This is a genomic window from Arthrobacter sp. GW822-FHT05G07, assembly GCF_058799755.1.
Genome location: NZ_JBXALT010000007.1, coordinates 170703 through 286045, shown reverse-complemented (window position 1 = coordinate 286045; position 115343 = coordinate 170703). Strand labels below are relative to the sequence as shown.

Here is a 115343-nt window from a genome sequence, read left to right as displayed (position 1 = left end):
CATGATGGCGAAGTGGTACCAGAAAGCCATCATCCCCGGTCCGCCGATGAACTGCTGCATGATGTGCGCCAAACCGACTGCCAGCGTGGGAGCGCCACCGGAACGGGAAATGATGCTTTCCTCGCCGACGTCCTTTGCGGTCTGGGCCAGCACGTCCGGGGTGATGTTCACATTGGCCAGGCCAAGGCTGTTCACCCACTGCGCCGCGGATTCCACAGTGCCGCCGGTAAGGGCCAGAGGTGCGTTCATGGCGAAGTAGATGCCACGGTCGATCGAGATCGCGGCCACCAAGGCCATGATGGCCACGAAGGACTCCATCAGCATGCCGCCGTAACCGATGAAGCGGGTCTGCCGTTCCTTCTCGATCAGCTTGGGTGTGGTTCCCGAAGAAATGAGCGCATGGAAACCGGACAGGGCGCCACAAGCGATGGTGACGAACAGGAACGGGAACAGTGCGCCGGAGAACACAGGGCCGTTCTCCCGGCTGGCGAACTCGCTGAACGCCGGGACGGTGATCTCCGGCCGCACCACGATGATGGCGAGCGCGAGCATCACGATCACGCCGATCTTCATGAACGTGGAGAGGTAATCGCGCGGAGCCAGGAGCAGCCAGACGGGCAGGATTGCGGCGATGAAACCGTAAATGATGATGCCCCAGGCAATGGTGACCTTGTCCAAGTGGAAGAAGGCCGCACCCCACTCGGTACCGGCAACGGCGCCGCCGCCGATGATGGCTGCCATCAGGAGCACGAAGCCGATGATGGACACCTCCATCACCTTGCCCGGCCGGATGAAGCGCAGGTAGACACCCATGAACAACGCGATGGGGATGGTCATGCCCACGGAGAACACGCCCCACGGGCTCTCGCCGAGGGCGTTGACCACCACCAGCGCGAGGATGGCCACAATGATGATCATGATGAGCAGGGTTGCGATGAGGGCAGCAGTGCCGCCGATGACGCCCAATTCTTCACGTGCCATCTGGCCCAGGGAACGTCCACCGCGGCGCATGGAGAAGAACATGACCAGGTAGTCCTGCACTGCCCCGGCGAGGACGACGCCGATGATGATCCAGATTGTGCCGGGAAGGTAACCCATCTGGGCCGCGATGACGGGTCCCACCAGCGGGCCGGCGCCCGCAATGGCCGCGAAGTGGTGCCCGAAAAGGACATTGCGGTCCGTGCGGACGTAGTCCTTGCCATCGGCCTTGTACTCGGCAGGGGTGGCACGGCGATCATCGGGCTTGAGCAGATAGCGCTCAATAACCTTGGAGTAGAACCGGTAGCCGATCAAATAGGTACAGACTGCAGCGAAGACAAACCAGATCGCGTTGACGGTCTCGCCGCGAACCAGCGCAAGCATGAACCATGCCACGGCTCCCAGCAGCGAAATCGCCACCCAAAGCCCGATCTTGGCCGGAGTCCACTTTCGTTCTTCGGCTTCGCGAACAGAATCATCCACGGCCGGTGCAGGCAGTGTGGGATCCAGTCCTTCCGCGAGTCCGGTCTGGTCAGGAACCTTGCCCATATCTCCTCCTTGAGAACTGCTCTGCCGCCGTGGACGCCCGCCCTGGCAGTCACGCGTCACCGGCATGCTACCAAGGAGGTTACTGGTGCAATGTGGAACGCACCGGAGCATCATACATCCGGCGCCGAACGGCGGCGAGGGTGCGACGAACGGCCAACCCTGCTCGCCGATGCGACCATGTGCCTAGTTCCGTTCCTTGAAATATTTGAAGAGCCGGGATTCGCGGCTGAGAGTGGCAGCGAGGAGGCTTCCTGTGATGGCCCCGAGGGTGCCTGCAAGTCCTATGGTGAGGATTTGGCCGTAGAGTGCGGTGGCGATCATCGGCGCACCAAAACGTGCTGCCAGGAGGACGCCTGCTGAGGCGGCCAGTCCACCGGCGCTGGACCATATGCCTGCCTCAACCAGTGTGATGAGGGTGAGGTCGCGCCTGGAGACTCCGGCATGGAGCGACGACGCGTATTCAAGACGCCTACGGGCTCCTCCAAGAAGACCAAAACCACCGGTATTGGCCGAACGGGTCTGGCACCCGCCCGCATCAAGCGGAGTCAGTTCACTCTCCCGGCCGGCGCTGAACTTGCACCATGCGCGCCTCGCAGAGATCCAACCATCGAACTTCCGCTTCGGCCTGGAAAATCAGTGAATCGAGCACCAGGAGCCAGGCGGTATCCGACGATCGTTGGTTGGCGGAGACCGCCTTTCTCGCCTGCGTATGTTCCTGCAGAGCCTTGACCGAGACTTCCCGTTGGGACTGGATCACCGCAGAGGTATCCACGTCCGGAAGCGACACCGCGAGCGCCAACTTGATGGCAATTTCGTTTCGCGGAGGATTGCCCCGGTCCACTGCGCCGGCGAACCACGCTTCGACTTCCTCAGCCCCGGCGTCGGTGATGCTGTACACGACGTGCCCGCCGCCGTCGTCGCCGTCTTTGCTGACCAGGCCGTCGCGCTCCAGCCGGTCCAGCGTTGTGTACACCTGGCCGATGTTCAACGGCCAGGCTGCCCCGGTCCTGTCCTCGAATTCGACGCGCAGCTCATAGCCGTACCGGGGCTGGTCCTGAAGCAGGGCCAGCAAGCTGTGCCGGATGGACATGAGGCTCCTCGCTGCGGTTGGTTGGACGATTCAGAGGAGCAGGAGGACCTTGCCCACGTGCTCGCCGGAGTCAAAGTATTCATGCGCTTCCCGGACTTGATCCAAGGGGAAGGACTTGGCCACAAGGGGCTTGATCCGGCCATCGGTGAGCATGGGCCACACCGACTCACGCACGGCGGACATGATGATGCCCTTTTCAGCGACCGGTCGCGGCCGGAGCGCAGTGCCGATAACGGCGGCCCGCTTGCTGAGCAGCTGCCCAAGGTTGATCTCAGCTTTGGTACCACCTTGCAGGCCGATGACGATGAGTCGTCCGTAGTCGGCGAGCGCCTCGACGTTCTGTTGCAGGTATTTGGCACCCACGACGTCGAGGATCACGTCCGCGCCTTTGCCTCCGTTATGCGCCTTGAGGCTTTCAGCGAAATCCTCTTCGGTGTAGTTGATGGCGATATCGGCACCCAGAAAGGCCTTGGCGGTACCCACTTTCTCGTCAGTGCCCGCCGTGGTTGCCACCTTTGCGCCATAGGCCTTGGCCAGTTGGATGGCCATGGTGCCGATGCCGCCGGTTGCACCGTGGATGAGCACCGTCTCGCCGGGTTGCAGCTGAGCGGTCATGATCAGGTTCGAGTACACCGTGGCCGCAACTTCGGGCAGCGAGGCCGCTGTTATTAGGTCCACACCGTCTGGGACCCGCAGTACTTGCTCCGCCGGGACGGCGACTTGCTGGGCGTAGCCACCGCCGGACAACAGGGCCACTACTTTGTCCCCCACGGAGAATGCCTTGGTGACGCCGGGGCCGAAAGCGGCGATGCGGCCGGAGACCTCCAAGCCAGGAACTTCCGAGGCACCCGGGGGCGGCGGATAGAAGCCACGCCGCTGCTGGACGTCCGCACGGTTCAGGCCCGCAGCCACGACGTCGATCAGCACCTCGCCCTCGCCGGGCACCGGAGAGGGGACCTCGCGGATTTCGAGGACTTCGGGCCCGCCTGGCTCTGAGATGTAGACGGCTTTCATGACGAACTCCCGGTTTCTTGCTTGTCTCCAGACCCCGGGGCAGGGGCCGGAAGACGTGATGTTTTGGAACAGCCAACTCCCTATGAAACACTACTAGGCGAGGAAGGTTGTCCGAGCGGCCTAAGGAGCTGGTCTTGAAAACCAGTGTGCGGTAACCCCGTACCAAGGGTTCAAATCCCTTACCTTCCGCGAATGAGGTGCCCCGGGTCCCAGGACCCGGGGCATTCTTGCGTCTGAGCCAGGGTTCCCGTGCGGAACTGATAACTCACAACCGGAAGATCATTGAAACTGTCAGAGGCCCCGCATAGTGTTCTGTCTGTCTCCACACCACACAGACATCAGCCGCAGTTTTGGCCGCGGCACAACCACAGGAGCCTTACCCATGCCCAAGCCTGACATCACTCCCGGTTCCCCCTGCTGGATCGACCTTGTGACGTCCGATACGGAGAAGGCCAAGGCCTTTTACACGGCACTTTTCGGCTGGACCTATGAAACCGGAGACCAGGAAAAGTACGGCGGCTACATCACGGCTTCCAAGGATGGCCGGATGGTTGCGGGCATCATGGAGAAGCAGGCGGACATGGGGGCCATGCCGGACGTTTGGTCCACCTACCTTCGCACCGACGACATCAAAGCAACCACCGAGGCCGCTGCCGCCAACGGCGGCCGGGTGCTCCTTGAACCCATGGAGGTCCCCGAGCAAGGCAGCATGGCCATGTACGGGGATGCCTCAGGCGCCGCAATCGGCGCCTGGCAGTTCGGTGAAATGAAGGGCTATGAGGTGGCGGCTGAGGCCGGAGCTCCCGCCTGGCATGAACTGCTTTCCAAGGACTACGAGTCCGCGGTCACTTTCTACCAGAAGGTCTTCGGCTGGGACACGGAGGTCATGAGCGACACTCCGGAATTCCGATACACAACCCTGGGTGCCGGTGACGACGCCAAGGCGGGCATCATGGATGCCTCCGGTTTCCTGCCCGAGCAGGTCCCCTCCATGTGGAGTGTGTATTTCGCGGTGGAAGACACGGACGCCACTGCTGAGCGAGCCGCGTCCCTCGGTGCCACCATTATGCAGCCCGCCGAGGACACACCCTTCGGGCGCTTGGCCACGTTATCGGACCCCACCGGCGCCGTTTTCAAGGTGATCCAGGACTTGGGCCAGACCGCCTAGTCGTCGGGCTATTGGGCCGTTGCACGGTCCCTCATTGTTGACCCCAGGTCAACCCTCCATTCATCCGTTCGTGTTCAGCTAGGTCCGAGGCAGCTTTACCCGGGAGTAACTTCCGGCACTCGCCCACTTCACAAGACAGTGGGCGCCATTCATGGAGCTCCACAGGGCTCACTGATGAAAGTTCAAGCGGATGAAATTTATGCATTGGAAATCCTTGGCGGGCACTGTCCTGTCGGCTGGGCTGATTACCGCCCCGCTGACGGCAGTACCGGCCTTTGCAGCTGATGAGCTCGCAGCCGGCGCATCGCCCGTGGTGATCAACGAGGCCTACCTCAGCGGTGGCAGCAACGGTGCGGCCTTCAAGAACAAGTTCGTGGAGCTTTACAATTCCTCGGACGCACCGGTCAGCCTGGCGGGCTGGTCGCTGCAGTACCGGTCTGCCACTACCAGCACAGCGCCCACGGGGATCACGCCCCTGACCGGCAGCATCCCCGCGAAGGGATATTTCCTGGTCCAAGGCGCCACCAACAGCGAAACGTCCACGGCGCCGGAACTACCCAAAGCCGATGTCCAGGCAGCCGGCACGCTGAACCCCAGCGGAACTACCGGGACGCTGATCCTGGCCAAGCAGGCCACTGCCGTCACTCCCCTTCCGACGGGGTCGGTGACGGGCAACGCAGCCATCGCTGACCTCCTGGGCTACGGCACCTCCAACACCTTTGAGACCGCCGTTGCCACCGCACCCACCGTCAACTCGGACGTTAAGAGCCTCAACCGCACCAATGGTGCGGACACCGACTCCAACGCGGCGGATTTCAGCCTCAGCGCCACCATCACCCCCACCGCCTCCAACGGCAGCGGAACCCCGCCCGTTGACCCCCAGCCCGAGCCCGGGGTCAAGACCATCGCCGAGATTCAAGGAACCGGTACAGCCAGCCCGTTTGTTGGCAGCACCGTGACAACCAGCGGCAAGGTCACCGCTGTCTATGCGACCGGCGGTTTCAACGGCTACTACGTCCAAACCGCCGGAAGTGGCGGGGACAACGCGGGGGCGGCCAGGACGGCGTCGGACGCTTTGTTCGTCTATTCGCCGTCGACGGCGCCAACGGTCCAACCGGGCGACTACGTGCAGCTCACCGGTGTGGTCAGCGAATTCGCCAGCCAAACCCAGCTGACCGTTGAGGCGGCGGGGTTAAAGAAGCTGACCGAAGCCGCGCCGGAGGTTAAGTCCACGCCGTTCACGCTGCCAGCCAATGAGGCCGCCCGGGAAAGCCTGGAAGGCATGCTCCTGGCCCCGCAAGGTGACTTTACGGTCTCGGACAACTACTCCCTGAACCAGTACGGCGAGATCGGCCTCGCGGCCGGCACATCGCCTTTGGTACAGCCGACGGCGGTAGCCACCTACGGTTCGCCGGAGTATGCCGCTGTGGTAGCGGACAACGCGCTGCGCGGGATCAAGCTCGACGACGGTGCGTCCACCAACTTCTTGAAGGACGCCACCACCAAGGCCCAGCAATTGCCCTACCTGACCACGTCCGATCCTGTCCGCGTCGGTTCCCCGGCGCAGTTCCGGACTGACGTCATCCTGGGCTACGGCAACAACTCCTGGAAGTTCCAGCCCCTGACTGCGCTGAGCCCGGCCAACGCTGGCTCTGTCCAGCCGGCGAGCTTCACCGCCTCCCGGCCCGAAGGTCCCGCCGACGTGGGGGGCAACCTCAAGCTGGCTTCCTTCAACGTGCTGAACTACTTCCCCACCACCGGTGACCAGCTGGCCGGCTGCGTCTTCTACACCGACCGCGAGGGCAACCCGATCACGGTCAAGGAAGGCTGCAACGCCCGCGGTGCTGCCAACGCGGAGAACTTCGAGCGCCAGCAGAGCAAGATCGTTGCCGCCATCACCAAGTCCGGCGCTGACGTCGTATCCCTTGAAGAGATCGAGAACTCGGCACAGTTCGGCAAGAACCGCGACGACGCCTTGTCCAAGCTGGTGGATGCCCTCAACGTCAAGACACCCGGTGTTTGGGACTACGTGCGCACACCCGCCAACGCTCCCCCGCTGAGCGACGAGGACATGATCCGCACAGCATTCATCTACAAGAAGGCAGCGGCCGAGCCCGTGGGCGAGTCCATCATCCACAACGACACCGTGGCCTTCGCAAGTGCCCGCAAGCCCCTCGCGCAGCTCTTCAAGCCGGTTGGCGGGGACGATGACAAAAAGTTCATCGCGATCGTGAACCACTTCAAGTCCAAGGGCTCCGCCGCGACCCCGGATGACACGGACAAGGGCCAGGGCGCGTCGAACATCGCACGCACAAAGCAGGCTGAATCCCTGCTCGCCTTCTCCAAGGACCTCCAGGCGTCCAAGGGCACGGACAAGGTCTTCCTGATCGGCGACTTCAACGCCTACGCGAAGGAAGATCCCATCAACGTCCTCACCGGCGCCGGTTACACCGACCTTGAGGTGGGTACAGGCAAGCACTCGTACCTCTTCGGAGGCATGGTTGGCTCGCTGGACCACATCCTCGCTTCTCCTGCCGCCCGCAAGGTGGTGACCGGAACAGACATCTGGAACATCAACTCCGTGGAGTCCGTCGCGCTGGAGTACAGCAGGTATAACAACAATGTGACCAACTACTATGCCCAGGACGAGTTCCGGGCCAGCGACCACGATCCTGTGGTGGTGGGCCTGAACCTGACTGCGGACCAACCGGCAACCGTCGACCTGCAGTTCCTGGGTATCAACGACTTCCACGGGCGGATCGACTCAAACACCGTCCTGTTCGCCGGAACGGTGGAAAAGCTCCGCGCTGCAGCTGCTCCCGGCGCTACGGCCTTCATTTCGGCCGGTGACAACATCGGTGCTTCCCTCTTCGCTTCTTCAGTGGCGAAGGACCAACCCACCATCGACGTCTTGAACGCGCTCGAATTGCAGGCTTCCGCTGTAGGCAACCACGAGTTCGACGGCGGTTGGGCGGACCTGCGCGACCGCGTCACAGCTGGAGGTACCAACGCGAAGTTCGCCTACCTGGGCGCGAACGTCTACCAGAAGGGCACCAGCACCCCGGTCCTGCCGGAGTACAAGGTGATGGACATGAACGGCATGCGGGTAGCAGTGATCGGTACTGTCACGCAGGAAGTTCCGTCCCTGGTGACCCCGGCCGGAATCGCGGATCTGGAGTTCGGCGATCCTGTGGAAGCCATCAACCGGGTTGCCGCGAAGATCAAGGCCGACAACCTGGCAGACCTCATCATCGTGGAAAACCACGACGGCGCTGCTTCCGGAACACCCGAGGGCGCCACGTTGGAGCAGGAAGTTGCAGCCGGCGGGCCGTTCGCCAAGCTGGTCAACGAAACCACTCCCGACGTCGCCGCGATCTTCACAGGACACACGCACAAGGAATACGCCTGGGACGCTCCGATCCTGGACGCCAACGGCCAGCCCACCGGCAAGACCCGCCCCATTGTGCAGACTGGCAACTACGGCGAGAACGTAGGCAGCGTGACCCTCACAGTGGACACCGCAAGCAAGTCCGTGACCTCTTACAAGGCCGCCATCGTGGACCGGACTACCGAGACCGCTGAAAGCCTCGTTGCCACCTACCCGCGTGTGGCGGCAGTGAAAACCATCGTGGACAAGGCCCTCGCCCAGGCTGCCGAGATCGGCAACCAGCCGGTAGGCGCGGTGACAGCTGATATCACCACGGCCTTCACCCCGGATCCCGCCGGCGGCGCCCCCAAGCGGGACGATCGCGCGAACGAATCCACGCTCGGCAACCTGGTGGCGGACTCCCTGGTGGATACACTCAAGGCTCCCGAACTGGGTGCGGCGGAGATCGGCGTCGTGAACCCCGGAGGCCTGCGTAATGAGCTGTACTACGCACCGGACGGGACCATCACCTACGCCGAGGCCAACGCGGTCCTGCCGTTCGTGAACAATCTCTGGACCACGTCGCTGACCGGCGCTCAGTTCAAGACGCTCCTGGAGCAGCAGTGGCAGACCAACGCCGACGGCACCATTCCCAGCCGCCCCTACCAGCAGCTGGGCGTGTCCAAGAACGTCAACTACACCTACGACGCCGCCCGCGCCGCAGGTGACCGCATCACCGGCATCTGGGTGAACGGTGCTGTGCTCGATCCTGCCAAGCAGTACAGGATCGGGACGTTCAGCTTCCTGGCTACCGGCGGTGACAACTTCCGGGTCTTCAAGGAAGGGACCAACACCAAAGACACGGGCTTGGTGGACCGCGATGCGTGGATCAAGTACCTGCGCGAGCACAACCCTGTTTCGCCCGACTTCGCACGCCGTTCCGTTGCCGTGGCCAACTCCACGGCGGCTGAGGTCAAGGCCGGAGAGTCCATTACGCTGGCCATCTCCAAGCTGAACCTCACCTCCATCGGCAGCCCGGCCAACGCAACGCTGAATGCAGTGTTCGTCGATGGCAAGGGCTCGGAATCGGCACTCGGTTCGGTCCCGGTGACCGCGGGCACCGCCACGGTGGACCTCAAGGTTCCCGCCGCGGCAGCTGCAGGCACCGGCACGTTGGTGCTGACCGCCGTCGAGAGCGGAACCGTGGTGAAAACGCTGGTGAACGTGGCGGAAAGCGGCACCAACCCGCCGCAGTGCACCGCACCCGTCAAGCCGTCCAAGTGGTACGACATCGTGGGATGGATCCGGTACGGCTTTGCCTGGTTGGAGTACCAGAGGTGCCTGAGGGGCTAGCCGCCCCTGAGCCACAGGGCCGAGAGGCCAGTACCCGCGAGGCCGGTACAAGGCAGGACCCCTCACGATCTTCTTCGTGAGGGGTCCTGCCTTTGGTTTGCGGCCTTTTGGGCCTGCGCGGTTACTTGTTCACGGGTTCCGGTTCCCGGTCCCTTTCTGCATCCCGCTGGAGCTCAGCCTTGAACTCCTCGTAACGGGCCAAGTGCGCGGGACGGCACCGGAGAATCAACCAGGCGACACCCAGAATGATGAACCACACGGGCGTGGCCAACAGGGCCGCGAGCGTGTCCGGTTGCGTGGTCAGAGCCCAGAGGACGAAGGCGAAGAACGCGAACACCACCCACACCATCACCACTCCACCGGGCATCTTGAACGCCGAGGACTCGTGCAAGTGCGGGCGGCGCTTCCGGAAGGCAAGGTAGCTCGCCAGGATGATGGACCAGACGAAGACGAAACACACAGCGGACACCGTAGTGACCATGTCGAACGCCTTGCCGATGTCCGAGCCGGCATACATGAGGACGACGCCGGACAGCAGCAGGATGCAGGACAGGAACAGGGCGTTGCGGGGCACTTTGCGTCCGGACAGCGCGCCGAAAACCTTGGGTGCGTCGCCTTCCTGCGCGAGTCCGAACACCATGCGGGACGTGGAGTAGATGCCAGAGTTTGCCGACGACATGGCCGAGGTCAGCACCACCAGGTTGACGATGGTGGCCGCTGCGCCGAGACCAGCGAGCGAGAACATGGCGATGAAGGGGCTATGTCCGGCAGCAAACTGGGTCCACGGGGTGACGGACATGAGGATGATCAGCGCGCCCACATAAAAGAGCAGCACGCGGATGGGGATGGAGTTGATGGCTTTGGGGAGGTTCTTCTCGGGGTCCTTGGCCTCGGCAGCTGTTGTGCCCACGAGTTCGATGCCCACGAACGCGAAGACGGCGATCTGGAAGCCGGCCACGAAGCCCATGAATTCATTCGGGAAGAAGCCGCCGTGGCTCCACAGGTTGGTGAAGCTGGCCGGTCCGGCGTCGGACTGGAAGCCGCTGAAAATCATGAATAGGCCAACGATGATGAGCGCCGCAATGGCCACGATCTTGATGAGGGCGAACCAGAACTCCGTCTCACCGAAGGCTTTCACGGTGGCGAGGTTCAGGAGCAGGAGGATGCCGATGGTGATCAGGCCCGGCACCCAGAGGGGCAGGGAGGGCCAAAGTTCCTGGGAATACCCCGCGATTGCGATCACGTCCGCGATCCCGGTGATCACCCAGCAGAACCAGTAAGTCCAGCCGGTGAAGAAGCCGGCCCACGGTCCCAGGAGGTCGGCGGCGAAGTCGCTGAAGGATTTGTAATTGAGGTTGCTGAGCAGCAGTTCGCCCATGGCGCGCATAACGAAGAACAGCATGAAGCCGATGATCATGTACACGAAGATGACGGATGGGCCGGCAGCGGAAATGGTCTTGCCGGATCCCATGAAGAGGCCGGTGCCAATGGCTCCGCCGATGGCGATGAGCTGGATGTGGCGGTTGCTGAGTTGTCGCTCGAGGTGGGGTAAATCTGTGCCGGTGGAAGGCGGGCGCTGAATCGTCAAAGGAACTCCATCGTTCAGGCGGCACGGGGTGCCACATTGATTCGGGTTCCTCCCCGCTCTGTACGTGGACCTGAGAGTTTCCGCCTTCCTGCAGGGCAGGAAGGCTTGCACCTTCGGTGAGCCCGGTGACCGGACTGCTTTCCAGAGTTGCCTCGCCGCGGCGGTACATGGGCCTGAGAGATTCCTGGGGAGGGTTTGCTCCTACGGCGCCTGACGGGATGTACCGGCAGGACTCTCCCGCCGCAGATCAAAAGCGCGCACACCCAAGTGGGTGATGCAGCTCACACAGTAGCCAAGGTCGGGTAGAGGTGCAACCCCACGTCCCTAGCGGCACAGAATGCTACGCGCAATCTCATCAGCATCGCGGAGCGTCCGCTGGCCGCTCGCGTAGGCGGGTCCGGTGCGCGGCCTGGCCTCGGCAGCGATGGCTGTCCCCCACTGCGAAGCGGACAATTGCAGGCCAAGGACATACAAGTTCCTGGTGATGGATCCGTTGGCAGCCAGAGGCCTGTAAGGATGGGGTTCCACGTCCAGGCCGGTGGTCTGCATGGGCGTGCCCTCAACACTCATCATGATCTTGGTGCGGACCAGCCCGTCGGACATGAGCTGTTCCAGCAGCGGCGAGAGGTTGATGCCCACCCTGTTTGCCGGCGACATCGCCTCGATAAGCGTCCGCGCTTCAACCGGACCGTCGTGAACCCACGGCGAAACCGCCCGGAACAGCTTGGCACCCCGGTCCACACTGAACTTCGGATCCGGTCCCACGAAACTTACGACGCCGGCACGCGCCAAAGCGGCCAACTGCTCCGATCGCAGGGCTGGCGCTCCGCTGGCGAGGCCTTCCACGAACGACTCGAACCAGCCGCGCAAACCCGCCAGCCAGGACTCATCGGTGATTCCGCCATCCGCCACGACGGATTTGAGGATGGCCCGGCCGGTGTGGAGGGCGCCGATGGCCATCTTGACGGGGTCCGCCTCGCCGAGTGCAGATCGTCGGGCATCATCATCAAGGTAGGCCGTGATTGCGTCATCCAACTCGCTCCGGGAAGCAAAGGTACGGCCTGCGAGCGGCGCTGCGAGCCCTCTCAGGTTCAGCCGACGGGAGGCAACGACGTGCTTTTCCACCACGTCTCCCACCTTTATTTCCCAGTTCGCCGTGGTGTGCGCATGTGGTTGGAGCGCGTCCTCCAGGTCAGCCAGGAACTGTGCGGGGTCCTTGATCGCGGCGGGCTGGGACCGTGCAAGCGTTGAATAGTAGGCCCAGAGTGCATCACGGTGAAGCAGAGGCCAAAGGTCATGATCGAAGCCCGGCTGGATACCCGCTGCACGGAACCGGTCCACGGCATCTTCCGTCAGGTAGCGCATGGTGATGCTGCTGGGGTAGTAGCCCGCCAGCCCCGCCTTGGCACGATACGGGGTGCCCCTGCGGGACGCAGCAATGATCCGGGGCTCCCTGCCCGATGCCCGGTACTCGAGGATGCCCGCGCCGGGCGAACCAGCCTCAACGAACTTGCCGCCGCGGGCCTCCGTCAACTGGCCCATGACATCGAAGAAGTTCAAGCCCATGCCGCGGACCAGCACGGGCTCATTGTCCGGCACAGCCTGCCAATCAACGTCAGCCGGCGGAGCAGGCGGGAAGTACAGCAGGCCCTGTTCGTCCGCGGCACTCTTGAAGGACCGCTGCTCAGGGTTCAGCCGGGACTCGATGTGACCCAGGGCGAGGACCACGGAACCGACGGTGAGCGTCGCACCGCTGGCGAGTTCGACGTCGAACCCGTCCGCTACGGGGCGCGCAGCAACGGCGAGCGTCTCATGGAAGGTGACCTTGACGCCGTCGGGCAGCCGTTCCAGCAATCCGTCCAGAGTCTGGCGAAGGTAGCGCCCGTAGATCGCGCGGCTGGGAAAGTTGTGCGATTCGAGGGTGGAAAGCTCCGCCTTTTCGGCGTCGTTCAGTCCCATGCAATCACGACGACGGGCCTCACGCCATTGATCGAACGAACCACCCGCGAGCGGCGGTGCGAGCTCGGGGTCCTCCGGAATAAGCGTGGGATAGAACGACTGGGTGTTCATGAGGAACAGTCGTGACTGCTCCGGCTGCCACACATGACCCGAACCGGCCGGATAAGGATCCACGACGTCGATGTGCAACGTGGTGCCGTGCGGGCTGTCCGCAGCCCAATTCGCGAGCAACCGCTCAAGGACACTGGTGCCCCGAGGGCCGGCCCCAATCAGGGCAACACGGTTGGTTTGGGATTTAGCCACGCTCAAGCCTAACTTCTGCGTGACTTGCTTACCGTTGAACAGTGTTGCTTGGATGGGGCGATGACCACCACAGAAGCTGATCCGACGCCACTCCCCGAGAATGACGCTGCGCCGGCCTCCGGCCCCCGCCACGCAGCGGACGTCGCGCCCGAACCCACGGACGAAAACGTCTGGCTCGAGGACATCCACGGCGAAGAGCAGCTGGCGTGGGTCCGCGAGCAGAACGCCCGCACCGAGGAACTCTTGGAGGACGCCGAATATGAGGCCGTTGAGGCCGGCATCTTGGAGGTCCTCGACTCCACCGATCGCATCGCAATGGTCTCCAAACGAGGCGATTTCTACTACAACTTCTGGAAAGACCAGGAACACCCCAAGGGCCTCTGGCGCCGCACCACCTGGGAAAGCTACCTCACCGAAGAACCCGAGTGGGACGTTCTGCTGGACATCGACGCCCTCGCCGCCGCTGAAGGCGTCGAGTGGGTCTTCCACGGCGTTGGCTTCCTCCGTCCAGCCGACGGCTCCGAGTACCGCCTGGCCATGGTTTCGCTATCTCCCGACGGCGGCGACGCTGACCGCCACCGCGAGTTCGACGTCGAATCCCGCACCTTCGTGGAGGGTGGCTTTGATCTGCCCACCGCCAAGGGCAACGTCAGCTGGCTGGACGCCGACACTTTGCTCGTATCCAGCACAGCCGAAGGCCTGCCAGCAACTACCTCGTCCTATGCACGGACCGGCGTGAAGCTCCGCCGTGGCCAGTCCCTTGCCGACGCCGAGCGCCTCTTCGAAATCCCCGAGGACCACATGCTGGCCATGGTGGCCCACGACTCCACGCCTGGCTACGAGCGGACTTTCGCCGTGGACTACATCGACTTCTACAACCGCAGTACATCGCTGCTGCGCGACGACTCCTGGGTGGTCATCGACGTTCCCACGGATGTGAACATCAGCGCCCACCGGGATTGGCTGCTGTTCCGTCCGCAGAAGGACTGGGATGTTGCCGGTGTTCTCTACCCTGCCGGGTCCTTGCTGGCCGCGGACTTCGAGTCCTATCTGGCAGGGACCCGTTCACTGCTGGTCCTGTTCACGCCGGATGCCCACACGTCGCTGCAGTCGTGGAGCTGGACCAAGGACTACCTCCTGCTGAACCTCCTGCGCGATGTGTCCTCCGAGATCCGGGTGCTGGACCCATCCCGTCCCGACTCCGAAGGCGGCTGGACGTCCACCGTCCTGGACGCGTGCCCGCCCCTGCACGACGTCAACGCCTACGCCGTGGATGACGAAGACGCTGGCCCTGAAGGCAACGACTTTTGGCTGGTGGCCACCGGCTTCACGACACCCACCACATTGACCCGGGGGACGCTCGGTGCTGCGTCGTCGGGTGGTGCTTCGTCGGGTGGTGCTTCGGCGGGTGGTGGTTCGGAGGCCAGTGGCGTGGCGAGCCAGCACGCCGAAGTCAAGCGGTCGCCGTCGTTCTTCAACGAAGCCGACTACGAAGTCCAGCAGCACTTCGCGGTGTCTGACGACGGGACCAAGGTCCCCTACTTCCAGGTCGCTTCCAAGGACCTGGTGCTGGACGGGCAAAACCCCACTCAGCTCTCCGGATATGGCGGGTTCGAGGTTTCGCGGACTCCGGCATACAGCGGAACCATGGGTCGGGCCTGGCTGGAGCGCCGCACCTTGGGCGCATCCTCCGACGACGGTGCTGCCGCGCACTCACGCGGCGGCGTCTACGTTGTTGCCAACATCCGCGGCGGCGGCGAATACGGTCCCTCCTGGCACCGTGCAGCCCTCCAGGAAAACCGGCACCGCGCGTACGAGGACTTCGCGGCCGTGGCGAAGGACCTCATCTCGCGAGGCGTCACCAGCCGCCGTCGACTCGGTTGCGTAGGTGGTTCCAACGGCGGCCTCCTGGTAGGCAACATGCTGACCCAATATCCGGAACTGTTCGGCGCTGTGTCCTGCGGAGTGCCGCTCCTGGACATGCGCCGCTACACCAAGCTCTCCGCCGGATACTCGTGGATCGCCGAATATGGCGACCCGGATGTCCCCGCGCAATGGGATTTCATCCGCACCTTCTCGCCATACCATTTGCTTCACGACGGCGTGGAATACCCGGAGACCTTCATTTGGACCGCCACGTCCGATGATCGTGTGGGACCCGTCCAGGCCCGCAAAATGGCGGCGCGAATGCAAGCCATGGGCATCCCGAACGTATGGTTCCATGAAGCCCTGGAAGGCGGCCATGCGGGGGCCTCCGACAACAGGCAGGCCGCAGCGCTTCAGGCCCGGAGCAACCACTTCCTGTGGCGTTCGCTGGCTGGGAGCAACTAACAGTTCGCTGAGGCCCGATTCGACGGTTCCCTGCGAACTGTGCCGTGCGAACGGCATGGCTGGCAGGGAACCAACGAAACGGGCGGCTTGGCCGGGGCGTTTTGCGCTGGAAGGCACCTTCTGCGTATCCTTGGTGGGCTAGCAATAGCAAAGGGAGACGTGCCAGAGCGGCCGAATGGGCTTCACTGCTAATGAAGTGTGGGGCACAACTCCACCGGGGGTTCAAATCCCCCCGTCTCCGCGAATTGGTCCCGGTTTTCGAACCGGGACCTTTTGCGTTTAAGGCTCTGCTCCATGAAGCCGCTGCTCAGCCGCGCTTTACTCCGCCGCTGACTTCGGCCCCGGCGTGACGGTGAAGGGTCAGGCTGTCCACCGTGCTGATCAGCATCAGGATGGCCATGGCAACAAATGCCCCCTTGTAGGCCGCCACGTGCTCCCCCCCGAACACCTGCGTGGTTTCGAACAGGCGCAGGAAAAGGGCGCCCACCGCGATGCCCGCAGCCGCCGCCAATTGAACGAGCGTCGCGGAGATGGCATTGGCTGAGGGCAACTGACCCGGGACGATGTCCGCGTACTGCACCGAAGCGTAGGCAGAGAAGCCGATGGAGCGGAACGCACCGCTGAGCAGCAGCAAAGCAAAGATCAGTGGCTCAGGTGTTTGGGCGTCCAGGAAAGCGCACAACGCAAACGTCACGGCTGACGCGAACGACGCAAAGACAAGCACGGGCTTGAACCCAAAACGCCTGATGAGCGGCGTAGTGGCGGGCTTGATCCCTATGTTGCCCACGAAGACTGCCGCCACCATCACGCCGGCCTTCAGCGGATCCCAGCCAAATCCGTCCTGGAACATCAAGGGCAACAAGAACGGAACGGAACTGATGGTCAGCCGGTAAATGAAGCCGCCGGTGGAAGTCGCCCTGAAAGTCCTGGTGCCGAAGACGCTGAGGTTGAACAGGGGAACGCTGGCTTTCCTCATCCACCAGACTGCCCCAGCCAAGGACAGCACTCCGGCAGCGACCACCACCACGGCAAGCGCATTGGACGCGTGCCCTCCCAAGGTCTCCAGCCCAACTACGAGGGCACCCACGCCCAGCGTAGTGAGCAGTAGCCCGAACCAGTCGAGCCGGCGCCTGGCATCAAACTGTGTTCGCGGCACCAGCCTGAGAGCTGCAATGAATGCGGCCAGGCCGAGAGGGACGTTGATGATGAAGATCCAGTGCCATGACAGGAAGGTGGTCAGGGCACCGCCCACCATGGGAGCCAGGACCGGAGCCAGCAGGCCTGGCCACACAAGGTACGCAGTGGCGCGAAGAAGCTCGGACTTGGGAGTACCCCGCAACACCACCAGAGTGCCGACGGGAACCATCATGGCCCCGCCCATGCCTTGGGGCACACGGCTGAGCGTGAGCATGGTCAGGTCCGTGCTGATCGCACAGAGCAGGGAGGCAATGGTGAATATCGATATCGCAAGGCAGAAGATCCGGCGAGCGCCGAACCGCTCAGCAAGCCAACTGCTCAGCGGGATGCCCATGGCCACCGTCACCAGATATGCGGTCATGGTGATGTTGATGTCTGCCGGCGCCACCCTGAAGTCGGAGGCGATGCTGGGGATGGCCGTGGTGAGGATGGTCCCGTCGAGGAACTCCATGAAGAACGTTGCCGCCACCAACAGGGCCAGCCGCGGCCGCCAACTGGTTTCGTTGGCCGCTTCGACGTCGGTGTTGGGTTTTGTGCTCATGGCTCCGGTCCAAGTTCTGGCTGGTGGCCCGTGATCCGGGCAGGCAAGCAGGCGTGTTTGCTCGATCCTATAGACGTGCAGTGGGAGCGATCACAACATGACGTAGTTCGACCACGCCCAACTACCCTGCCTTATCCGGCTTGGGCCAGCGCCAGTGGCAGAACGGCGCTCACGCCGGCTTGTCGCAAGGCACGGGCGGATACGGTCATGGTCCAGCGGCTGTCTATGAGGTCGTCCACCAGCAACACGGGCTGTCCGCCCGTGCCCGCCAAGGCCTGGGCAAGCTCGGGGCCCACAACGAGCCTGTCCCAGACACCGGCCAGCCTGTATGCGCTGTTGCCGCCGCGGGCCCCTGTTGGTCCTCCGTACTGGGGCTGCAGCTGCCCGAGGTACGGCATCCGCCCTATCCCGGCAATCCCCTGCGCCAGGGATTCCACTAACTGTGGCTTGCTGCGCGACGGGATGCTGACAACCGCCGCAGGTCGTCCGACGCCGCTCCACGGGGTTCCGCCTTCGGCCCCAGACCACTCGCGCAGTACTTGGACGCAGGCCTGCAGCATGGCAGGATCCACGGCGTGGTCCGGAGCCCCGGCAGCGAACAGCTCCCGCAAAGCTCCGCCCCAGCCCAGGTCAGTAAGCCTGGCCAGGATGCGTCCTTCTGAAACGCTCTCGTCGGGCTTGATCTTTCCCTTGACTGCAACACCGAGGCGGTCCATGCCGCTGGGCCACTGTAGCCGGGGTTCCACGGCTATGCCGGCACGCCGGAGGGTTTGTCCCGCGGCGTCGGCTGCCGACGCCGCCACGTCCACAGGGAACCACCGGCCGGCGCAATTGTCGCAGCGTCCGCAGGAAGCTGCAGTTTCGTCATCCAGGACCGAAGTGATGTATTCCATGCGGCAACCGGCCGTGTCCTGGTAAATCACCATGGAATCCTGCTCATCCACGCGGGCCTCGGCGATGCGTGCGTAACGTTCGGCATCATAGTTCCACGGCTGGCCGGTTGATCGCCAACCGCCCCCAACGCGTTCTACTGCTCCGTCGACTGCCAGGACTTTGAGGAGGAGTTCCAAAGGCGTACGGCGAAGATCCACCCTGGCTTCCAGCGCGACGGTGGACAAGGCTGAGCCTGCCTCCCCCAGCACGCCCAGCACAGCCGCGGCTTTCTCTGCCGATGGCATGGATGCTGTGGCGAAGTACTGCCAGATTTCGCGGTCTTCGGAGCCCGGCAGGAGCAGGACGTCGGCGTTGGCTGCTCCACGTCCCGCACGGCCAACCTGCTGGTAGTAGGCAACCGGTGACGACGGAGCGCCGAGGTGGATCACGAAGCCCAGGTCCGGCTTGTCGAATCCCATTCCCAGGGCGGAAGTGGCCACGAGGGCCTTCACTTGGTTGTCCTTCAGGAGTTGTTCGGCACGCTCCCGGTCCGCCGGGTCCGTTCTTCCCGTGTAGGACAAAACGTTGTGCCCGGCCTCCGCAAGAAGCCGTGCGGTGTCCTCGGCCGCCGAGACCGTGAGCGTGTAAATAATGCCGCTGCCGGGCATGTCCGCAAGGTGCGTCAGCAGCCACCCCAGCCGATCCCTGGAATCGGGCAGCGTCAGGACACCGAGCCGAAGGGATTCGCGACCCAGTGCGCCTCGTATGGTCAACACTCCGGCGCCAAGTTGTTCTTCGATGTCGTGAACCACCCTGGAATTGGCAGTGGCTGTGGTTGCCAAAACCGGAACAGACTCAGGCAACTGTGCAATGAGGTCCGCGATGCGGCGGTAGTCAGGGCGGAAGTCGTGGCCCCAGTCCGATATACAGTGGGCCTCGTCAATCACCAGTAGCCCGGTTCGGCGAATGAGCTCCGGAAGCTGATTCTCCCTGAACGAGGGGTTGGTGAGCCGCTCCGGGGAGACCAGAAGGACATCAACCTCGTCCGCGGCCAGCTGGGCAAGGACCGTGTCCCACTCCAAGGCATTGGCGGAGTTTATGGCGACGGCCCGCACGCCCGCCCGGGCAGCTGCGGCTACCTGGTCACGCATGAGCGCAAGCAACGGCGACACAATCAGCGTTGGACCGGAGCCACGCCGACGCAACAGCAATGACGCCACGAAGTAAACCGCTGACTTTCCCCATCCTGTCCGCTGTACTACCAACGCTCGGCGGCCCGCGTCCACCAACGCCTCGATGGCTTCATACTGCCCGTCATGGAACCGGGCTTCTGGGTGGCCCACCAACTCACGAAGGCACGCCAGCGCCTGCTGATGTGTAGGTGATTGCACGGAAACGGCAGCGTTTGGGGAGTTGTTGGCCATCACCCCAGTATTCCAGCCGACCCTGACAGCCAGAGCCGGGCCGTCCTGCTATGTGGACAACCACTATCCACAGGTCATCTCTTCAGGTTCAACCCCAACTGCGTTGCCACAGTAGGATTGAGCCCGTGACTATCGAGCAGAACAAGACATTCGACCTCTCGGCTTCCTTCAAGGCGTACGACGTCCGGGGCATCGTGGGTGAGTCCATCACGGCTGAAATCGTCGAGGCCGTAGGCGCTGCCTTCATCGATGTCTTGGGACTCGAGGGCGAAACGGTCCTTGTTGGCGGCGACATGCGTCCCTCATCGCCGGAGTTCAGCCGCGCCTTTGCCAACGGTGCAGCAACGCGCGGAGCGAACGTCCAACTGCTCGACCTCATCTCTACCGACGAGCTCTACTACGCATGTGGCGCCCTCAACGCTGCCGGTGCCACGTTCACGGCAAGCCACAATCCGGCCGCCTACAACGGCATCAAGATGGCAAAGGCCGGCGCCCAGCCCATCTCTTCCGAGAGTGGGCTCAAGGAAATCCAAGCCCTCGCTGAGCAGTACCTGAACACCGGCACCATCCCTGCGGCGGTCACTCGCGGCGAGATTGGCGTGCACGACGTCCTGAAGGACTACTCCGAATACTTGCGCAAACTGGTGGACCTGTCCGGGTCCCGCCCGCTGAAGATCGTGGTGGATGCAGGGAACGGCATGGCTGGTTTGACCACCCCGGCTGTCTTGGGCGACAAATTGCTCCCGGCTCTGCCCTTTGAAATCATCCCGCTCTACTTTGAACTGGACGGTTCATTTCCCAACCACCCGGCCAACCCTCTGGAGCCGGAAAACCTGCGCGACCTGCAGGCCGCTGTCATCAAGCACGGCGCCGACATTGGCCTCGCGTTCGACGGCGACGCGGACCGCTGCTTTGTCATCGACGAAAAGGGCGAGCCCGTTTCCCCGTCAGCGATCACGGGCATGGTGGCCCGGCGTGAGATCGCCCGGGCCCAGGCCGCAGGGGAAGAGACCCCCGTCATCATCCACAACCTCCTCACCTCCAAGGCCGTGCCAGAGCTCGTAGCCAAGGACGGCGGCCGTGCCGTACGTACCCGCGTAGGACACTCCTTCATCAAGGCTGTCATGGCGGAGGAAGGCGCCGTGTTCGGCGGGGAGCACTCCGCGCACTTCTACTTCCGGGATTTCTGGAACGCGGATACGGGCATGCTTGCCGCAATGCACGTCCTTGCCGCCTTGGGTGAGCAGGACGGACCTCTCTCGGAGCTGGGCCGCCAGTACGAGCCCTACGTCTCCTCCGGCGAGATCAACTCCGAAATCGAAGACAAGGCCGGCGCCGTCGAGCGCGTTCGCGTCGACTTCGAAACCGAAGACATCGACATCGACCACATGGACGGCAGCACGTTCACAGCAAAGGACGGTAGCTGGTGGTTCAACCTTCGCCCGTCCAACACTGAGCCCTTCCTTCGCCTGAATGCAGAAGCCAAGGACCAAGCCACCATGGAAAAGATCCGCGACCGCGTCCTGGCGCTGGTCCGGGCGTAGGGACTGGCTGGCATGAGCGAAACCGCCTCCACCGATGCCCCCGAATCAGTCCAGGACCGCGAACTCCGCGAGACACTGGGCACTGCACTCGGGACCGCGCAGGAGCACATCCAGCAGAACGGCGGCTTCTTCCCGTTCGGAGTCACGCTGTCCAACGATGGTGAACTACGCATAGTGATGATTGCCCCGGGCGAGCCGGACGAGAATGGCGAAGTGGATGCAGGACAGATGTTGACCGACATCCATGACCTGCTGCGCCAAGGCCGCGATGATTTTAAGGCTGTAGCAGTTGTGAGCGACGTCAATCTGCCGGACCATGGTTCTGACGGCATTCATGGTGCAGCCGAGCACAGGGATGGCGAAGTCCGTGCGGCCATTATTCCGTACACGCCCACAGTGGACGGATTCGCCTTTAGCGCCATGGAACCTGATACCCACGAACCATCCATCTGGGTGGACTAGACCTAATCCGTAAGCTGATCCCATGAAAATCAACGCCTTCGCAGATGTCAGTCTCCGCGCCATCATGGTGCTGGCCGCGGCTCCCGAAGGCACACTGCTGACAACACAAGCGGTGGCCGATGCTGTGGGGACGCCGTACAACCATGTCAGCAAGGCGATGGTCCGCCTGCGAGCCCTCGGATTTATCGACGTCGAACGCGGACGGCTTGGCGGTTCCCGGCTCAATGAAGCCGGAAGAAAGGCTACCGTTGGCGAGCTCCTGCGGCATCTCGACAGCCGGCAGGATCCAGCGGAGTGCCAATCGCCCACGAAGGCCTGCCCCCTCATCAATGAGTGCGGACTGCGTCACGCGATGAATAAGGCCAGGGAAGCTTTCTACCGCGAGCTCGATACCGTGGTGATCTCTTCCCTCCCCCATGCCCGCCAGATGATCCCGGTGTTCCAATCCATCGGGCTCAAGCCGGAGTTCAGGACCCCCGCCACGCTGTCGTAGCCATCACGGGCACCAGCAATGCGCCGAACGAGCGCCAGCCTTTTCCGGTTTACGCACCTTTCCGGTTTGCACCTCCCCGGTTTGCAGAAGTCTTCTACGCGGTGTAGAAATTGGAATATAAATATAGGCATTCTGAATGCTTATATATGCGGCCGGGCAAACCGGCCCCTACACCCAGGAGAACCATGCTCTCGGAAAAGTCCCGCCCCATCGTCGAAGCCACCCTGCCTTTGGTTGGGTCACGGATCAGCGCGATCACCGTCGACTTCTACAATCGGCTCTTCGCCGCGCATCCTGAATTGCTCGATGGACTCTTCAGCCGTTCCAACCAACGCTCAGGAGATCAGCAGCGGGCACTCGCCGGGAGTATCGCGGCCTTCGCGACCCACCTGATCAACAACCCGGACACCCTCCCCGAAAAAGTACTCTCCCGCATTGCCCACAAGCACGCGTCCCTCGGGATCACGGAGGATCAGTACGGAGTGGTCTACGAGCATCTCTTCGCAGCCATCGCGGCGGACTTGGCCGAGGTCATCACTCCGGAGATCGCCGAAGCATGGACAGAGGTCTACTGGCTCATGGCAGATGCCCTGATCAAGCTTGAAAAGGACCTCTACGCATCCCAGGCAAACCACAGAATGTGGATGCCCTGGCGTGTGGTGAACAAGGAGCCGGCAGGCACGGATGCCATGACATTCACCTTGGAACCGGCGGACGACACCCCGGTAACGGCGGCAAAACCCGGTCAGTTCGTCAGCGTCAAGGTCCAACTTCCCGACGGACTGCGCCAGGTGCGCCAGTATTCGCTTTCCGGCACAGCAGGCAGCAGCCGCGTGTTCACCACCAAGCTCAACGACGGCGGCGAGGTGTCCACCGCCCTGCACGCCGGCGTCGAACCCGGCCACATCCTCGAGATCTCAAACCCCTACGGCGAAATCACCCTCAGGGAAGGCGCTGGTCCCGTCATCCTGGCCTCCGCGGGTATCGGTTGCACTCCAACGGCGTCCATCCTGCGGTCGCTCGCGGCGACGGGCACCGATCGGCAGGTCATGGTTCTTCATGCCGAAAAGACCATGGAAAACTGGGCACTCAGTGACCAGATGACTGCAGACGCCGCCAAAATCGACGCCGAGCTGCAGTTATGGCTTGAAAGTCCCCAACAAGGTTCCAAGGAAGGCCTCATGTCGCTGCGCGAAATCGACATGCCCGCAGATGCCTCGCTCTATCTGTGCGGCCCTCTCCCCTTCATGAAAAAGATCCGCGACGAAGCCATCGATGCCGGCATTCCGGCTACCCGCATCCACTACGAAGTCTTTGGTCCGGACGTGTGGCTCGCCAACTAAGGCGCAGCACGACGGCGGCCCGCCACCTTTCAATCGAAAGGTGACGGGCCGTCGTCGTTCACTTAAGAACGCCGTTGTTCCTAAGAGGTCTAGCCCAGACGGGTCTTGAGACCGTCCAGCTCGGACTGAAGTGCCGCCGGGAGGGATTCGCCGAAGTTGGCGAACCATTCCTCGATGGACGCCAGCTCGGTTGCCCACTCGGCAGGGTCAACGCGAACAGCCGACTCAACCTCAGCCGGGGTCATGTCCAGGCCTTCGAGGTCGATGGATTCGCCGGTCGGTACAAAACCGATCGGGGTCTCCACGGCGTCGGCCTTGCCTTCGAGGCGCTCGATGGCCCACTTGAGCACACGGGCGTTGTCGCCGAAGCCAGGCCAGGCGAAGCCGCCTTCAGCCGTGCGACGGAACCAGTTGACCAGGAAGATCTTGGGCAGACGCTCCGGGTTGGCCTTGGCGGACAGGTTCACCCAGTGGTTCAGGTAGTCACCTGCGTCGTAGCCGATGAACGGCAGCATGGCCATGGGGTCGCGACGGACGACGCCAACGGCACCGGCGGCAGCAGCCGTGGTTTCGGAAGACAGCGTGGAGCCCATGAAGATGCCGTTGGACCAGTTGCGAGCCTCAGTGACCAGCGGGATGGTGGTCTTGCGGCGGCCGCCGAACAGGATCGCGGACAGTTCCACGCCTTCCGGGCTGAAGTACTCTTCGGCCAGCATGTCGATCTGGTCGATCGGAGTGCAGAAGCGGGAGTTCGGGTGCGCGGCCGGGGCGTCAGAGTCCGGAGTCCAGGACTCGCCGCGCCAGTCGGTCAGGTGTGCCGGAGTTTCCTCGGTCATGCCTTCCCACCAGACGCCACCGTCGTCGGTCAGGGCGACGTTGGTGAAGATGCTGTTGCCCTTCGCGATGGCACGCATGGCGTTGGGGTTGGTGCCCCAGCCGGTGCCGGGAGCGACGCCGAACAGGCCGGCCTCGGGGTTGACGGCGCGGAGCTCGCCTTCCTTGCCGAAGCGCATCCAGGTGATGTCATCACCCAGGGTCTCAACCTTCCAGCCCTTGATGGTGGGGTCGAGCAACGCGAGGTTGGTCTTGCCGCAAGCGGACGGGAAAGCGGCGGAGATGTAGTAGGTCTTCTGCTCGGGGGAGGTCAGCTTGAGGATGAGCATGTGCTCGGCCAGCCAGCCTTCGTCACGGGCCATCACCGAAGCGATGCGCAGCGCGTAGCACTTCTTTCCAAGGAGGGCGTTTCCGCCGTAGCCGGAGCCGAAGGACCAGATGGAGCGCTCTTCGGGGAAGTGCACAATCCACTTGTCGGTGTTGCACGGCCATGCGACGTCGGCCTGGCCGGCTTCCAGAGGTGCGCCCAGTGAGTGGAGGGCCGGTACGAAGAAAGCGTCAGTCTGCGTGATGCGATCCAGGACGTCAGTGCCGATGCGGGCCATGATGCGCATGGAGGCGACAACGTAGGCGGAGTCGGTGATCTCGACGCCAAACTTGGGATCCTCGGCATCCAGGTGGCCCATGACGAACGGAATGACGTACATGGTGCGGCCGCGCATGGAGCCGGCGAATAGTCCGCGCAGCTTCTGCTTCATCTCGGCCGGGGCCATCCAGTTGTTGGTGAAGCCTGCGTCGCGCTCGTTTTCGGAGCAGATGAAGGTCTGCTCTTCCACACGGGCAACGTCAGCGGGGTCGGAGAACGCCGCGAAGGAATTCGGGAACGTTTCCGGGTTCAGTCGCTTCAGCGTGCCGGCTTCGACGAGTTCGTCGGTGAGCTTCTTGTTTTCTGCTTCGCTGCCATCAACCCAGTGGATGCGGTCCGGCTGAGTCAGCTCGGCAACTTCCTCAACCCAGGCCAGCAGGCGTGCATGCGTAGTAGGTGCCTTCTCAAGCAGCGGCAGTCGCGCCAGATCGCCCATTGCGGTTCCCTTCCTCGGGTTCAGTGGTGTGTCCTAAACGATAGGGGCCGCGGACCAGACCAATCCGCTGTCAGACATCGGACATCCAAAGAGGCGTGGAGGGAAAACCGCTAGAAATCAAGGATTCGGGATCGACAAAGCTCATTTTAAGTGACGAAGGTCACGTAGACCGGTCTAGTTGCGCAGATTACAGCTTTTCGATTTGGAACTTCACATGAACTTCTGTAAAGTTTATTGAGGTTCGAGGGGGTCAGAGAAACAGACCGCCGAGAATCACACGAAATGCGCCCATAGCTCAGCTGGATAGAGCGTCTGTCTACGGAACAGAAGGTCAGGGGTTCGAATCCCTTTGGGCGCACAGATCAAGACCCGCACCGGTTCGCCGGTGCGGGTCTTTTGTTTTGCCCGGATGAGGTGAGCCACCCCGCAAACGCAAGGGCCGCCGTCGTACTTTTCATAGAAGTACGACGGCGGCCCTTGCGTTAGGCGCGGAGGCTCAGTCCCCCACGGCCTCGCCGATGCGGCGCCGGATGCCGTCGAAGTGTCGGTTGAGCAACTCTGAGGCAGAAACTTTGTCGCCGGCGGCAACGGCAGCATAGATGTTGCGGTGCATGGCGGCGGTTTTTGCCAGATCCTCGTTGCCTGGGCCGATCTCCACATGAATCTTCCGGTAGACCTTCCAGAAGACCCCCATGAGGTTGATCAGGAGTTCGTTGTTCAGGGGTTCGAAGAGTCGGCGGTGGAACTCGGCATCGGCGGCAACGAAGTTCTCGCCCTCGGCGGCCAGCTCTTCCATCTGCTTCACGGCTTCTTCGATGGAGGTGAGTTGCTCCTTGGTCATGACGTCAATGGAGGAGCCAATCAGTCCGGACTCCAACGCCTGGCGGACATCCACCAATTGCAAGGCTTCAAGTCCTTGGTGACGCAGGGAGAGCCTGCCACGGAACGTAAGTCCGTCCGCGAGGGCGTCGAAGTTGCTCGGTGCCACGAACATGCCGAACCCGTGCCGGATCTCTATGACGCCCAGCGCCTGAAGCACCTTGAGGGATTCACGGAGCGTATTGCGCCCCACGCCCAAGGCGACAGAGAGCTCACTCTCCGTGGGCAATGGATCGCCGGCCTCCAGCTCACGCTCAAGGATCAATTCCATAATGTCCGACTGCAATGCACGCAGCCGGGCCTGTGCACTGAACCGCGCCTGCGGAACTACACCGGAAGTTGTCATGGCTTTCTCCTTGCCGATGCACTTCCCCCGCCACCGGCTAAAGCCAGCGTTGGAAACAAGTGCGGTGTTAATATTGAGGCGAGCTTAGTGCCCACCCAAGAACGAGTGGCACGCAACATACAATATCGGATGTCCCACCTCCGTCATAGCTATGTACGGGAATTCCCTGAGATTTCCTACTAGGACCGGCCGCAGCCGGCAAACCGCCAGGCGCGCGGCAGAGACCCAGGCGCCAATTCTCACTTGACGTTCCGTTGTGACCGCCCTTACAGTTTCCATACGAGCATCGGACGTCCTACATCCGATAACCCACGAAACGCGAATGGTGAGGCACCCTATGAGCAAGACGATCCAAAGCCTGCCGCTGGTCAACGACGCCAGCCGCCGGAACTTCCTGAAGCTAAGCGGCGCAGTTGGTGCAGCAGCCGCCTTCACGGCAAGCCTCTCTGCGTGCGGCGGCGCTGCCAGCACCACCACGGGCGCCACCACCAACACGGCGGCCGTCAACAAGGACCTCATCATCGAGGCAGGCATTTCCTACGCCCTGTCCACCGGCTTCGATCCCCTGAGCTCGTCCGGCGCCACACCGATGGCAGCCAACCTGCACATCTTCGAGGGCCTCCTTGAACTCCACCCGGCAACCCGCCAGCCCTACAACGCCCTCGCAGCGTCGGACCCCAAGAAGGTCAACGACACCACCTACCAGGTGACCATCCGCGAAGGTGCGAAGTTCCATGACGGCTCCCCCGTCACCACCGAAGACGTCGCTTTCTCCTTCACCCGGGTGATGGATCCGGCGAACAAGTCCCTGTTCTCCCAGTTCATTCCCTTCATCCAGGACGTCAAGCCTCTGGACGCGAAGACGGTGGAGTTCACCCTGAAGTACGCCTTCCCGGGCTTCGGGCCACGCATCTCCGTGGTGAAGATCGTTCCGAAGGCACTCGCCACCGATCTGAAGGCCTTCGACGCCGCGCCCGTCGGCTCCGGCCCCTACAAGCTCGTCTCAGCGGTCAAGGACGACAAGATCGTTTTTGAAGCTTTCGCCGATTACAACGGCCCCAAGCCTGCACTGGCCAAGGGTATGACCTGGCTGCTGCTGTCCGACGCAGCAGCCCGTGTTACCGCAGTCCAGTCCGGCCGCGTCCAAGCCATCGAAGACGTTCCCTACCTGGACGTTGACGGCCTGAAGTCCAAGGTCAAGGTTGAATCCGTCCAGTCGTTCGGCCTGCTGTTCCTCATGTTCAACTGCGCCAAGGCCCCGTTCGACAACAAGCTGGTCCGCCAAGCCCTGCATTACGGCATGGACAAGGAAGCCATCATTAAGAAGGCCCTGTTCGGCAACGCCAAGGCTGCCACGTCCTACTTCCAGGAAGGCCACCCGGACTACGTCAAGGCCAAGAATGTCTACGGCTTCGATACCTCCAAAGCCGAGGAGCTGCTGAAGCAGGCAGGCGTCACCAGCCTCGAATTCGAACTCCTCACCACGGACACCGCCTGGGTCAAGGATGTTGCACCGCTGATCCTCGAATCCTGGAACAAGATCCCCGGCGTCAAGGTCACCGTCAAGAGCCTCCAGTCCGGCGCCTTGTACAGCGACCGCGTGGGCAAGGGTGATTTCTCCGTGGTTGCTGCCCCCGGCGATCCCTCCGTTTTCGGTAACGACGCGGACCTCCTTTTGAGCTGGTTCTACTCGGGTGCGACCTGGATGGACAAGCGTGCCTTCTGGACCACGCCGGAGCGCACCAAGCTGCAGGAACTCATGAACAAGGGCTCGCAGGCTTCCGGTGACGAGGCCAAGAAGATCGTGGGCGAAATCGTGGACATGGTCTCAGACGAAGTTCCCCTGTACCCGGTCTTCCACCGCCAACTCCCCAGTGCCTGGGACGAGAAGAAACTCAACGGTTTCCAGCCCCTGCCCACCACCGGCCTGTCGTTCATCGACGTCGGACGAACTGCCTAAGCACCCTTCGAGTTGTGAGGCCTGCTCTGCGGCCTAAATCCCCCAAATAGCCCGCAGAGCAGGCCCCACAACCAGCAGCACCCAACCAACCGGAGAATAAATTGGTCACGATATTGCGTCTGCTTGGCCGCAGGCTTGCAGCATTGCCATTGATGATCCTGGGCATCACGTTGCTCGTCTTCCTCGTTCTGCAGGCCGCCCCCGGCGACCAGGCCAGCTCCGCCCTCGGCGACGGTGCCAGCGAAGAAGCGAAACAGCAGTACCGCCAGGAAAATGGCCTCAACGATTCCCTGGTCCTGCAGTACTTCCGATTCCTCGGCAAGCTCCTGCAGTTCGACCTCGGCGTCACCACCCCGCCGGCCAAATCGGTGGCTTCCATGATCGGCTCGGCGTTCCCCCTGACGCTGCAGCTCACCTTCCTGGGCGTGCTTATCGCGATAGTGCTCTCGCTCGCGTTCGGCATCCTCGGCGCCCTGTACCGCGATAAATGGCAGGACCAGCTGGTCCGAGTCTTCTCCATCGCCGCGATCGCCACGCCGTCGTTTTGGCTGGGCATCCTCCTCATCCAGTGGTTCGCTCTCGGTGCCAACCCGATGTTCCCCTCAGGCGGAATTGCGACGCCGGAATCCGGTTTCGGCGGTTGGCTCAACTCGATGGCCCTCCCGGCTTTGGCGCTCGGCATCCCTGTGTCAGCGTCGCTGATCCGAGTGGTCCGTACGTCGATGGTGGAAGAACTGGACCGCGACTACGTCCGTACAGCCATCGGCAACGGTGTCCCCTACCGCGAGGTGGTCTCCAAGAACGTCCTCCGCAACGCCCTCGTCACCCCGGTGACCGTGCTGGGACTGCGCGTCGGCTACTTGCTGGGCGGCGCCGTCGTGATTGAAATGATCTTCGCCCTGCCCGGTATGGGACAACTGATCCTCAACGGCATCACCAACCTGGACGTCAACCTGGTCCAGGGCGTGGTGCTCACCATCTCTGTCACCTTCGTTCTGGTGAACATCGTGGTGGACCTTCTCTACCTGCTCATCAACCCCCGAATCAGGACGGTATAGCTCATGCGCAGCAAGCTCGCAGAACGGCTAAGTGCCCCGGGCATTCGTTTCAAAGCCCTGCCCTGGGGCTCCCGTATCGCCCTGCTCTTCCTCATCGTGATTGTCCTGGCGGCCATTTTCGCGCCGGTCATTGCACCGCACGATCCTCTGGAGACGTTCATTCCAGCCACCCCGCCGGGTGCAGAGCACTTCTTCGGCACCGACCGCTTGGGCCGTGACATCTTCTCGCGTCTCCTCTTCGGTGCACAGTCGTCGCTGATGATCGGCCTCGGAGCGGTTGCCCTGGCCATCCTTGCCGGTGCACTCCTCGGTTCCTTCGCGGCCACCTCCAGCAAGTCCGTGAACGAGATCATCATGCGGCTCATGGACATCCTCATGGCATTCCCCGGCATCGCGCTGGCGGCCGTGCTGTTGGCCGCGTTCGGTAACTCGGTGCCCACCATCATCATCGCGATCGCCATCATCTACACCCCGCAACTGGCCCGCGTCGTCCGCGCCAACGTGCTGGCCCAGTACGGCGAAGACTACGTCCGCGCCGAGCGCGTGATCGGTGCCGGCCGCTTCTACATCCTGGTCAAGCACATTGTCCGCAACACTGCCGCGCCCGTGCTGGTGTTCGCCACGGTCATGGTGGCCGACGCCATCATCCTCGAAGCCTCCCTCTCCTTCCTGGGCGCCGGCGTTCAGGACCCTGCACCGTCATGGGGCAACGTCATTTCCTACGGCCGCAACCTGGTCCTGTCCGGCGGCTGGTGGGCCACCACCTTCGCCGGTGTGACCATTCTGCTGACCGTGCTGTCCTTGAACATCCTGGCCGAAGGCCTCACCGACGCCATGGTCAATCCGAAGCTGCGGCGCGCGCCGGTAGTGAAGGACGACGACGGTTCCGCTGCAGTTGTCGCCGTGGACACCGAAGTTGCCACATCTGTGGCCCAGGCCTCCGTGGTGGAGGAACACGAGCTCGACGGCGTCCGCGCGGCTTCCGTTGGTGACGTCACGTCTGATGTGGGCGCTTCAGCCGTGCTGACCGATGTGAAGCTGGCCGCCGCCAACCCGCATCTCCTGCTGGACCGCGAGTTGGAACTGCTGGCAGCCATTGAAGCGAAGCGCACCGACCGACTCCCGCAGGTTTCTCCCGAAGCCCGCAACGTGCTTGAAGTGAAAAACCTGTCCATCCGTTTCCCGGGCCGCTTCGGCGACATCGCGATCGTGGACAACGTCACGTTCACGGTCCGCGAAGGCGAAACCATGGGCCTGGTAGGCGAATCCGGTTGCGGCAAGTCCATCACCTCCCTGGCCGTCATGGGGCTGCTGCCCAAAACAGCCCAGGTCACCGGCTCCATCAAGTTCGATGGCAAGGAACTCCTGGATGCCAACACCAAGCACAGCAACCCCAAGGCCTACGAGGGTCTCCGCGGCGAGCAGATTGCCATGGTGTACCAGGACGCCCTGAGCTCCCTGAACCCGTCCATGAAAATCAAGGACCAGATGGAGCAGCTCACCAAGCGCGGTGGCCGCAAGACGCCGGCAGAGCTTCTGGAAATGGTGAAACTGGATCCCGTCCGGACACTTGCCAGCTACCCGCACGAGCTCTCCGGCGGCCAGCGCCAACGCGTGCTGATCGCTATGGCCCTGTCCCGTTCGCCCAAGATCGTTGTTGCCGATGAACCCACCACCGCCCTGGACGTCACTGTCCAGAAGCAGGTGGTGGACCTCCTCAACGAGCTGCGTGAACAACTCGGCTTCGCCATGGTTTTCGTCAGCCACGACCTCGCCTTGGTGGCATCCTTGGCGCACCGCATCACGGTGATGTACGCCGGCCAAGTGGTGGAATCCGCACAGGCATCCGAACTCCTGCAGAACCCCAAGCACGAGTACACCCGGGGCCTGCTGGGCGCGGTCCTCTCCATCGAGGCCGACGCCGTCCGCCTGCACCAGATTCCCGGCACGGTCCCGTCGCCTCGCGACTTCGCTACGGGCGACCGCTTCGCGGCCCGCTCGTTGAGGCCCGACGCCGATCCCCACCAGAAGCTGGTCCTCACCACCGTTGCTTCGGCGAACGGCGTCGATGCCGACCACTTCTGGGCGAGCCACCTGAAGGAGGACGCGAAATGAGCCAGTCAACACAGCAAGGCTCCAAGCCGGTCATCGAACTCAAGGACGTCAAGGTCTATCACCATGCACGGACCGGCGGCTTGTTCCGGCCGAACATCGTCAAAGCCGTGGACGGCGTGGACTTCACCATCAGCCGCGGCGAAACCGTGGGCATCGTCGGTGAGTCCGGCTGCGGCAAGTCCACACTCGCGTCAGTACTCGTGGGACTCCAGCCGCCGACGTCGGGCAAGGTCTTGTTCCACGGAAAGCCCGCCATCAAGCGGAACGCTGCCATGCGCAAGCAGTTTGGTCGCTCCGTCTCCGTGGTCTTCCAGGATCCGGCAACCGCACTGAACCCGCGCATGACCATCCAGGACATCCTCACGGATCCGCTGCAGATCCACGGCATCGGCAACGCGGCCTCCCGCGCCGCCAAGGTCAAGGAACTGTTGGCGCTGGTCGGCTTGCCGCAATCGGCAGCCGAAGTGACGCCGTCGCAGGTTTCCGGCGGGCAGCGCCAGCGCGTGGCCATCGCCCGTGCACTGGCTCTGGACCCGGACATCATCGTGGCGGACGAGCCGACGTCGGCCCTGGACGTTTCCGTCCGGGCGCAGGTCCTGAACCTGCTGTCCGATCTAAAGACCCAGCTGAACCTGGGCATGGTGTTCATCTCGCACGACATCCAGACCGTCCGCTACGTTTCGGACCGGATCTGCGTCATGTACTTCGGCAAGATCGTTGAGCAAGGCTCAGCCGCGCAAGTCTTCGACAACCCGAGCAACGACTACACCAAGAAGCTCCTGGGCGCCGCGCCGAGCCTGCTTCACATCTAGTTTTTCCCTTCACAAGCTACAAACAACGGAGAATTCTGTGTCCACTCAGTTCCAAGGCGTCATCCCCCCGGTCATCACTCCCCGCCACGCAGACGGCAGCATCGACACCGCGTCGCTGAAGAACGTCACCAAGCACCTGATCGACGGCGGTGTCTCCGGCCTTTTCGTCCTGGGCTCCTCCGGCGAAGTCCCCTACCTGACCAACGAAGAGCGTGAATTGGTGGTTTCCACCATCGCCGACGCCAACGCCGGAGCAGTTCCGCTGATCGTGGGCGCCAACGAGCAGACCACCAACCGCGTGATCGAGGAAGCCCGCAAGGTGGTTGATCTTGGCGCCGACGCGATCGTGGTCACCTCCATGTACTACGCGATCGGCAACGCCGCGGAAACCGAAACCCACTTCCGCAGCATCCACGCCGCCATCGAGAAGCCGATCTTCGCGTACGACGTCCCGGTTCGCACGCACTTCAAGCTGCCCACCGACTTGTTGGTTCGCCTCGGCCGTGACGGCGTCATTGCCGGTGTCAAGGATTCCTCGGGCGACGACGTTTCCTTCCGCCAACTGCTCCTCGCAGCCAAGGACATCCCCAACTTCGATATCTTCACCGGTCACGAGGTTGTGGTGGACGGCGCGCTCCTGGGCGGCGCGCAAGGTGTTGTCCCGGGCCTCGGCAACGTTGACCCTGCCGGTTACCGTCGCCTGTTCGACGCCGCACAGGCCGGCGACTGGGCTCTCGCGGCAAGGGAGCAGGACCGCTTGGCCGACGTCTTCGAGATCGTCTACACCCCCAAAGGCCGCGTCTCCGGCGGCGCCGCTGGTCTGGGTGCGTTCAAGACGGCACTGCAGGTGATGGGTGTCATCGAGTCCAACACCATGAGCTCGCCGATGCTTTCCTTGAACGATTCCGAGGCTGCCGCGATTCGCGAAATCCTGGAGCGGAACGGGCTGGTCTAAGCTTCATGACCCACGTGATCGGCGTTGACCTCGGCGGCACCAAGACTGCCGCCGGGGTTGTTTCCCCTGCAGGTGAAGTGCTCATGTCGGAGACCATTCCGACGTTGAACCGGGCTGGTGGCGAAGCGATCCTCGACGCCACCGCTGCGCTGATTGCGGGCTTGGTGGAGCGCGCTGCCGACGCCGGACATTCAGTGTCCAGCGTCGGTATCGGCTCCGCCGGGGTCATTGACGCTTCTTCCGGGACCGTGGTGTCTGCGACGGATGCGATTCTTGGCTGGGCAGGGACTGAGCTTGTTTCCGGGCTTTCGTCCCGCCTGTCGCTTCATCCTTCGGCCGTGCGCGCCGTCAACGACGTCCATGCCCACGCCCTCGGCGAAGCATGGCTCGGCGCTGCGGCCGGATCCTCAAGTTCGCTCATGGTGGCGTTCGGAACGGGAGTCGGCGGAAGCTTTGTGCTGGACGGCGCTCCTGTCTTGGGTCACCGTTTTGTTGGCGGGCATGTGGGGCACTTCGCTTCTCCTTACGCCGCCTTTGACGGGACTCCGCTCCCCTGCGTGTGCGGTGGTTCCGGGCATGTTGAGGCCATCGCTTCGGGGCCCGCGATTTACGAGTCTTTCCTGCGGTTTGGCGGTTCCGCTGTGGATGCGGCGGACACGCGGGACGTGTTTGCTCTGGCCGCTTCTGAAGACCACGACGGCGGTGCTACCGCGGGCTCTGCGGGGGACCGCGCCGCCGCTTTGCGTGCCATCGGCGTCGGCGCGGCAGCAGCCGGACAAGCAGTAGGCGGTCTCATCAACGTCCTCGACCCTGAAACCGTGGTGATCTCCGGTGGCTTGGCCGACGCCGGCGAGCTCTGGTGGAAGCCTATGGAGTTTGCCTTGCGACAGGAACTGCTGGCTCCCTTGGTTTCCGTGCCCGTGGTGCGGGCGACTCTCGGCAATACCGCCGCCATTGTTGGCGCCGCAAAACTCGTCCTTAAGTAGTCCGAAAGTAATTGGAGACGTCATGATCCTCACGCCCAAAAGCCTCGAAGCCCTCCGTTCCCAGCTGATCGTCTCTTGCCAGGCGTACCCCGGAGAGCCCATGCGTGATCCCCGGACCACTGCCCAAGTAGCGGCATCCGCCGTCATCGGGGGCGCTGCGGCGATCCGCGTCCAGGGGTTGGCCGACGTGCAGTTCACTCGTGCCGCCGTCGAGCTTCCTGTCATTGGCCTCTGGAAGGACGGGCACGACGGCGTCTTCATCACCCCCACCCTTCGTCACGCCTTGGCGGTGGCGAATGCGGGTGCGCATGTTGTGGCCATTGACGGGACGCGGCGTTCCCGCCCGGATGGGCTTTCGCTTTCTGAGACCGTCGCGGGAATTCACGCGGATTCGCATGCACTGGTCATGGCCGATTGTGGGTCCTTCGATGACGCAGTGGCTGCGGTCGAAGCGGGTGCGGACCTGATTGGGACGACCTTGGCCGGTTACACGGGCGAGCGCTCCAAGACCGACGGCCCGGACCTGGAACTCCTGGAGCACATCGCTTCCGCCGGCCTGGACAAGCCACTCATCGCGGAGGGCCGCATCCACACCCCGGCCCACGCCCGCCAAGCCCTCGATGCCGGGGCGTTCGCCGTGGTGGTGGGCACGGCCATCACTCACCCGGCGTCGATTACGGGCTGGTTCAAGGGCGCGATGCACGCGTAGCCCTGCGTTGCGAGGCCCGCTCTGCGCCCAAAAACCCCCTGCAGGCCCGCAGAGCAGGCCTCACAAGCTAGATTTTCGTCTCCACTGGCCTGTCGTTCGCGCGGGAGTACTGGGACCATCCGCCAACGAACAACCGGCCGGAGCCCATTCCCAACTGCTCCATCACCAACAGGTTGTGGCACGCAGTCACTCCGGATCCGCAGTAGGCAATAGTCCCCTCTGCGGACAGGACTCCGGCGCGCTCGAAGTTCGTGCGAATTTGCGGCTCCGGGAGCAAGTTTCCCGTGGAATCGAGGTTCTCACGGCACGGGACGTTCGCGGCGCCGGGTATGTGTCCGGGGCGGGGGTCGATGGGGTCTTGGCGGCCTTCGAAACGGTCACGATTCCTCGCATCCACTGCGAGGAAGGTGTCAGAGGAAGCTTCCGAAATGTCTGCCAGCAGGTCTGCAGGCCAGGCTTTGGCAGTGAAGCTCCCGGTCCGGCGTAGCGGTGTTTCCGTGGAGAGATCCCCGGGATAGTTGCCAATGCCCCCATCCAGGATCGCCGCAGGGTGTCCCGTCGATCGGAGCATCCAGACCAGCCGGGCCGCGATGACTCCCCCGGCGTCGTCATAGGCCACTACGGTGTCCGAATCACCAATACCGGCTTCACGCATCCCCTGGGCAAACACTTCCGGCTCGGGTAGCGGGTTCCTGCCGGCTTCGGGTGTAGCGGGCCCGGACAGCCAACGATCCATATCCACGAACACTGCGTCCGGGAGATGTCCGGCGTCGTAGGCGTCCTTCCCCGAAGATCCGTCCAAGTACCAGCGCGCGTCCACGAAGACGACGGTCCCGAGGTTGCGGGCACACCAATTCCAGTCAACAAAAGGCTTCAGTTCATCTCCCATGCATCGAAGCCTAAACAGGACTTCCATATTTTGAGATACTCATCCCAATATATGGACGGGAGATCACGTTGCGAGGCCCCCTCTGCGCCCAAAAACCCACCCCAACCCAGCAAAACGGGCCTCACAACGCTCAGGCAGCGGTTGTAGGCTTTCCCCATGACTGCCGAGAGCTCCCGGGAATTCGACGTAATCGTGATCGGCGCTGGCGCCGTGGGAGAAAACGTGGCGGACCGGGTGGTTCGCGGCGGCCTGACGGCGGTGATTATCGAGAGCGAGTTGGTGGGCGGCGAGTGCTCCTACTGGGCGTGCATTCCTTCCAAGGCGCTGCTTCGTCCGGGCAGCGTGCTTCACGCCGCGCAAGTGGTGCCCGGCGCCAAAGAGGCGATCACTGGAACCATGGATGCCGAGGCCGCACTGAAGCACCGGGACTGGTTCACCAATAATTGGCAGGACGGCAGCCAGGTTGAATGGCTGGACAGCGCCGGGATCGAGTTGATCCGAGGACGTGGCCGCATCACAGGGCCTCGCGAGGTCCAGGTGGATGGACTCGACGGCAACAATTACGCTCTGAAAGCTCACCATGCCGTGGTGGTCGCGACGGGTTCAACCCCCACCATCCCGGACATTGACGGTTTGAAGGACGTACCTTTCTGGACTACCCGCGGCGCCACGGCAGCCAAGGAAATTCCGAAGCGCTTTGTGGTCCTTGGCGGCGGGGTGGCGGGTGTGGAATTGGCGCAAGCATTCGCCCGGTTCGGCTCGGACGTCACGCTCATCGCCCGTGGCCGCTTGCTGAGCAGCTACACGGAGGAAGCCGCGAACCTGGTGCTGGCCGGGCTTCGTGCCGACGGTGTGGCTGTTCATCTTCACACTGATGTGGAGAAAGTGGAGAAGAACGACGACGGCTCATTGACAGTTACGTTCGACGACAAAACAATCACAGCCGATAAACTCCTGGTCGCCTCCGGACGGCACCCCGCCCTGGTCAATCTGGGCTTGGAAAACGTGGGAGTTGAAGCACAGGACGGCAAACCCCTCCGACTCACAACGGATGCCAGCGGCCTGGTGGAAGGCCCTGCCAGTGACGGCACCAGCGGACTGTGGCTCTACGCCGCGGGGGATGCAGCCGGCAAGGTGCTCCTGACGCATCAGGGCAAGTACGAGGCCAGAGCAACCGGTGACGCAATTGTGGCCAGGGCCAACGGCAAACTCACCGGGACACCCAAACCGTGGAGCCCGTGGGCCCACACGGCCAACGATCACGCCATCCCCAGCGTCGTCTTCACCGATCCCGAGGTGGCATCTGTAGGCCCGAGCCTGGAACAGGCACTGCTGCAGGGCAAGAACGTCACGGGCGTTGAGCTCCCCATCGACGTGTCCGGTTCCCAGCTGCACTCCCCGGACTACAAGGGGTGGGCGCAGATCGTGGTTGACGAGGACCGGAAGGTCATCCTCGGAGCTACTTTCGTGGGTCCGGGCGTGGCCGAGCTACTGCACTCCGCGACCATCGCCATTGTGGGTGAGGTTCCCTTGGATCGGCTCTGGCATGCAGTTCCGTCGTATCCCACCGTCAGCGAAGTGTGGCTGCGGCTTCTGGAGAAGTACGGCCTCTAAACCTCTATTTGAACTGACTGGTCAGTTTAGTTAGACTTTCAGCAGACACCATTTCTGCGAAAGGCTTCATTGTGCTGTCCGTACAGCAACTTCAGATCAACGGCCGCCGGGACGATCTCCTTCCGGCAACGTCACTTCAAGTCCGCCGCGGCGAACTCCTGCTCGTCGCTGGAGAGGGCCAGGACCAGAGGACCGCTTTGGCGTTGGCTCTGAGCGGCCGCATGAAGCCAAGCAACGGGATCCTCAGCTGGGACGCCACCACCAAAACCAAGAAGATCCGCCTCTCCAGCGCCTTGGTGGACTCCCCCGGCGTCAACGAACCCGAGCAACACCTCAGCGTCCGCGACCTCGTCACCGAAGACCTCTCCCTCATCCCCCGCCGTTACCGCGGCGCGCTGCTGAGCAAACCGTGGCTGAAGGTCAACAGCTTTGAAGACATCGCTGGTCTCTGGATAGAACAAATTCCCGCCGCTCGCCGCTTGGAACTCCTCACCGCGCTGGCCCTGGCAGATCCGGCCACGGACCTCCTCGTGGTGGACTCCCCGGACCGCCACAGCGCTGACCCCTCGGCATGGTTGCCCCGACTTCAGGCATTGGCGTCCGACGCCGGTCGGCCGCTTGCCGTCGTCGCCGTCGTGGGTGCCCTCCCGGACAACTGGACCGGCGCCGCTGCGGTGATCGGCAACTCCGTCTCGCACCCGCCTGAACCGGAAGCTGAAGCCGCACCCACCCAGCCCAAGCCAGCGGCCGTCGTCGAGCCCAAAACCGAGCCCGAAACTGAGCCCAAAGCCAAGCATGCCGCCCAACCGGCGTCTGAAACAACATCGGCTGCCCACGCTGAATCCGAAAACCTTCAAAGGACTGCAAAGTGACTGTTCTGCGGCTGGCCCGCTCCGAACTCAAGCGCATGACCGGCGGGCTCCTGCCCAAGCTGACCATCCTCGCCCTCACCATGGTTCCGTTGCTCTACGGCGCGGTGTACCTTTACGCGAACTGGGATCCGTACGGCAATCTGAACCAGATCGACGCCGCCCTGGTGGTAGCAGACACGGGTGCCACCTCAAAAGACGGCACGGAACTGCAGGCCGGCAAGAAGGTGGCAGACAGCCTGGTGGACGGTCACGTCTTCAACTGGAAGCAGGTCTCCAGCGCTGAGGATGCGGATGCCGGTGTCCGCACGGGTGAGTACGCTTTCGCCCTGCGCATACCCAAGGATTTCTCGGCCAACCTGGTCTCCCCCGGCAGTTTCGACGCCGCCAACCAGGCCATGCTGCACGTCACCACCAACGATGCCAATAACTACCTTCTGAGCACCATCGTGGACAAGCTCACCACGGCTGTGCACTCCACTGTCGCCAAGGAAGTGGGCGAGGAAACCGCCAACCAGCTCCTCACCGGTTTTGGCACCATCCATGCGTCCATCGTGAAAGCCGCCGATGGTGCCTCGGAGTTGGCCACGGGTGTGGGGAAACTTAGTGATGGCGCCGCGACGCTGCACACCGGCACCACTCAGCTGGTCACCGGCGCGGACCAACTCGTGGCCGGGCAAACCCAATTGCGCGATGGTGCTGTGCAGCTGAACACCGGCGCCAGCCAGCTCAGTTCCGGCCTCACAGAGCTCAAGAACAAGACCGCTACCCTTCCAACGGACTCCCAAAAGCTCGCTGATGGCGCCGCCCAAGTAGCCGCCGGGAACGCCGAGCTGAACACGAAAGTCCAGGACGTCGTCGGGCAGCTCGAAGCGGCAGACAAGGGCCTCCGTACCCGTGTGCTCGAGTCAAACGCCCGGCTGGTTAGTGCCGGTGTGCTGACGCAGGAGCAGGCCGACAAGGTCCTGGCAGACTTTGATGCTGCCGCAGCGTCGAGCCCGGTCACCGATGCGAAGGCAAAAATTGCCGGTGACGCTGCCAAAATCCAGCAGCTCTCCGACGGTTCAGCCGCTGTGAGCGCCGGAGCCTCCAAGCTGGCCGCCGCCACGCCAGCGCTGACCGACGCCATCTCGAAGGCCGCAGACGGGGCCGGGCAGCTCAACGCGGGCGCATCAACGTTGGCCGCCGGGCAGCAGACCGCCTTGGACGGCGCAGCCAAACTCGACGACGGTGCCCACCAGTTGGACGACGGTGCAGGCCAGCTCGCCAGCGGCGCAGTGACCGCATCCGATGGTTCGCATACCTTGGCCACAGAGCTCGCCAAGGGCGCGGGAGACATCCCCAACCCGAACGATGAGCAGAAAAACAGTGTGTCCAAGGTGATCGCGGATCCGGTGGCCGTGGACAACGTCTCCCAAGCCAAGGCTGGATCCTATGGCGCCGGGCTGGCACCGTTCTTCCTGACGCTCGCCCTGTGGATCGGCGTGTTCATGCTGGTCCAGGCCATGCGACCCATCACCCAACGGGCCCTGGCATCGAACGCCCCCGCCTGGAAAATCGCCGTCGGAGGCTGGCTGCCGTTCTTCGTGGTCTCGGTCCTGCAGGCCACCATCCTCACCTTGGTAGTGAACCTTGGCCTCGGCTTGAACCCCGCACATCCCATCGGAATGTGGCTGTTCATGTTGGCCGCGGTGATGGCATTCAGCGCGATCATCCAAGGCATCGTGGCGCTGATGGGGACGCCCGGAAAGTTCGTGGTGCTGATCCTATTGGTCCTGCAGCTCGTTTCTTCGGGCGGTACGTTCCCGTGGCAGACCACGCCCATGCCGCTGCACGTGGTGCACGAGGTCCTGCCCATGGGATACGTGGTGACCGGCATGCGTCACCTGATCTACGGTGGTGAGCTCAGCATGATCTGGCCCACGGTCCTTGGCCTGCTTGGATACACTTTGCTGGGAATGGCGCTGTCCACGCTCGCCGTCCGCAAACACAAGGTGTGGACCCTCAAGACCCTGAAGCCGGAGATCGCAGTATGAGCACCACCGAGCCGCTCCCTTCCGCAACCGACTCCGGCCTGTCGGAGAAGAAACTCCGCCCGGGCCGCACCAACGCCACCAAACAGCGCCTGTTCGAGGCTTCCATGGAGCTGATCGGCGAGCGCGGCGCTGCGGGGGTGACCGTGGATGAAATTGCGGCCGCCGCCGGGGTGTCCAAGGGAACTGTCTACTACAACTTCGGCAGCAAATCCGATCTGATCGCGCAGTTGCTGCGGCACGGTGTGGACATCATGCTGGTGCGGCTGCAGGACGTTCGGGGCAATAGCAGTGATCCGCTGGAATCCATGAACAACATGGTGGGACAGGCTATGGAGTTCATGGACGACTACCCCTCCTTCGCCCGCCTGTGGGTCAGTGAAAACTGGCGCACTCCCGGCGAGTGGAGTGCCGTATTTGCCGAGCTCCGGGCTGAACTTCTGGCTGTGATCGGCTCGGCTGTGGAGAGCGTTGCGTCCGGCTACAAGGTTGATCAGAGCATTGCCCGAGGCTCTTTGGAAGCAGCGATTTTCGGGGCCATCTTCGTGGTGGGCCTCGACCGGCAGACGTACAACCCTGAACGCACTCGCGAGCAGAGCGTGGCAGCCGTGATGACCATCATGCATGGGTACGTCATCAAGTAGGTATGGGCAGCCCGTTGTGAGGCCCACTCTGCGCGTAATGTTGGGATTTTAGGGCGCAGAGCGGGCCCCGCAACGGTATCCAACTGCAATGTATGACGGCGTGGCGTGGCTACTTGGTCGGCGATGATTAACCTCATGCGTCACATGGGGAACAGTGGGAAGCTTGCGGTGGTGTCCGCATTCGTCTCGCTCGGGCTATTGGTTCTGGCCGCTGTTGTGCTTGAGGAACTGGTGTTGTACCTTTTCCTGGGTTCCGTGCTGATCTGCTACTTGGCGTCCATCGTGCAGGTCTTCAACCGGCGACGCTACTTGGTGGTCCTCCTTGGTGCAGCGGGGACCAGCCTTTTCATCGGGTGCAGCATCGCGTTCCTGCGAATGTGGGGAATTGCTTTCAACCAGGACGCCAACGCTTTGGGCAGTGCAGCGCTAGGCAGCCCGGCCAGCACCCAGGATTCAGACATCTACTTCTACTTGGCCGCCGTGGCAGGGTTTGGGACGCTGGGCGTGCTGTTTCTAGGTGCTGTGGTGCCATCGTTCGGTTCACGGGCTGCGGCTCCTCCCAAACGACCCCCGACGCCTGCGAAGCGAACCCCGGCGCCGCGCAAACCAGTTTCCCGTCCGCCTACCCCTGCCAAACGTCCGGCTGCTTCGTCTCCACGTCCATCCAATGCAGCCAAGCCCCCTGCAGTGAAGCGTCCCGCACCGCGTACGCCAACCACGGCAGCCAAGCGTCCGGCGTCGAGCGCTTCCACTCAACGCAAGCCGGCCCCCAAACGCTAGCTCACCTTCCCACCCCTGCGTTGCGAGGCCCGCTCTGCACGCTAACGCGGGATCTAAACGTGCAAAGCAGGCCCCACAACGAAGGGGGTCAGGAGTCGAAGCCCAGCCCGACGGCGTCGAGGGCTTTGAGGATGAGGTTACGTTTCCCCTGGTTGTGGTCGGCCCGGTCCATGGACCAACGCGTCAGGTTGATGCCCAGGGAGGCCAGCGGCTCAGGCGGGAAGGGCAGTGGCCGTTTCCTGACCATTTCAACCCGCGTTCGTTCGGTGTCGAGGCCCGCCAGGAGGTCCAGGAGAACGTCGGCAGCGAAGGCTGTGGCGCCCACCCCAAGTCCCGTGAAGCCAGCCGCGTACGCTACCCGCCCCTTCCGCGCAGTGCCGAAGAACGCGCAGAACTGTGTGCTCGAATCGATGGGTCCGGCCCACTTGTGCGTGAACTTCAGGCCTTCCAATTGCGGGAACGTGGTGAAGAAGTGGGAGGCGATTTTCTCCCACGTCGCAGGCTGGTGTTCGTGCCGCTGGTCCACGCGGCGGCCCCAGAAGTAGAGGGCGTCATAGCCACCGAACAGGATCCGGTGGTCCTTGGTGATCCGGTAGTAGTGGAACTGGTTGGCGACATCCCCTATTCCTTGGCGTTTGCCCCAGCCGATTGACTCCAGCTGTTCGGCAGTGAGGGGCTCGGTCATGAGTGCGTAGTCGTACACGGGCACCGTCATCAACTGGTTGCGCTTCAGCAGCGACGGAAACACGTTGGTACCCAGGACCACGTGTCCCGCCTCTACGTTGCCCCGCTCCGTGACCACCGTGACGCCCTGCTGGTGGTCCTTCAGCTCGCGCACGCGTGTGCCCTCGTGAATCACCACGCCCAGCTCTGTTGCCACGCGCGCCAGTTCGAGCCCCAGTTTGTAAGGATGGACCATTGCCACGGAATCCTTATGCCAGCGGCCCGCCAGGTAGGTTGGTGAGTTGACCTCGGCCCTCACAGCCTCCTGGTCCAGGAAGACGCTGCCGGGGCTGTCGTCCTCCTGGAGCCAGGACACCTGATGAGGTTCTACCGCAACGTTGAGTTCGCCCGTCCGCTCCCACTCGCAGTCCATGCCGTACTTCTCCACGGCTTCCTGCATGCGGTCCAGGTTCTCCATGCCCAAGCGGTCCAGAATCTCCAATTCTTCCGGCCAACGGTTCTTGCCGTTCTCATGGCCGTGGGTGAGGCTCGCCTCGCAGAAGCCGCCATTGCGGCCCGAAGCTGCCCATGCCACACGCTCCCCTTCCAGCAGGATCACTGTTCGGCCAGGATCGCGTTCCTTCGCCCGCAGCGCTGTCCACAGGCCGGTATAGCCGCCGCCGACAATCACGAGATCTGCGGCAGCGTCGCCGCCGAGTTGAGGGTAGCGCGTGGCGGAGTCCTTGAGGTCGTCGATCCAGAACGGCCGGTGGGCCGCACCTGCCAAGGCACGGGATACTACGGCGGCTTGCGGGACGTTCCGTTCGAAAACGGTGGTATTCACGGGGTATTCTCCTGTTTCTGGGCGCGCTGAGGAGGCGCCGGGAATCTAGTTGGTGGCCGGTGTGCCCTAGGCAGTGACCGCTTCGGCGTCCCACAATGGCCGGGGACGGGAGGCGATAAGGTTCCGCGTGTAGTCGTCCCCGGGGTCCTCAAGGATGCGAGCCGTGGGTCCTTGCTCCACAATCCGTCCCTGATGCATTACCAAGAGGTCGGAGCACAGGCGCGAGACCACAGCCAAGTCATGGGTGACAAACAGGATGGTCAGTCCGAGCTGGTCACGCAGTTCCTCCACGAGCTCCAGAACCTGGGCTTGGACCGAGACGTCCAGGGCACTGGTGGCCTCGTCCAAAACCAGGAGCCGGGGGCGGGCAGCCAGCGCTTTGGCTAGCGCAACGCGTTGCCGCTGCCCACCGGAGAGGGCTCGGGGCCGGGCATCGAAACGTTCCGGTCCGATGCCCACCCGCCCCAGCAGCTCGCGGGCGCTGTCCTTGGCTTCCTTGCGTCCTTGTTTCTGATGCAGGCGGAAGACATCGGCCACAGCGTTCCCCACACTGATGCGCGGGTCCAAAGAAAGGTAGGGATCCTGGAAAACGATTTGGACATCCTTGGCCAGGACTTTCCGTTCGGAGGCTTTCAGGGCCCGTCGCGGCCGGGGGATGTCCCGCAGCGTAAGTTCACCGGAGGTAGCGGTTTCCAGTGCCACCACCAACCGGGCCAGGGTGGATTTTCCGGAACCGGACTCCCCCACGATGCCCAAGGACCCACCCTCCGGCAGGCTGAAATCGGCGGCATCCAAGGCGGTAATAGTGTCGCCGCGGGGCAGTTGGTACGTTTTGGATAGCCCTGAAACCTTCAGTAGGGGTGACCCCGGGACCGCCGGTGCAGCCAAAGCGCCCACCTCAATGACAGGGGTAGCCTCCACCAACTGCCGTGTGTAGTCCTGCTGGGGAGTCAGGAAAACAGTCCGGGTTGGTCCGTGCTCCACCACTTCACCCCGACGAAGAACGTAGACGCGTTCGCACAGGCTGGCGGCAAGGTTGAGGTCGTGCGTGATGAACAGCATGCCCATTCCCCGCGATTGTTGCTCTTCGCGGAGGAGTCGCACGATCCCCGCCTCGGTAGTGACGTCCAGGGCGGTGGTGGGTTCGTCACACAGCAACAGATCCGGTGAGTTCAGGAGTGCTGCTGCGATCATGACGCGTTGGAGCATGCCGCCCGAGAGCTGGTGTGGGTGCTGGTCCATGAGCTCGCTGGCCCGCCGGAGACCCACCTGCTCCAGTTGCTTCACGGCCCGTTCAGTGGCCTCGGCCCGGGATGAACCGTCGAGCCTCAGCAGGGTTTCCGTGAGGAAGTCCCCCACGGTCCGGACCGGGTTGATACCGGCCCTGGGGTCCTGGAAAATCATGGACGCGTGGCCACGCCGCAGCTCCCTGAGGCGTTGATTGCTCGCCGTCAGGGTGTCGAGGCCCTGAACCGACACAACGCCGGAAGACTGCGAGCCACCAGGAAAAAGCCCCAGCGCGGCACGGGTGGTCAGCGACTTACCTGAGCCCGACTCCCCCACCAAGGCGACAGCTTCGCCGTCGTTCACGTGCAGGGAGACGCTGTCCAGCAGCGGCGGCCTGCCTGGAAAACCGAGCGTAAAGTTTTCGATCTGCAAAAGCTGGCTCATGAAAGTTTTCCTCCGATGCGGTCTGAGAGTTCCTCGCCGATGACGTTGACGGCAACCACCACCAGGACCACTACCAACGCGGGCCAGAAGGCGGGGAGGATGTAGCCGCCCAGCAGGGCGCCACGGGATTCCTCGATCATGGCGCCCCAGTCGCTGGTGGGCGGTTGCACGCCGAGCCCGATGAAGGAGAGCGCCGCGAGGTCGGCCAGCACATAGCCAAAGTTCAGTGTTGACTGCGCGCCAACAGTGGGAATCAGGTTGGGGAGAACCCGTCCCAGCACCACCCAGGGCGTCCGGAATCCGAGCACTCGGTACGCCTGGACGTAGGGCCTGCTGCGCTCGGCAACCACCAGGGATTGGGCCAGCCTGGCCACGTACGGCACATAAGCGATGGTCATCGCCAGGATGGGAGCGAAGAGCCCCTTGCCGAACAAGGCGATGGCGAGCATGGCCATCAGCAGTGCAGGGAAAGCGAACAACAGATCGAAAAGCCTGCCGAGGACCTTGCCCAGCCAGCCCTCTGACCAGCCGGCAACCAAGCCAAGCAGCAGGCCGAGCACAGTGGATCCGATCACCACGATGGTGGGCCCCAGCAGCGAGGTCCGCCCGCCATGCATGAGCCGGCTGAGCAGATCACGGCCCAGCGCGTCGGTCCCCAGCAGGTGTTGCCCGCTAGGACCGGCCAGGACGTTGTTGAGGTCCACATAGTCGGGGTCGTACGGCGCCAGGACCGGGGCGAAAAGTGAGAGAAGTACGACGGCGGCAGCGACGGCAAGCGCACCCCACGCCATCGGTGACAGGAGGCTTCCGTAACGGCGAAAGCCTGCCTGCGGCAGCTGGATGGCTAACGTCATCGGGACTCCGTTCCGGCCGTGATCCGCGGATCAATGAGGGGTTGGACGAGGTCCACCACGGTGTTGACCAGAACGAAGGCCGCCACCACCACCATGACGATGGCTTGGACGACGCCGAAATCGAGCCGGTCGATGGACTGCACCAGGAGTTGTCCTATGCCGGAGAGCCCGAACGTCCGCTCGATGATGGCACTGGAAACCAAGAGTCCGGCCACGAGAACACCGCTCACGGTAAGGATGGGCCCCAGAGCGTTGCGGAGGACGTGGCGTGCCACCACGGATCCGCGGGTGAGTCCGCGACTCGTCGCCACTTCCACGTGTTCGCGGAGCAGTTGCTCGTTCATGGATGAGCGGGTCACCCTGGCCACCATGGCGATGTAGGTGATGCCCAAGGCGAGCGCCGGGAGGGTGAGATGCCAGATCCGGTCCCATCCGCCGTCGCCGCTTCCAAAGGAAGGGAACCAGCCCAAGCCCACGGAGAAGAGCGCTACCAGGGCAATGGCTGCGACGAACGGCGGCACTGCGCCCGCTGCGGTGAGGGTGATGAGGATGAAGCGGTCCCCGAAGCCCTTGTTCAGGCTGGCCACAATGCCGGCGAACAATCCCAACACAGTGATGAAAACCGCGGCGAGCGCCACGAGCTGGAGGGTGGTGGGCAACCGTCCGAGCAAGACGTCTGAGACGTCCTGGCGGTAGGTCAGTGACCGGCCCCAATCTCCTTGGAGAATGCCGCCGAGCCAGTTGAGGTATTGTTCCCAGGCTGGTTTATCCAGGCCGAACTGCCGGGTGATTTCTTCCAGAGCCTCGGGTTTGGGGCTGCGGCCCCTCAGCAGGAAGCGTGCGGGATCGCCGGGAACCAGGAAGCGTGAGAAGAACACGGCCAGTGAGGCGACAAAGAGTGTGGCCACCAGTGCCAGAACTTTCTTGGCGATAAAGACCGCAGGGCGGACTGCCCTGCCTTTGGCCCGCTTGCCTGCCGGCCCCTGTGGGGGTGCGGGTGCCTGCGCTTGATCCATAACGGCCATGTCAGAGACCTCCTATCCGGGCTGCCCACGGGAAGTACATGTAGTTGATGGACGGGTCCGCCCCGGTGATGCGCTTGCCCAGCCACATGGACGTGACGGTCTCATAGAGAGGACCCCACACCACGTCATCCGCGGCCAGCTTGGCGGCTTGGCCCGTGAGTTTGCCCCGGGCCTCGGGGTCCTGCATGGAGTACGCGGTATTGACCAGGTCATCGAATTCCGGGTTGCTCCAGCCGCCGTAGTTGCTGAAATCCCCGGTGCGCAGCACGCTGTACATTTCCAAGGGCTCGGTGCTGGAGAGGTACCAGGACGTCACCAGGAGGTCCACGTTCTTGCGGGCCTCGGGATCGGAGAAAAGCGTGGTGTATTTGTCGTTGGACATGGTCTGGATTTCCGGGTCCAGGCCGATCTCCTTGGCCGCGGACGCGATGGCCCTTGCGGTGATGTCGAAGGCTGCATTGAGGGAGGCAGTGGCGAAGACGAACTTGCTGCCCTCCGCCCCTGCTTCCTTGACGAGCTTCTTGGCTTCTTCAACGTCGTAGGGTGTGGACAGCAGGCCGTCAAAAGCCTCGTCCGATGTCGCGGCTGGCACGTCCTTCCACACACTCTTTGTGGTCAACGCATCTGTCTTCTTCGCATAGCCCTGTTCGGCCGCCTTGATCAAGGCTTCACGATTGATGGCCATCATCAGCGCCTTGCGAACCCGGACGTCCTGGAACGTGCCGCCAAGGTTGGTGAAAACCATGCTTTGCACCGAGGTGTCCTCGCCGAAGTAGAGCGATCCGGCGTCTTTGTTGGCTTTCAGGATGTCCATGGCATTGGACGGGATCGCGAAGCCACCGTCTATTTCGCCGGTCTGGAACGCGTTGATCCGGGAGGTGGCATCGGGCAGCATTTTGAAGGTGACCCGGTGGGACTTCGCTTTGAGTTCGGGATCCCAGTAGTCGTCGAAGCGCTTGAGGGTGATGCTTTCCCCGGCTTCCCATTGTTCGAATTGGAAGGGTCCGGTGCAATTCACGCCGGTGCTTGAATTGCCGTAGTCCTTGCCCGCAGCTTCCAGTGTTTTGGCAGACTCAACCACACCCGTGGCCCCCACCAAGGAGCTGTTGAACACATAGTCCGGCCGGGTGGTAGTGACCGTGACCTCGAAGTCACCCGTCTTCTCGATGGATTCCACGTTCTGGTAGGCCGATGCCCAGAAGGAACCTACTTCGGGGTCCACGTGCCGGCTCAGGGAGGCCACAACATCGTCCGCTGTCATCTCGCTGCCGTCGTGAAACTTCACACCCTGCCGGATGGTATAAATCCACGTCAGCGGATCCGGGTTCTCCACTCCCGTGGCCAGGCCCGGCGATGTGGAAAGGTCAGAGTTCCAGCGGAACAAGGACTCGCACACGTTGGACAGGACAGTGTTGTCCGGGTAGTCGAAGGCGTACGCGTAGTCCAAGGAGAACGGTTCCGCGTACATGGCCCAGTTGAAGTTGTCGATTTCCTTGGTGGGGGCCGGAGTGGAGTCGGACAGGGTGAACTTGGCTCCGCCCGCGGCGTCCGTCACGCCGGCGGGCCGGACGCCGCAGCCGCCCAGGACCAGGCCGGCCACGACGGCGGCGACGCCAACCGCTGTGATACGCGACGGCGTCGTCCGCTGTTTGAGACGCACGGCGGCGCCGTACGCAGTGGGAGGCGCAGGTGGTGGCACTGTTGGCGGCTTCATGGCATCACCGAGGCGGGCACGGTGTGGCGGGCGGTTGCGCGGTCATAGACGCATTCGCCCCCAATCCACGTTTGCGTCACCACCGCCCGGTACAGTTCCTCGGCCGGGAGGCGGAAAACGTTGCTGTCCAGAACGGCGAGGTCGGCAAGTTTTCCCGGTTCCAGCGTTCCCGTCTCCGCCTCCAGGTGGTTGATCCACGCTGATCCCTGCGTGTAGGCATCCAGGATCTGTTTAAGGTTGAGTTTCTGTGATTCCGGTCCGAGCGGGGGCTGGTCCTCCCCGGGCGCTGTCCGGTTTACTGCGACGTGGATGGCTGCGAGAGGGTCCGCAGTGGAGACGGGCCAGTCGCTTCCCGCCACCAAGCGGGCGCCGGCGGAGGCAAGTTCGCCAAAGGGGTAGTGCCTGTCCTCGGCGCCCGGTTCAAGGAACGGGAGGGTCAGGGTGTCCATCTGTTCTTCGTGGCAGGCCCAGAGAGCCTGCACATTGGCTGCGGCTTTCAACTCGGCGAAACGGGCAACATCCTCGCTGCGGACCACCTGAAGGTGCGCCAAGTGGTGCCGGTTGTCGTTGGCCCCGTTGCTATCCCGTGCTGCCTCCAGCGCATCCAAAGCGTCGGTCACCGCACGGTCTCCAAGTGCGTGGAAGTGGACCTGCATGCCTGATGCGTCAATCGCGGTGACGTATTCCTTCAGTTCATCAGGTTCAAAAAATTCGATGCCGCGGTTATCCGTGTGGTGGCCGTGGTGGTCCAGGTAAACGTGGTGCATGGCGGCTGTGTAATTTTCTGCCACCCCGTCCACCATTACTTTGACCGTGTTCGCGTTGAGCCGGTGGTGGTCGAAGTTTTCGGCTACACGTTGGCGCCTCTTGGTAATCAAGTCCAGCTGGGACATTCCAGCGGTCCTGTCCCACCATTGGCATGCGGTGACCCGGACTTTCAGGTCTCCGGCCTTCGCTGCGTCCATGTAAACGTCCAAGTGGTCGGCATGGTCGCCCTCCGGGATGGGAACCCAGGCGTCCTGCCAGGCGGTGATGCCCTGCGACAACAGCAATTGCTGGGAGGCGAGCAAGCCTTGGTACGCCAAGTCATACGGCACCGCCGGCTTGACCGCGTTGAACAAATCCATGGCTCCCTCATGGAGGGTCCCGGCCGGTGTCCCGTCTTCTTCGCGTTCCAGCCGTCCGCCCTCGGGATCGGGTGTTTCTGCGCTGATGCCCGCCGCCTCAAAGGCGGCGGTGTTGGCCCATGCCCCGTGGTGGTCCCTGTTGACGAGGTAGACGGGCCTGTCCGGCACTACGGCGTCCAGCAGTCTCCGGGTGGGGGTGCCGCCCGGGAAGAAATCCATGGACCATCCAGCGCCCAGGATCCAAGGTTCGTCGGGCTTGTCTGCTGCGTAGCGGGCCACACTGGCCACGGCCTCTTCAGCGCTGGTGGCCCCCGTCAGGTCGCATTGGAGCAGCTCGATCCCGGCGAAGATGGGGTGGATATGGGCGTCCTGGAATCCAGGCACCACCAGCTGCCCCTGCAGGTCCACCCTGCGGGTATCGGCCGTGACGGTTCCGTTGACGTCGTCGGGTTTTCCGATGGCGATGATCCGGCCTTCGGCTATGGCCAGATTTGCTTGGACGGGTCCGGCGTCGTTGCCGGTGTACACCCATCCGTTCTCTAACAAAATCTCTGCGTGCACGTTCGAGTCCTTTCGTGGGGAAAATCAACTCTGCGAGACACACTATGAGCCAAGTCACACTAAAGTCAACAGTGTTGACATCACTGCTGACAAAGTCTTTGACTGATCATTGAAAGGAGGACGCCATGAATCATGTAGTTTGATAATCAACCCGGGATCACAGGGAACGGGATCGCATGGAAGGCGGACAACTGATGGTGCAGCAAGCACAGTCGACGGACCGCCGCACGCGCCTGGACCCAGCCACCATCATTGACGCCGTCCTGCGGATTTCCAGCCAGGAACTCGGCGAACGGCTGACGGTCCGCCGGTTGGGACAGGAACTCGACGTGGACGCCACCGCCGTCTACCGGCATTTCCGGAACCGGGACGCGATCGTCAGGGCAGCACTGGACCAGCTGTTCATGCTGTCCGTGGAACGAACACAGGCCACGGCGCGCAACCAGGGATGGCGTGCCCGGCTGGAGGCCTACCTCGACGAACTCCTCAGGTCCTTCATGCAACACCCCTCCCTGGGCAGCGAGTCGTTCGCCACGGACACCTACGGTCCCGGTGAGTTGAAAGCGATCGAGTTCGTCCTGCAATGCCTCACCGACGCCGGGCTGGAAGAGGACCGCGTGGTGCACTACTACGCAGCCTTGGAAAGCTACACCTTGGCACTCGGCGCAGGGATTGCGGTTGAAATCCAACGGCTCCCTGATTCCGAGGGCCACGATCCTTGGCTCAACCCCGGAGTTTTCACGCGCATCACCGGGCACCCGCTCCTTGAAAAACACCACGCTGCACTGCAAAACCTCGATTCTCTCAAAGCGTTCCAAGCCGGCCTTGCAGCCATCCTGGACAGCGCCGAACGCGAAAGCACGCAGGCCTGACCGCCTGCTTGGCCAGCAACGCAACCACCCTCCCCGCACGACGCCACCATCCGGCGTCGTCCGCTCAGCACTGCCCGGACAGCGACGCCCGGCAGGGAAAGCACGGTACCCACATGCACCAGTTCATCAACGGAAAACTGCTGTCCGGAACCTCCGGCAGCAGCCTCGACATCATCAATCCGGCGACCTCAGAAGTGGTGGAAACGGTTGAACTCGCTTCGCTGGCGGACCTTGAGTCGGCAGTGGCAGCGGCCCGCGGCGCCTTCCCGGCATGGTCCCGCACCGCGCCCGGCGAACGCGCAGGCATTCTGCAGAAATTCGCCCGTATCCTCGAAGATCGTGCGGAGGAGTTCGCCAGCGTTGAGAGTACGCAGACGGGTAAGCCACTGCGGCTGACCCGGGAGTTCGACGTCCCCGGCACCATCGACAACATCGACTTCTTCGCAGGAGCCGCCCGGCACCTCGAAGGCAAGGCCACCGCAGAGTATTCCCCCCAGCACACGTCATCCATCCGCCGGGAATCCATCGGAGTGGTGGGGTCCATCGCACCGTGGAACTACCCCCTGCAAATGGCCGCATGGAAGATTCTTCCGGCCATCGCCGCCGGCAACACCATAGTTCTCAAGCCCGCCGAGATCACGCCGCTGACGTCCCTGATGTTCGCGCGGGCGCTCACCGACGCGGGACTGCCCGACGGCGTGGTGAACGTGGTGGTGGGCGACGGCGCCACAGTCGGGGCAGCCCTCATGCGTCACCCGGACGTGGACATGGTCTCCTTCACGGGTTCCACCACGGTTGGCCGCACGGTTCTGGAGGCCGCCGCCGTCAATGCCAAGCGCGTGCACCTTGAACTGGGCGGCAAGGCGCCTTTCGTGGTGTTTGATGACGCCAACCTTGACGCCGCTGTGCACGGCGCTGTGGCCGGCTCGCTGATCAACACCGGCCAGGATTGCACCGCAGCCACCCGGGCAATCGTGCACCGCAGCGTGTACGAGGAATTCGTGGCCAAGGTCGCCGCCCGCTTTGATGGGATCGTCCTGGGCACTCCCGTGGATACCGACGCCGACCTTGGCCCCTTGGTTTCCTTCAAGCAGCGGGACCACGTGGCCGGAATGGTGGACCGGGCCCGCAGTTACAGCAAGGTGATGGCCGGGGGTTACTCACCCACGGGTGGGGGCCTGGAAAATGGCGCCTTCTACCGGCCCACACTGGTAGTTGATGCGGCGCCGGACTCGGAGATCGTCAAGGACGAGGTGTTCGGCCCCGTCCTGGTAGTCCTCCCGTTCGAAACTGATGATGAAGCCATCGCGTTGGCCAACGACACCGTCTACGGGCTGGCCGCTTCTGCCTGGACCAACAACCTCCAGCGGGCATTGCGCGCCACCCGCGAGATCAAGGCCGGCTGCGTGTGGGTCAACGACCACATCCCGATCATCTCCGAGATGCCCCATGGCGGCTTCAAGCAATCCGGTTTCGGCAAGGACATGTCCGCTTATTCCTTTGAGGAGTACACCCAGGTCAAGCATGTGATGTTCGAACTGGAGGGTGTTACCGAGAAGGACTGGCACCGGACCATCTTCAACCTGCGCTAATTCCTTGCGTTGCGTGGCCTGCTCTGCATGCCTTCGGGGGATTTAGAGGCGCAGAGCGGGCCTCACAACGGGAGTTTCCGGGCGGATTTTGCGTCCGGCTCCGAGGACGGCGGTGGCAACTCCCAGGAGCAGGATCAATCCGCCCAGGATCTCGGTCAGCGTGGGAATCTCGTTCAGGACAAGCCACGCGGCCGTCATCCCCACCACAGGGACAAGAAGCGTGAACGGCACGACGTCGGAACTCGGATACAGCGACAATAAACGGTTCCAGATGCCGTAGCCGATCAGGGACGCGAACACGGCCGTGTAGATTGCGCTCAGGATGGTGGCCGGCTGCAGGTCGATGATGGTTGACCACACGGCGCCCGGCCCATCCACCAACAGTGAGAGGCCAGCCAACGGGACCGGCACCACGGCACCGGACCACACCACCAGGCCCAAGCCGGAAGCCGCTTTCGTGTGCCGGGCCACCACGTTGCCGATCGCCCAGGACAACGCCGCGGCCAGAACGATCATGAGCGGCAGCACCGGCGCCACGGCACTGCGCCCCCATGCCACCACTGCCAAGCCCGCGATACCCAGTGCCACGCCTGCCAGTTGGCGGCGGCTCGGCCGCTCTCCGAGAAACTTCGCCGCGAGCAAGATGGTGAACAACACTTGCGCCTGAAGGACCAGGGAGGCCAAACCTGCGGGCATCCCCAAGGCCATGCCCAGGTACAGGAGGCCGAATTGGCCGGCACTCATGAAGAGCCCGACGCCGAGAATCGCCTTCCAGCCGACGTCTGGTTTGCGGATGAACAGGATGAAGGGAAAGACCACCAGCAAGAAGCGCATGGCGACGAAGAGCAGCGGCGGGACCTCCCTGCCGTTGGTGTGCAGGCCGAGGTCGATCGCGACGAAGTTGATGCCCCACAGGACAGCGACTAGGACGGCTAGGGCAGAGTGGCGAAGGTTCACAAGTAACACTCTGGCCTTCTTTTGGTTGAAGCACCAGCGTTGAATTCGACATGGGACAGCGTAGATTTGCTTCATGATCGATATTTCATCACTGAGGGCCTTGGTGGCCGTGGAACAGCACGGCTCAGTAGTGGCAGCATCAGACGTGATGGGTTTCAGCCCTTCGGCCATTTCGCAGCAAATCAAGAAACTTGAGAAGCAAACCGGCGTCTCCGTGCTGGAACGCAATGGCCGCGGGGTACTCCTCACCGAGCGGGGCTTGGCCTTGGCCGGCTATGGCCGGAGGATCATGGGCGAGCTTGAAGAGCTGCAGGCCACCCTGCTCGCCGACCCAGCGAAACCTTCGGGACTCCTGCGGCTCGTTGCGTTTTCCACGGCTTGCCGCGGATTGGTGGGACCCATGCTGGGGCGCATGGCCGCTGCCCACTCCGCCCTGGAGGTCACCGTTCTGGCCGAGGACCCCCGCGAGGCGGTCCACAGGGTGGCCTCAGGCGAAGCAGAACTCGCGGTGGTCCACAACTGGAACTCCGTGCCCCTGGTGATCCCGGAGAACCTGGTGCATGAGGACCTGTGCATCGACCAAGCCGATGTCCTCGTCAACAGCACCCACGCACTTTCCGGACGCGCCGCCGTCGAGCGTGAAGATTTGCTGGACGAAACCTGGATCAGCACCCCGGCAGGAGCCATCTGCAACGAAGCATTGCTGCAGATCTTCGCCGGGCTGGGCAAGGTCCCCGATATCCGCGTTTACGATCCCGATTTCTCCACCCACATCGCCATGGTGGAACAGGGCGTGGCCGTGGCACTCGTTCCGAGGCTCGGCAGGCCTCCGCTTCCCGCCGGCGTGGTTGCCATTCCGGTGATCCGGCCTGTGCAGCAACGGTCCGTGGGCGTGGTGTACCGGAAAACCATGACGGCCAGCCCCAACATTCGCTTAGCTGTGAGCATGCTGCGCGAAATAGCGGCCGAATTACCCCTGCCGCAGGGCTGACCAGGAGCGATCAAGGTCACACAGTGGAACATTCGACGACCGGAGAGTCGTTAGCTTAGGCTAACCTTACCGAGCTATCTGCGCCGCCCGGGGTGCAGTCGTCGAAATCTTTGAAGGGGCCCAACTGTGGAAGCAATCCTCTTTCCCACGGACATGAACCACCATCACACGTATGGCTTGGTCAGCTACATCATGATCGACGACGCACTGTATCCGAGCGCCCATAACCGGCGGGATCCCTATGCGCTTCCCGCTTTCGACATCCGTGGTCAGTGGGTGTACCCAAGCCGCTACAACGAGTACATGGCGCCGCAGTTGCCGGTGTACATGTTCGACGGCGAATACCTGATCGCAACAGGGCACGGCGAAGAAGCGGCGGGCCTGCCGGTGTTCGAGATCCGCTGCATGTGCATGCCGCAGCTGGCCTACGGGGACCCAAGCAACTCGCAATAGTGATTGTTCTGAGCCCTGAAAACAACCACTAATGCCAGCCAGTTTGGGTTAGTGGCGGGGCACCTTGAAGTGCGTCAGCCGCGCGTCCTGCCCATCAAGCTCAGCCCACGATTTTTCCGTTTCCATGACCGTCAACGCACTCGTTGGGTAACTGGTAGCGGCGTCCATGTAAGCGTCGTGGTCCGAATCGCGGGAAGCCAAATGCATGGCCAGATCCTGGACTCCAGGCATGTGCGAGATCACCATCAGCGTGGTCACGGTGTCCGGAACATGGTTGATGACCGTCAACATGCGGTTGGCCGAGGCGGAGTACAGGCCGTCCTCGAGTTTGGGCGTCGGAGCTTTGTCCCCCAACTCATCGCACACCCAGGTGCAGGTCTGCCGGGTCCTCAACGCTGACGAGCACAGAATGAAATCGGGAACCACGCCGTGCTTGAGCAACCATTTTCCGGCCAGCGGAGCTTCCCGGTGCCCGCGCTCCTCCAAGGGACGCTCATGATCAGGCACGCCCATGGGCCAATCTGCCTTGGCATGCCGCATGATCACCAGGCGCTTAATGTGATGGTCACTCATACCCCAACCCTATCCGCCCCACGTTCTCTTCGGCCCGGGGCTTCCTGACCTTCTTTGGAAGAGAGCAGCCGGTCCGCCGTCACCAACTTTGACTTCCAAGCACCCCAGACACGCGGCGCAGCGGGTGTGTTGAGCGGGTTCCGCGGCCAATGTGGGTGGTGGCGGCACGCAGCCCTGCCGCGGGATCGTCCCGCCAAAGCGAAAGCGCCCGCCTCCTCACGGGAGACGGGCGCTATGTGCTGAGACTAGATCGAGTATTCGGGTGCTGCCCAAACAATAACTTCGGGGTGCTCGTAGAAGCGGTAGCCCTGGCCTCGGACCGTGCGGACGGTGTTGGCAAGGCGGCCGAGCTTGGAACGGAGGCGGCGGATGTGGACGTCGATGGTGCGCTCGTTGGGCACCTCTTCGGCGTTGCGCCACAGGCCCTCAAGGAGTTCATCGCGGCCCACGGTGCGGGTGCCGTTCTCGACGAGGTAGTTGAGGAGTTCGAATTCCTTGAACGTCAGGTTCAGGGATTCGCCGTCGAGGTGCACTTCGCGGCGTGCGAGGTCGATCAGCACGCCCGACGGACGGGATTCCTGCTGCGGCGCCGGACGTGCGGCCTCGGTGCGCTGGCGTGCGGCAACGGTGGGGTCACCGAAGGTGGAACGCACGACGTCGAGTGCCGAGCCGGGTGCCCCGGCGGGGGCAACTGCGACGGCGGCGTAGCTCTCCGCGCCGGTCACGAGGGACTGAGCGTATGCCCGGATTTCCTGGGCGAGCTTGGCGATGGACGTTCCTGCAGCGGCTGCGGTTTCTTCGTCAATGCCCATGTAGAGGACAAACCCGCGGGCTACGTTGTCGTTGGCAACGGGGCGGAGCTTGTCCGACTGGGCAATCACAGGGGTGGGCGCCGTCATGGGCGCCGGCTCTGCTGTGGGGACTGCGCGCAACTGGCCGTAGGAGTTGGGGTTGTAGCCCTGCGGCACGTATCCGGGAGCCTGCTGCCCGGCTCCTTGTGGAGCGGGAGAGTAGCCGGGACGGTTTCCGAAGCCGGGGCGAAGCCCTGCGTTTGACGCGGCCTTGTTGGCGTTACGGACGGAGATGTGGACGTATCCAGATGCAACTGACATGGAGTGCTTACCTCAAAAGTGAATAGCCGTCATCGCGGCTTCGAATGCTGGTTGTCCCCGCAATGAGTTTGGGGAGGGGCGCCCAACGCTGGGCAAGGGGGCGAATGCCTGAAACTTCTTGGGGTGGAAAGTTAGGCTTGCATTCGACAACAGCGGTCATCATGGCCAGCGGGTGTGCTGGGCCAGGTTGCTGCGGCTGCAGGTGCTGTTGAGTTCTTGTTCACATTGGAAGTGTGCAACGTAACAATGGCAACACGCAAGTAACAAAGCGCGGAAACGTCCACATTTTGAGACGTAGAGGTCTATTGTGTTGCAAATCACAATTCCGCAGGCGTCATAAATGAACGCCATTTCATTCGGGTGAAGTAGGGATTATTGCCCCTCTGCTGAATTTTCTTCGACTCTTCTGGCATTTTGAGCACCTCTGTTGCAGTGAACCCCCCTCAAGCGGAATCTCACGATCTGAAACACTTGTTGTCCAATCGCAGGCTGCTTTTCTCGCCGATTTTCTGCCCGAAATCTGCTACAAGCTGTAGAAAACAGAGGGAATCGGGAGATAAAGTTCCGCCGCCGACTTACGTGGCCCTGCACTCCCACCTCGCTAGGGTGGAGTTCACAGCGTCCTCACAGGACGGGCATAGCGCTGGCTTACCGGCAGAACGGAGAGTTGTCTCATGGCCTCCTCGCACTCCATGACCAACAACCTTCCCCAGCTGTCCCACCCGGACGGCTCACCGATCCGCGCCCTGGTGGTGGACGACGAACCCAGCCTTGCCGAGCTCATGAGCATGGGCCTGCGCATGGCGGGGTGGTCCGTGGCGGTAGCCGGCGACGGTCCGGGGGCAGTAAAGCTGGCCAAGGACTTCAGGCCGGACGTGCTGGTCCTCGACGTCATGCTCCCCGGCTTCGACGGCGTGGAGGTCCTCAACCGCATCCGCACCTTCGCGCCGGAAGTTCCGGCCCTGTTCCTTACCGCCAAGGACGCCGTGCAGGACCGCATTGTCGGTTTGGCTGCCGGCGGGGACGATTACGTCACCAAGCCCTTCAGCATGGAGGAAGTGCTCCTGCGCCTTCACCGCCTGGTCCAACGTTCCGGGGTGGCCGCCATGGACACTGCCGAGCTGGTGGTGGGTGACCTCACCCTCAACGTAGACACCCGGGAAGTAACCCGCGGCGGCGAGGACATCTCCCTCACCGCCACCCAGTTCGAGCTCCTGCGATACCTCATGGAAAACCCCAAACGAGTGGTCAGCAAGGCCCAGATCCTGGACCGCGTGTGGGACTACGACTTCGGCGGCCAGGCCAACATCGTGGAGCTCTACATTTCCTACCTTCGCAAGAAGATCGAAGCGAACCACCCGCCCATGATCCACACCATCCGCGGTGCCGGATACGTCATCAAGCCCGCGGACTAGGCGTTGAGCACACTTTCAGGAGTGGCCAGAAGGTCAGGTGCGGCCTTAGAGACACAGCGCAGCTGGCTCAACCCCTCCACGTGGCACCTGCGCACCAGATTGGTCCTGGTGGCCATGGCCTTGCTGGTCGCCATTTGCTCTGCCGTGGGAGTGGTCAGCTACGCGTCCATGGACATGGTCTTCAACAAGCAGCTCGACAGGCAGCTGGAACAGGCGTCCAGCCGCGCGAATGACTTCGGCAGGCCGCCGTCGAACTTTCCGTCACCCTCCGGAAGGCCTGATCCGCTGGAGGCGCGCGGCCAAGCGGCTGGCACGCTCAACGCAAGGATCGACGGCTCAACCGTGCGTAGCTCCGGTTTGATCGATGCCCAAGGTAACCGCGTCTCGCTTTCGGCCGACGACGAGCAGGTGCTGCTCTCGCTCCCCAGGGACAACGGGCCAGTGGACCGTTCCCTGTCCAACGGCGACTACCGTCTGGTAGCGGTCGAAACCGCGTACGGCGACGTGATTGTGACGGGCCTGCCGCTGGCGGACAAACAGAGTGCGGAGGCCTCGCTCGTGTGGACCATGGTGCTGGTTTCGCTGGGCGGCCTGGTGGTGATCGGCCTGGCCGGCACCGTGATCATCCGCCGCACCATGCGTCCGCTGGAGCAGCTCTCCGAAGTGGCCACGAAGGTTTCGCGGCTGCCTCTCGACGCCGGTGAGGTGGCACTTGCGGTGCGCGTACCGCCGTCGGCTTCTCATCCCGGGACGGAAGTGGGCAGTGTCGGCTATGCCTTGAACCAAATGCTGAACAACGTCTCCAGCGCTTTGGAAGCCCGCCAGGAAAGCGAAACGAAGGTGCGTCAGTTCGTGGCCGATGCCTCGCACGAGCTGCGGACTCCCCTGACCGCCATCCGGGGCTATACCGAGCTGCTGAGGATGACCGAGAACTTCACCGAAGACGGCCGGAAGTCGCTGGCTCGCGTCCAAAGCCAGTCCGAACGCATGACCACGTTGGTGGAGGACCTGCTGCTGTTGGCGCGGTTGGACGAGGGCCAACCCGTGAAAGTTGAGGATGTGGACCTCACTCAGTTGGTGATCGAGACGGTCAGCGACGAGAAAGTCATGGCACCCGATCACATCTGGCAGCTCCAGCTCCCGGACGAGCCCATCACGGTCCGCGGCGACGCCACGCAACTGCATCAGGTGCTGGCGAACCTGCTGTCCAACGCCCGCAAACACACCGACCCCGGCACCACTGTGGTCACCGGCGTCATGCTCTCCGCCGATGGCAGCGCCGTGGTCAGCGTGACGGACAACGGCCCCGGCATTCCGGAAGATTTCCAGGGCCGGATTTTCTCGCGATTTGCCCGCGCCGACGCCGCACGATCGGGCTCTGAAGGCACCTCCGGACTCGGCCTGTCCATTGTGGAATCCATTGTTTCAGCTCACGGCGGTAGCGTGGAAGTGACCTCACGGCCGGGGCGCACGGAGTTCGCCCTTCGACTTCCCACGGTGAGCACCGTAGGCCTGTAACGAATCGGGCAAGGCGACTCACCGGCGTCGTGATCTCTGTTACCTAAATGTGACTTCTGCGGAAACCTCCTGTACCGTCGAAAGGGTGGGTCGCCCCTAGCAGGCCCACATCCGGGATGCGCCGAGCTCTGCCACTTCCCGGAGTCCGTTCTTTCTCCGAGGCAGAGACGGGGGACCCAGAGTCTCCGGGCCAGGCTTTTTGCCGGCCCTTGGGGTGAAGCCGCAGCGTGATGCGCGGCCGGATGACCTCATCCGAACCCGACAGCTAACTCCGCAGGCGCTGAGAGGTAATCACATGTCTGAATTTAACGATCAGACGCGCCCTTCCGCGCGTCGCCGCGACGAGAACAACGCACCGCTCACCAAGTCGCAGTCCGTCCTCAAGAACGCAGCCCGCCAGGGTAAGTCCGGCCACCGCATGTCCGTCGTAGCCGGTGTCGTGGCAGCTGCACTGGGCGTTGCATCGCTCGGAACCGCCGCCAACGCCGCACTGACCCTCCCCGAGGCAAGCCGCGTAGCCGGAACCCAAGCGAGCGCCCAGGTCAACTCCAACAAGTCGGCTGAGATCTCCGCTTCCCTGAATGCTGCCGCCGAAAAGGGCGCAACTGACAGGGCCGCTGCTGACGCTGCTGCCAAGGCAGCCGCTGAGAAGGCCGCTGCCGAGAAGGCTGCCGCAGACCAGGCCGCCGCCGCACAGGCTGCTGCTGAGAAGGCTGCCGCCGATCAGGCCGCCGCACAGGTTGCTGCTGAGAAGGCTGCTGCTGACGCTGCCGCCAAGCAAGCAGCCGACGCCGCTGCTGCCGCCGCCGCCGCGGAAGCCGCAGCAGCTGCTGCAGCACCCAAGGCTGTTGACGACCCCGCTGCTGCCAAGGCCTATGCACTCAGCATCCTGGGCAACTACGGCTGGGGCGCCGGTGAAATGGCTGCCCTGAACACGCTGTGGGAGAAGGAATCCAACTGGAAGACCACGGCGATGAACGCTTCCAGCGGTGCCTATGGCATTGTCCAGTCCCTGCCGGCCTCCAAGATGGCCACTGCCGGCGCTGACTGGGAAACCAACTACCAGACCCAGATCAAGTGGGGCCTGAACTACATCAAGGAGCGTTACGGATCCCCGTCCGCCGCTCTGGGCTTCCACTTGGCCAACAACTGGTACTAAGCCGAGCCGCTTTATCGCCGCGCCCGTTGCCGCCGTTTGCACCAGTACCAACTGGAGCGAATGGCGGGAGCGGGCGCGGCTTTTGCCGTTTCACAGCTGTGGCGCATGGTTCACAGCTCCAGCACGTGGTTCACAGCTCCAGCACGTGGTTCACAGCTCCAGCACGTGGTTCACAGTGAGGTCACAGCTACCGCCTAAAGCGTTCATAATCGGCGGTCCCATGCTGGATACATGACGCTCACAGATCCCACCACCAGCGCTTTGGCACGAAGGACTCATTCGGCTCGCTTGCGTGGCGCGGCGTTGCCCACTGGTCACCCGGCTCTCCTCCAAGGCCAGACGGGTCCGAGCCCCCAGCCCCGACGTCTCCCCGTTGACACCAGTGTTGTGGTTCCCGTCCTGGACCTCACCGTCCCTGTCTACAACGAGGAAGCGCGCCTGGAACACAACCTCCGCCAGCTGCACGGGCATCTGACGAGGTCCTTTCCGCACACGTTCCGGATCACCGTGGCGGACAACGCCAGCACAGACAGCACGCTGAGGATTGCCGAGCGTCTTGCCCGTGAACTCCCTGAACTGACGGTGGTGCGGTTCCAAGAGAGGGGACGCGGGAACGCTCTCCGCCAGGTCTGGCAGTCGTCGCCGTCACCTGTGCTTGCCTACACGGAAGCGGATCTGTCCACGGACCTCTCCGCGCTGGCGCCCCTTGTGGCACCGCTGATCTCCGGCCACTCGGACCTCGCCATCGGCACGCGTTTGGCGCCGGGTTCCCGTGTCACCCGCAGTCCGCATCGTGAGTTCATTTCGCGCAGCTACACCTCGCTCCTGCGGACGGTCTTGGGGGCTCGTTTCTCCGACGCCCAGTGCGGCTTCAAGGCCGTCCGCGCCGACGTAGCGCACCGCCTCCTCCCCCACACCACGGACGACTCGTGGTTCTTCGATACCGAACTTCTGGTGATCGCTGAACGCTGTGGTCTGCGCGTCCATGAAGTACCCGTCGACTGGACCGACGACGCTGACTCCCGTGTCGACGTCGTACGAACCGCCCTGGCCGACCTGCGCGGTATGGCGCGTCTGAACCGAAACCTGCGCCGCATTCCGGTCCACGAGCTTCGGCGTGAACTGGGAGTGAAAGCGATGTTGAGGGGCAGTCTGTCCCGGCGCGTGTTCCGGGCCTTGACGTGGACCTTGGCCTACGCTGTGGTTTTCCTTCTGGTCCGCAACGTCATGGACCCTTGGATGGCGAGCGTCGTGGCGTTGCTGCTCACCACTTGGGTAACGCGCCCGTTCCGGCGTTACGTGGTGCGGGGAAGCAACTTCTGAGCGCTACGCCTCCGGTTCGGCCTCCACCGCACGCCGGACCGCTGCGATGGACGCTGCAACATCCCCCGCGTCCGTGGACCAGTTGCTGACCGAGATCCGCAGGATCTCCCGGCCGCGCCAGGCCGAGCCCGACATCCACACCGCGCCCTCGGCCATGAGCCGTTGCGTGACGCGGTGCGTGCGGTCGTCGCTGCCGAAGCTCACCGAGACCTGCGTAAAGACGACATCATTGAGGACCTCGACGCCCGGGATTGCCGCGAGGCCCTCAGCCAACGCACGGGCGTTCGCCGCAAGCCGTTCAACCATGGCGATCACTCCATGGCGGCCCAACTGCCTGAGGGCGGCCCACACGGGAATGCCGCGGGCGCGGCGCGACAACTCGGGAACCTTCTCGAAAGGGTCCCCTGGTCCGGCGTCCGTTGCGATGAAGTAGCTCGTGTGGATGCTGAACGCCCGGCGAAGTGCTTCCGGGCTCGCAACGATCGCCAAGCCGCAGTCGTAGGGAACATTGAGTGTTTTGTGTGCATCGGTAGCCCAGGAGTCGGCGCCCTCAACACCAGCCAGCCGTTCCCGCAACGTTGGGCTGACGGCCGCCCACAAACCAAAAGCACCATCCACGTGCACCCATGCCCCGCGTTCATGGGCAACGGCTACAGCTTCCCCCATGGGGTCAAAGGCGCCGGAGTGCAGGTTACCCGCTTGCAGGCAGACCAACGATGGCCCGGGTTGCTCATCCATGGCAGCCGCCAGTGCCTCGGGCAGAATGCGACCCTGCTCATCAGCGTCCACTGGAACGCACGCCCCCAGCCCGAGATACCGGAGCGCCAGGTCAACGGCCGCGTGGCGCTCCCGTCCCGCGAAGGTGGTGATGCGTGGAGCACCCGAGAGGCCCAAGGACTGAAGATCCCAGCCAGCCTGGTCCATCAGGTATTGGCGGCCAGCGGCCAGTCCCACGAAGTTCGCGGTGGTGGCCCCGGTGGTGAAGCCGACGTCGGAGGTTGCGGGCAGGTGCAGGAGGTCAAGAAGCCAGGCGGCGGCGGATTCTTCGATGGCAGCCGCAGCCGGAGTGGCGAAGCGGAGTCCGGTGTTCTGGTCCCATGCCGAAACCAGCCAGTCGGCGGCCATGGCGGCGGGCAGGGTTCCACCCATGACCCACCCGTAGAACCGTCCGGACTGGATGGCCATCAAGCCCGGTTCGGCCAGGGTGGCAAGCTCGTCCACCACATCAGCGGCTTCAGTTGGCCCTTCCGGGAGGATCGATGCCAAGCTCGCGGCCACCTGATCGGCGTCGACCGCGGGACGGACGGGGCGGTCGGGAACCGACGCCAACCAGTCCGTTGCGTGCACCATGGCCCGCTTCAATGCAGCACTGTACGCCTCCGGCATCGCAGACATGCGCACAGCCTACGCCGGGTTTCCCGCTTGGAACAGCCCGCTCAGGAACAGCTACAGCGTCAGCGTCAGGAGGTGACCGCCGTCGTCGTCCTTCGCTGCTGTGACCGTCACCGCCGAGTAGTCCGGGATCCGCCACATGCCCGGCTCCAGCTCCGCATTGTGCCTGGCAGCGGCCTTGCCCACCACAACGGTCCGCATCCCCGCAGCACGCGCCGCGGCGATACCGGCAGGTGCGTCTTCAAAGACCACGACGTCGGCCGGGTCGGCTCCCAGCAGCGCCGCCGCCTTCAGGTACCCCTCAGGATGCGGTTTACCGCGGGTGACGGACTCGGCGGTGACCGTGGTGGACGGCATGGTGAGTCCGGCCGCCTGCATGCGGATCTCAGCAAGGATGCGGTCCGCCGAGGTGACCAAAGCGATGGCGTCATCAGGAAGCCCCGCCAGCAGGGCTTCTGCCCCGGGAAGCGCTATGACCCCGTCTGTCCGGGAACGTTCCATCTGACCGAGCTCGGCAGTCAGGGCGTCGAAGTCAGCGCCGGCTGGCGCATACCGGCGGACAGTATCGCCGGCCTGGACGCCGTGCGAGGTGCGGAGGATCTCGTCGAAATCCAAGCCGTATCGCTCGGCGAACTCCAGCCACACTTGCTCAACGATCGCCGTTGAATCCACCAGTGTGCCGTCCATGTCGAAAAGGACGGCGCGGACGGTCAGTGTGGGTGGCCCGGTGGGGAGGGCGGGCTCGGCAGGTTGGGTCATGGTTCCATCCTGCCGCACGTCCGGGGTACAGCGCCGAAGTGTGACTTGGCCGAAGACTGCCTAGCCGTTTGGCCGCTGCGGGATGTACTGGATCGCCCACTTGTTGCCGTCGGGGTCAGCGAAGTAGACGAAGTGACCCCAGTCCTGGACGTCGATGTCGCTGACATCCACGCCGTTGGCTTTGAGTTGCTCGTGCGCCTTGTTGATGTCCGCCACCACCACTTGAAGGCTTGGCGCTGTGCCTGGAGGAGCGTCGCTGAGGCCCTCCCCGATGGCGATGGAACACGCCGACCCCGGCGGTGTCAGCTGCACGAAGCGGATGCCGTCCATGGGACGTTCATCGAAATCGGCGTTGAAACCAACCTTGTTGACGTAGAAGTCCTTCGCGCGATCGACGTCGGACACAGGGACAAACACCAGTTCAAGTTTCCAGTCCATGCGCCACAGGCTAGCGGGGGGCGTCGAAAACCGGTAGGGGTGTTTGATTTCGATAGCCTAAGCCGTCCTCTGCGGTCTCTCTTTCCTGAATACGAGGGACATGAGGGAAGCGCAAGCCAGGGCCCCCACGCCGCTGATAACAAGAAACTCGACCAAGGGCGAATGCAAGGCAGTGTCGTCAGTGAACGCGCGGACGTGCGAAATGGCGAATCCCATGGCTGCGTCTGGAAAAACCAACAGGGCGGCCGGGGTGCCGTAACAATACAGTGCGCGAGACACGGGTTGGATCACTCCGATGGCGCCCGGCTTTCGTACCAGAAACCAACAAACCGCAGCAGAGACCCCTGTCCACACGAGGAACCACAAGATGTTGCCTAGGTTGGAACCGCCCTCAAAGGCCCCGTAAGACTCGAAGATGCCGAGACCGGAATACTGCGCGGACGTAACATAAACGGCGAAGGATCCGAGTGCCCACGGAATCAAGGCAGCTCCCAGCAGGACCCACTTACGCACGGCATGTCTCGGCAACGGCGCCATCTTCAAGCGTTTGAATTCCAACATCAGTCTGTCTGGTTGGGTCCGCAAAGACAGTTGTACCATCCCCGGCCACCTCCGCATCATCAGCTTGACCGCTCGTCGGCAGTTCCAATGAGAGTTGTAATCCGTCCGAGCCTCCGTCCAGCAATGCAGTGGCATCGCCCCCATCCTTTGAAACTTCTACGGTCGATTCCTTGACATTGGTTGTTACCGAATCGGACGACTCTATGTCGGGTTGCGCGGCAGCAGCCGCGTCTTGGCCCGCGGAGACCACCGCCTCCTGTATGACGGCGGCCGCCGTCTCAGCAGTTTCCTTAACGGATTCATCATGCTCACTGGCTTGCGCAGCCGCTGGCACCACAAGGGAAATGGCGATGGCCGAAGCACAAGCGAGCGCAGCGAATTGTTTCAATCTCATTCGTCCCCCATCACAACGCGGAGCGGAGGGTCCGCCCACTATTGAAGTGAGCCAGGGCACGAATCGTGACGGGAACCACAACGGGGAAGACTTAGTCCGTTATGAGCAGACACGAGTCAAGGAATCCGAATGACGACGAGTACTGCCGGCACATCGCGTCACTGCACCGCGTGAAGCGGCAAGCAAGCAACCTTCGGAGCAAGGCGGCATGTGAGCCTACCGCAGTTGCGATAAGCGCACCACAGCTCGAGAATAAGAAAGGGGACCGTGAATGCCTTAACCCGCCACGCCGTAGAGGCGGTCGCCGGCGTCGCCCAGGCCGGGCACGATGTACGACTTTTCGTTGAGCTTCTCGTCAATGGAAGCCAGAACGATCTTCACGTTGGCGTCGGAGAGCTCTTCTTCCAGCTTGGACAATCCCTCCGGAGCGGCCAGCAGGCAAATGCAGGTCACGTCCGAGGCACCGCGCTTGAACAGGAACTTGATGGCCTCGCGCAAGGTGCCACCAGTTGCGAGCATGGGGTCCAGGACGAAGATCTGACGGCCGGTGAGGTCCTCGGGGAGGCGCTCGGCGTAGGTGATAATGTCCAGGGTTTCTTCGTCGCGGGCCATGCCCAGGAAGCCGACCTCAGCAGTGGGGACCAGCTTGGTCATGCCCTCGAGCATGCCAAGGCCTGCGCGCAGAATGGGGACCACAAGCGGAGTGGGCTTAGTGAACGCCGTGCCCACGGTTTTGGTGACAGGTGTTTCGATCTCGACTGGCTGCGTCTTGACCTCGCGGGTGGCTTCGTAGGCCAGGAGGGTGACGAGTTCTTCAGTGAGTTGCCGGAAGACCGGTGAAGGAGTGTTCTTATCCCGCAGAACGGTGAGCTTGTGAGCGACCAGCGGGTGGTCCACGACGAGTGTGCGCATCCCCCAAAACTATCATTGAGACATGAGCGCCACCGAGCCGTATCACGCAGATCACCTGGCCTGGATGGGCCTTGCCCTGGACGAAGCCCGGTTGGCGTTGAAAACGGACGACGTGCCGATTGGCGCCGTGGTGTTGGGGCCCGACGGCGGTGTGCTGGGTTCCGGACGCAACGAACGGGAAGCTCACGGGGACCCGACGGCTCACGCGGAGATCGTCGCCATCCGCGAAGCTGCCGCTGCGCTGCGTCAGCTCGCTCACGATTCGGGCGCCTCTGGCGACGGTTGGCGGCTTGAGGATTGCACCTTGGTGGTCACCCTTGAGCCCTGCGCCATGTGTGCCGGGGCTATTGTCCTTGCCCGTATTCCCCGCGTCGTGTTTGGCGCGTGGGACGAGAAAGCCGGTGCCGTGGGGTCTGTCTTCGATATCCTCCGCGAGCGCCGGCTCAATCACTGGGTGGAGGTGTACGCGGGCGTTCGCGAGGACGAGTGCGCTGCCTTGCTCAGGGACTTCTTCGCTACACACCGGGTACCGGCCGTGGAGCACCGCCCCGTCTGATCTTTCCAAGTGGGAGCACATCATGTCTGTCTCTTTCAACCACACCATCGTCTACGCCACGGACAAGCACCGTTCGGCGGAGTTCCTGGCCCGCATCTTGGGGCTTCCGAAGCCGCAGCCCATGTGGTCCTTCGTGACCGTGGCGTTGGAGAACGGCGTAGCGCTGGACTTCCTTGAGGCCTCCGGGGAGATCGCCCCGCAGCACTACGCCTTCCTGGTCAGCGAGGAGGAGTTCGATCAGATCTTCCTGAGGATCACCGCGGAACACATCCCCTATTGGGCCGATCCTGCCCGTTCCCGCGAACAACAGATCAACCACAACGACGGCGGCCGTGGGATGTACTTCTGCGACCCTGACGGGCACTTCCTTGAGGCGATCACCAGGCCGTATGGCTCGGGCTGAGCTGGTTCGTTGAAGGCGTCAGCGTCCGGCGGCCTCATCCAGCGCGTCGATCCGGATTTGGCGTGATGCCGGGGAATCTAAACTGAACGACCTGAAATCGCCGAGTTCGTCCCGAATCCATGCTTCTACTTGCGTGATTCTTTCGCGGACCGCCTCTGTCGGCTGATCGAAGGTCCACGCCGCGATCCTTTCCTTGCCGGGATCGTACTGCCAGAGCCCGATGATCCTCCCACGGTCCAGGATGGGATGGTCCGGGAGGTCGGCCTGCAGCGCGAGCGTGGAGCCCAGGACGCTCTTGCCCCTGTCCTCGTCCGCAAACATGTCTGCCGAGTTCCGCCTGAGGAGGACCAGTGAGTCGGTGCCTGCCAGCAGCTGGATTTGCTCGTCGCCGGGCTCTTCAAAGTCAGCTAAGCGTTCGACGTCGGCGGGCAGCATCCACAGGATCTCACCGCACGCTGTGGGCACTTCCACTGCGCCAATGGCGGCGAGCGCCTTTTTGCTTTGAGCCACGGTGAACGCAGTGAACCACTGACTCTGTTTGAAGGTCGCTCCCCCGGTCCAGCGCAGGTACCGTTCGAGCAAAAGGCGGCGGGCGCCGTCGTCGTCCAGTTTGCCGGGCGGAAGGCCCCATTTGGTGTAGGCGTAGCGCTGCTGGTCGAGGCGGCCGTTGACGGGGACGCGGCGGATGCGGCCGTCTGCCTGCAGGAGTCCCAAGGCGGTGGGCAGCGTGGTGGAGGCGCCCTTTTTCTTGCCTTCCTCGCCCAGGCTGCGGACCGAGTCGCCCAGCACATCCCGGAGTTGTTTGGGGTCCATGGGACTGCTGGTTTCTTTGAGGGCGTGCTCCACCTCGTCCTCGAGGAGGGTAATCTCACCGCGTTCGACGCCCAGCCTTGCCAGTACTTTGAAGGGGGCTATGGCGGCGTCGCGGCCGATCTGGAGGGCCCAAGCGTAGTCGGCCTGGCCCAGGACGTAGGTGCATCCTCGGGCTGTGGGGAGTTCGTGGATTTTCAGCGCTTTGACGTCCCGGTCTGCTTGCTCGCGGCTGATTCCCGCCCTGGCGAACAATGTGAGGTAGGGGTTGGCGCCTCCTACCGAGCGGGCCCAGCCGGCGTGGTCCAGGACTTCTTCGGAAGTCTTGCCGTTCAGCGAGCCGTCAAGTCCCTGCCGTTGCCAGGCCCACGCCCTCAGGCGCTCAGGCGTGAGGGTTTCCGTGGCCGGGAGGGTCTGGACCGTGCTAGTTGCGGTCTGGACTGTGCTCGTCATGGCCCCATTCTGCACCCTCCCCCGCTGCTACGTGAGGGCTTTCAGAACGATGGTCGCGGTGGTGTCCCAGCCTTGGAGATGGTCCCGGGCTTTGAGGGCGGCGGTCCGCCAACGCTCTTGGAGCGCGGGGTCAGTGAGCCAGCTACGGAGGGTGTTGGTGAGGTTCCCGGTTTCTGGGAGTTCCAAGGCAGTGCCCGCCCCTGTGTCACCCAGTGCTTCCACTGCTCCCGTTCCCTTCCGCACAAGCACGGGGATGCCATGAGCCAACGACTCCGAGACCGCCATTCCATAGCTTTCGGAGCGTGAAATAAGGACACTGAGGTCCGCCCTGTGCCACTGATCCTCGAGGGCCTCGCCGGTCAGCTCACCGGTGACGCTGATGCGGCTTTGGAGCCCGTGATGCTCGACGGCGGCCCTCACCTCCGCGGCGTACCTCGGGTCAGCGTCGTTGGACCCGATGAGCGCCGCGGTCCAGGGGAGATCCTGCAGGTGGCTGAGGGCCTCCACGAGTTCGAGTTGGCTCTTGTTAGGCAACAACGCCGCGACAGCCACGATGTGCTGCGGTTGCGATCCCTTGGCAGGGTCTGCTTCAACAGCCCCGGGTGTGGCCACGACAATGTCCTGGTGCCCGTGCCTGGCTCGCAGTTCCGCGGCGGCATGGGCGCTCGGGCAAATGATCCCGGTCGCCGCAGCCAGCGCCTTGGCCTCAAGATCCGGATGGTCCGCCAACGCCATGTGGGACAGGATCCAGACCCGTGTTCCTTTACCTGCGGCGCCTGCGATCTCGTCCGGCGCCCCACTCGCCACCAAGCCGTCGGCAATCGCTGTTGTGGCGCCGTCGAGCATGTCAGCGAAGCGCTGCCGGTCCGCGGGGCTCCCAACCGGCCAGTCGCCGTCGACCGTTACTGTTTCAACTTCGACGCCCAAGGCGGACAGGTGCTCGGCGAGCTTGGCGTTGTACTTGTTGCCGCCGGAGCCGTGCCGGACGTTCCCCGGGACCAGGAAGCGGATGTGCACTTACTTGACCGGGTTTACTTGACCGGGAGCTCCAGCGAGTAGCCTGCCCAGGCGTCCGGGTTTTCGCGGAGGACCACGTCGATGCCGGTGAGGGCCGGACCGTCCGCAGTGTCCTGGATTCGGGTGGCCATGGCGTCGGCGATGTGCTTCGCGAGCGCTTCGGTGGTGGAGAGTTTGCCCTTGAAAGCGGGGTGTTCGTCCAGGTTCTTGTAGTTCAGGTCGGCGAGCACTTCCTCGAGGATGCCGCCGGCGGCACCGATGTCAAGGACTATGGCGTCGTCGTTGACGTTGGGCCGGCGGAAGGTGACCTCGGCTACGAACGTGGCGCCGTGCAGGCCCTGGGCCGGGCCGAACGCTTCGCGGGGAAGGCTGTGGGCGATCATGAAGTGGCGTCGGACGGTCAAGCTGAACATGTATTAATCCTCCGGGTGGGGGTAGGCGACCACGTGGCAGAAACCGCCGGGTCGTTCGAACAATTTTGTGAGCGTGGCGGGCAGGTTCTGGAACAGGCATTCGCTGGTCATGAAGGTGTCGAACAGCGGGTCCCTTAGTTCGGTTGCCGCCTGCTCCAAGCGCTGGGCGTTGGACCGCCGGTGCCTCCTGGGCAGGGCGACGGCGCCCACCTGGCTGGAGCGGATATTGAGCCTGCGGGCGTGGAAATCCTCGCCGAGCGGCAGGGTGACTTCCTTGTCCGCAAACCACGAGAGCTCGATGACATCGGAGTCGTCGCCGGCCAGCTGGAGGCTCAATTTGAGGCCCTCATTGGAGGCGGAGCAGTGGAAGACGATGTCGTTGTCGTTCTTGGCGTCTTCGGGCTCGGCGAATTCGATGCCGAGCTTTTGCGCGAGGTTTTGCTTCTCCGGGTCCGCGTCCACCAGTTGCAGGCGGCCCAGCGGATACTTCCGCAGCAGCGTCGCCAGAACGCCACCCACCAAACCGCCACCGACGACGGCGACACGGTCTCCCAGCCTCGGTCCGGCTTCCCAGAGCGCATTGATGGCAACCTCAACGATGCCCGTGAGCACGGCGCGTTTCGCGGGGACTTCATCGGGGATGGCCGTGAGTTGGCTCGTGGGGATCACGTAGAAGTCCTGATGCGGATGCAGGCTAAAGACCGTTTGTCCTCGCCATTCGTCCGGGCCTTCTTCCACAATGCCGACGTTCAGGTAGCCGTACTTCACCGGGCCCGGGAAGTCACCCTCCTGGTGCGGGGCCTGCATCAGATCAGCCACTCGCTCCGGGACGCGGCCTTCGTGGACCACCCGCTCTGTGCCTCGGCTAACGCCTGAGTACAGGGTCCTGACCAGGGCTTCCCCGTCTCGCCTCGCGGGCAGGGCCTCACGGCGCAGCTCGCCATCGCCGGTCTCAGTGACCCAGTAGGCCCGTGCTTCGTGTTCTTGTTCGTGGTGCTGCGAAATCGTCATGGTACTTACGAATCTATCGGTGGGGCGCTGCGGACGGAAGTTGGCTGTGTTTTGTCTTGGTCTTCCCGTTGGTCCGCGGGGCCTCGTTTTGGGGAACCGGGCTGAACTCCGGTACCCTATTTCAGTTGGTGACGTGTCCGAGCGGCCGAAGGTGCAACACTCGAAATGTTGTTTGGTGTAAAAGCCAACGTGGGTTCAAATCCCACCGTCACCGCCAATGAGAAAGGCCCTGCTTCCCTTTATTTATGAGGGATGCGGGGCCTTTTGCTTTGTCTGCAACGTATTTGTTGGCAAAATTTTTCTATGGCGTACTCGCACAGCCGGCAACTCTGCGCTTCAACCCAGGCCAAAGGGCTGTGCGGCAGCACTCCAAGGTCGCTAAGAACTGGACAGCTGGAAAGCCTCGAAGACTGCCGCGTTGGTGGCACGAGAGGACCGCTAGGGCGACGCTGGGCCGACTGAAGCCAACGTTCTGCGCGCCGCGAGGCACAGATCTGCCTATCTATCGTTCCGTGAGTCGCCTAGAGAGCGGCTGGCGCAAGGCTACGATGGGTGGATGGCCGGCCGACATCTCAAAGAGATATTCAAAGCGTTCCATGCTCGGGATGAGCTGGCGTTTCGTCGTGCTGCAACTGAAATTATTGAAGAGGAGCAAGCCAAGCATCACAACGCATTGGCACGAGATCTTCAGAGGCTTCTTGTGTCCGGGGGCGGCTCAATCGATTCGGGAGCCACCGTAATTGTTCCTGCGCCGCCCAAGGACCGCGAAGGTGAGTGGGATCTGGGTGAAGTTAAGGAGCCTGAGCGCCTCCTGGAAGACCTGATTCTTGATACCAAAGTTGTCAAGACACTCGACGGCCTAAGCAGGGAAGTACGGCAGTGGCCTTCCCTCGATGCAGCGGGCATCGGTCGCCGACAGCGCATTCTGCTTGAGGGGCCGCCTGGCTGCGGCAAGACAACCGCAGCAGAGGCTTTGGCAGCTGAATTGGGTCGTCCTTTCCTCCTGGTTAGGCTGGACGCCGTTGTTTCCTCCTATCTGGGAGAGACCGCAAGCAACTTACGACGGATCCTCGACTACGCAGATCAAGCCCCGTTCGTCGTACTTTTCGATGAGTTCGACGCGTTGGGACGATCCCGTGATGACCAATCGGAACACGGAGAGATGAAGCGAGTCGTCACAGCTTTTCTGCAGATGACGGACAGATACAGAGGGCCGAGCCTCCTTCTTGCAGCCACCAATCACTCAGGCCTGTTAGACCAGGCCCTTTGGCGCCGCTTTGATGAAGTCCTCACGTTCAGAAAACCAACGGTGCATGAAATTCGCAGACTCATTCGGCTTCGGCTCCGAAGCGTTGCCCATGCCCCCGTCGATATTGAGCGATACGCGAGTGCTCTGAAGGGGCTGCCGCATGCGGCTGTCGACAAACTAATTACTGATGCGCGCCGAGAGGCACTGCTGAGGAACGCCGAGGCCGTGGGCCCCGAGGACTTCGATGCCGTGCTCTCCGCTGTGGTCACCCGTCCCTGGTGAGTTAGGAAACAATGGCCGATCATCTCCTGCTGCCCGACCCTCGTCGGCTTCCATCACGGCGAGCATCCGGAAGCGGCGGTGGAGGCCCTGATCGTCAATGGGGACGGCACGGAAACCATTTGAAGACCCAACTGACTCAGGTCGTCAGGGCACCGCGACGAATCGATCAAGGGGTAGATCCTGGCCTCGTTTTCAAGATCCGAGCCGCGTCCAGGCCTACAGACAGCGGGTTTGAAGGCCGCGGTCTCCAGATTCTCGGCGAGACCGTGGACTACACCTACTTCGTCATGTCGGAAGACAACGGTACGGCGCTTTCAACTGCTATCTCGAACTACTCCACCAGAGGCTTACTACACTCATTCTTCGATGCCGTAAATGACATCGAACCCTACGGTCCGGCTGACCGGCGAGGAGCCGGCGTCAAAGGGCTCACCGGATTCAGCGGAACGATCGTCGTCGACGTTGGCCTATGGGCTGCGGGCAGCTATGCCGAAGCTGTTCGGAGAGCCACCACAGTGGAGGCCATCCTGGCGGCTTCTCAAGGGCGCGTCCTGCTGCGCTCCATCTCCGCCCGTCGGAACTTTCTGCGCGTCGAAGTTGATGAACAAGGATTGCAAGACTTGTTGGAAATCAGCGTCGTGGAACTGGTCAGAACACCCCCAGTGCCATTCCTGGACTTCCGCGAGTGGAGGAACCTGTCCGTTGACGAACTCAGTCTCTCCACTGAGCCAAGCGCCACGGTCGGTGTCCTCGATGACGCCCCCGCCTCCGCACATCCGTTACTGACGGGGCTCGTCCAGTCTGTCGATTCCCTCGCTCCTGATTGCTACGAGTGGCAGATGCAGGGCCACCATGGCACAGAAGTCGTCGGACGCGTTCTCTACCCCAACCTGGCAGACGAAATCCGAGAACTTCGTCCCATCACAGCCTTGGGCACAGTCCGCGTAGTGCGGATACTGGAGCCGGACCCCCACCGTGCCGATTCACCACCACGCTTCGCAAACTACGATTTTCCGCACGAAATCGTCAGCCAGGCCATCCGGCATCTTCACGGCACCTACGGAGTCAGGATCTTCAATCTGTCAGTAGGCTACGCGGAGCCGTTTGATGACCTCCACGTTGGCCCCCTGACCGAGACAATTGACGACTTGGTTCGGGAACTGAACATTGTCGTCGTCGTGCCCACCGGCAACACCGGGACGACCATGGATGGACGAACTGACAGCGGCCACCACGTACTCCACGACAAACCCGAATACTTCTTCTCCCCGGAACACAGGCTGGCAGAACCCGGCCCGGCAGCTCTCGCCATAACTGTAGGCTCAATGGCTTTGAGCGGTGCCGCTGCAGAGATGCCGAACAGGTTTGGCTGGCAGGCCGTCTCGGCCGAGGATGAACTTTCATGTTTCAGCCGGACTGGACCGGGGCTCGGTACAGCAGTACGGCGCATGAATAAGCCTGATGTTTCTCACTACGGTGGCAACCTGGTCATCAACGACTCCGGCTACATCGTGCGTAACGAACCTGGAACCGGCATGGTCACGCCATCCTTCCGAAGTGGTGATGGGCGATTATTCGCATCCGTCATCGGGACAAGCTTCGCCGCACCCGCAGTAGCTCGCGTGGCAGCTGATATTGCTTACGCATACCCGGATTCCTCAGCAAACCTCATCCGGGCACTTCTCGTATCGGGTGCCGCTCCCACAGCACCAGCTACCGCGATCGGGGACCTTCATCGCCGCACGGGCATGTACGGAAACGGCCGGCCGTCCAGCCGCCGCTCCATCGACAGCGAGGCCCGGAGAACGACCATGACCTACGACGGCGCCATGCCCATCGACACCGTCCAGATCCATCCTCTGCCGCTTCCTGAGATATTCAGACGCGGGAGCGGAGGGGAACGAACGATTACTATCGCACTTGCCTACGATCCTCCGGTGAGAAGACAGCGGCGAGAGTACCTGGCGTCATCCATGAAATTGGACATCTACCGTGACATCGATCCTGACGAGCTCGCAGACATGCTTATTAAGCAGGATCCGGATGACGCGCAGGACCTCATCAAGGACCGGCGCAGACTTAAGATGACGCCAGGCAGCAACTCCTTCACGAACAGCACGCTGCAGCTGCGGCAATGGACTGCACGCAATTCCTTCACTGATGACGATGAAACTTTTTTTGTTGTGGTCACGCACAAAGCCCAAACCTGGGCGCGATCCCACCCTGCCTACGAGACGCAGTCCTACGCCCTGGCCGTAACCCTTGAAGACCAGTATCTTGTTCAGGCGGATCTTCATCAGCTGCTGACGCAACAGGTCCGGGTACCAGCCAGGGTGCGCGTCCGGTCCTGAAATGTCATGCCCGGAAGCCGGCACGAGGGACGTATCCTCTGAGGTTTGGAGAATCGGACAGCCGGCGTATTTGCGCTCCAAGTCGACATGGCGCCCGGCTGGCGCGCAGAGGTCGAGCACGCGCATCCGGAGCGGGCACGGATCGCGGACGTCCTGACCATTCACGCCTCCGGCAAAAGTTGTTCACTGCTCATCGGATCCCCCTCCAATGAGTGGGTGAACCGAGCCGCTATGAGCGGGACGGCCAAACTCTCGTTCCGGTGCGTCGGCATGAAAATCCATGTGCGCTTTGCGGAGGACACCCCAAAGCATGATCGTCCAAAAGGGTGGGATACGATGCCCGTTGGCCGGCCGCTCACCGCGACCTTGCCGGCGTTCCAGCCGATATCGGCCCTAGCGAGCTTTCGAGTGCTGGGCCCACCAGCCCGGGCCTGCGCTCGGCGAGGTCAAGCTAATTACCTTCAGTTTCTATTGCTGACCTCTCTGTTCCCGCTCCTTTTCCCAGCGGCGTTTCCTCTTGCGGTACTCCCTCATTTCGGAAGCGTACACAGGTCCAAACTCTGTCGGGTCGGGCGGAGACTCAGGGAAAACATTTGGATCGACGGGTGTAACTGGTGGAGGTTCTACCTCTCCAACAGGGGAACGGACCACCTGGGCTTGCGAAATTTCTGCGATCAGCTCGTCGGTGGCCGCCTGAAGCTGCTCTGGATCAGCTGCCCAGCTTTCCGTCTCTCCGTCGGCAACAACAAGCAAGCGCCAGATGGGGAGGCTCTCGCTGTCTCTTCCCCAACTCCTGTCGACTATCGTGCCCAGGACACGGTCCTGACGTTCGGGATCCCTGTGTATGTATACGACCCGATCGTCTTTCTTCCACTCTTCGCCGCGGCGTTTCTCATCCATGATGAGAGCCTAACGAGGCTCAGCCGACGCTGCACGTTCGCCTCAGTGCAGGAGAGCGCGTATTGGCGAGCGGGCTACCCGATTCGGCGGCCTTGCCGGGCCTGGAACTGGCGACCGCTGCTTGCAGTGCGTCCCTTATGGTCACGTCGAGGCACCGATCCAGACTCGTGGCTCAGCAAAGGATCCGTTCCTGAGATGAACGTAGCCTGTCAATTCGACGCAAGAACGCCCGAGCCGGTGGCATAAGGTGTTCCCGTGTCTGATCTGCAACCCTTTGCCCTCTGCGGGCCTGCCGAGACGCCGGTCTCGGCCACAGCGGCTTCCCGTGCAACTCACCTCGGTCATGTGCTCACTGGCATGGGCGCTGACTATGACCCAACGGTCCGGCCGGAACACGTACACGTCATCCGCCACGCCTTCAAGCCGGGCGACCCCGGGGCTCTGCGCGGTCCGGAGGACCTGACCGAGGAGCGAGTCCTCGCCTACACCAGAGAGCAGGACCTCTCGCCCCGTCGCTTCCCCACAGACCCTCCCCGATACTGGGTGATCCTCGTCGCCGACGGCCAGCGCCGCTCCCGCCTGTGGGGTACCTTCGAGAACCACGGCGAAGTGACCGCAGATCGCACCGAGTCGAGCCGCTTCTTCGACTTGCGCCGGTCAGGCTTCCTCGCGCCGCTCAACGACCGGCTCGTGGTCGAATGGGACACTCCCCGCAGCTGGCACCGAAGCGCCGCCTCCGCCAGCGCGGCGCGCATGTCTGTGTTGGAGATCGCCGACCGGGACAAGGTCCAGTTCCCTGGGTTCGATGGCGTGCTGCTCAGCTACCACCAACTACGCGACATGGTGGAAGATCCTCGCTACGCCGACTGGCGCGCGGCCCTGTCCGAGGTCCAAGGAATCAATCTCATTACAGACTCCACCAACGGCAAGCAGTACGTCGGCAAGGCCGACGGCGCGGAGCGCATCCTTGGGCGGTGGACGGCCTACGCGCGTGACGGCCACGGCGGGAACGTCGCCCTCCGCGAGCTTGCCCTCGCCAGCGCAGCCCGGGAAGGCACGAGGACGAAGACAGACCACGCCCGTCACTTCGTTTTCAGTCTCCTCCGCGTGTTCGGTCCGAGTACACCGTCCTCAGAAGTGAACTCGGCCCGAGTCCCACTACAAGGCAGCGCTTATGACACGGAAATTCGGCCTGAACAGGAACTGATCGACCCACCATGCCAGTCTGGCTGCTGCTTAAGTTAGCCCACTTAGTAGCCTACTGAACCGGAAACCCGACCGGCGTGCGGATGTTTCCCTGTCCCCTTTCCCGACCACTTCTGATGTCTTCCACGGGTAAGACCAGGCAACGGCGCATCCCGCCCCTGTCGCAGACGTGTCGTAGGCTCATCCAATGCGCACAGTGGAGCCGGGTAACATCACCAAAGTTGTACGGGACTTCCTTGATGTGTCCCCGACGGAGCAGCCAAGCATGATGAGCCGGTCACGAAGTTGGGACTACTGCTACAACTACTTCCAGGACCATCCCGAGCCCACTCAGGATCTTGAACGGAGCTGCTTACAACTGGGGTATTATCTGGCCAGTTGGGGCATGCTGCGCGGATCCACTTACTTGTTCGCCAAGACGAACATGCACCACTATGCGGAAGCCGTAAGTGTGATTGAGAATCTCAATTCCACCATGCGCGGGATTGATGCGGACAGCTACCTCGACCCGTCAGTCCGTGCCAAAATCATCGGCGCCTATGCAGAGCTCTGGCCGAAGCTCGTGCCGCCCGGCGTCGCGCGTGTGACGCTTGTGGGTAAGGTGATGCTGGGGGTTTGGGGGTGCCTGCCCTCTTTCGACACTTACTTTCGCCGGGGCTTCGGGGCGATGGCGGATAGACGTGGAGAGAAGACCGCGTTCTCAAGCATCAAGGACCGCTCCCTGACACTCTTGGGCGAATTCCACGCGCGGCACAGCGAAGAGCTCTCACGTCTTAGCGAGCAGTACACAACGCTCAGCTTTGGTGGCGGTTACTCTGATCGACCGCTGCCACTGGCCAAGGTCATCGACATGTACGGATTCCAGCGGGGTTACAACGCGGGCCGCCGGGTACTGCCGGTCAACAGCTGATGGAGCAGTACCGTGGCGAGATGGAACCCGGCCACAAGCCCTCTGTCATCAGCCGACTGCTACATGAGATCTCATGGGAAGGCCGCAAGGTCAAGCTCTATCGAGACGGCGGTCGGGGCATGGAAAACCCTCTCACTGCGGAGGTATTCCAAGGACTGTCCAACCTCCCGCGTGGCATGTTCCTGGGGGAAATCTTGCGTTGCGCCCACGGCGCCGATGACGCTCGGCTGACTCCGGCCTCCAAGGTTGAGCACAGTGACGTTGACGTGCTGCCGGGCTCCCTACCGCTCCCTGCCGTTGGAATAGATGTGCAGCCGGACGTCTGGATGACAGGACCGTCTGTTCAGGTCTTGGTTGAAGCAAAGGGCTTCAAAAAGGGGGCGGCGTTTAATCGCGAGCAACTTCCCCGGGAGCTCTTGTGTCTGCAGGCCCACAGCGGCGCACGCGCCCCCTTGCTCTTACTGATCTTGGCCAGCCCCCCACCCATCAAGCTGGCCGGCAATGGCATTCATGAGGTGGACGCCGGCGTTGCCGTAGGCCTCGATGCCCTCTGCAAGTTGGCCGGTATGACAGCTGAAGAATATGAACGCCTACGGACCGCTCTCCCGACCTGCGTCGCGTGGATAACCTGGGCTGAGATCTACGCTGTCGTCGTGCGACAAAAAGGGGCCTTGTCAGGCCTGCCCTCGAGCATCGCGGCATCCGTCCACCGGACGGCTGACGGCGTGGCCCAAGCCATCCGGTGGCACTCCGGTGGCGTCATTCCCGATCCTGTTGAATTTGCCGAACGGTCATAGAGCTGACAGATGCCGCACAGGACTGTGAAGACCGTCAGAGGATCTTCCCGCCGAAGCGGCGCCTCCGCCAGCGCCCCGCACAATGCCTGTGGTGGAGATCGCCGGCCGGGACAACGTCCAGTTCCCTGAGTTCGGTGGCGTGCTGCTCACCGCGCCACATGGTGGAAGATCCCCGCTACGCCGACTGGCGCGCTGCACTGTCAGAGGTTCAAGGAATCTATGTCATTACAGACTCCACAAACGTGGACCGGACGGAAGCTCGCGGCCTCTGAGAGAGAACGGCGTGGGCCCGTATGGGATCCTCGACCCAGGTTCCTGCAGGTCAGGAACTCAGTTATACCGAGTTATAGGAAGTTCTAGGGGGTTATACGAAAATCCCTATAATCTCCTAGAACTTCCTATCACTTGCCGGATGCTACGTCCGAACGGTTCGTAGGAGTAGACGGCTACCGCTGTCGTCATGACCCATCGAGACGACTGGTTGTCCCCTGGTCAGTCGATCGTGTTGGAGGACCAGCCGAACCAGAATGGTGGTCCCGTCCTTCAAACTCGCCCCAAGTGGGGTTCGTTTACATACTTCCTGCCGACTCTTGAGAAACCCGCCTGCTTAGACAACACGAAACGACCGCTCCTTGCTGCCGCCCCCTGCAAGCGCAGACGCAAGATGCGCTGCGGGTGGTCTCACCACCGGGTTCCGGCGGCGTCGTCGAACGCCGCTAAGACACGGCCCGGCTCATCAAGGTGGTCCCGGGGCAGGCCACCGTCGGTGAACCAGGTCGTTGGGGCAACTAGCCAGAAGATGACGTCGGTCCCGTCCCAGCCGTATTCGTCCGCCAGTTTTCCCAGTTCCGCGACAACGGGCCTGACGCGATGCACGTCCATGCTGTCGGTTGCGGGTTCGAGAAGGAACGTCGGGTACATTTCCTGGCCGCGGTATGGGACGGCGAAAACTAACGGCAGCGTGTCCCCCGGAGCCAGGGCCCAAGGCAGCCCTGACCACCCCGCTCCGCCCATTTATGAGCGCCGAGCAAAAGTGGGCAAGTGTCTGTTCCAGCCATGCGGCCCAGATTGCGATCCGTCCTACAGCAGCTTCGCCCTCCAACGACATCGAGGTGTACGTACGGTAAGCGGGCAGTGCTGCATCCTCGGTAGCTTCTGGGTCCATGGACACCAATCGTAGTCAGCGTTGGTGGACTGGCCGGCTACAGGGGCCTCCTTGTCATAATTTCGGGATTCGGCCGCCGTAATGTTGTGAAGGTGCCAGAAACCCGCAACACATACCTGCTGAGCCTCCGAGCTCTCGAGCTGGCCTCCGCGCGAGTATAAGAGGCATGTAAAGGTAACGACGTCGACGCTGCGGCAATCGAAGCACATTTCGCTCTTCATGCCGTATACGACCTTCATGAAGCGTACTTTGTCCCTAGTGGGATGAAATCCGGCAGGGACCAAGACGCGGTCTACTCACAGGAGAACGGCCAAGTGGTCGGGGCGCTCGTACTGGCACGCGGGGCACAGACACATCAGTTGGTCACCTTCCCTAGGCCAGGGGATTTCCAGACAAGCCCCATGGCATGGGGCCTTACGGTCCAGGGTGGATTTGGAAGGAACACACCTCAACGGATTTCCGATATGCAACACGTGCAGCTTGGTACGGGAAACGCGTCCAGGGGCGTCTCTTATGGACGCCGCTCGACGAAGCATGGGATTGGTTCCTCTAACGCGTACCCAACTAGTTCGCATCACTGCATTTCCACCGGTATCGTCCGTGGCATGACAGCAAAAATTACCGAGGGGGCATGGAGCCCTTTACCCGGCGCAATCCCCGATAGCATGCAGCCGAACAAGGTCTACATCATTCCCACCAGGAAGCCGGTGGACGACGACGGTGACACTATGCCGCGCTACACGGACAACGTTCGATACCTGCCAAAGGCCGCACGCGCCGCTGGTATCCCGGTGGAGTTTTCGACTCCAGAGGGTACGCGAAAGTACCTTCAGGAGTTCAGTATTGACCCCGAGATGTGGGCGCTTGGCATTGCTCTCGTGAACATGACCAGTGATTGGCTCATTTTCACGGTCGAGCAGTTCCTCACCCATCGCGCAAAGTCCCAGGGGTGGACCGACGAGAGCGTACGGGAGCTGCCCCTAAAGGTCTCCATCGCCGAAACCAGCACGTCACGGAACGTCGAGATCGAGGGCAGCGGTGCCGAGGTCCTCGAAGCTCTGCGAGTAATCAAGCAGCAGTCCCTCGACCAGCCTGGCGGTGGCCAAAGTGACAGGACCTAGGGGCCGTCGTTTCACAACGGTGATTATGCAGTGGGGACCTATACCGCCATCGGGTGGACCGCACCGCGAACGCTATCTCGACGTAAACGGCAGGGAGTCACTACGAACTGCCGACGAGTCCTACGCTGCAGCGCTGGCGGCTCTCGGCGAGCACGCTAAAGATTTTCCGTCGATGCACACGCCGTTAGTAACAGATGACGATGCGCTTCGTCGAGAAATCCAGCGGCAGAAGCGCTCCGAGTGGCTCGCCTGCTCGGCGATGATTGACAAGGAAACGCTCGCCACGGTGGAGCCGATGATCCGAGGCTCCGAGGCCGCAGCCGTAGCCGCACTAAATTACCTCGAGGATCACGAATTGGCGGGGGTAGCTCACACTGCGATCCACCGGGCGGCTTTCATACGCCGGGGTCTGTTTGGCTGTCCCATCGTTTTGCGGGACGACGATGAGTTCTGGACGAACTGCTCCGTCAACATTTCCCACCTGCGCGTTGGAATGTCCGCCGGGCTCATCAGCGACTTCGAATGCTCGATCTGCGGGCGACTGGTCGAGGACTGCGACCACACCATGGCCGAATTTTACGATAAGACCGCCTTCCGAGACGACGACGGAAATTGTTCCATCTGCCGCGCAACGCGGTGCGACCACGAGATCGGGAAGGCTTACCCGACCGAGGCCTACGCGAACGCCCGCAATATGAGGGCCGAGGAAGTATCGATGGTCGCGCGTCCGCGCTACCCGCAGGCACGGATGACGGAGGAGTCTATCGACTTGGGAGCGATGGGCGACGACCCACGAGTTCGCCACGCAGCGAAGCACAGAAACCTAAACTGCGACGGGTGTCTCGGTCCGTGCAAGGGCTTCAACGACATGAGGACTTGAGTTTCGGTTTCGGTCGCGGGCGCCATCAACTGTAAACACACAGGACGGCGCCAGTCGGTCGGCGCATACCGTCGTTTTTGACCGCTCCTCCGAGGACCAGTTCCACCGTGCAACTTTCGAGCAGGGCGCGGCATCTCTTCCCTCGCCACGGGGCAACCCGGGCCGGACATAGGAAGCTAAGTATTTGTATCGAACCGCTGATCTGGGTGAGGCACCGTTAGGATTTCTTAGTGGCTGATCAAGATAAGAAAAAGAGCGATCTAGGTTCGAACTCCCTGGCGGGCGCCATAGGTGCATGCGTAAGCACTCCATTCCTTGTCTACTTGGCCGCCATTTGGACCGGAACCATTTCAGGCCCAACCAATCCGAGATTTTGGCAGGATCTGGCGCCGGTCGGCATCATCGTGTTGCTGCTCGTCCTTTTTGGGATAAGGGCCACACGGCGTTTTATCCTCGGCATGATCCGACGGCTGAAGAAGCCTGTTCTATGGATTCGCGGCCTTCGGATCACCGATGAGCGACGGCGGAGCCTGAACCTTGCCGAGGAACGCAATGAAGCTCTCGCGGAAGTATCACGACGAAATTCAAAACCGGAAGCATTCACCGTCGCCTACACGCCCGCATCCCCGGTGAACGGGGTCGATTGGTTCCTCTTGACGGACTACTCAGGCCTGAGTGGCAGCGGCCCCATGAAGGACATTCGCATCACCGGGCCCAAGCACCAGATAGCGATGAAAGAGCACGACGGCCCAACGATCCCCGACAAAGATCTCGATGATCCTTATCATTTCTGCGGTCGCGTGACCGATCAGGGGTACCAGACCGGTATCGACTTCAGGGTTTCATGGAAAGACCCGGACAACTATCCTCGATGGGATTTCTACCATGTCCCGGCCAGCGATCAACCGCTGAAGGGAGTGCGGACTGGCCCGCACGAGGTCAGCTATGGCGACCTCATTACTAGCAAAAATATCAGTGATGGATCGCTCACCGTTAGGTGGGCCTCCACGAGCGCGACTATGGGCAGACTCGCCCCCAATGGGCCGGTCTGGAAAGTCGAATCCGGCCGGACTGAGGGGCGAGTAAAACTCCAGTTCCTCGTTGAAGATGAACTGGGTAATGCCGACAGCCCAGCTAAGGGCGTCGAACTACTTAAGATCAATGCGATCAAGGCCGACTAGTCGCCGCAACCGACTAATCCACACCCGGCTCACAGTGACGAACACCAGCTAGCCTACTGGTCTCAAGGTGGCTAGAAGGGTCAGACTGCACTGTCATTGCCGACCACTAAACCATCCGGCGAGGCGAGCGTGCGCCGTCAGAACAGGCGCTGAGAGGATGTGTCATGCGACAGAAACCGATGGGACGGGACTCGGATCAGATCCTGGCGGAGGACGAGGTCTCCTCGGCCGTGCGCAGCCACCTAGAGAAGGAAGGTTGGACGATCACGAGTTGGGCTCCGGCCATCGGTCGGGTTCGCGGAGACGACATTGCTGCTGAACTAAAGGGCAGAAAGCTCGTCGTTGAGGTCAAAGGAGAGGGCAGTTCCAACTCCGGGTCGAGGAAATTTGGTCTGACATTCAACAGCAGCCAAGTGACCACCCACGTCGCAATGGCGTCCTACAAAGCTCTGCAAGCTGTCTCGCAAGGGCATGGAGCTGGCATCGCTCTACCCGACAATTTGTTGCATCGCCGGGCTTTGAGCACCATTCAGCCGGCCCTAGTCCGCCTCGGTATAACGATTTACTTAGTAAACCGGCACGGAGCTGTGACTGTGGTCTAGCGACCACAGAAGTTTGCCCCCTTCTTCTCCTGACTCCGGTCAGTGGCTATTGGATTCCCAGAATTTGCGTTTAGTCCGCTGGCCAACTAAAAATGCCCAACAGCCGACCGCGCCAGCGGACCACCGATAACTGGTTGGAGCGCAGCGGAAACCAGTCACTCCCCCATCCCGCGACATACGCCCGGATCACTTTTTCGACGGTGAACCTCGTGGCAGGATGAGCCCCATCATGGATGGACTGCTGCGAAAGGCCCCGTATGCCGAGTGGGTGCTGATGTACCGTCTCAGCCCGGGCCGGGACCGCATCGCCGCTGTGGTGCGCGCCGCGCCGGCGACCGTGGGCTACCACCTGGGCATTGCGCGCCGCCAGGACCCCGAGCTTGAAGCAGCGCACATCGCCGCCGGGGCGGCATTGTCCCCGGCCGCTGTGGCGCGGATGGAGGAAGTCATCGCCTGGGTCGCCGGCGCGGGCCGGCTTCCGCGCGGCCGCGCCACTGACCAGGCAGAGCGTTCCATGGAAGCCTGGATCAGGCAGCGTCGCAGGGAGGCAGCCGCCGGGACACTTCATCCCTCCTACCGGTACGGACTGGCCCGGATCGCCGGCTGGGACACCAACGCTAGGACAGCTGCCGACGAAGCCCGCTGGCACACGCGGCTGGCAGAGCTTGTGCGGTACCGCGCCGAGGGCAACGACTGGCCCCGCCACCGCGAATACGACACCGAACAGGAACACACCCTCGGAGTGTGGATCTACGGTCTAAGGCAGAAGCTAAGGGAAGACACCCTCTCCTCTGAAAAGGCAGCCCAACTTGACGCCGCGATCCCGGGCTGGCAAAAAGGGAGAACGAGGGGCCGCCCGGCTCGGTCCTGAACGCGTCACCCGATTCCGCCCCCCACATCTGTTCAAGGACGGACCTGGACACCGTGGCCAGCAGGCTCGACCTGGCCCGACCGGATCGGTTCCTTGGCAAATAATTGGCAAAGGAATCGCTGTGAAGTGGTGTTTTCTACTGTTGGAGAGTGTGACCAAAAGTCCCCCGTTTAGCTGGAAAATCAGGGCTTTTGAGGATTTTCCGCGAAACTGCGGGGATGATGAAATGGGTTCAAATCCCACCGTCACCGCCAATGAGAAAGGCCCTGCTTCCCTTTGTTTATGAGGGATGCGGGGCCATTTCTTTGCCCGGATTGGTCAAACGGTATCAACGGGCCTGGTGGCCAGCGCACTGCCCTGGGGCTAGGGAGTGTCCGGCGCGCATAGCAGAGCTGTTTTCGTCGGCTGGCCATCGTGTGGAGAACCCTCCACCACAGCGACTATTCCTCGCCCCGCTCAACTGACCAGTGCTCGAAGAGGGCTTCAGAGTCCGCGGCGATGAGCTGAACGTTGCCAAACTGGCGGCAGGCGAATGCCCTCAGTGGCACACTCCGCACCTTTCCCGAAGACTTTGGCGGACCCCGGCGTCGCGACCAATACCTCGCCCTTTCCCATACCGTCTCCGGATACAGATGTAGGGGGCCGAAGATGGAATCCGAGCCGCAGGACGAACAGAGCAAGGGATGTTCTTCTTTCGCGTCGCTCATGCGCCAAGACTAGCCCAGCGCGGGTGGCGCAGCGAGGGGCGGGATCTTGGCACTTTCGAGGTTTGAAAATGCCGAGATCTAACCCTTCGGCGTTGGCAGGCGTAGATTGTTCCCGGATGCCGTAAGACACCCTCGGAACCGACACGGACCGCGGAGGCAACAATGGCCCAGCGAAAAGCCAAAAGCACCGACTACGCATTCGTCACCGCGTGGCGTGTGGCGGGCACACGCGAGGAAGTCGTTAACATCCTGGGCAACGCCGCGGCCCTCAAACAGTGGTGGCCCGCTGTCTACCTCACGGTGACGCCCGTAGCGCAAGGCGGACCCGATGGCGTGGGCGCGACCTTCGACCTTCACACCAAGGGCTGGCTCCCGTACACCTTGCGGTGGCGGCTCACCATTACCGAACCGGTGACCCTCGACGGCTTCGCGCTCACCGCTGAAGGGGACCTCTACGGCACAGGCCGCTGGACTTTCGAGACCGACGGGCCCGAGGTTGTTATCACCTACGACTGGCGGGTCAGCGCAGCCAAGCCCTTGCTTCGCCGCCTGAGCTGGCTCCTCAAACCGGCGTTCTCTGCCAACCATCACTGGGCCATGGCACGCGGTGAGGAAAGCCTGAAACTTGAGCTCCGCCGTCGACGTTCACCCGCGGGCTCAACAAACGTTCCGGAGCCACCGAAACCAACCTTCGCTCGATGGGCCCAGCGCTAGGCCTACGTTCCTTCCCGGTTGCCTCCACCCTCGCCCCAGGCGTACCGCGGAATTCCAGGAGTCCGGGCATGGCGAGCACCGGAAAGCCGGAGGTAACTGGGGAGGAACGCAGGAACGTGCACGTACGCACCCATCCGAGGCCAGCCCCGCCCCGAACTCCCGATAGAATCAAGACGCCGATCAATCAAACAGCCAGATGAGGGAGGACCCGTGCGCACATCGCAGTCCCGGGCACCCTTTCATGCGTTGCGGTCGGGCGCCGTCTCGATTGTGGTGGTTCTCCTTGCTGCAGGGGCCCACATCATAGGCGGCGGAGAACTCCCCACAGCACCGGTCCTGCTGGCGCTCGTTGCGCTGACGGCCCTGGCTGCCACACTTGCCACCCGGTTCAAGCTGAACCTTTTCACCATGGCGGGGCTCTTGGGCGCGGGACAGTTGGCACTCCACGAAGCCTTCACGGCCTTGAGCCCGATCACGGCCAACGTGCAGGGGACAAATCACCACCTCGGCGCTGAACCGTTGAGCTCCGGGCTGGACGTAGCGGCGACGCACACTCATGAACTCGGCACAGCCTTCGGCACCATGATGTTTGTGGGCCACGTGCTCGCCACCATCGCTTCTGCCGTCGTCCTGGCCAAGGGTGAGGATGCCCTGTGGCAACTCGCCGCCTGGCTGCGGCCGCTGCTCGCCCTGCCAACTTTGGTGTTCAGGCCCGACGCCGGCGCCTCGCCTGTCGCGGTCGGCACACCCAACGTCTTTATCCCCCGCCCTTGGCGGAACCTTAGGCAAGACAGCCGCCGCGGCCCGCCCGCCGTCGTCGTACTTCCTTAGTTCCGCCCGGCACCTTCTGCGCACAACAAACCACGCGCTGCAACAGCACAGCCTTTGCATGGTGACGGGCCTCAAACCCGTACCCCCGCGCCGCTTCATCTGGCGCCCCCGAAAGGCACATCCCATGAAATCCTCGATTCGTCGCACCCTGTCCGCTACCGCCGTTGCCGGTGGAACCGCTGCCCTGATGATGGCCGGTCTGGCCGGAGCATCCGCCCACGTCGGCGCCGACCCCAACAAGACCGCAGCTAACTCGTACGCGCTGGTGACCTTTGGAATCCCCCACGGTTGCGACACGTCCGGCACCACCAAAGTGGCCATTTCACTCCCTGAGGAACTGAACGACGCCCAGCCCACGGTCAACCCCAACTGGACCGTGGAAAAGGTCACGGAGACGCTCGCTGAGCCCAAGAAACTGGATGACGGCACCACCATCACCAAGCGGACAAGCCAGATCGTTTACACGGCCAAGGCGCCGTTGGATCCGCACCTGCGCGACGCCCTTGTTTTGTCGGTCAAACTGCCGGACGCAGCCGGCAAGACCATCTACTTCCCCACGCTGCAGACCTGCGAGACGGGCCAGACAGACTGGTCCGAGATCGCCAAGGAGGGCCAGGATCCGCACGATCTCAAGGCTCCGGCACCGTCGGTCACCATCACGGCGGCCGATGCCGCAGGCGACCACCACGCTGCAGAAGCCGTCTCCACTGAGCAGGCCGCCGCTGTAACTGACGACGGCTCGCAGGCGCGAAGCTGGGCCGGCCTGATCGCAGGCATCGCTGGCTTGGGCCTGGGCGGCGCTGCGTTCTTCCGCAGCCGCTCCGCCAAGCCGGCCGTGGCCAAAGCCGACACCAAGTAGTTGACAGCGGGTTGGCGCCCGGAAGATCACAATCCGGGCGCCAATCCGCGCTCCTGACCGTGGCTGAATTGACTCGGATCAGGGCCGGGGCAAGGCTGGTGCCCATGTGGACTCAGCGCATCAAAACCGGACTTGTGACGACGACGGCAGCCGCTGCGCTGCTACTTCTTGCTGCCTGCGGGCCAAGCCCCAGCCCGTCGGGAAGCAGCAGTGCCCCGCCAACCTCTTCGACGCCAACTTCCTCGACTCCGTCGGCCTCGGCGACGTCAAGCCCGCCTTCTGCGACGGCCACGGCCACGCCGTCACCCTCAGCGACAGCAACGTCCGCGGCACCAGCAGCACCGGGGCTGTGCAAAGCAGCGTCCCTCACCGCTGCAACCGATGCGACCGGCGGCGGCGCGGCGGGCAGCATCTATGAGAAGTTGATCCTGACCAACTCCGGCAGCGCCCCCTGCATCTTGGAGGGCTTCGCAGGAGTCTCCTTGACTGCCGACGCCAACGGTGAACCGATCGGCGAACCGGCAACCCGGGAAACCACAACCCCGGTCACCAAAATCGAACTGGCTCCGGGGAAGTCGGCGTGGGCCGAAATCCGGTACACGCAAGCCGGCAACTACGGCGACTGCACCAAGGTGGCCGCCGCCGGTTTCCGCATCTACCCGCCGAACGACACGGCCTCACTGTTCATCCCGGAGCCCCACGATGCGTGCAGCAACGCCGGCATCAAGCTCCTGACCATCACCGCTTTCCAGGCAGTCTGACCGTCTCCCCACGGCTCCGGCTTATTCTGTCGGAGCCGTGAGGCATGATGGAGGAATGCAGGAGCCGAAAGCGTCGGATGGCGCTATCAGCCGTTTCAGCCAGGCAACCAGGGAATGGTTCCTCGGCGCTTTTTCCGAGCCCACACCCGCGCAGGATGGCGCATGGAACGCGATCTCCTCGGGCTCCCATGCCCTGGTAGTGGCGCCAACAGGTTCCGGCAAAACCCTTGCGGCTTTCCTGTGGGCGCTCGATCGCCTGCATTCCAAGCCCACTGACACGCTGCCAGGTCTTGAGACTGTCCCAGCCAATGGCAAGGGTCGGGCAAAGCGGCCTAAAACCAAGACCCGCGTCCTCTACATCTCGCCGCTGAAGGCGCTGGGTGTGGATGTGGAGCGGAACCTCCGCGCACCCCTGATCGGCATCACCCAAACTGCCAAGCGGTTGGGACTCCCCGCACCACTGGTGACAGTCGGCGTACGTTCAGGAGATACGACGGCGGCGGATCGCCGCACGCTGTTGACCAACCCGCCGGATATCCTCATCACAACGCCGGAATCCCTGTTCCTCATGCTGACCTCCCGTGCCCGGGAAACGCTCAGCGAAGTGGACACCATCATCATCGATGAAGTGCACGCTGTAGCCGGCACCAAACGTGGCGCACACTTGGCCGTTTCTTTGGAACGCCTGGATGCCCTGCTTCCGAAGCCTGCGCAGCGCATCGGGCTCTCGGCAACCGTTCAGCCGCGTGAGCTGGTGGCGCAGTTCCTGGCCGGCCAAGCCCCCGTAGAGATCGTCGCTCCGCCGTCCAAGAAGAATTGGAACCTCACGGTCACCGTACCTGTGGAGGACATGTCCGATCTGCAGGGCGCTGCCGGAGCGTTCGACTCCGGGCCGGCGTCGGGGTTGCAGCCACAGGCGTCCATCTGGCCGCACGTGGAGGAGCAGATTGTGGACTTGGTCTTGTCCAAACAATCCACCATCGTGTTCGCCAACTCCCGCCGCTTGGCAGAACGCCTGACAGCCCGCCTCAACGAGATCTACGCCGAGCGCCAGTTGATGGCGGTAGGCGGCAGCGAGTGGGCTGCTCCCGGGGCGGCCCTCCAATCCAACCCGGGAATCCCGGCCTCCACGGCAACCCCGGCGCACATGATGGCGCAGGCCGGAAGCACTACGGGCGCCGATCCTGTGCTGGCCCGCGCACACCACGGCTCGGTGTCCAAAGACCAGCGCGCCATGATCGAGGACGACCTCAAGTCCGGCAGGCTCCGCTGCGTGGTGGCAACATCGTCGCTGGAACTCGGCATCGATATGGGTGCTGTGGACTTGGTGGTCCAGGTGGAGTCTCCCCCATCGGTGGCCAGTGGCCTGCAGCGCGTGGGGCGTGCAGGGCACCAAGTGGGTGAGATCTCCGAGGGCGTGCTCTTCCCTAAGCACCGCGCGGACCTCCTCCACACCAGCGTCACGGTGGAACGCATGCTGAGTGGGCAGATTGAGCGCCTGAGCATCCCAGCCAACCCGTTGGACATCCTGGCCCAGCAAACGGTGGCGGCAACCGCCTTGGGCAGCATAGACGTTGAGGACTGGTTCAGTACGGTGCGGCGGTCTGCGCCTTTCGCGAGCCTGCCGCGCTCTGCATTTGAGGCCACGCTGGACCTTCTCGCCGGCAGATACCCTTCGGATGAGTTCGCCGAGCTCAGGCCCCGCATCATCTGGGACCGGCACGCCGGAACCATCGAGGGCAGGCCCGGAGCCCAGCGCCTGGCCGTCACATCCGGTGGCACCATCCCGGACCGTGGACTCTTCGGCGTGTACATCATCGGTACGGAAGTTGAGGGCTCAGCTTCCCCCGCCAACGCGGACGGCAGTGAACCCACCGCTTCGGCGCGTGCCGCCAAGGGTGGACGCCGCGTTGGCGAGCTGGACGAAGAGATGGTCTACGAATCCCGGGTGGGAGATGTCTTCGCGCTCGGTGCCACCAGTTGGAAGATCGAGGACATCACCCACGACCGCGTGCTGGTCTCCCCCGCTTTCGGCCAACCCGGCAAGCTTCCCTTCTGGAAGGGCGATTCCCTTGGAAGGCCCGTAGACCTGGGCCGCGCGCTGGGTGCCTTCATCCGGGAACTCTCGGCCGCAGACGAAGCCCCGGCCATGGAACGTTGCCAGGCCAGCGGATTGGATGCCTTCGCCGCAAGCAACCTGATCCAGTACCTCAGGGAGCAAAAGGAAGCCACGGAGATTGTCCCGAGCGACCGAACCTTGGTGGTGGAGCGCTTCCACGACGAACTCGGCGATTGGCGGGTAGTCCTCCACAGTCCTTTCGGCATGCCCGTTCACGCCCCGTGGGCTCTTGCAGTAGGCCAACGCCTTCAACAGCGCTACGGCCTCGATGGATCCGCCATGGCAGCAGACGACGGCATCGTGCTGCGCGTGCCCATGATGGAAGATGAGCCGCCCGGCGCTGAGCTCTTTCTCTTCGACCCCGAGGAACTCGAGCAAATCGTCACCGCAGAAGTAGGCGGCAGCGCACTGTTCGCTTCCCGGTTCCGCGAATGTGCCGCCCGTGCATTGCTTCTTCCACGACAGAATCCGGCCAAGCGTCAGCCGCTATGGCAGCAACGCCAGCGCTCTGCCCAGTTGCTGGATGTCGCCCGGAAGTATCCTTCGTTCCCCATCGTGCTCGAAACAGTGCGGGAATGCTTGCAGGATGTTTATGATCTGCCCGCCCTGAAAGACATTGCCGCTTCTGTGGAGCGCAGGGAGCTCAGGATCGTGGAGACCACCACTCAGCAACCCTCCCCTTTCGCGAAGTCCCTGTTGTTCGGGTACGTGGCCCAGTTCCTCTACGAGGGCGACTCCCCCTTGGCCGAACGCCGGGCCGCTGCCCTCGCCTTGGACTCCACGCTCCTCAATGAGCTCCTGGGCCGCGTGGAACTGCGCGAGCTCCTGGATGCCGCGGTTATCGACTCAACTGAGTTGGAGCTGCAGCGCCTCGCCCCGGACCGACGCGTTCGAGGAATGGAAGGCGTCGCGGATCTGCTGCGGCTGCTGGGCCCCCTGAGCGTTGAAGAAGTGGCCCAGCGGCTCCAAGGCGTGGAACAGGCCGAGGTTGAAGGCGCGGACCACTTCGACGAAGCCCCGGCGGCTGCGCCACATGGCAGCGTCGTCGACGCCGGATCCCACCTTGCGGCATTGCAGAAAGCCAACCGCGCACTCAAGGTAACCATCGGCGGCGTCGAGCGCTTTGCCGCAGTTGAGGACGCGGCGCGGCTGCGTGACGCAATCGGTGTTCCGTTGCCCATGGGCGTACCGCTTGCTTTCATTGAGCCAGTCCACGATCCCCTGGGCGACCTCGTTTCCCGGTACGCGCGCACCCATGGCCCCTTCACTGCTGCTGAAGCTGCGGCGCGGCTGGGGCTTGGCGTCGCGGTAGTCAACACCGCCTTGAAGCGGTTGGCTGGCGACGGTCGCGTGGTGGAAGGCGAATTCCGTCCGCACGCCGTCGCGGAGCAGCCTGCGGACGCACCCGACGCAGAGCTCATGACCATTGACGCCCCACCGTCCAGCGAGTGGTGCGATGCCGAAGTCCTCCGGAAACTGCGGCGTCGCTCGCTCGCTGCGCTGCGGGCCGAAGTGGAGCCAGTGGACACCGCCGCCTACGGCCGGTTCCTGCCTGCCTGGCAGAACGTGACCGCGCCGGGCAAGTCTCGAAGCCAGGCATTGCGGGGGTTGGACGGCATCATCACAGCCGTGGACCAACTATCCGGAGTACCCATCCCGGCATCCGCGTGGGAACCCTTGGTACTGGCGAGCAGGGTGGCGGACTACAAGCCGGCCATGCTGGACGAACTCATGGCGGCCGGCGAGCTCCTCTGGTCCGGCGCAGGCTCGCTGCCCGGAAACGATGGCTGGATCAGCCTGCACGTAGCCGATTCCGCTGAGCTGACGCTCAACCCCGACCCCGAGTTCGAACCCGGCGATGCCCAACAGCGTCTCCTGGAACATTTCAGTGCGGGCGGTGGCTACTTCTTCCGGCAACTCACGGACGTTGCCGGCGGCATGGATGCAGTCTTGAGCGACGACGCCGTGGTCTCCGCGCTCTGGGACCTCGTCTGGGCCGGCCGCGTAACGGGCGATACCTTTGCACCCGTGAGAGCCATGATCGCCGGAGGGAAAACCGCGCACCGGCAAGTAGCCAAGGCGCCCAGGGCCCGGGCCCCGCGCATGAGCAGGCTCGGCCGTTCCCATGGGACGGGCCTGCTCGGCTCCCCCGGACTAGCGGGGGGTCGCTACGGCTCGGTATCAGGCGGAATTGCGCCTGCACCGCCGTCGGCAGTGGGTCGATGGTCCGCTCTTCCCGCCCCGGAACTGGACCCGACCATCCACGCACGCGGCACGGCTGAGCTCCTGTTGGACCGCTACGGCGTGGTAACTCGCGGTTCGGTCATGGCAGAGAACATCATCGGCGGTTTCGGGCTCATGTACAAAGTGCTGGCCCGCTTGGAAGAAGCCGGGCGTTGCCGCCGCGGTTACTTCATCGAGCATTTGGGGGCAGCCCAGTTCGCCGTCCCCGCCACGGTGGACCGGCTCAGGTCCTTCACGGAGGATGCCCGCATTTCCAAGGCCGAACCAGCCGCCCTTGCACTCGCCGCGACCGACCCCGCCAACCCCTACGGCGCTGCTCTTCCTTGGCCCGCGCTGTCTGTCGACGCCGGTTCCGGTCACCGTCCGGGGCGCAAGGCCGGAGCGCTGGTGGTGATGGTCGACGGCGCGTTGGTCCTCTACGTGGAACGCGGCGGCAAGACGCTGCTCACCTTCAGCCAGGACGACGCCGTGCTGACAGTTGCGGCCCAGGCGTTGGTGGACGTGGTGCGCCGCGGTGCCGTGGACAAGCTCTTCATGGAGAAAGTCAACGGCCACGATCTCCTGGGCACTCCGATCGCCGTTGCCCTCGCGGCAGCGGGGGCGTACTCCACTCCGAAGGGACTACGAATCCGTGCCTGAAGGCGATTCCATATGGCGGGCTGCGACGCGACTGAACGAGGCATTGGCTGGGAAGGTCATCACGTCCTCCGACTTTCGGGTGCCCCGGTTCGCCACCCTGAACCTGTCTGGCTGGACCATGACCGAAGTTGTTCCCAAGGGCAAACACCTGCTCATGCGCCTGGCCGGCCCCGTTGATGAAGAACCAGGCGCCAGCAGGAAGCCCCGGGCCCTGACCATCCACTCCCACCTCAAAATGGAAGGGAACTGGATGATCTACCCGCCGGGTGGTCGCTGGACCAAACCCGGCCACACCGCACGGTGTGTGCTCCGTACGGACTCCGCAGACGCGGTCGGATTCTCGTTGGGCATCCTGGAAGTGGTGCCCACAGCCGAGGAAGACAAGATAGTAGGGCACCTCGGGCCGGACTTGCTCGGGCCCGACTGGGACGAGGAAGAAGCGTTGCGCAGGCTTCGCGCTGAACCGGACGTCACCGTGGGATTCGCGTTGCTGGACCAGCGGAAGCTTGCGGGCATCGGCAATATCTACCGATGCGAGGCATGCTTCCTGTCCGGGATTCACCCTGCCCTGCCGGTAGGCGAAGTCCCCGACCTCGCCAAGACAGTCAACGACGCCAAACGGCTACTCGGCGAAAACCTGGGCCCCGGGCGGAGGACCACCCTGGGACCGCGCGCCATGCGGCCCGGGTATTGGGTATATGGCCGGGAACGCCAGCCCTGCAGGCGCTGCGGCACCACTGTACGCCGCGGCTTGCTTGCAGGACCGGACGGCACCGAGGAGCGGGACATCTACTTCTGCCCACGCTGCCAGCCGGCGCCTTAATCAAGAACGCCAACCACCGGCCGGACCCAGCCACATGAAAGCCGGCCAGGTCCGGCCAACAACCGCCGCGACGGCTGCGCGCACTTGCCAGCCCGGCCCGCTACTCCAGGAAGCTCCCCAGCCGCCCCAGCAATAGCCGCCGGACCCCGCAAAGCTGCGCGCCGCCGTCGGACGTTTTTATTACGCCATCCGCCACCACTTTTGGTTGGTGGTACCGGCGCAATCCCACAACTGCAGCCTCGCACCGTTGGATGAATTCCAGTCAACTACGTCCACGCATTTGTTGGCCTGCGGGTTCACCAGATCCCCGGCATTGTTCAGGACGAATTGCTGCGCCGGGTTGCCATTGCAGCTGGTGAGCTGGACTGGTGCACCGTTGGCCGTTGAACCCCACGCCACGTCCATGCACTTGCCCAGCGAGCGGATGGTGCCGTTGGCAGCGAAGGTCCACTGCTCTGATGCCGCTGTGTCGCAATCCCACAGGTGCAGTGGGGCCCCGTCAGCAGCCTGCCGACCGGCCACATCAATGCACTTTCCGGCATAGCCTTGGATGCGCGTGCTGGCTGGCGAAACGGGCCTCGCCGGCCCTGAGGCAAGCTCGTACACGCGGACGTAGTCAACCAGCAACGACTGCGGGAATTGGGTGCCCGAGTTCGGCGCTCCCGGCCAGTAGCCGCCCACGGCAAGGTTCAACAGGAGGAAGAAATCGTGGTCGAAGACCCACGGTCCGGACGTTGTGGCTTTGGTCTTTTGTGAGTAGGAAATTCCGTCGATGTACCAGGTGATGGAATCGGGTCCCCAGTCCACGGTGAATGTGTGGAAAGCATCCCCCAAGGCCTTACCGCCGGGCAGTGTGTAACTGGCGTTGGAGGCGTTTGCCCCCGAATAGCCGGGTCCGTGGATGCTTCCCCACACCGTTCCGGGTTCCTTGCCAACGTTTTCCATGACGTCCAGCTCACCGCTGGCGGGCCAGCCCTGGGCGAAAACGTTGTCTCCGAGCATCCAGAAGGCGGGCCACATGCCTTGCCCCTTGGGCACTTTGAGCCGGGCTTCGAACCGGCCTTGTGTCCGGCTGAACTTTCCAGCACTTATCAGCCGGGCGGATGTGTACTGGCACGGCCCGTAGTGGCACTGATATCCAGCAGGGTTTTCCTTTCGGGCGGTGATGGCCATGTTTCCCTGGCCATCAGCTGCGGCATTGCTGGTGCTGCTGGTGTAGTACTGCAGTTCGCCGTTGCCCCATCCGGATCCTCCCGTGTCGTGAGTCCATTTCCAGGGGTCAGGCGCCGTGCCGGCGGGGCCGTTGAATTCATCGCTCCAGACCAGTTTTCCGGGGGCGGGCATGCCAGCGGCTGCAAGTGCAGAAGGCTCCGGGGCTATGAGGGTAGCTGCGATGGTCAGGCCTGCGACGAGCATCGTCAGGGGCATGAGTCTTCGCTTCATGGTGCCACTCTGTAGGGCCATCCCGGTGACGCGCAAGCTTTTTCGACGCGACACGCAAAACGTCACAGCCAGGAAATAATCAACGCGGTTTTACTTTTCAATTCCGTAACGAGGACGAAATATCGGCGGGAGATGGTGGAATCAGGAACCAATTAGCTTGAAAAGAATTCCTTCAAGTTTGTTGGCAAAAGGACATTCCGTTCGCAGCCGAATTCCTTCCCTTGAGCATCGACGATGCAGCTCCAGGCGCGTCAGCCGTGTCCTCCCAAACTTCGCCCTGAGGGGCGTTGGACATGCTGACGCGCCTTGGCCTTTTCCCCAGCAGTTACCGGAGGCTAAAGATGGGCATTTACAGACAAATACTGGTAAGGATCCTTGCAGTTCTGGTGGTTTCCTTCGGATTGATCTACATCAGTTGGCGCTGGTCGAGCACCGTCGCCTGGGACGCCTGGTGGATTTCGCTGCCCCTGGTGGCCGCGGAGACCTACAGCCTGGGCGAGTCGGCGCTGTATGCGGTCACCATGTGGAACGCACGACGACGTCCGCCTCCCCCGCCTGCCCTGCCGGGCAGGTCGGTGGACGTATTCATCGCCACCTACAACGAGCCGCTGGACCTGGTACTCAAAACGGCCATAGCGGCCAGGGACATGGAGTACCCCCACGAAACGTGGATACTCGACGACGGCGACCGCGCCGAGTTTGCGAGCGCAGCCCGGCAGATCGGCGTCGGATACATCACCCGCGGTCCTGAGTGGGATGGCCGGCAACGGTTCGCGAAAGCAGGAAACGTCAACAACGCCCTGTCCATGACCACCGGCGAGTTCGTGGCCATTTTTGACGCGGACCAGGTTCCTGAACCGCGTTTCCTGGACCGCGTTCTGGGCTATTTCGATGCCGAGGAAGTGGCTTTCGTCCAGACGCCGCAACACTTTTGGAATGTTCCGGACCGGGACCCGTTGGGAAGCCAAGCGGAACTTTTCTATGGCCCGATCCAGCAGGGCAAGGACGGGTGGGACGCAGCGTTCTTCTGCGGTTCGAACGCTGTGCTTCGCAGGGAAGCCCTCATGGCTCTTGGTTTGACCCGCTACACGCGGACAGCCACGGAGCAGACGTGGCGTGCTTTGCGCAGGGGTCGGTCGCGGCTGCAGGACCTTCACAGCGAATTGGGCAGGCGCCATCCCGCCGCCATGCCCGTGGTGGAAAGTGCTTTGGAGGCGGTGGCGCGTGCTGAGCACCAAGTGCGTAGGGGCGAGGTCCTGGCCGAGATCACTTTCGAGCTCCGTGTGGCCTTCCATGCCGCCGCTTTGGCAGTCCCGGATGCGATGGATGACGTTGTGCCGGAACTGGACGCCGTCCTGGAATCCGTGGATGTTGCACATACGGACCAGGCTTTGGCGATCCATCCCATGGATACCACCACCATCACCGAGGACATGGCAACGGCCATGCACCTCCACGCGATGGGATGGGGCAGCATCTACCACCACGAGGTCCTGGTCCATGGGCTTGCCCCGGAGGACGTGTCCACCATGCTCTCGCAGCGGCATCGCTGGGCGGCGGGCACCATGCAGGTGTTTTTCAACGACAATCCTCTGTTCCTTCGGGGTCTCACGTTGGCCCAGCGCCTCATGTACCTGGGCACCATGACGAGCTACTTGAATGGCTTCGCCGCGCTGAGCTACATCGCAGCGCCGGTGGTTTTCCTGGTGGCCGGTACCTACCCGCTGACTGCCAGTCCTGTGGTGTTCTTCTGCCTTTTTCTTCCCTTCTTCATTTCGTGCCAGCTGCTCTTCCAAGTTGCAGGTAACGGGTCGAAGGGGCTGTGGCGCGGCCAGCAGTGGTCCTTCGCGCTGTTTCCCACCTGGATCGCGGCCACGTGTTCAGGTGCGGCCGCGGTCTTCCTGGGCAGGCACCTCACCTTCTCCGTGACAGCCAAGAGTAAGCAGGCCACAGGACGCGGATTCCAGCACGTCAGGCTCCAAGTGGCGGCGATGGGGTTGCTCGTTGTGTCCTCGCTCATCGGCGTTGCCCGGGTGTCATCCGGGGAAGCGCCGCTCTATCCAACCCTGATCACGCTGGCCTGGGTCGCCTTGGACCTGGCCCTGCTCCGCGTGGTGATTGGTGCCGCAAGGTACCGGGGGCCGGGAGAGGACCTCGTGGAACCGATGCCCACACCTAAGGAGCTCACCAGCGTCCTGGCTTCGCCGAAAGGTTCGCCTAGCAAACCCCTGCACTGACAGCAACCGTCAACAGACGCCGTTCCATCCCCCAGCAAGGAGCGACCCCCCATGTCCACTCTTTCCCATGCCCCGAACACCATCTCAACCACCTTGAAATCGGTGGACCTGACCATTACCGGCACCTTGGACGCTGCGTCCGTTCTCGCTATTCGCCAAACGTCCGCCAAGGCCGCCACAGACGGTCCCGTTCTGGTCCTGCTCGATATCGCGGCGGTGACTTCCGTGGGAGCGTCCGGCGTCGTAGGGCTGCTTGAGGTGCTGCACCTGCTGCGCTCACGAGGCGGCGATCTGCGCCTCTTCGGGGACTCCAGCGCCCTGGCGGAAACCCGTCTCCAGGCCCATCTGGGTCACGTGGCCCGGATCTACGCAAACCGCCAGGAAGCGATCGACGGCGGCGCAGCACTCGTACGGCCGCGCGGGCTTGCGCCGCGGTTCAGTTGGCGCACCCTCTTCGGGCGCCGACGCCGCTCCCTCGGATGGGGCTGACCATGGCGCAGACTCCACCAGCTTTCATCGGGCATCCGAACCGAAAACGACGGCGGGCCAGCCTGCTCATCCCCTTGGTGGTGACGGCCTTGGCTGCCACGTGTTTGGGTTTTGCTTCCAAGGAGGTGGTGCCCGTGGTCCAGGCCCTGTCCCTTTGCCGGGCCGGTGATGCCTCCACCCTGATCCCCCGGGATGGCGTGCTCTTGGGCGTCAACCTGGATTGGGACTCGGAGACCTTGGCCGAACACCGAGCAAACCTCGGCCACGATCCCGCGGTAGTGGTGCAGTTCTCGGATATCCCCTACGACGACGAAACGTGGTCGCACACCACCAACGCCGTCACGCAAGTCCGGGAAACGGGCGGCGCGCTGCTCCTGACCCTCGAGCCCCACGGCGGTTTAGAGACCATGAGCGACGAAGTGATCGCCAAACTGGCCACCGACTTACGGGCCATCAACGATCAGGGGACCACCGTCGTCGTGCGTTTTGCGCATGAGATGAACGGCTCCTGGTACTCGTGGGGACAGCAGCCGATCCGCTACGTGGAGGTTTTCCGCAAGGTGGCGGCGGCGGTGCACTCGCAGGCTCCGGGGACGTCCATGATGTGGGCGCCAAACTATGGCGGCGGCTATCCGTTCACGGGTGGCCAGTTCGCGGCGCGGCCAGGCACCCCGGACTTCGCTGCCCTGGATACCGATCACGACGGCACCCTCACCATGGCCGACGACACCTACGCGCCCTACTATCCGGGGGACGACGCCGTGGACTGGGTGGGGGTTTCCTTGTATCACTGGGGCAACCAGCGGCCATGGGGCAACAACGACGTTTCGGAACCGGGCAAATTCCTGGCCATGCTCACCGGCAGCTACAGCGGCACCGCGGGTGATGACAGTTCCGTCCCCGATTTTTACCAGGTGTACGGGGTGGACCACGGCAAGCCGGTGGGCATTCCGGAGACCGCGGCCATCTACACGCCCGCGCGGGGCGGGGCCTCCGAGCTGGACGTCAAGCAGGCCTGGTGGAGGCAAGTCTTCTCCGCCGAAACCCACCAGAAGTACCCGCAGCTGAAGATGATCAACTGGTTCGAGTGGAAGAAATACGAGATCGAGATTAACGACGACGTCGACTGGCGTAGCGCTGGATCGCCCGCTATCCGCGATGCGCTGGCCCAGGACCTGCCGGACTGGTTGCGGTACGGCGAGGACCTGGAGGCGTGCCGTTAGTGCTTGCGCGCTAAGCCCTACGCTGCAGGCGCGGCCTCCACGGCTTCCGTGGGGGCCGTTGCCTTTGCCCGCTCCGGAACCATGAACTTCGGCAGCAGCACTTGCACAATCGGGCCGATGGCCAGGGCGTACACCACGGTGCCCACGCCCACGGATCCGCCCAGCAGGAAACCCACAGCAAGGACAACTACTTCGATGCCCGTGCGGACCAGCCGCACGGACCAACCGGTGCGGCGGACCAGTCCGGTCATCAGGCCATCACGGGCGCCGGGCCCAAGGCGGGCACCGATGTAGCAAGCGGAGGCGATGCCGTTGAGGATCACAGCGCCGGCGAGCATGGCGATCTGTCCGCCAAGGTGTGAGAACTCCGGGATGAGCCATAGCCCCAGATCGGCGAAGAGCCCCACGAGGACCGCGTTGGCGATGGTTCCGATCCCTGGCATCTGCCGGAGCGGGATCCAGAGGAGGAGAACCAGGAAGCTGACCGCGATGACCACAACGCCAATGCTGAATCCGGTCTTTTCGGACACACCTTGGTGGAAAACGTCCCAAGGGTCCAAGCCGAGGCCGGCCCGGATGAACATGGCCAAGGAGATGCCGTACATTGCGAGGCCGATCAGGAGTTGTGTGATTCTTCGGGTCATCATGAATCCATGGTCGCTGAAAACTGGCCTTGTATTCCATAGCCAGTTTGTAATACTGGTCTTATGTCCGGCTCCCTGAATCCCACCGCACTCGTCCGCCTCCTCGGCTCCTGGAACTCCGGCGCCCTGCCCGCCTACCGCGAGCTGGCCGACGTCGTGCGTTTGCTGGTGATGGACGGGCGCATACCGCTGGACGTCGCACTGCCCAGCGAGCGGGCGCTCGCCCAGACACTCGGCCTCAGCCGCACCACGGTCACTGCCGCGTATGCGAGCCTGCGCGAACAGGGATTCCTGACGGCGGGCCAGGGCAGCCGCGGGCGGACGTGCATCCCCCACCGAACCGCGCCAGTGAGTGCGCCCGGACTTGCCGTTCCTGAGGGTCTCTTGGACCTGGCGTATGCGTCGCTGCCGGCCGCCGGCGAGGTAGTGCATCGGGCCTTCGCCGACGCCCTGACCGAGTTACCTGCCCTCCTGCCCGGATTCGGGTACGAGGCCGTGGGAGTGCCGGCCCTCCGGGAAGCCATCGCAGACAAATACACGGCGGAAGGGGTGCCAACGACGCCCGGCCAAATCCTGGTCACCTCGGGTGCGCAGCATGCACTCAACATCGTGCTGCGCACGCTGGCTGGAAAGCAGGACCGGGTGATGGTGGAACACCCCAGCTACCCCAATGCCTTGGACGCCATCCGTGCTGCAGGGTGCAAGCCGCTGCCCGTAGCACTACCTCTAATACAGTCGAGTACGTCACCGGCGTGGGACATAGATGCCATGGTGGCGACCATGAATCATCAACGTCCTGCCATGGCCTACTTGGTGCCGGACTTCCACAACCCCACCGGGCGCATCATGTCCGATCTTCAACGCCGACGACTCACACGGGCAGCCACTGCTTCCGGGACCATCCTGGTGGTGGATGAAACGCTGCGGGGGCTGAACCTCGACGGCGTCCGCACCGCGCCGATGTCGGCTTACAGTCCGGCGGTTGTTTCCATCGGCTCGCTCAGCAAGTCGCACTGGGCCGGGCTGAGGACCGGGTGGATCCGGGCAGACGAGGCCCTGATTGCCCGCTTTGTCTCTACCCGGACCGTCATGGATCTGGGTGGGCCCGTGGTGGAGCAACTGGCGGCGGCACGCCTGGTGCGGTCCTTCGCAGAGCCGCTTGATGCCCGGCTTGAGGAGCTTCGGAACAACCGGGAAACGCTGCTGGGGTTGCTTTCGGAGCACCTGCCGGAGTGGGACGTGGAGCGACCCCGCGGCGGACTCACAGTGTGGTGTCGCCTTCCCACGCCGTGCAGCACTGCCCTGACCGTGCTCGCCCCCGACTTCGGCGTACGCTTGGCGGCCGGACCTAGGTTTGGGGCGGGTGGCGCTTTCGAGCATTACCTACGCGTTCCCTACACCTTGCCGGCTGCACAGTTGGAGTTCGCCGTCGGTGCGCTCCGCGCCGCGCAGAACAAGTTGGACGCCTCACCCCACCTCCGCCGGACGCTCAAGTCCGCACGGCCACCCGCGGTCGCGGTTGCCTAGCCACCCAACTGACTGGGAGCCACTCGCCCCACCGAGCCCATCCGCTGCTTCGCCGTGTTGCTGCCGGGTCCCACAGGTACGTGCTGCGTCGCCTTGGCCAAACCAAACAGCGGCATGCCGTTGTACACCACTTCAATGCCCGACGCCGGCACCTGGTACGTCTCGTGCCACACGCCGATGTCGCCGCTCCCCGCAACCTCCTTCATGAATTTCCGCCACGGGCCCAGGTGCGGCGAATCCCTGTCCGCGGCAAATCGACGCAGATGCTCCGGACTCTCCCAGTAGCTGAGCAGAATGGTGGTACGCCCGAACCACTGTTCGCTGCCCAGGAGCCCGGCCTCAGGATGAGTAGCTAGGTGCTGCATCATGGTGGGCATGGCCGAGGCTACCTTCGCGACGCGGCCCATTTTCCACCATCTGTTGGCCCGCATTCCGATGAGGAAGACGGTCACAGTATCGCGCCCGATATCCGCGGTGAAGCGGCCGGGAAAAATCTCCTGTGCCATGTGATTCCTTCGGTTGAAGAACAGCTCGGTTCCGAATCCGGGTTCCGTAACGTTGTTATGAAACAATGTTATGAAACACTTGAAGGCATGGCAAGACCCATAATTCATGACCAGCACGTCCAGCAGAGACTCTTGGAGGTGACCGCTGAGCTCGTGGACCGCGATGGGCCCGCCCGCGTCACCCTTCGCGACGTAGCAGCAGCGGCGGGAACGTCCACCACTGCGATCTACTCGCTGTTCGGCGGGAAATCGCAACTGTTAACGGCCGCCGTCGACGACGGTTTCCGATCCTTTGGCGAGTCCCAACGGGACGCCTCCGCAGACGGGCTTCCCGGGCTCGGCCGGGCGTACCGCGTCTGGGCACTTGAGCATCCAGCCCTTTACCGCCTCATGTTCGGCGGCGCCCTGGCCGCCTTTGTTGATTGCAGTCCGACGCCGGAGGTCGCCTCCGACTCGATGCTCCCCTTGGTGGAGGCGGTAGTCGCCGCCCAGTCAGCCGACGCTCTGCGCAAAGAAGACCCCACGGTGATAGCCATGGCCATTTGGGGGCAGGTCCACGGGCTCGTCAGCTTGGAGCTGGCGCAGATGAACGACCCCGCGACGGACTGGCCGGGGATCTACGAAGCCGCCTTGGAATCCGTGACACGGGCTTGGGCCCCTTAAAGGGGAAACTGGCGGAGAACCTCCTACGCGTACACCTTCTCCAAGAACGCGCCCCAAGCCTTGGCCGTGAGTTCCGAATCGCCCGAGCCACTGAACTCGTGCACCGTCATGCCAACCGGAGCACCGAACACGTTGCGGCCGAAGAACCGGTACATGGTGTCCGCGGTTCGGAGGCCCAGGAAGTTCTCGTTGGAGAAGTCCACCTCGGCGCTAAGCCGTCCGACGCCGTCGATATCCACGTCCACGGAAGTACCGGCGGGCAGCCCGTCCACACCCAACGCTTGCTTCAGCTGCACGAAACCGTCAGGCGTCTGTGATGAAGGGGGCGCCTGAATATCCGTGAACACCACCGGCTTGCCGTCGAAGTGCTGCAGGTATTGGCCAAGGGTGTGGAGGTAGAACTCTGTGTGCTTGCTGGCACCGTCGTACTGCTCATCCCAGTTGTCGGCGAAGATCCCGCTGTGGACGTAGTGCAGCTTGGCACGGCCACCTTCAAGGGGCTCAAGGACGTGCTCCAGCTGGTTGAACCATCCGTCCGGACCATCCATCCGGGACACCAGGTGGCTGGGGTACTCCTCAGTGGTCTTGACGTCCGGCCACTGATCCGTGGGGAACATCCAAGCCGGCGTGTCCTTGGTGACCGCCTGCCACACACGCTCCGGGGTGCCGGGCAGTTCGGTGTCCGCCACGATTTCGAATTTACGGTTGTCAGTCATTGCTGTGGTCCTTTTCTGCTGATTTCTCCGAGGAGGCATGTTCGATTGGAGGGATCTTAATTGGAGGGGTCTTAAGGGCAGGGTGAAGCACGACGACGAGCCGGTGCTTGCGTGCGCCGCCCGCCACCGCGGTAGCACCGCCGTCGTGGTACTTGTCCACGAGCTTCGTCACCGCTACGCCGAGCTCTTCCGCGAACGCCGCGCGTTCCGCGGCAGAGCGGAAGGTGATCTCGCCGTCGATCGCGAAGCTGGCCAGCTTCTTGTTGGCCACGGCAGCGCCGGCGATGAGCTTGCCCATCTCCTGCACTGTGCGGGAGGCGAGCGATAGGAGCCAGAAAGCGGAGAATCGGTCCGAGAAGCGCCGGGGATCCGGGGCCACGGAGGCCAGTGCCACCGGTGAGATGAGGTACGAGGCCGCCGTCGCGCGAAGTACTCGCTCGGTGACGTTGCCCTTGCGGCGTTCCTCCACCAACTCCACCAGGCCGTGGCGCTCCAAGGACTTGAGGTGATAGTTGACCTTCTGGCGGGGCAGTCCAACCTTCGCCGCCAGTTGTGTGGCGGATGCCGGTTCGGAGAGTTCCTGGAGGATGCGGGTGCGGATCGGGTCCAGCGAAGCTTCCGCCGCGGCCGGGTCCTCGATGACTTCGATGTCCAACATGCTTCAAGTATTGTCACCGACAACTTTTCTTGTCAAGAACTTTTTAATCGTCGGATCAACTCTCCCGTTGCGAGGCCTACTCTGCATGCTCTGAGCGCGATTTGGGGTGCAGAGCGGGCCCCGCACCGCAGCCCCGGTAGAATTGTTCGGTGATGCAATCCCCCCTCCCCGTGCGCGACGGCGTGAACGCGACCCGCCTGCGCCTGCCGGACGAGGGACCGTGGACCACAGCGATGGACTACATGATGCACCGCTGGGGACACATCGACCCCCAGGGCATCGAGGACCGATTCGACGCCGGCGAGATCGTGGGCGAAGGCGGTGTACCGCTGGACCGCAGCACCAAACTCGAGGACCACACCTTCATCTGGTACTACCGCACCCTCCCCCCGGAGACGCGGCTTCCCGTCGAAATCACCATCCTCCATCAGGACGAGCACATCCTGGTGGTCGATAAACCGCATTTCCTCCCCACCACGCCCGGCGGCACCTACATCCAGGAATCCGCCCTGGTCCGGTTGCGAAACCTGCTCAACCTCCCTGACCTCATCCCCATGCACCGCCTGGACCGCATGACCGCTGGCCTGTTGCTGCTCTCCACCAACCCGGAGACGCGCGGCAAGTATCAGGTGCTTTTCGAGAAGCGCCAGGTCCAGAAGGAATACGAGTGCGTGTCCGCCGCGACGCCCGCCGCAGGCTTTCCCGCCGTCGAGTTCCCCGCAGTGGTCCGCAACCGCATGACCAAGTCGCGCAGCTACTTGCTGGCCGAAGTCATCGACGGCGAACCGAACGCGGAAACGCGCATTGAACAAACAAAAACGTTCGACGCCGGCACTCACCAACGCGCACTGTACCGTTTGGAGCCGCACACCGGAAAGACGCACCAACTCCGGGTGCACATGGCCTCCCTCGGGCTGGGAATCGTCAACGACGCCTTCTACCCGGACCTGTTGGACAAGGCTCCGGACGACTACACGAAACCCCTGCAGTTACTGGCCCGCGGCATCACGTTCGTGGACCCCATCAGCAAGCAGCCGGTGGAATATCGCAGCCAGTTGGAGCTCAGCGAAGCCCACGCCTGACGTAGGGCAGGAGCCCGTTCCTTCCGCTACTCCGCAGGACTACCATGGGTTTGCTGGGCAGAACGCGGGAGTTCCGATGGAACAATTCACTGAAATAACGGGCGACAGGGCCGTTTCGGTCCTCGCCTACTCTGCAGCCGCCGTGGGCGTGGCGGGCGTCCTGACACTCGGGGCCATGTACGCCGTGGAAGTCCCCAGGGGCGGCCCCTTCGTCTTTGGTGCAATCAACGACGCCACCGGAGCCGTGTTCAACGTGCTGGTCATCCCCGTGATCATGCAGGTCCACAAACGGCTCCCCAAAGCACCGTGGACTGAGCCGCTGAAATGGGTAACAGTGGCAGCTTGCGCGGCCGGGGCCACGAGCTCGGCATTGCTTGTACTCAAGGTCCTGGACTTTGAGCCATCAACTGCAGTTTCCGTGGCGGCCATCGTGATCCAAGGGGTCTGGTTCCTCATGGCCAACAACAAGCTTCTCCACGTTGAGGACTACCCGAAAGTGCTCGCGAAGCTTGGCCGGTTCATCGGCGGAGCACTTTTGATCGGGCTTCCCGTTGCCGGCCTCGGTTTCCTCCTTCCCGGGCCCGAGTGGCTCCGTTACGCGGTGATGGGAGTGGGTTTCATTGCCGGGGCGTCGTCGTGGGCAGCGTGGCCGTACTGGTACTTCAAAGCAGGTAGGTTCCTTGGGCACAAGCGGGCGGCTGAGGCGCCACGGGGTGCCAGCCCGGAACCGGCGTGACGCCTGCGCGCCGCAACACCTCAGGCCCCCGGTGAGGAATCCAACGCAGCCCGGAAGACCGTGGTCGTCTCTTCCGAAAACAGCACGAACTCCACCAACTCAAGCCCGCGTTCTGAAGCGGCACTCACGGAGGACGACGACGAAAACGACCCCACGGCGTCGAACGCTACTTCCGCCACCTGACGGGAGTCCCAACCGTAAATTCCGGCGCTGATCGCAGGGAAGGCGAGGGATCGGGCACCAAGCCCGGCCGCCACCTTCAGGCTTTCCCGGAAGCACGAGGCAAGCAGCGCCGGATCGGTTTGACCCGCATGCCGGTTGGGACCCACGGTGTGGATCACCCAGTGCGCGGGGAGCCGGAAGGCAGGGGTTGCGACGGCGGCGCCCACCGGAAGTCCCTCCGGCAGTTCCGTCCGACGCAACTCGCGGCAGGCCTCAAGCAGTTCCGATCCAGCCGCCCTGTGGATGGCACCGTCCACTCCCCCTCCACCGAGCAAGGACGAGTTGGCGGCGTTGACAATCGCGTCCACGGAACGCGTGGTGATGTCGCCGTGCAGAATGTCGATTCGCATGCGGTCAGTCTCGCGCCGGAGCGGCGGGCGCGGCAAGTGCGGTACCTTGTGCCCATGGACTTCATCACCCCCGAAACGTGGGGATCCGCGATTTACCTGTGGATCGTCCCTATCGTGCTGGGTGATGCCATCTTCCCGCCCATTCCCTCCGAGATGGTGGTGATCACCGGCGGGGCACTTGCAGCCGACGGCCATGCAAATTTCTGGCTCGTCCTGTTCTTGGCTGCGTTCGCATCCTGGCTGGGCGACATGGCCGTGTTTATGCTGTTCAAACGCCGTATTAGCCACGTTTTGGACCGGTGGTCCTGGGGCCGCCGCATCCATCGCGGAATCCACGAGGCCATTGCCAAAGCCGGCCGCTCCTCAACGTACGGCGCCATCATCGGCGCCCGCTTCATTCCGGGAGGCAGGCTCGCCACCTCATCCGCGGCAGGCATCGCCAACGTTTCGGCACGCGGGTTCAGCCTGTGTGCCGGCCTGGGCGCTGTGCTGTGGGCCGTATGGCAAGTGGGCCTGGGCTATTTCACGGGCTCAACCACCAAGCTTCCCTTTTGGGCCAGTTCCCTGATCGGTGTGGGGCTCGGCTTGGTCATCGGCGTGGTGGTGGGGCTGATCGTCACGCGCCGCCGCGGAAGCCGGTCACCCGTGGACGAACCTTACGACGCCGACAAGCCCGACGACGTTCCGCAGCCCGAGTAGCGCCGGCGTCATGGAGCGGCGTTTTAGACCGGCGACCAACGGCCACGGCTGCGGCGCAACACGTAAAGGCTGCCGGTCACCGCTACGCGCTCGACGGCGTCACGCATCATGGCTGCCGACGTCCGGGCTTCGTCGTTCTCGCCTGAGTAGTCGCGGTCGCCTACCGTGAAGCGGAGGCTGATCTGCGGGACGCCGCCCACGATGTCGAGCTGGTTCGATTCGACGTGGTGGCGGGTTTCCAGCGCTTCCACCGCTGCGGCCATCACCGATTCGGGTGCGTTGCCCGGTTTGAGGCCAGTGATTTTCAACTTGGTCTGGAACGACGGCATCCCACTACCCTAACGCTCTCTCACATCCCACGCCCTTGGACGGATCCCTCTCTCACCGGGTGAGAGAGGGATCCGGGGAAACCCGAGGGATGTGAGAGAGGGTTGCTAGCCGGTATTGCGCAGGCCGGCGGCTACGCCGTTGACGGTGATGAGCATGGCCCGCTGGAGGCGCTCGTCGATCTCGCCCCCGGACAGCTGCTCCTCGCGCACGCGGCGAAGGAGCTCCACTTGCAGATAGCTGATCGGATCCAGGTATTGGTCGCGGATTTCGAGTGAACGCTTCAGCGTAGGCTGGGCATCCAGCAACTCCATCTCACCAGTCAGCCGTTCGATCTCGGCAACGGTGAGCTCGTACTCGTCACGAATCATGTGGAACAAGCGGTGCAGTTCCTCGGGGACCAGGGACGAAACGTAATGACCGGCAATTTCCATGTCCGTCTTGGCCAAGGTCATCTCCACGTTGGAGATGACTGACCGGAAGAAGTGCCAGCGGTCCATCATCTCCAGCAACTGATCCGTGTCGCCGGCTTCCCGCGCAGCCTTCAAACCGGAGCCCACTCCGAACCAGCCGGGAACGATCTGGCGTGACTGAGTCCAGCCGAAAACCCACGGAATGGCCCGCAGGCCACCAAGTCCGGCACCGGAATCCGGACGCTTGGAGGGCCGCGAACCGATATTCAATGAACCCAGCTGCTCCACAGGTGTGGACGCCAGGAAGTACGCCGGAAGCTGGGGATCGTCAATCAGCGTGCGGTAGCGGGCGAACGCTGCATCCGAGATGGTTTCCATGACGTTGGCATAGCGCTCACGTTCATCATCCGATGTACGCGGAGTGCGGTGCAGCGCCGAGCCCTGCATCACGGCGGCCAGGGAGAGCTCCAGGTTTTCGCGGGCCAGCTCGGGCAGGGAGTACTTGTCCGAGATGACCTCACCCTGCTCGGTGAACTTGATCTCACCTTCCAGCACGCCGTTCGGTTGAGCCATGATGGCATCGTACGTGGGTCCGCCACCGCGGCCAACGGATCCACCGCGGCCGTGGAAGAGACGAACGCGGACGCCGTGCTTGGCCGCCACATCGCGCAACTTGCGCTGGGTCTTGTGGATCTCCCACTGGCTGGTCATCACGCCGGATTCCTTATTGGAATCGGAGTAACCCAGCATGACCTCCTGGATGTCTCCGCGGAGGCGGACAAGTTCCCGGTAGGACGGATCGGACAGCAACTGGTCCACAATCTCAGCCGAGGCCCGGAGTTCCTCCACCGTTTCCAATAGCGGAGCGAACCCGATCTTGGCATGGGGCTTGCCGCTGAAGAGGTCGATCAGACCGGCCTCGCGGGCAAGGACTGCTGCGGCCAGGACATCATCGGCGCCGCGGGTCATGGAAATGATGTAGGTTTCCACGACGTCCGGGCCATAGGTGTGCAGGGCCTGGCGGATACTCCGGAAGACGTCATATGTGCCGTCCGCAGTGCCTTCAAGCTTGATCGGGTGGCCGGAGAGCGGGCGGCGGGAAGCCAGCTCGGCCCCCAGGAAGGTGAAGCGTTCCTCACGCGTCAATTCGCCGTAAGGCTTTTCGGTGCCGAGCCTGTCCACGAGTTGCCCTACGGCATCGTGGTGGTAATCGGCGTGTTCACGGATGTCCAAGGTTGCCAGGTGCAGACCAAAGGCAGCGATTGCCCGGCGGACGCGGGCCAGGGCGCCGTCTGCCACCAGTCCAGCGGAATGGTTCCGCAACGAGGCTTCAAGCAGTCCAAACTCCGCCAGCAACTCAGGAGTGGTTGCGTAGTCGCGGCCCGGCTCGTGATACGTCGAAGCTGAAATGCGGCGACCGGTGTTAATGAGCTTGGCCTTGATGCAGGTCAGCTTGAGCCTGTAGGGCTCCTGCGCGTTCAGTTCAAGGATGCGTTTGTCCAGTCCGGGGAGGTTCTTGAGGTCCGCGGTGATCGAATCCAGCAGCTCTTGGTCGGCCCCAAAAAGAGCCGTTGAGTTGGAAAGTACCGAGATGAGTTCGTCGATGAGGGCAATGCTGATGCGGACAGCATTCTGGTTCTGCAACTGCAGGATTTCCTTGGTGACAGCAGCAGTAACGTTCGGGTTGCCGTCGCGGTCGCCACCGATCCACGAACCGAACTTCAGCGGTGCGGCGGCGGCAGGGAGTGTGACACCATGCTCGGCCAGAAGTTCCGAAAGGTCCGTCAGCATTTCCGGCATGGCGTCCGTCAGAATGCTGTTCAGGTAGTAGATGGCATTCCGGGCCTCATCCACAGGAGTGGGGCGTACTTGGCGGAGCTCGTCGGTCTGCCACATTTGGTCGATGATTTCAGCGAGTTGCCGGTCCTGACGGCGCCGCGCGGAGGTCCCCTCAGCTGTGGGCTCAGCAAGGACGTCCGAAAGTTTGCGGACCTTGTCCAACACAGAACGACGTGAAGCCTCGGTGGGGTGCGCCGTGAAAATGGGGCGGACGTCGAGTCCGTTGATCACATCCTGCAGAACCTGGGGTCCCGCCTGGCCGGCTATCTCTGAGACCGCCTTCGCCAGCCAACCGTCTTTTTCCTGGCGGGTGCGCAGTCCACGGACGCGATGTACTTGCTCCGCCGCGTTGCTGAGGTGGAAGTAAAACGCAAAGGCACGAACCAGGTCAGTCGCCTGGTCCAGCGGCAGGGAGGCGAGCAACTCGCGAACCTGGGCAACGACGTCGTGCGCGCTCCACGGGCCGGTGGCATCCGCGCCGCCCCGTGCGGCTTCCTTGGACTCCTTGGTCAGCAAGCGAACTTGCTCCACGAGTTGGAGCAATTCCGGACCGTGTTGTCGTACCAGGGACTCGCCGAGAAGTGTGGAAACCCGGCGTACGTCGGCACGCAGTTCGGCAGCGAGATCGGTGTCTTGATGGGCAGTGTGAACCATTGATACTTACCTTTGGGATCTGGTGTGGCCCGTACACTGCGCTGGATACTGTGAGCCGGATTACTAATGTTTCCTACGGGATCTTACCCGCACAGAACTCAACAAAAGAATGCGTCTCAGATTTTGGCGTCACCGTCCGGGCGGGAATGACCTTGAAGGACAACCTTTCCGCCCAACAGCCCCATGCGGTCAGCGTACGCCCGCTAAAAGCCGACGCCTACCCCTTCATTACCTGGCCCAGGCCTCTTTGAGGACGTCCCAGTGCTGGCCTTCCATGAGACTCGCCGGTGTTACGGACACTGACGTCGCCCCGCCGAGGACAGCATCCCGCAGTGCGGTGGCTAATTCCCCGGCTGATATCCGGCCATCATTGCCCCAGAGCCCCACGGACAATGAAATGCGCGAGCCTGCCCTGCGGTTCATTGCTTCCGCCAATTCCTTGGTTTGCGGCGAACTCTCACTGTTCAGTCCCACATATTCCCAAACATGAAGCCGATGCGCCTGCTTAAGCAGGAGATCGTAGTCATGTCCGCTGTCCGCCCGGTCCAGTGAGGGTGATTCACGCGGTGCGCGCACGTCCATATCGAGTTTGACGCCATAAGGTTCGACGGCGGTCCGCACCTTCAGGACGATGTCCGCCATAGCCTCACTGCGCCAGCCGCCGATACTCGCGTCCGACGCATCGATCGAACCATCGTTCTTCCTCGGCCAATCCTTGGCTCCCGTGGTGGCTTTGAAGTCGATGAGATCCTCTTCACCGAAAGTGAAGTCATCGAACATCAGCTCCGTCAGATTGACCGCCGTGGGCCGGTATCTACCGGCGATCACCGCCGCAAGGGAGGCCAACCGGGAGCCGGCTTTTCCATGCCGCAAGGACGACACACTGGCAAAGGTTGAGGACGCTGCTCCGGACGTGTCCCGCCCGGCAAGTGCCGGTTCCGCGGTGAGCGCGCGGTCCAGCAGAGCATCTATGGTGAGGACAACATCGCGTTTCCTTCCATCCTCCGCGAACTCCAACGCCGAAATTGACTCGGCCACGTAGTCCCGACCGGTCCGAGCAACCTCACTGGATTCCGTTTCGGTTTGGCCCTGCAAAGGGAAAGCCGTCCAGTCCGTCCGTCCTACTGCGAGCGATACCGCTGTTGCATCAACCGAGTCCAAGCGCTCGGCGAGTCCGGTCAAGTACAAGGGATCGCTGTTGACCACATCTTCGAAACCCAGATTGACCATGCGGTCCGCGGGACGATTCTTCGGTTCCACCGCGCAGGCGGACGTCAGAAGGAGCGACATCACAACGGCAATGGCCAACGTTGGGGACGCTGCAGTACCCGGGACGCCCTTCACGCGTGCGCTTCCTGCCGTTGTGACACATCAGTGGAAGTCACAGAATGCGTGGCAGTCACAGACTTGATGCCTGTCCGCTGCAACTTGTTCCAACGGGCCGGACTGCCACGGATTTCTTTCACGATTGCGCTGGCCAGGGCCAAGCCCACAAACACCGAGTAAAAGGGCCACAGTGGCAGCGTCCACAGGAATCGCAGATCCCGCCATGAGCGGTTCAGGCCAACGGAGAAGACGATCAGCGCCAATGACACAAAGACCCCGAGCCAGCCGAGGATTGCGAGGACTTCAGCTGGGACGGGTCCCATGCCTGCCACGTACAGGAACGGTAGTAGAGCCAGGACGACGAGTTGCAGAATAGGGATCAACACCATGGTGATGGCGTTGAAAACCAGGAACGCCCCGAACATTCCGTAGCGGCGGCTCCCGAGCATTCCGCTGTGCAACCTCAGCGTCTGGAGCAGCCCTCGCGACCAGCGGACCCGCTGACGCCACAAGCCACCCATGGTGGAGGGAGACTCGGCGTACACGAGTGCTTTGGGCTGGAATCGAACCCGGTATCCGGCTTTGTAGACCCGCCATGTCAGCTCAAGGTCTTCCCCGAGCGTGTCCTCGTGGAACCCTCCCAGCTCCCGGACCAAATCGCTGCGAAAGGCGCCAATGTTTCCGGAAACGATGGGCAGGCAATTCATGAGGGATAGAGCCCTACGGACCAATCCCGTACCCACGTGGCTCAGGATCGCAAGCATCATGGTCTGCAGGCGATCGAGGTTGACCGGCCGGTCATCGCCGCACACTGCGCCCACTTTCGGATCGTCAAAACCCTCCAGCATGTGTATCAACGTGTCTGGAGCAAAGACTCCATCGGCGTCCACAAACATCAGAATGTCCCCGAGGGCTGCTGCAATCCCACAATTCAAAGCGGCGCCCTTGCCCGCGTTGGCCTGCGAAAGGAACCGCACCCGGTCATACTGCTGCGCCAAGCCTTCCATGATGGAGGCGGTCTCATCCGTGGAACCGTCATCCACCAAAATGACTTCCAGGCGCAAGTACCGGCTGGCCAAAATGGACTCAACACAGCCGGTGATCACCACGGCCTCGTTGTAGCCCGGGACAATCACCGACACCAAAGGCCTATCGCTCAACACGGAATACCGATGCCGGGCACAGATGGAGCGGTAAAGCCAGTCGAAATACAACGCCATGGGAACATAGACGATTTTGGCCATGCCAAAACCGAGAATCACCAAACCGCCAACGTACACCACCACCAACGCCACGCTCGGGAACGTCACACAAGCCGTCCCGGAACATAGCGGCGGAGTGCGTGGTCCAGAAGCTCCGGTGCATGGGCACTGTTCGCTCCAAACCTTGCGTTGACCTCCAGCACCACGGGCTTTCCGTCCGGCATGCGACGGACATCCACGTCAATGGGGCCCGTCAATCCGAGGGCTGCCGTCGCTGCCCGGGCCACGTGGGCTACGTCGGCGGCCATGGACAACTCCACTTTCCTGACGGAGACGGCGTTGCCTACGCGCCCTTCCTTGAGCTCGGTTTTCTCCAGCACCACCACAAGACCGTCGTCCCCGGTTGCAAGCTCACCGCGGAAGACCACCGGCGCGTACTCTGTTCCGGGCGCGAAGCGTTGCACGATCCAAGAGTCATCCAGGGAAGCCCAAATCCGTGCAGCGTTTCGTCCCCCGTCAGCGGTTCGTTCCAGAATTTGGACCCCGCGTCCACCCCTGGAAACCCTCGGCTTTACCACCAGCGCCCCGCCAAAGCGGGCCATGGCCTCACTAACCGAAGCGAAATCTCCGGGCAGCCCAAAACCAGGCACGGCGACGCCTGCAGTATCCAGGCAACGCATGGTGAGGTATTTGTCATTGGCAATACGCACTGGAGCCGGATCAGCAATAAGGACTTCGACGCCCGGGGCGAAGTCTTCCCGTGCCTCAGCTACGAGAACAAGCTCATCGCTGACGGTGGGCACCAGGAGTTCGATGCCGTGATTGGCCACAAGCCCGCGCAACTCCCACAGGTAGCCGGCAGAACTTGCGGGGGACACCAACGACACAATGTCCGCTGCTGACGCCGGAACCTCCTGCATATCGACACCCAGAACCCAGTGGCCCAAGCCCCTTAACTGCCGGGCGAGTGAAAGCCCGGCCGGTCCCCCAACCCCGGTTACAAGAATCCGCGCCATCAGAATTCCCCTACGGCTGAACCGAGTAACCGAACGGGCTCGAAACCCTCGGCGTAGGAAGTCTTCACCTGTTCACCCCGGAAAGCCGCGAGACTGCGGACCTTTTCGGCGCTCATGTACGGCTTCCCCTTCTGGTTCCTGTGCATGGCGACAGCCCGAATTTTGACGTCCAGATATCCTGCGATGTCCACGAAGACAGTGGGATCAAACTGGCGCGTGGACGAGGGACTCTCAAAGCACAGGATGGAGGAGTGGCGCCGGGCCGCCCGCATGGTGGCACTATGAACCGCCTGGTGGTCCTGGTGGTAATCGTTACGGGAATGGGTTATGACCACATCAGGCCGGAATTCCTCAATGAAGGCCTCGATCGCGGTGACCATTTCCTGTCCATGCTCGGACAAATAGGTGTCCTGGAAGTTGTGGATCTGGACAGCGGATGCTCCCATGAAGTCCGAACCCGCAGTAGCTTCTGTC

95 protein-coding genes, 4 tRNA genes and 2 riboswitches (2 of these 101 cut by a window edge) are annotated in these 115343 nt (G+C 62.9%); of the genes, 56 read left to right on the top strand and 43 right to left on the bottom strand.

From position 1 onward, the window contains the following. The 4 genes from AC1RJY_RS14140 to AC1RJY_RS14125 all read right to left on the bottom strand — a co-directional run. Nucleotides 1-1527, bottom strand: the 5' portion of a protein-coding gene (locus AC1RJY_RS14140) for a carbon starvation CstA family protein (protein WP_011773591.1). Its footprint begins 744 nt before the window's first position; 1527 of the gene's 2271 nt are visible here — the first part of the coding sequence; it begins with the start codon at nt 1525-1527; the stop codon falls past the left edge of the window. Between the two features lie 183 nt (nt 1528-1710). Beyond that, nucleotides 1711-1848, bottom strand: coding sequence for a hypothetical protein (locus AC1RJY_RS14135; RefSeq protein WP_162486109.1), 138 nt, complete (start codon nt 1846-1848; stop codon nt 1711-1713). A 229-nt stretch (nt 1849-2077) separates the two neighbouring features. Further along, nucleotides 2078-2617, bottom strand: coding sequence for a PadR family transcriptional regulator (locus AC1RJY_RS14130; protein WP_011773590.1), 540 nt, complete (start codon nt 2615-2617; stop codon nt 2078-2080). Nucleotides 2618-2647: 30 nt separating this feature from the next. After that, complete coding sequence (locus AC1RJY_RS14125) at nt 2648-3631, bottom strand: NAD(P)H-quinone oxidoreductase (RefSeq protein ID WP_498602565.1); 984 nt, start codon at nt 3629-3631, stop codon at nt 2648-2650. Between the two features lie 101 nt (nt 3632-3732). Between AC1RJY_RS14125 and AC1RJY_RS14120 the strand changes: the two genes are divergently transcribed. The 3 genes from AC1RJY_RS14120 (at nt 3733) to AC1RJY_RS14110 (ending at nt 9519) form a co-directional block, all read left to right on the top strand. Further along, nucleotides 3733-3820, top strand: a tRNA-Ser gene (locus AC1RJY_RS14120). A gap of 193 nt (nt 3821-4013) precedes the next feature. Then, nucleotides 4014-4799, top strand: a complete 786-nt coding sequence (locus tag AC1RJY_RS14115; protein WP_014920813.1) for a VOC family protein — start codon at nt 4014-4016, stop codon at nt 4797-4799. A gap of 190 nt (nt 4800-4989) precedes the next feature. Further along, nucleotides 4990-9519 carry an ExeM/NucH family extracellular endonuclease gene (locus tag AC1RJY_RS14110; protein ID WP_374100548.1) on the top strand — a complete coding sequence of 1510 codons (4530 nt, stop codon included), beginning with the start codon at nt 4990-4992 and terminating at the stop codon, nt 9517-9519. Between the two features lie 121 nt (nt 9520-9640). Here the strand turns inward: AC1RJY_RS14110 and cycA are convergent, their stop codons facing one another. Continuing rightward, on the bottom strand, nt 9641-11107 hold the full coding sequence (cycA, locus tag AC1RJY_RS14105; RefSeq protein WP_498602564.1) for a D-serine/D-alanine/glycine transporter: 1467 nt from the start codon (nt 11105-11107) through the stop codon (nt 9641-9643). A gap of 151 nt (nt 11108-11258) precedes the next feature. Further along, a riboswitch (glycine riboswitch) is annotated at nt 11259-11357 on the bottom strand. Between the two features lie 74 nt (nt 11358-11431). Continuing rightward, on the bottom strand, nt 11432-13369 hold the full coding sequence (locus AC1RJY_RS14100; RefSeq protein WP_498602563.1) for an FAD/NAD(P)-binding protein: 1938 nt from the start codon (nt 13367-13369) through the stop codon (nt 11432-11434). A 60-nt stretch (nt 13370-13429) separates the two neighbouring features. On the opposite strand from AC1RJY_RS14100, the gene AC1RJY_RS14095 reads away from it, so the two are divergent. Together AC1RJY_RS14095 and AC1RJY_RS14090 are read left to right on the top strand one after the other, a co-directional pair. Next, nucleotides 13430-15700 (top strand): prolyl oligopeptidase family serine peptidase, encoded by a 2271-nt coding sequence (locus AC1RJY_RS14095; protein WP_014920809.1) that lies wholly within the window; start codon nt 13430-13432, stop codon nt 15698-15700. A gap of 153 nt (nt 15701-15853) precedes the next feature. Next, nucleotides 15854-15941 (top strand) — tRNA-Ser (locus tag AC1RJY_RS14090). A 66-nt stretch (nt 15942-16007) separates the two neighbouring features. Here the strand turns inward: AC1RJY_RS14090 and AC1RJY_RS14085 are convergent. Further along, nucleotides 16008-17438 carry an MFS transporter gene (locus tag AC1RJY_RS14085; protein WP_498602562.1) on the bottom strand — a complete coding sequence of 477 codons (1431 nt, stop codon included), beginning with the start codon at nt 17436-17438 and terminating at the stop codon, nt 16008-16010. A 131-nt stretch (nt 17439-17569) separates the two neighbouring features. Then, a complete protein-coding gene (locus tag AC1RJY_RS14080; protein ID WP_498602561.1) occupies nt 17570-19735 on the bottom strand; it encodes a RecQ family ATP-dependent DNA helicase in 2166 nt (721 codons plus the stop codon). 125 nt (nt 19736-19860) lie between these two features. Between AC1RJY_RS14080 and AC1RJY_RS14075 the strand changes: the two genes are divergently transcribed. The 4 genes from AC1RJY_RS14075 to AC1RJY_RS14060 all read left to right on the top strand — a co-directional run bounded on the left by AC1RJY_RS14075 (nt 19861) and on the right by AC1RJY_RS14060 (nt 23577). Beyond that, on the top strand, nt 19861-21279 hold the full coding sequence (locus AC1RJY_RS14075) for a phosphomannomutase/phosphoglucomutase (RefSeq protein ID WP_011773581.1): 1419 nt from the start codon (nt 19861-19863) through the stop codon (nt 21277-21279). A gap of 12 nt (nt 21280-21291) precedes the next feature. Further along, nucleotides 21292-21741 (top strand): hypothetical protein, encoded by a 450-nt coding sequence (locus AC1RJY_RS14070; protein WP_014920807.1) that lies wholly within the window; start codon nt 21292-21294, stop codon nt 21739-21741. A gap of 22 nt (nt 21742-21763) precedes the next feature. Further along, a complete protein-coding gene (locus AC1RJY_RS14065; protein ID WP_011773579.1) occupies nt 21764-22234 on the top strand; it encodes an RrF2 family transcriptional regulator in 471 nt (156 codons plus the stop codon). Between the two features lie 185 nt (nt 22235-22419). Further along, entirely contained in the window at nt 22420-23577 is a 1158-nt protein-coding gene (locus AC1RJY_RS14060; RefSeq protein ID WP_498602560.1) for a globin domain-containing protein, read from the top strand. Nucleotides 23578-23666: 89 nt separating this feature from the next. On the opposite strand, the gene AC1RJY_RS14055 is transcribed toward AC1RJY_RS14060, so the two are convergent. After that, on the bottom strand, nt 23667-25493 hold the full coding sequence (locus AC1RJY_RS14055; protein ID WP_011773577.1) for a phosphoenolpyruvate carboxykinase (GTP): 1827 nt from the start codon (nt 25491-25493) through the stop codon (nt 23667-23669). 284 nt (nt 25494-25777) lie between these two features. Between AC1RJY_RS14055 and AC1RJY_RS14050 the strand changes: the two genes are divergently transcribed. Further along, nucleotides 25778-25851 (top strand) — tRNA-Arg (locus AC1RJY_RS14050). A gap of 138 nt (nt 25852-25989) precedes the next feature. On the opposite strand, the gene AC1RJY_RS14045 is transcribed toward AC1RJY_RS14050, so the two are convergent. Continuing rightward, nucleotides 25990-26718, bottom strand: coding sequence for a FadR/GntR family transcriptional regulator (locus AC1RJY_RS14045; protein WP_011773576.1), 729 nt, complete (start codon nt 26716-26718; stop codon nt 25990-25992). Nucleotides 26719-27040: 322 nt separating this feature from the next. Between AC1RJY_RS14045 and AC1RJY_RS14040 the strand changes: the two genes are divergently transcribed. From AC1RJY_RS14040 to AC1RJY_RS14010, 7 genes are all read left to right on the top strand, one after another. Then, on the top strand, nt 27041-28678 hold the full coding sequence (locus AC1RJY_RS14040; RefSeq protein WP_210064573.1) for an ABC transporter substrate-binding protein: 1638 nt from the start codon (nt 27041-27043) through the stop codon (nt 28676-28678). A gap of 101 nt (nt 28679-28779) precedes the next feature. After that, nucleotides 28780-29736 (top strand): ABC transporter permease, encoded by a 957-nt coding sequence (locus AC1RJY_RS14035; protein WP_011773574.1) that lies wholly within the window; start codon nt 28780-28782, stop codon nt 29734-29736. 3 nt (nt 29737-29739) lie between these two features. Continuing rightward, on the top strand, nt 29740-31851 hold the full coding sequence (locus AC1RJY_RS14030) for a dipeptide/oligopeptide/nickel ABC transporter permease/ATP-binding protein (RefSeq protein WP_498602559.1): 2112 nt from the start codon (nt 29740-29742) through the stop codon (nt 31849-31851). After that, entirely contained in the window at nt 31848-32663 is an 816-nt protein-coding gene (locus AC1RJY_RS14025; protein WP_011773572.1) for an ATP-binding cassette domain-containing protein, read from the top strand. The genes AC1RJY_RS14030 and AC1RJY_RS14025 overlap by 4 nt, the downstream gene beginning before the upstream one ends. Nucleotides 32664-32700: 37 nt before the next feature. After that, nucleotides 32701-33618, top strand: a complete 918-nt coding sequence (locus AC1RJY_RS14020) for a dihydrodipicolinate synthase family protein (RefSeq protein WP_498602558.1) — start codon at nt 32701-32703, stop codon at nt 33616-33618. A gap of 5 nt (nt 33619-33623) precedes the next feature. Continuing rightward, entirely contained in the window at nt 33624-34604 is a 981-nt protein-coding gene (locus tag AC1RJY_RS14015; protein ID WP_498602557.1) for an ROK family protein, read from the top strand. A 22-nt stretch (nt 34605-34626) separates the two neighbouring features. Then, nucleotides 34627-35313 carry an N-acetylmannosamine-6-phosphate 2-epimerase gene (locus AC1RJY_RS14010; RefSeq protein ID WP_498602556.1) on the top strand — a complete coding sequence of 229 codons (687 nt, stop codon included), beginning with the start codon at nt 34627-34629 and terminating at the stop codon, nt 35311-35313. Between the two features lie 67 nt (nt 35314-35380). Here the strand turns inward: AC1RJY_RS14010 and AC1RJY_RS14005 are convergent, their stop codons facing one another. After that, on the bottom strand, nt 35381-36202 hold the full coding sequence (locus AC1RJY_RS14005; protein ID WP_498602555.1) for a sulfurtransferase: 822 nt from the start codon (nt 36200-36202) through the stop codon (nt 35381-35383). Nucleotides 36203-36358: 156 nt separating this feature from the next. On the opposite strand from AC1RJY_RS14005, the gene AC1RJY_RS14000 reads away from it, so the two are divergent. The 5 genes from AC1RJY_RS14000 to AC1RJY_RS13980 all read left to right on the top strand — a co-directional run bounded on the left by AC1RJY_RS14000 (nt 36359) and on the right by AC1RJY_RS13980 (nt 42142). Next, nucleotides 36359-37816 (top strand): dihydrolipoyl dehydrogenase family protein, encoded by a 1458-nt coding sequence (locus tag AC1RJY_RS14000; protein WP_014920799.1) that lies wholly within the window; start codon nt 36359-36361, stop codon nt 37814-37816. Nucleotides 37817-37887: 71 nt separating this feature from the next. After that, nucleotides 37888-38688, top strand: coding sequence for a P-loop NTPase family protein (locus AC1RJY_RS13995; protein ID WP_011773566.1), 801 nt, complete (start codon nt 37888-37890; stop codon nt 38686-38688). Further along, nucleotides 38685-40721 (top strand): YhgE/Pip family protein, encoded by a 2037-nt coding sequence (locus AC1RJY_RS13990; protein WP_498602554.1) that lies wholly within the window; start codon nt 38685-38687, stop codon nt 40719-40721. Before AC1RJY_RS13995 ends, AC1RJY_RS13990 begins: the two co-directional genes overlap by 4 nt. Continuing rightward, complete coding sequence (locus AC1RJY_RS13985) at nt 40718-41362, top strand: TetR/AcrR family transcriptional regulator (RefSeq protein WP_014920797.1); 645 nt, start codon at nt 40718-40720, stop codon at nt 41360-41362. Before AC1RJY_RS13990 ends, AC1RJY_RS13985 begins: the two co-directional genes overlap by 4 nt. Before the next feature lie 144 nt (nt 41363-41506). Then, on the top strand, nt 41507-42142 hold the full coding sequence (locus tag AC1RJY_RS13980) for a hypothetical protein (protein ID WP_498602553.1): 636 nt from the start codon (nt 41507-41509) through the stop codon (nt 42140-42142). Between the two features lie 88 nt (nt 42143-42230). Here the strand turns inward: AC1RJY_RS13980 and AC1RJY_RS13975 are convergent, their stop codons facing one another. From AC1RJY_RS13975 to AC1RJY_RS13950, 6 genes are all read right to left on the bottom strand, one after another. Then, nucleotides 42231-43649 carry an NAD(P)/FAD-dependent oxidoreductase gene (locus AC1RJY_RS13975; RefSeq protein WP_498602552.1) on the bottom strand — a complete coding sequence of 473 codons (1419 nt, stop codon included), beginning with the start codon at nt 43647-43649 and terminating at the stop codon, nt 42231-42233. Between the two features lie 66 nt (nt 43650-43715). Continuing rightward, nucleotides 43716-45320, bottom strand: a complete 1605-nt coding sequence (locus AC1RJY_RS13970) for a dipeptide ABC transporter ATP-binding protein (protein WP_498602551.1) — start codon at nt 45318-45320, stop codon at nt 43716-43718. After that, complete coding sequence (locus tag AC1RJY_RS13965; protein ID WP_011773561.1) at nt 45317-46174, bottom strand: ABC transporter permease; 858 nt, start codon at nt 46172-46174, stop codon at nt 45317-45319. The genes AC1RJY_RS13970 and AC1RJY_RS13965 overlap by 4 nt, the downstream gene beginning before the upstream one ends. Further along, nucleotides 46171-47199: an ABC transporter permease gene (locus AC1RJY_RS13960; protein WP_498602550.1), complete on the bottom strand. Its 1029-nt coding sequence runs from the start codon at nt 47197-47199 to the stop codon at nt 46171-46173. The genes AC1RJY_RS13965 and AC1RJY_RS13960 overlap by 4 nt, the downstream gene beginning before the upstream one ends. A 1-nt stretch (nt 47200) precedes the next feature. Then, nucleotides 47201-48913: an ABC transporter substrate-binding protein gene (locus AC1RJY_RS13955; protein WP_498602549.1), complete on the bottom strand. Its 1713-nt coding sequence runs from the start codon at nt 48911-48913 to the stop codon at nt 47201-47203. Continuing rightward, nucleotides 48910-50601, bottom strand: a complete 1692-nt coding sequence (locus AC1RJY_RS13950; RefSeq protein ID WP_498602548.1) for an amidohydrolase — start codon at nt 50599-50601, stop codon at nt 48910-48912. Before AC1RJY_RS13950 ends, AC1RJY_RS13955 begins: the two co-directional genes overlap by 4 nt. A gap of 194 nt (nt 50602-50795) precedes the next feature. Between AC1RJY_RS13950 and AC1RJY_RS13945 the strand changes: the two genes are divergently transcribed. Together AC1RJY_RS13945 and AC1RJY_RS13940 are read left to right on the top strand one after the other, a co-directional pair. Further along, the gene (locus tag AC1RJY_RS13945; RefSeq protein WP_011773557.1) at nt 50796-51473 is read left to right on the top strand and encodes a TetR/AcrR family transcriptional regulator; all 678 of its coding nucleotides are present in this window, start codon (nt 50796-50798) and stop codon (nt 51471-51473) included. Nucleotides 51474-51586: 113 nt separating this feature from the next. After that, a complete protein-coding gene (locus AC1RJY_RS13940; protein ID WP_498602588.1) occupies nt 51587-53065 on the top strand; it encodes a gamma-aminobutyraldehyde dehydrogenase in 1479 nt (492 codons plus the stop codon). Between the two features lie 42 nt (nt 53066-53107). On the opposite strand, the gene AC1RJY_RS13935 is transcribed toward AC1RJY_RS13940, so the two are convergent. After that, on the bottom strand, nt 53108-54022 hold the full coding sequence (locus AC1RJY_RS13935; protein WP_043805795.1) for an EamA family transporter: 915 nt from the start codon (nt 54020-54022) through the stop codon (nt 53108-53110). 73 nt (nt 54023-54095) lie between these two features. Between AC1RJY_RS13935 and AC1RJY_RS13930 the strand changes: the two genes are divergently transcribed. Continuing rightward, nucleotides 54096-55013, top strand: a complete 918-nt coding sequence (locus tag AC1RJY_RS13930) for a LysR family transcriptional regulator (protein WP_210064597.1) — start codon at nt 54096-54098, stop codon at nt 55011-55013. A gap of 126 nt (nt 55014-55139) precedes the next feature. Then, a complete protein-coding gene (locus tag AC1RJY_RS13925) occupies nt 55140-55466 on the top strand; it encodes a hypothetical protein (protein WP_014920787.1) in 327 nt (108 codons plus the stop codon). Nucleotides 55467-55514: 48 nt separating this feature from the next. Here AC1RJY_RS13925 and AC1RJY_RS13920 read toward each other — a convergent pair whose 3' ends face one another. Continuing rightward, nucleotides 55515-56039 carry a SixA phosphatase family protein gene (locus AC1RJY_RS13920; protein WP_011773552.1) on the bottom strand — a complete coding sequence of 175 codons (525 nt, stop codon included), beginning with the start codon at nt 56037-56039 and terminating at the stop codon, nt 55515-55517. A gap of 245 nt (nt 56040-56284) precedes the next feature. Next, entirely contained in the window at nt 56285-57151 is an 867-nt protein-coding gene (locus tag AC1RJY_RS13915; protein WP_014920786.1) for a winged helix-turn-helix domain-containing protein, read from the bottom strand. 674 nt (nt 57152-57825) lie between these two features. Between AC1RJY_RS13915 and AC1RJY_RS13910 the strand changes: the two genes are divergently transcribed. The 4 genes from AC1RJY_RS13910 (at nt 57826) to AC1RJY_RS13895 (ending at nt 62566) form a co-directional block, all read left to right on the top strand. Continuing rightward, nucleotides 57826-58566, top strand: coding sequence for a response regulator transcription factor (locus tag AC1RJY_RS13910; protein ID WP_011773550.1), 741 nt, complete (start codon nt 57826-57828; stop codon nt 58564-58566). A gap of 21 nt (nt 58567-58587) precedes the next feature. After that, nucleotides 58588-60084, top strand: coding sequence for a sensor histidine kinase (locus AC1RJY_RS13905; protein ID WP_498602547.1), 1497 nt, complete (start codon nt 58588-58590; stop codon nt 60082-60084). A gap of 133 nt (nt 60085-60217) precedes the next feature. Then, nucleotides 60218-60376, top strand: a riboswitch (cyclic di-AMP (ydaO/yuaA leader). Nucleotides 60377-60379: 3 nt separating this feature from the next. Next, nucleotides 60380-61243: an aggregation-promoting factor C-terminal-like domain-containing protein gene (locus AC1RJY_RS13900; protein WP_014920784.1), complete on the top strand. Its 864-nt coding sequence runs from the start codon at nt 60380-60382 to the stop codon at nt 61241-61243. A 231-nt stretch (nt 61244-61474) separates the two neighbouring features. Then, nucleotides 61475-62566, top strand: coding sequence for a dolichyl-phosphate beta-glucosyltransferase (locus AC1RJY_RS13895; RefSeq protein WP_498602546.1), 1092 nt, complete (start codon nt 61475-61477; stop codon nt 62564-62566). A 3-nt stretch (nt 62567-62569) separates the two neighbouring features. Here the strand turns inward: AC1RJY_RS13895 and AC1RJY_RS13890 are convergent, their stop codons facing one another. From AC1RJY_RS13890 to upp, 5 genes are all read right to left on the bottom strand, one after another. Then, nucleotides 62570-63961: a pyridoxal phosphate-dependent decarboxylase family protein gene (locus AC1RJY_RS13890; protein ID WP_498602545.1), complete on the bottom strand. Its 1392-nt coding sequence runs from the start codon at nt 63959-63961 to the stop codon at nt 62570-62572. A 51-nt stretch (nt 63962-64012) separates the two neighbouring features. Next, nucleotides 64013-64717, bottom strand: coding sequence for an HAD-IA family hydrolase (locus AC1RJY_RS13885; protein ID WP_498602544.1), 705 nt, complete (start codon nt 64715-64717; stop codon nt 64013-64015). Nucleotides 64718-64777: 60 nt separating this feature from the next. After that, nucleotides 64778-65155, bottom strand: coding sequence for a VOC family protein (locus tag AC1RJY_RS13880; protein WP_011773544.1), 378 nt, complete (start codon nt 65153-65155; stop codon nt 64778-64780). Between the two features lie 505 nt (nt 65156-65660). Further along, nucleotides 65661-66110, bottom strand: a complete 450-nt coding sequence (locus AC1RJY_RS13875) for a hypothetical protein (protein WP_498602543.1) — start codon at nt 66108-66110, stop codon at nt 65661-65663. Nucleotides 66111-66386: 276 nt separating this feature from the next. After that, a complete protein-coding gene (gene upp, locus AC1RJY_RS13870) occupies nt 66387-67022 on the bottom strand; it encodes a uracil phosphoribosyltransferase (protein WP_011773542.1) in 636 nt (211 codons plus the stop codon). Between the two features lie 22 nt (nt 67023-67044). On the opposite strand from upp, the gene AC1RJY_RS13865 reads away from it, so the two are divergent. Further along, the gene (locus tag AC1RJY_RS13865) at nt 67045-67578 is read left to right on the top strand and encodes a nucleoside deaminase (protein WP_011773541.1); all 534 of its coding nucleotides are present in this window, start codon (nt 67045-67047) and stop codon (nt 67576-67578) included. A 22-nt stretch (nt 67579-67600) separates the two neighbouring features. Continuing rightward, nucleotides 67601-67981, top strand: a complete 381-nt coding sequence (locus tag AC1RJY_RS13860; RefSeq protein WP_014920778.1) for a VOC family protein — start codon at nt 67601-67603, stop codon at nt 67979-67981. An 18-nt stretch (nt 67982-67999) separates the two neighbouring features. Here AC1RJY_RS13860 and AC1RJY_RS13855 read toward each other — a convergent pair whose 3' ends face one another. The 4 genes from AC1RJY_RS13855 to AC1RJY_RS13840 form a co-directional block, all read right to left on the bottom strand. After that, nucleotides 68000-69244, bottom strand: coding sequence for a DNA glycosylase AlkZ-like family protein (locus AC1RJY_RS13855; protein ID WP_498602542.1), 1245 nt, complete (start codon nt 69242-69244; stop codon nt 68000-68002). Nucleotides 69245-69271: 27 nt separating this feature from the next. After that, nucleotides 69272-70090 (bottom strand): glycosyltransferase family 4 protein, encoded by an 819-nt coding sequence (locus AC1RJY_RS13850; protein ID WP_498602587.1) that lies wholly within the window; start codon nt 70088-70090, stop codon nt 69272-69274. Between the two features lie 185 nt (nt 70091-70275). Further along, the gene (locus AC1RJY_RS13845; protein ID WP_210064607.1) at nt 70276-70674 is read right to left on the bottom strand and encodes a 6-pyruvoyl trahydropterin synthase family protein; all 399 of its coding nucleotides are present in this window, start codon (nt 70672-70674) and stop codon (nt 70276-70278) included. A 3-nt stretch (nt 70675-70677) separates the two neighbouring features. Then, nucleotides 70678-71685, bottom strand: a complete 1008-nt coding sequence (locus AC1RJY_RS13840; protein WP_498602541.1) for a zinc-dependent alcohol dehydrogenase — start codon at nt 71683-71685, stop codon at nt 70678-70680. 127 nt (nt 71686-71812) lie between these two features. On the opposite strand from AC1RJY_RS13840, the gene AC1RJY_RS13835 reads away from it, so the two are divergent. The 3 genes from AC1RJY_RS13835 (at nt 71813) to AC1RJY_RS13825 (ending at nt 75567) form a co-directional block, all read left to right on the top strand. After that, nucleotides 71813-71902, top strand: a tRNA-Ser gene (locus AC1RJY_RS13835). 339 nt (nt 71903-72241) lie between these two features. Next, entirely contained in the window at nt 72242-73216 is a 975-nt protein-coding gene (locus AC1RJY_RS13830) for an AAA family ATPase (RefSeq protein WP_498602540.1), read from the top strand. A 119-nt stretch (nt 73217-73335) separates the two neighbouring features. After that, nucleotides 73336-75567: a S8 family serine peptidase gene (locus tag AC1RJY_RS13825; RefSeq protein WP_498602539.1), complete on the top strand. Its 2232-nt coding sequence runs from the start codon at nt 73336-73338 to the stop codon at nt 75565-75567. Nucleotides 75568-76035: 468 nt separating this feature from the next. Here the strand turns inward: AC1RJY_RS13825 and AC1RJY_RS13820 are convergent, their stop codons facing one another. After that, complete coding sequence (locus tag AC1RJY_RS13820; protein WP_498602538.1) at nt 76036-76467, bottom strand: hypothetical protein; 432 nt, start codon at nt 76465-76467, stop codon at nt 76036-76038. A gap of 255 nt (nt 76468-76722) precedes the next feature. On the opposite strand from AC1RJY_RS13820, the gene AC1RJY_RS13815 reads away from it, so the two are divergent. The 3 genes from AC1RJY_RS13815 (at nt 76723) to AC1RJY_RS13805 (ending at nt 79380) form a co-directional block, all read left to right on the top strand. Further along, nucleotides 76723-77712, top strand: coding sequence for a GIY-YIG nuclease family protein (locus tag AC1RJY_RS13815; RefSeq protein ID WP_498602537.1), 990 nt, complete (start codon nt 76723-76725; stop codon nt 77710-77712). Nucleotides 77713-77860: 148 nt separating this feature from the next. Beyond that, nucleotides 77861-78583 (top strand): hypothetical protein, encoded by a 723-nt coding sequence (locus AC1RJY_RS13810; RefSeq protein ID WP_498602536.1) that lies wholly within the window; start codon nt 77861-77863, stop codon nt 78581-78583. Nucleotides 78584-78603: 20 nt separating this feature from the next. After that, the gene (locus tag AC1RJY_RS13805; RefSeq protein ID WP_498602535.1) at nt 78604-79380 is read left to right on the top strand and encodes a hypothetical protein; all 777 of its coding nucleotides are present in this window, start codon (nt 78604-78606) and stop codon (nt 79378-79380) included. Nucleotides 79381-80061: 681 nt separating this feature from the next. Here the strand turns inward: AC1RJY_RS13805 and AC1RJY_RS13800 are convergent. Beyond that, nucleotides 80062-80394: a hypothetical protein gene (locus tag AC1RJY_RS13800; RefSeq protein WP_498602534.1), complete on the bottom strand. Its 333-nt coding sequence runs from the start codon at nt 80392-80394 to the stop codon at nt 80062-80064. A 756-nt stretch (nt 80395-81150) separates the two neighbouring features. On the opposite strand from AC1RJY_RS13800, the gene AC1RJY_RS13795 reads away from it, so the two are divergent. From AC1RJY_RS13795 to AC1RJY_RS13750, 10 genes are all read left to right on the top strand, one after another. Beyond that, entirely contained in the window at nt 81151-81666 is a 516-nt protein-coding gene (locus tag AC1RJY_RS13795) for a hypothetical protein (RefSeq protein WP_498602533.1), read from the top strand. Nucleotides 81667-81691: 25 nt separating this feature from the next. Next, nucleotides 81692-82546 (top strand): hypothetical protein, encoded by an 855-nt coding sequence (locus AC1RJY_RS13790; protein WP_498602532.1) that lies wholly within the window; start codon nt 81692-81694, stop codon nt 82544-82546. A 230-nt stretch (nt 82547-82776) separates the two neighbouring features. Further along, the gene (locus AC1RJY_RS13785) at nt 82777-83727 is read left to right on the top strand and encodes a hypothetical protein (RefSeq protein ID WP_498602531.1); all 951 of its coding nucleotides are present in this window, start codon (nt 82777-82779) and stop codon (nt 83725-83727) included. Nucleotides 83728-84546: 819 nt separating this feature from the next. After that, complete coding sequence (locus AC1RJY_RS13780; RefSeq protein ID WP_498602530.1) at nt 84547-85200, top strand: helicase associated domain-containing protein; 654 nt, start codon at nt 84547-84549, stop codon at nt 85198-85200. A gap of 869 nt (nt 85201-86069) precedes the next feature. After that, nucleotides 86070-86621, top strand: a complete 552-nt coding sequence (locus tag AC1RJY_RS13775; RefSeq protein WP_498602529.1) for an SRPBCC family protein — start codon at nt 86070-86072, stop codon at nt 86619-86621. A gap of 210 nt (nt 86622-86831) precedes the next feature. Continuing rightward, a complete protein-coding gene (locus tag AC1RJY_RS13770) occupies nt 86832-87452 on the top strand; it encodes a hypothetical protein (RefSeq protein ID WP_498602528.1) in 621 nt (206 codons plus the stop codon). A gap of 124 nt (nt 87453-87576) precedes the next feature. Continuing rightward, nucleotides 87577-88311, top strand: coding sequence for a YcnI family copper-binding membrane protein (locus tag AC1RJY_RS13765; RefSeq protein ID WP_498602527.1), 735 nt, complete (start codon nt 87577-87579; stop codon nt 88309-88311). Nucleotides 88312-88415: 104 nt separating this feature from the next. Then, nucleotides 88416-89072: a DUF4232 domain-containing protein gene (locus AC1RJY_RS13760; RefSeq protein WP_498602586.1), complete on the top strand. Its 657-nt coding sequence runs from the start codon at nt 88416-88418 to the stop codon at nt 89070-89072. 55 nt (nt 89073-89127) lie between these two features. Further along, nucleotides 89128-94074 (top strand): ATP-dependent helicase, encoded by a 4947-nt coding sequence (locus tag AC1RJY_RS13755; protein WP_498602526.1) that lies wholly within the window; start codon nt 89128-89130, stop codon nt 94072-94074. Next, entirely contained in the window at nt 94067-94897 is an 831-nt protein-coding gene (locus AC1RJY_RS13750; protein ID WP_011773528.1) for a DNA-formamidopyrimidine glycosylase family protein, read from the top strand. The genes AC1RJY_RS13755 and AC1RJY_RS13750 overlap by 8 nt, the downstream gene beginning before the upstream one ends. A gap of 180 nt (nt 94898-95077) precedes the next feature. On the opposite strand, the gene AC1RJY_RS13745 is transcribed toward AC1RJY_RS13750, so the two are convergent. Continuing rightward, nucleotides 95078-96340, bottom strand: a complete 1263-nt coding sequence (locus tag AC1RJY_RS13745) for a ricin-type beta-trefoil lectin domain protein (protein ID WP_498602525.1) — start codon at nt 96338-96340, stop codon at nt 95078-95080. A 293-nt stretch (nt 96341-96633) separates the two neighbouring features. Between AC1RJY_RS13745 and AC1RJY_RS13740 the strand changes: the two genes are divergently transcribed. From AC1RJY_RS13740 to AC1RJY_RS13730, 3 genes are read left to right on the top strand one after another with little or no spacing between them, the layout of a single operon-like run. Next, nucleotides 96634-98577: a glycosyltransferase gene (locus AC1RJY_RS13740; protein ID WP_498602524.1), complete on the top strand. Its 1944-nt coding sequence runs from the start codon at nt 96634-96636 to the stop codon at nt 98575-98577. A 51-nt stretch (nt 98578-98628) separates the two neighbouring features. Then, nucleotides 98629-99066, top strand: coding sequence for an STAS domain-containing protein (locus AC1RJY_RS13735; RefSeq protein ID WP_011773525.1), 438 nt, complete (start codon nt 98629-98631; stop codon nt 99064-99066). Beyond that, nucleotides 99057-100289, top strand: coding sequence for a glycoside hydrolase family 26 protein (locus tag AC1RJY_RS13730; protein WP_014920768.1), 1233 nt, complete (start codon nt 99057-99059; stop codon nt 100287-100289). Before AC1RJY_RS13735 ends, AC1RJY_RS13730 begins: the two co-directional genes overlap by 10 nt. A gap of 17 nt (nt 100290-100306) precedes the next feature. On the opposite strand, the gene yczE is transcribed toward AC1RJY_RS13730, so the two are convergent. Beyond that, nucleotides 100307-100936 (bottom strand): membrane protein YczE, encoded by a 630-nt coding sequence (gene yczE / locus AC1RJY_RS13725; protein ID WP_011773523.1) that lies wholly within the window; start codon nt 100934-100936, stop codon nt 100307-100309. A 60-nt stretch (nt 100937-100996) separates the two neighbouring features. Here yczE and yczR point away from each other — a divergent pair, with 60 nt between their 5' ends. Further along, on the top strand, nt 100997-102460 hold the full coding sequence (gene yczR, locus AC1RJY_RS13720; RefSeq protein ID WP_498602523.1) for a MocR-like transcription factor YczR: 1464 nt from the start codon (nt 100997-100999) through the stop codon (nt 102458-102460). Here yczR and AC1RJY_RS13715 read toward each other — a convergent pair. Beyond that, nucleotides 102457-102966 carry a DUF4188 domain-containing protein gene (locus tag AC1RJY_RS13715; RefSeq protein WP_498602522.1) on the bottom strand — a complete coding sequence of 170 codons (510 nt, stop codon included), beginning with the start codon at nt 102964-102966 and terminating at the stop codon, nt 102457-102459. The two genes, yczR and AC1RJY_RS13715, sit on opposite strands and share 4 nt — an antisense overlap. 87 nt (nt 102967-103053) lie before the next feature. On the opposite strand from AC1RJY_RS13715, the gene AC1RJY_RS13710 reads away from it, so the two are divergent. Continuing rightward, a complete protein-coding gene (locus AC1RJY_RS13710) occupies nt 103054-103629 on the top strand; it encodes a TetR-like C-terminal domain-containing protein (RefSeq protein WP_498602521.1) in 576 nt (191 codons plus the stop codon). Between the two features lie 23 nt (nt 103630-103652). On the opposite strand, the gene AC1RJY_RS13705 is transcribed toward AC1RJY_RS13710, so the two are convergent. Both AC1RJY_RS13705 and AC1RJY_RS13700 read right to left on the bottom strand, forming a co-directional pair. Continuing rightward, complete coding sequence (locus AC1RJY_RS13705; protein WP_014920764.1) at nt 103653-104345, bottom strand: SRPBCC family protein; 693 nt, start codon at nt 104343-104345, stop codon at nt 103653-103655. After that, nucleotides 104338-105003 (bottom strand): ArsR/SmtB family transcription factor, encoded by a 666-nt coding sequence (locus AC1RJY_RS13700; protein WP_210064625.1) that lies wholly within the window; start codon nt 105001-105003, stop codon nt 104338-104340. The genes AC1RJY_RS13705 and AC1RJY_RS13700 overlap by 8 nt, the downstream gene beginning before the upstream one ends. 152 nt (nt 105004-105155) lie before the next feature. On the opposite strand from AC1RJY_RS13700, the gene AC1RJY_RS13695 reads away from it, so the two are divergent. Together AC1RJY_RS13695 and AC1RJY_RS13690 are read left to right on the top strand one after the other, a co-directional pair. Further along, entirely contained in the window at nt 105156-106085 is a 930-nt protein-coding gene (locus tag AC1RJY_RS13695; protein WP_210066170.1) for a pseudouridine synthase, read from the top strand. A gap of 76 nt (nt 106086-106161) precedes the next feature. Further along, the gene (locus tag AC1RJY_RS13690) at nt 106162-106821 is read left to right on the top strand and encodes a hypothetical protein (RefSeq protein ID WP_498602520.1); all 660 of its coding nucleotides are present in this window, start codon (nt 106162-106164) and stop codon (nt 106819-106821) included. A gap of 20 nt (nt 106822-106841) precedes the next feature. On the opposite strand, the gene AC1RJY_RS13685 is transcribed toward AC1RJY_RS13690, so the two are convergent. After that, complete coding sequence (locus tag AC1RJY_RS13685; protein WP_498602519.1) at nt 106842-107393, bottom strand: O-acetyl-ADP-ribose deacetylase; 552 nt, start codon at nt 107391-107393, stop codon at nt 106842-106844. Between the two features lie 54 nt (nt 107394-107447). On the opposite strand from AC1RJY_RS13685, the gene AC1RJY_RS13680 reads away from it, so the two are divergent. Then, a complete protein-coding gene (locus tag AC1RJY_RS13680) occupies nt 107448-108092 on the top strand; it encodes a DedA family protein (RefSeq protein ID WP_011773515.1) in 645 nt (214 codons plus the stop codon). A 23-nt stretch (nt 108093-108115) separates the two neighbouring features. Here the strand turns inward: AC1RJY_RS13680 and AC1RJY_RS13675 are convergent, their stop codons facing one another. From AC1RJY_RS13675 to AC1RJY_RS13650, 6 genes are all read right to left on the bottom strand, one after another. Further along, nucleotides 108116-108421, bottom strand: a complete 306-nt coding sequence (locus tag AC1RJY_RS13675) for a hypothetical protein (protein ID WP_011773514.1) — start codon at nt 108419-108421, stop codon at nt 108116-108118. A 105-nt stretch (nt 108422-108526) separates the two neighbouring features. Further along, a complete protein-coding gene (ppc, locus tag AC1RJY_RS13670) occupies nt 108527-111325 on the bottom strand; it encodes a phosphoenolpyruvate carboxylase (protein ID WP_210064628.1) in 2799 nt (932 codons plus the stop codon). Nucleotides 111326-111553: 228 nt separating this feature from the next. After that, entirely contained in the window at nt 111554-112669 is a 1116-nt protein-coding gene (locus tag AC1RJY_RS13665; RefSeq protein ID WP_498602518.1) for a hypothetical protein, read from the bottom strand. Further along, nucleotides 112666-113961, bottom strand: a complete 1296-nt coding sequence (locus AC1RJY_RS13660; protein ID WP_011773511.1) for a glycosyltransferase family 2 protein — start codon at nt 113959-113961, stop codon at nt 112666-112668. The genes AC1RJY_RS13665 and AC1RJY_RS13660 overlap by 4 nt, the downstream gene beginning before the upstream one ends. Then, the gene (locus AC1RJY_RS13655; RefSeq protein WP_011773510.1) at nt 113958-114869 is read right to left on the bottom strand and encodes an ATP-grasp domain-containing protein; all 912 of its coding nucleotides are present in this window, start codon (nt 114867-114869) and stop codon (nt 113958-113960) included. The genes AC1RJY_RS13660 and AC1RJY_RS13655 overlap by 4 nt, the downstream gene beginning before the upstream one ends. Then, nucleotides 114869-115343, bottom strand: partial view of a PIG-L deacetylase family protein gene (locus tag AC1RJY_RS13650; RefSeq protein ID WP_238324501.1) — the 3' portion only. It continues 440 nt past the right edge of the window; the window shows 475 of its 915 coding nt (coding positions 441-915); its start codon lies off the right edge, out of view — the gene reads right to left on this strand; its stop codon occupies nt 114869-114871. Before AC1RJY_RS13650 ends, AC1RJY_RS13655 begins: the two co-directional genes overlap by 1 nt.

Bases quoted from the DNA above. Each gene is read 5' to 3' on its own strand.
- AC1RJY_RS13810 (WP_498602536.1), top strand. From the start codon at position 77,861: ATGCGCACAGTGGAGCCGGGTAACATCACCAAAGTTGTACGGGACTTC.
- AC1RJY_RS14025 (WP_011773572.1), top strand. From the start codon at position 31,848: ATGAGCCAGTCAACACAGCAAGGCTCCAAGCCGGTCATCGAACTCAAG.
- AC1RJY_RS13695 (WP_210066170.1), top strand. From the start codon at position 105,156: ATGCAATCCCCCCTCCCCGTGCGCGACGGCGTGAACGCGACCCGCCTG.
- AC1RJY_RS14135 (WP_162486109.1), bottom strand. From the start codon at position 1,848: ATGATCGCCACCGCACTCTACGGCCAAATCCTCACCATAGGACTTGCA.
- AC1RJY_RS13715 (WP_498602522.1), bottom strand. From the start codon at position 102,966: ATGGCACAGGAGATTTTTCCCGGCCGCTTCACCGCGGATATCGGGCGC.
- AC1RJY_RS13890 (WP_498602545.1), bottom strand. From the start codon at position 63,961: ATGTCTGCGATGCCGGAGGCGTACAGTGCTGCATTGAAGCGGGCCATG.
- AC1RJY_RS13780 (WP_498602530.1), top strand. From the start codon at position 84,547: ATGAGCCCCATCATGGATGGACTGCTGCGAAAGGCCCCGTATGCCGAG.
- AC1RJY_RS13755 (WP_498602526.1), top strand. From the start codon at position 89,128: ATGCAGGAGCCGAAAGCGTCGGATGGCGCTATCAGCCGTTTCAGCCAG.
- AC1RJY_RS14000 (WP_014920799.1), top strand. From the start codon at position 36,359: ATGACTGCCGAGAGCTCCCGGGAATTCGACGTAATCGTGATCGGCGCT.
- AC1RJY_RS13980 (WP_498602553.1), top strand. From the start codon at position 41,507: ATGGGGAACAGTGGGAAGCTTGCGGTGGTGTCCGCATTCGTCTCGCTC.
- AC1RJY_RS14045 (WP_011773576.1), bottom strand. From the start codon at position 26,718: ATGACAACTTCCGGTGTAGTTCCGCAGGCGCGGTTCAGTGCACAGGCC.
- AC1RJY_RS13930 (WP_210064597.1), top strand. From the start codon at position 54,096: ATGATCGATATTTCATCACTGAGGGCCTTGGTGGCCGTGGAACAGCAC.
- AC1RJY_RS13765 (WP_498602527.1), top strand. From the start codon at position 87,577: ATGAAATCCTCGATTCGTCGCACCCTGTCCGCTACCGCCGTTGCCGGT.
- AC1RJY_RS14080 (WP_498602561.1), bottom strand. From the start codon at position 19,735: ATGGCCAACAACTCCCCAAACGCTGCCGTTTCCGTGCAATCACCTACA.
- AC1RJY_RS13860 (WP_014920778.1), top strand. From the start codon at position 67,601: ATGTCTGTCTCTTTCAACCACACCATCGTCTACGCCACGGACAAGCAC.
- AC1RJY_RS13900 (WP_014920784.1), top strand. From the start codon at position 60,380: ATGTCTGAATTTAACGATCAGACGCGCCCTTCCGCGCGTCGCCGCGAC.
- AC1RJY_RS13795 (WP_498602533.1), top strand. From the start codon at position 81,151: ATGACAGCAAAAATTACCGAGGGGGCATGGAGCCCTTTACCCGGCGCA.
- AC1RJY_RS13960 (WP_498602550.1), bottom strand. From the start codon at position 47,199: ATGGCCGTTATGGATCAAGCGCAGGCACCCGCACCCCCACAGGGGCCG.
- AC1RJY_RS13985 (WP_014920797.1), top strand. From the start codon at position 40,718: ATGAGCACCACCGAGCCGCTCCCTTCCGCAACCGACTCCGGCCTGTCG.
- ppc (WP_210064628.1), bottom strand. From the start codon at position 111,325: ATGGTTCACACTGCCCATCAAGACACCGATCTCGCTGCCGAACTGCGT.
- AC1RJY_RS13775 (WP_498602529.1), top strand. From the start codon at position 86,070: ATGGCCCAGCGAAAAGCCAAAAGCACCGACTACGCATTCGTCACCGCG.
- AC1RJY_RS13910 (WP_011773550.1), top strand. From the start codon at position 57,826: ATGGCCTCCTCGCACTCCATGACCAACAACCTTCCCCAGCTGTCCCAC.
- AC1RJY_RS14030 (WP_498602559.1), top strand. From the start codon at position 29,740: ATGCGCAGCAAGCTCGCAGAACGGCTAAGTGCCCCGGGCATTCGTTTC.
- AC1RJY_RS13735 (WP_011773525.1), top strand. From the start codon at position 98,629: ATGTCCACTCTTTCCCATGCCCCGAACACCATCTCAACCACCTTGAAA.
- AC1RJY_RS13895 (WP_498602546.1), top strand. From the start codon at position 61,475: ATGACGCTCACAGATCCCACCACCAGCGCTTTGGCACGAAGGACTCAT.
- AC1RJY_RS13820 (WP_498602538.1), bottom strand. From the start codon at position 76,467: ATGGATGAGAAACGCCGCGGCGAAGAGTGGAAGAAAGACGATCGGGTC.
- AC1RJY_RS13875 (WP_498602543.1), bottom strand. From the start codon at position 66,110: ATGAGATTGAAACAATTCGCTGCGCTCGCTTGTGCTTCGGCCATCGCC.
- upp (WP_011773542.1), bottom strand. From the start codon at position 67,022: ATGCGCACACTCGTCGTGGACCACCCGCTGGTCGCTCACAAGCTCACC.
- AC1RJY_RS14065 (WP_011773579.1), top strand. From the start codon at position 21,764: ATGAAAATCAACGCCTTCGCAGATGTCAGTCTCCGCGCCATCATGGTG.
- AC1RJY_RS14040 (WP_210064573.1), top strand. From the start codon at position 27,041: ATGGTGAGGCACCCTATGAGCAAGACGATCCAAAGCCTGCCGCTGGTC.
- AC1RJY_RS13730 (WP_014920768.1), top strand. From the start codon at position 99,057: ATGGGGCTGACCATGGCGCAGACTCCACCAGCTTTCATCGGGCATCCG.
- AC1RJY_RS13690 (WP_498602520.1), top strand. From the start codon at position 106,162: ATGGAACAATTCACTGAAATAACGGGCGACAGGGCCGTTTCGGTCCTC.
- AC1RJY_RS13845 (WP_210064607.1), bottom strand. From the start codon at position 70,674: ATGTTCAGCTTGACCGTCCGACGCCACTTCATGATCGCCCACAGCCTT.
- AC1RJY_RS14130 (WP_011773590.1), bottom strand. From the start codon at position 2,617: ATGTCCATCCGGCACAGCTTGCTGGCCCTGCTTCAGGACCAGCCCCGG.
- AC1RJY_RS13760 (WP_498602586.1), top strand. From the start codon at position 88,416: ATGTGGACTCAGCGCATCAAAACCGGACTTGTGACGACGACGGCAGCC.
- yczR (WP_498602523.1), top strand. From the start codon at position 100,997: ATGTCCGGCTCCCTGAATCCCACCGCACTCGTCCGCCTCCTCGGCTCC.
- AC1RJY_RS13915 (WP_014920786.1), bottom strand. From the start codon at position 57,151: ATGTCAGTTGCATCTGGATACGTCCACATCTCCGTCCGTAACGCCAAC.
- AC1RJY_RS14055 (WP_011773577.1), bottom strand. From the start codon at position 25,493: ATGGGCGATCTGGCGCGACTGCCGCTGCTTGAGAAGGCACCTACTACG.
- AC1RJY_RS13955 (WP_498602549.1), bottom strand. From the start codon at position 48,913: ATGAAGCCGCCAACAGTGCCACCACCTGCGCCTCCCACTGCGTACGGC.
- AC1RJY_RS13800 (WP_498602534.1), bottom strand. From the start codon at position 80,394: ATGGGCGGAGCGGGGTGGTCAGGGCTGCCTTGGGCCCTGGCTCCGGGG.
- AC1RJY_RS13745 (WP_498602525.1), bottom strand. From the start codon at position 96,340: ATGAAGCGAAGACTCATGCCCCTGACGATGCTCGTCGCAGGCCTGACC.
- AC1RJY_RS13685 (WP_498602519.1), bottom strand. From the start codon at position 107,393: ATGCGAATCGACATTCTGCACGGCGACATCACCACGCGTTCCGTGGAC.
- AC1RJY_RS14005 (WP_498602555.1), bottom strand. From the start codon at position 36,202: ATGGGAGATGAACTGAAGCCTTTTGTTGACTGGAATTGGTGTGCCCGC.
- AC1RJY_RS13885 (WP_498602544.1), bottom strand. From the start codon at position 64,717: ATGACCCAACCTGCCGAGCCCGCCCTCCCCACCGGGCCACCCACACTG.
- AC1RJY_RS13855 (WP_498602542.1), bottom strand. From the start codon at position 69,244: ATGACGAGCACAGTCCAGACCGCAACTAGCACGGTCCAGACCCTCCCG.
- AC1RJY_RS13850 (WP_498602587.1), bottom strand. From the start codon at position 70,090: ATGCTCGACGGCGCCACAACAGCGATTGCCGACGGCTTGGTGGCGAGT.
- AC1RJY_RS14010 (WP_498602556.1), top strand. From the start codon at position 34,627: ATGATCCTCACGCCCAAAAGCCTCGAAGCCCTCCGTTCCCAGCTGATC.
- AC1RJY_RS13945 (WP_011773557.1), top strand. From the start codon at position 50,796: ATGGTGCAGCAAGCACAGTCGACGGACCGCCGCACGCGCCTGGACCCA.
- AC1RJY_RS13805 (WP_498602535.1), top strand. From the start codon at position 78,604: ATGGAACCCGGCCACAAGCCCTCTGTCATCAGCCGACTGCTACATGAG.
- AC1RJY_RS14060 (WP_498602560.1), top strand. From the start codon at position 22,420: ATGCTCTCGGAAAAGTCCCGCCCCATCGTCGAAGCCACCCTGCCTTTG.
- AC1RJY_RS14070 (WP_014920807.1), top strand. From the start codon at position 21,292: ATGAGCGAAACCGCCTCCACCGATGCCCCCGAATCAGTCCAGGACCGC.
- AC1RJY_RS13790 (WP_498602532.1), top strand. From the start codon at position 81,692: ATGCAGTGGGGACCTATACCGCCATCGGGTGGACCGCACCGCGAACGC.
- AC1RJY_RS14015 (WP_498602557.1), top strand. From the start codon at position 33,624: ATGACCCACGTGATCGGCGTTGACCTCGGCGGCACCAAGACTGCCGCC.
- AC1RJY_RS13700 (WP_210064625.1), bottom strand. From the start codon at position 105,003: ATGTTGGACATCGAAGTCATCGAGGACCCGGCCGCGGCGGAAGCTTCG.
- AC1RJY_RS13865 (WP_011773541.1), top strand. From the start codon at position 67,045: ATGAGCGCCACCGAGCCGTATCACGCAGATCACCTGGCCTGGATGGGC.
- AC1RJY_RS14115 (WP_014920813.1), top strand. From the start codon at position 4,014: ATGCCCAAGCCTGACATCACTCCCGGTTCCCCCTGCTGGATCGACCTT.
- AC1RJY_RS13830 (WP_498602540.1), top strand. From the start codon at position 72,242: ATGGCCGGCCGACATCTCAAAGAGATATTCAAAGCGTTCCATGCTCGG.
- yczE (WP_011773523.1), bottom strand. From the start codon at position 100,936: ATGATGACCCGAAGAATCACACAACTCCTGATCGGCCTCGCAATGTAC.
- AC1RJY_RS13880 (WP_011773544.1), bottom strand. From the start codon at position 65,155: ATGGACTGGAAACTTGAACTGGTGTTTGTCCCTGTGTCCGACGTCGAT.
- AC1RJY_RS13970 (WP_498602551.1), bottom strand. From the start codon at position 45,320: ATGAGCCAGCTTTTGCAGATCGAAAACTTTACGCTCGGTTTTCCAGGC.
- AC1RJY_RS13675 (WP_011773514.1), bottom strand. From the start codon at position 108,421: ATGCCGTCGTTCCAGACCAAGTTGAAAATCACTGGCCTCAAACCGGGC.
- AC1RJY_RS14095 (WP_014920809.1), top strand. From the start codon at position 13,430: ATGACCACCACAGAAGCTGATCCGACGCCACTCCCCGAGAATGACGCT.
- AC1RJY_RS13680 (WP_011773515.1), top strand. From the start codon at position 107,448: ATGGACTTCATCACCCCCGAAACGTGGGGATCCGCGATTTACCTGTGG.
- AC1RJY_RS13655 (WP_011773510.1), bottom strand. From the start codon at position 114,869: ATGGCGCGGATTCTTGTAACCGGGGTTGGGGGACCGGCCGGGCTTTCA.
- AC1RJY_RS14125 (WP_498602565.1), bottom strand. From the start codon at position 3,631: ATGAAAGCCGTCTACATCTCAGAGCCAGGCGGGCCCGAAGTCCTCGAA.
- AC1RJY_RS13840 (WP_498602541.1), bottom strand. From the start codon at position 71,685: ATGACGATTTCGCAGCACCACGAACAAGAACACGAAGCACGGGCCTAC.
- AC1RJY_RS13705 (WP_014920764.1), bottom strand. From the start codon at position 104,345: ATGACTGACAACCGTAAATTCGAAATCGTGGCGGACACCGAACTGCCC.
- AC1RJY_RS14110 (WP_374100548.1), top strand. From the start codon at position 4,990: ATGAAATTTATGCATTGGAAATCCTTGGCGGGCACTGTCCTGTCGGCT.
- AC1RJY_RS13710 (WP_498602521.1), top strand. From the start codon at position 103,054: ATGGCAAGACCCATAATTCATGACCAGCACGTCCAGCAGAGACTCTTG.
- AC1RJY_RS13940 (WP_498602588.1), top strand. From the start codon at position 51,587: ATGCACCAGTTCATCAACGGAAAACTGCTGTCCGGAACCTCCGGCAGC.
- AC1RJY_RS14085 (WP_498602562.1), bottom strand. From the start codon at position 17,438: ATGAGCACAAAACCCAACACCGACGTCGAAGCGGCCAACGAAACCAGT.
- AC1RJY_RS13965 (WP_011773561.1), bottom strand. From the start codon at position 46,174: ATGACGTTAGCCATCCAGCTGCCGCAGGCAGGCTTTCGCCGTTACGGA.
- AC1RJY_RS13740 (WP_498602524.1), top strand. From the start codon at position 96,634: ATGCTGACGCGCCTTGGCCTTTTCCCCAGCAGTTACCGGAGGCTAAAG.
- AC1RJY_RS13920 (WP_011773552.1), bottom strand. From the start codon at position 56,039: ATGAGTGACCATCACATTAAGCGCCTGGTGATCATGCGGCATGCCAAG.